This window comes from Edaphosphingomonas laterariae (assembly GCF_900188165.1).
Classification (GTDB): Bacteria; Pseudomonadota; Alphaproteobacteria; order Sphingomonadales; family Sphingomonadaceae; genus Sphingomonas_E; species Sphingomonas_E laterariae.
Genome location: NZ_FZOS01000002.1, coordinates 1 through 112,564 on the forward strand (window position 1 = coordinate 1; position 112,564 = coordinate 112,564).

Genomic DNA, 112,564 nt, shown 5'->3' on the forward strand with positions numbered 1-112,564 from the left:
TGGCGCAAGCCGGAGCCCTATAAGGGCAAGGGCATCAAGTATGCCGGCGAGTTCATCTTCCGCAAGGAAGGGAAGAAGAAGTAATGGCCAAGCTCTCTCTTTTCGCGAAGCGGCGCCAGCGCGTCCGCACCGCGCTCCGCGCCCGTGCGGGCACCCGTCCGCGCCTTTCGGTGCATCGCTCGGGCCGTCACATCTACGCCCAGGTGATCGACGACGTGGCCGGCCGTACGGTCGCCTCGGCTTCGACGCTGGACAAGGACGTGCGTGGCACGACCGGCGCGACCGCCGATGCGGCGGCTGCGGTGGGCAAGCGGCTGGCTGAGCGCGCTTCGGCCGCCGGCGTCACCCAGGTCGTGTTCGATCGCGGTGGCTTTCTGTTCCATGGTCGGGTGAAGGCTCTCGCCGACGCCGCCCGCGAAGGCGGACTGGAGTTCTAATATGGCTGACGAAACCGAAAACCAGGGCGTTGAAGCGGCGCCCGCCGCTGGCAGCGCTCCGGAAGGCGAGCGTCAGGGCCGTGGCCCGCGTGGCGGCCGTGGCCGTGGCCCGGGCGGTGATCGTGGCGGCCGTGGCCGCGACGGCAACCGTGGCCGTCGCGACGATCGTCGCGGTGGCGCCGAGGAAGGTGGCGAGGAGCTGATCGAAAAGCTCGTCCACATCAACCGCGTCTCGAAGACCGTGAAGGGCGGTAAGCGCTTCGGCTTCGCAGCCCTCGTCGTCGTCGGCGACGGCAAGGGCCGGGCCGGCTTCGGCCACGGCAAGGCGCGCGAAGTGCCGGAAGCGATCTCGAAGGCGACTGCCGCCGCCAAGAAGGCGATGGTCCGCGTTCCGCTGCGCGAAGGCCGCACGCTGCACCATGATGGCAACGGCCATTTCGGTGCGGGCCGCGTGACCCTGCGTTCGGCGCCTCCGGGCACCGGCATCATCGCGGGTGGCCCGATGCGCGCCATCTTCGAAAGCCTGGGCGTTGCGGACGTGGTGACCAAGTCGGTCGGCACCTCCAACCCCTACAACATGATCCGTGCGACCTTCGAGGCGCTCACGGATCAGACCAGCCCGAAGTCGGTGGCGCAGCGCCGCGGCAAGAAGATCGCGGACCTGCTGGGTCGTGGCGGTGCTTCGGCCGAGGTTGCGGAAGCCGAAGCGGCTGCTGTCACGGAGTAATCGGACATGGCAACCATCAAGGTGACGCAGACCGGTTCGCCGATCCGCCGGACCAAGGACCAGCGCGCGACCCTCGTCGGCCTGGGCCTCAACAAGATGCACCGGACCCGCGAACTCGAGGATACCCCCGAAGTTCGCGGCATGATCCGCAAGGTGCAGCACATGGTGAAGGTCGAGGGCTAAGCCCTTCGGCCTTCCCGGCGAAAGCCCGGATCGATAATGGCGCTGCGGTGATGGCTTGGGCCGCACCGCAGCGCCTTGTCGATTAGGGGTTCCGTCGCAATCACGATCGGGCTAGGGGCCACGGCTCCATCCCAGCGCGACAAAAGCGAAAGCGAGTGCAAGACATGAAACTGAACGACATCCGCGACAACCAGGGCGCCCGCAAGGGCCGGGTCCGCGTCGGCCGCGGCATCGGTTCGGGCCTCGGCAAGACCGGCGGCCGCGGCCAGAAGGGTCAGAAGAGCCGCTCGGGCGTCTCGATCAAGGGCTTCGAGGGCGGTCAGATGCCGCTCCACATGCGTCTGCCGAAGCGCGGCTTCAACAACATCTTCGCCAAGGATTATGCCGAAGCGAATCTGGGCCAGATCCAGGCGCTGGTCGATGCCGGCAAGATCGACGGCAAGGCGCTGATCGATCACGCCGTGCTGAAGGCCGCCGGCATTGCCCGTGGCGGCAAGGACGGCGTCCGCATCCTCGCCAAGGGCGAAGTGACCGCCAAGCTGTCGTTCAAGGTCGCCGGCGTGTCGAAGACCGCCAAGGAAGCGATCGAGAAGGCCGGCGGTTCGGTCGAGGTGATCGAGGTGGTGCCGGCGGCCGAGAAGGCCGCTGCCAAGAAGGGCACCGCGCTCGCCGCCAAGAAGGCCGGCAAGGCCTGAACTTCGGGACCGCTTGATCGGCCATCCTGTTGAGGGCTGACAAGCGTGCCACGGACACTATATGAGGCGGCGGGGGGCGTAGAGGCACTCCGCCGCCTTCAATTTTTCCGAGGTCGTTAAACGCATGGCATCCGCAGCCGAACAACTGGCCGCCAACGTCAGTCTCGCCCAGTTCGCGAAGGCGACTGAACTCAAGAAGCGCCTATGGTTCACGCTTGGCGCGCTGATCGTGTTCCGCCTGCTGAGCTTCGTGCCGCTGCCCGGTATCGATCCGGTGGCGCTGCAGAATCAGTTCAACACCACCAAGGGTGGCGTGCTCGACTTCTTCAACACCTTCTCGGGCGGCAGCCTTGAGCGCATGAGCCTCATCGCGCTCGGCGTGATGCCATACATCACCGCCTCGATCGTCGTGCAGCTGGCGACCTCGCTGTCGCCGACGCTGGCCGCGATCAAGAAGGAAGGCGAAAGCGGCCGCAAGAAGCTGAACCAGTACACCCGCTATGGCACGGTGCTGCTGACCGCGATCCAGGGCTATTTCATCGCCGTCGGCCTTGAAAGCTGGGGCGCCGATCAGGGCATGTCGGCCGTGCTCGATCCGGGCATGCTGTTCCGCATCACCACCGTGATCACGCTGATCGGCGGTACGATGTTCCTGATGTGGCTGGGCGAACAGATCACCAGCCGCGGTATCGGCAACGGCGTTTCGCTGATCATCATGGCCGGCATCGTCGCATCGCTGCCGACCCATCTGGCGCAGCTGTTCGAAGGCGGCCGCAGCGGTTCGCTGTCGCCGATCCTGATCATCGGCGTGATCGCGCTGATCGGTGGCCTGATCCTGTTCATCTGCTTCATGGAACGTGCGCAGCGCCGCGTGCTGATCCAGTATCCCAAGCGCCAGACGGCCAAGGGCATGATGCAGGGCGACAAGAGCTTCCTGCCGCTCAAGATCAACACCGCCAACGTGATTCCGCCGATCTTCGCCTCGTCGCTGCTGCTGATGCCGCTGACGATCAGCCAGTTCGCCGGCCAGCGCGTGAATGACGAGACGCTGTGGGGGCAGGTGCTCACCTGGCTCAACCTGAACCTCGCCCATGGCGCGCCGATCTACATGGGTCTCTATGCCGCCGGCATCATCTTCTTCTGCTTCTTCTACACCGCCGTGGTGTTCAACCCGGAAGAGACGGCGGACAATCTGAAGCGTTATGGCGGTTTCATCCCCGGCATCCGCCCGGGCAAGCACACCGCCGACTATCTGGATTTCGTGCTGACGCGCATCACCGTGATCGGTGCCGCCTATCTGACGCTGATCTGCCTCGTGCCGGAATATCTGGCGTCGCGGGCGGGCATCAGCTTCGCGCTTGGCGGCACCAGCCTGCTGATCGTCGTCAACGTGACGATCGATACGGTGACGCAGATCCAGAGCCACCTGCTCGCCCATCAATATGGCGATCTGATCAAGAAAGCGAAGCTCAAGGGCGGCGTTCGCCGCTAAGGCCATCGCGCGGAACAGAGGGGATCACTTTCCGATGAACATCATTCTGCTGGGGCCTCCGGGCGCGGGCAAGGGCACCCAGGCGAGCCGGCTTGTCGCCGAACGCGGCATGGTCCAGCTGTCCACCGGCGACATGCTGCGCGCGGCGGTCAAGGCCGGCACGCCGATCGGCCTCAAGGCCAAGGCGGTGATGGAGGCGGGCGAACTGGTGTCGGACGAGATCGTGTCCGGCCTGATCGGTGAGCAGCTCGATGCGCTCGCGCCAGAAACCGGCGTGATCTTCGACGGCTATCCGCGCACCGCGGCCCAGGCCGAATCGCTCGATGGCCTGCTCGCCAGCCGTAACCGCACGCTCGATCGCGTGATCGAGCTGGAAGTGAACGAGGATGCGCTGGTCGAGCGCATCACCGGCCGCTTCACCTGCGCCAAGTGCGGCGAAGGCTATCACGACACGTTCAAGCGCCCCAAGGTGGATGGCGTGTGCGACGTGTGCGGATCGACCGAGTTCAAGCGCCGGCCCGACGACAATGAGGAAACGGTGCGGACGCGGATGGCCGAGTATCGCGCCAAGACCGCGCCGATCCTGCCGATCTACGAAGCGCGCGGCCTTGTCGCCCGCGTCGACGGCATGGCGCCCATCGCCGATGTGGAAACCTCGATCGAGGCGATTCTCGGGCCCAAGTGACCCGAAGCGGGAAGGGCGGGGGGCGTCATGGCGCTCCCCGCACCGCCCGCCCCATGATAGGCTTGGCCCCGCATCCGTGGGGAGGAAGCCGATGTCATTCCCGAAAATCCTGATCGCCGGCGTCGCGCTGGCGATGGCCGCGCCGGCGGCGGCCGAAGTCGTGGCCGCGACGCCCGCAGGCTTCAAGCTGGCGCGCAGCGTGACGGTGAAGGCGACGCCGGCCGAGGCTTATGCGGCGCTGGGCCGTATCGGCCAATGGTGGAATGGCGAGCACAGCTATTCAGGCAATGCAGCGAACATGCGGCTCGATCCGCGCGCCGGCGGCTGCTTCTGCGAGGCGTTGCCGGGCGGCGGGAGCATCGAGCATGGCCGGGTTATCTATGCTGAGCCGGGCAAGCTGCTGCGCTTTACCGGCGGGCTGGGGCCGTTGCAGGCTGACGCCATCACCGGCACGCTGACCTGGAGCATCGAGGCCAAAAGCGGTGCGACGCAGATCACCCAATCCTATGTCGCGGGCGGCTATACGCCGGGCGGGCTGGAAAGCCTGGCCCCGATCGTCGATCAGGTGCTGGGCGAGCAACTCGACCGGCTGAAGGCCTATCTCGACAAATGAGCGCCCCAAAGGGCGCGGTGCCGCGACGTCGCGCGTCGGCAAAGGACGGATCGTGGAAGAGGTGGCTGGCCGCGAGCCTCGCCGTCCTGCTCGGGGCCGCCGTGCCGGTCCCGGCATCGGGCCAAGCGGCACGCCCGGGTGCGCCACTCGACGGCATCTTTCGCGACTGGCTGGACGCGTTCAACTCGGGCGATCCTGGGCGCATCAAGAGCGTCTATGCGCGCTATGCCGGCGATCCGGAGCCGATCTTCGCGCTTGAGCAGGCCGAAGATACATGTGGTGTAACGGTCGATCGGATCGCGGCGCGTTCGGCGACCGCGATGACCGTGCTGCTCCGCCAGCGCTGCCTGCCGGGGTTGCAGCGCCTGAAGCTGGAGCTTGCGGATAGCGGCGCCTCGACCCTCAAGGTGCTGGACCTGTGGCCGCTTCCCCTGCCTGACGACCAAGCGATTGACGCTACCGCTGCGATTGCCCGGCGCCTCGCGGCCCGCGACGATTTCGCCGGATCATTGATCATTCGACGTGGCGACACGAGGCTCCTCGCGCAGAGCTGGGGGTTGGTCGATCCGCCGCGCGCTCAACCCATCACGCTCGACACGCCGATGTTCCTCGCTTCGGCGGGCAAGATGTTCACGGCCGTCGCGGTGCTGCAACTCGTCGATGCGGGAAGGTGGCGCTGGATGCGCCGTTGAGCCGATATCTACCCGATTATCCCAACGCCGAGATGGCGAAGGTGACGATCCGGCAGTTGCTCACCCACCGCGCGGGCACCGGCGACATCGGCATTCTGGGGCGCGACGATGCCCATAACCGGGCCACGGTGCGCACGATTGCGGACATGATCCGGTTGAACGGCAACCGGGCGCCGGCCTTTCCGCCGGGCAGCAAGGATGATTATTCCAACTATGGTTTCATCCTGTTGGGCGCGGTGATCGAGCGCGTCACCCACGGCGGCTATTATGATTATGTCCGGCAGCATGTGTTCGAACCCGCTGGCATGACGGCAAGCGGCTTTCCCGACCGCGATCATCTGGGCGAAGTTGCGGTCGGTTACACAAGCTTCTTTGGGGGGCGAACCTCGCAAGGTCGTCAATACCGGCACGCTGCCCTGGCGCGGCTCGCCCGCTGGCGGTGGCGTGGCGAGCGCGAACGATATGCTACGCTTCTTCGATGCCATGCGGGCCGGGACGCTGCTTTCGCCCGCCATGTTCAGGCTGGCCACAAGCGTTGGCGCGACGCCCTGGTATGGGATGGGCTTCGTCGTCAATTCTGGCCGTGACCGGAGCTGGGGCCATGGCGGCAACGCGTATGGCATGGACGTGGCCGCGCATCATTTTTCGACGGTCGATACCAGCTTCATCTGCCTCGCGACGCGCGACATGGTGTGCAACCGCCTGATCTTCGCGTGGAACCTGAGGACGTTTCCGCCGCAGGACTAACACGCCACGACTGCCTATCTGCTGCCACGTCGGCGATGCCTTCGCGGTTTACTGCGGCTGCTGGCGCGTGGCTTTACCGATCAGGGGGGCAATGGGCATCAGATCGCGGGCGGCGCGGATGGCTTCGGCGATCGGGACGTAGCGGACGTCCTGGCAGCCGAGGCTGAGCGCGAGCGAGACGGGTGTGCCGGTGCGATCGACCCAGCGCACCGTCCAGCTAGGCGCGTCGGTGCGGAAGGTTTCGCACTCCTCCGGCCCGATGCGGCGGTCCGCCATCGGGCGATAGGGGGCGAGCTTCTCCTCGATCTCACGAAAGACGGAGGGGTCGGCGGTGAAGCTTTGTTCGCCGATGCGCGCGACGAAGCGGGTGCCGACGAACCGGCCGGTGCCGTTGGCCGACAAACGCGCGCTATAGACGGGGCAGCTGCCGAAACAGGGGCCGGCAGCGATGGTGATTTCCGCCGTGCCCGCCGGCGCTTCGGCCTGTGCCAACGCCGATGCGGACGGCGTGGCCAGGGCGCCGAGCATGAACAACCATCCTGCCTTGGATGCGGCACTGGCCATATAGTTTGCGAGCCTCTGTCGTTTACTGTTGGAATACCATGTTGTCGCACTGGACGGCATCAATTCCGTGATAATGATGCCGCCGTGATTTGCCCGACTCAAGAGGGCAGGCGCCGGGGTCGAACCATTGAACTCTATCGGGGGTATTGGGGATGGCCGTTCATGATCATGTTGATCTTCCGACATTCATCGAAGGCGTAAAAAAACGCAATCCGGGGCAGCCGGAATTCGTCCAGGCGGTACAGGAAGTCGCCGAAGACATTTTCGGCTTCATCGCCGACAAGGAAGAATATCACGAATATCAGATTCTGCGGCGCATGGCCGAGCCCGACAGGATAATATCCTTCCGGGTGTGCTGGGAGGACGACAAGGGCAATATCCGCGTCCAGCGCGGCTATCGCGTCCAGAACAACAATGCGATCGGGCCTTATAAGGGCGGTATCCGCTTTCACCCTTCGGTGAACGAAAGCGTGCTGAAATTCCTGGCGTTCGAACAGACTTTCAAGAATGCGCTGACCGGCCTGCCGATGGGCGGGGCCAAGGGCGGATCGAACTTCAACCCCAAGGGCAAATCGATCCACGAGATCATGCGATTCTGCCAGAGCTTCATGACCGAGCTCTATCGCCATGTCGGTGCCGACGTGGACGTGCCGGCGGGCGATATCGGCGTCGGCGCGCGCGAAATCGGCTTCATGTTCGGCCAGTATAAGCGGATCACCAACCAGTTCACCGGCGTGCTGACCGGCAAGGGGCTGGAATATGGCGGTTCGCTGATCCGGCCCGAGGCGACCGGCTATGGCGCGGTCTATTTCCTCGCCAACATGCTGGCGACCAAGGGGCAGGACCTGACCGGCAAGATCGCCGTCATTTCAGGTTCGGGCAATGTCGCCACGCATGCGGCGGAAAAGGTGGTGCAGCTTGGCGGCAAGGTCGTCACGCTGTCCGACAGCGAAGGCTTCGTCCACGATCCGGACGGCATCACGCAGGAAAAGATCGACTGGGTGAAGGCGCACAAGACCAAGCGCCGGGGCCGCATATCCGAATATGCCGACGCCTTCGCGTCGGCGAGCTTCCACGCCGGCAAGACGCCGTGGGGCGTGCCGTGCGACGTGGCTTTGCCCTGCGCGACGCAGAATGAGCTATTGGGCGAGGATGCCCGGACGCTGGTGCGCAACGGCTGCATCGCCGTGTCGGAAGGGGCGAACATGCCGACCGATCTGGCCGGAGTGCATGTCTTCAAGGATGCGCGCATCCTCTATGCGCCCGGCAAGGCGGCCAATGCCGGCGGCGTCGCGGTGTCTGGGCTGGAAATGAGCCAGAATTCCGAACGCCGTTCGTGGAAGGAAAGCGAGCTGCAACAGCTGCTGCTCGATATCATGGAGGGCATCCACAAGAGCTGCCTGACCTATGGCCGCGTGTCCGACGATTATGTGGACTATGTGAAGGGCGCCAATATTGCCGGCTTCAAGAAGGTGGCCGATGCGATGCTGGCTTATGGCGTGGTGTGACGCGCGGCCGATCGGCTGATACCTCGCCGGGCTGACGATGGGGGCGGTGGAGCGGTGGGGCGGCGGCCCTACCGTTCCAACGCGCGGATTTCGGCATTGGCCACCTGCAGCCGTTCGGACAGCTCGCCCGCCATGTTGGCGAGCAGGCGGATCAGGATGGCCGGATGCCCGGCGGCCAGCGCCTCGACATCGGCGACGCGAAAGGCGAGCAGTTCGACCGGGCCGTCGGCGATCACGTCGGCGGTGCGCGGGCCGCCATCGATCAGCGCACGCTCGCCGAAGCTCTGCCCCGCCCCGAGCACGCTGAACCGCACCGTCTTGAGCCCGGTGGGCGTCGCCACTTCGGCCGAAACGCTGGCATGGCCGCTGACCAGCACGAAGAAGCGGTCGCCTTCCGCGCCCTCGCGCGCGATCGTGGCGCCCGCGGCGAAGCTCAGCCGCGCGGCGATCGCTTCCAGCCGCGCGAGATCGGCGGTGTCGAGCCCGCGAAACAGCTCGAAATCGGCGAAACGGGGTTCGCACACCTCCCCGCCGGGCAGGATTTCGGCGATCAGCCGGTCCTCGCAATATTCGAGCGCGCGGTCGCGGCTTTCGAAGATCGTGCCGGCCCCGAGGCCAAGATCGCCGAGCGGGCCATCGGCATCGAGGTTGGCGAAGATCAGCCGATCGCCGGCGGCCTGCATCCGCGCATGGAACTGGGCGAGCAGCGCGCGCGACGCGGCATCGGCCCGGCTGACGCGGCGCATATCGAGAATCAGATAATCGGCCTGTTCGGCCAGTTCCGCCGCACGGCGGAGCAGCCGGTCGGTCGAGCCGAAATAGAGTGCGTCCTGCACCGCGATCAGCCGGATGCGCGGCCCGGCGCGGAACAGGATTTCCAGTTCGCGCAACGAACGCGTGCGTTTCGATCGCACCTGCCGGCCATCCAGTTCGTAACGGATCACGCCGCGCGGATCGGGATGGGTGCGGAACAGGTGGAGGCCGAAGCGTTCGGCGATCCGCTTGCACGCGGCGAGCGCCCGGGCGCTGTTGCCATTGGCGTCGATCGGCGGGGAGAAGATCGCGATCGCCGCCTGTCCCGGGATCACCGCAAGAATGCCGCCCGAAACACCGCTTTTGGCTGGCAAACCCACTTCATAGGCCCATTGCCCGGCATAATTATACATGCCGCAGCTCAGCATCACGGTCAGCACGTCGGGGCAATATTCGGCGTCGAGCGCGCGATCCCCGGTGATCGGGTTCACCCCGTCATTGGCGAGCGTCGCGCCCATGATCGCAAGATCGCGCGCGGTGACATTGTAGGAACATTGGCGGAAATAGAGGTCGAGCACATCCTCCGGATCGCGCTCGATCATGCCGGCGGACAGCATCATCCAGGCGATCGCGCGGTTGCGGTGGCCGGTCGCCTTTTCGGACAGATAGGTCGCCTCGTCGAGCGGCAGCGGCCTGCCGGCGAAGCGCGCGAGGAGCGTGGCGAGATTGGCCTGCCGCTCGCCTGCATCCGTGCCCGCTATCAGTTCGGCGGTCGCGATCGCGCCCGAATTGACCATCGGGTTGAAGGGGCGCTTGTTGACGGTATCGAGCGCAATCGAATTGAAGCTGTCGCCCGACGGTTCGACGCCAACCTGGCGCAGCACCCGTTCGCGCCCGTGCACCTCCAGCGCATGGCCATAGACGAAGGCCTTGCTGATCGACTGGATGGTGAAGGGATGATCCCAGTCGCCCGCGACATGCACGGCGCCGTCCACCGTGGCGACGGCGATGCCGCAGAGGTTGGGATCGGCCTTGGCGAGTTCGGGAATATAGCTGGCGGGCGCGCCATCGGTGATCGCGCCGATCTCCGCATGCAGCGTCTTCAGGAAATCGCCGATCGGCCCGTCCATCCCCATTTTCTCCCTCCTTGCCATGGCTAGCAGCCCGTTCGGGCGCGGCAAGCGCGGATATTTTATCCGGGTGATATTGACCGATAATTTAATCCGGGTAAATTATGGGTCAAGCAGGGAGCCATGGAATGCCCACCTACACCGCCTTCATTCAGGACATGTGGATCGCCACCGGATCGCGCGACGAGATCGTCGCCACGCTGCGCACCGTGCCGCCGCCGCCGCGCGCGTCGGACCTGCTGGTGTTCGACGATGCGAGCGGCCGCCAGATCGATTTCGACCTTCGGGAATCGGGGGAGGAAGCGGACGCGCCGCGCCCGCGCGGGCGGCCAAGCCTGGGCGTGGTGGCCCGCGAAGTCACGCTGCTGCCCCGCCACTGGGACTGGCTGGCGGCCCAACCGGGCGGCGCGTCGGCGGTGTTGCGCCGGCTGGTGGACGAGGCCCGCAAGCGCGACGGGAGCGGCCGGGCCGGCAAGGATGCCGCCTATCATTTCCTTTCCGCCATCGCCGGCGATCGCCCCCGTTTCGAGGAGGCGACGCGGGCGCTTTACGCCGATGACCGCGATCGCTTCGCGGCACTGATGGCCGACTGGCCGGTGGGCATCCGCAACCACGCGCTCGCGCTCGCCTTCGGCGGGGAAGCGGCCTGAGCTGCGGCACGCGCGATCCGTAATGACAATCGCGCGTTCTCGTTTATCCTCCCCCTCGATAACGGACAGCAATCAATAGGGGATGATCGGGATGGCCAACGCGCGGGAAATGTCCATCGCTTCACTGAGCGCGGTGAAGGCGCGGCAACGCGAAGCGTGGCTGGCGCTGTTCGCCGACGATGCCGTGGTCGAGGACCCAGTTGGCCGGTCGCCCTTCGATCCGGTGGGGCAGGGGCATCGCGGCAAGCAGGCGATCGGCGCCTTTTACGACAATGTCATCGCCAAGAATAAGACGTTCGAATTCGTGATCCGCGAATCCTATCTCTGCGGGCAGGAGGTGGCGAGCGTTGCGCGCTTCTTCATCACCGGCCCGGACGATGTGGCCCGCGAAGTGGATCTGGTGACCGTCCATCGCATCAACGATGCCGGCAAGCTGGTGTCGCTGCGGGCCTTCTGGGAGTTCCCCGGCCTGAACGGATGACCGAAGGCGCCGGGCCGATCGGCGACGGGAGGTGAGCATGGCAAGCGAGCAGGCGAGCGATACCGGCGGCAATCACATCCTGCCGAGCGATCTCGGCACGATGCGGACGATCATGGCGGCGGACCGCACGTTGATGGCCTGGGTGCGCACCGCGCTGTCGATGCAGAGCTTCGGCTTCACCATCTACAAATTCCTCGAAGGCGTCGCTGCCAGCCAGTCGGCGGCGCATTCGGATGGCCCACAACGTGCCGGCCTGTTCCTCACCGCGATGGGCATGGCCGCGCTGGTGCTCGGCACGATCAGCTACTGGACGACGCTGAGGGACTTGCGGCGGACCGAGGAGTTCCGGCTGGGCCGACCCGCCCTGATGATGGCCGCGATCATGGCCGCGGCGGGCATCGCGCTGTTCATCGCCATCGCCAACCGGCTGGTCTAGGCCTCACCGGCACGGTCCGCGCCGGTTCGCCGTCCGGCGGAAGCGTGGGATTGTGCAAGGGGCGGAACGTCGGGTTAGCTGCCCTTTGCCTGACCTTTCACGCTCGCTATCGCTGCCGTCGCGAACGCACTGAGGTGAACCAGCAGGGTCAGAAGCAGATACAGAAAGCCTAACGCGGAAGCATCCCCTGCCGGCCCGTCATGGATCATGAGGCCCGATACTCGCAAGAACAGCGACATGCTTTGCAGGTACGCGAAAGTCGCGACCGGAATAAATGTGAAATGCAGAAGCCATCGCGGACCGAATTTTCCAGCGATCGTCCACGTAATTGCAGACAGAACGAGTGGCCCCAGTGTCGCCGCAAGCCACAGAGACCAAAGTTGGACTGAGCTCACCTCAGGTCTTGCATGAAAGCTGATGGTGTCGATCGCAAATGGCGCAGCAAACAGTGCTGCGCCTGCGACACCAGCGCCATATGCGGCAAAACCGAGCCCCTTCATCGCGTCAGCATGACCTTGGGTGCGAAAGTCCGCAAGGTTGGCGTGTCCGGACAAGCACTAATTTTTCCGGCCATGCTCAGGGAAAGGGCGGAAAAGTCGGGACTGGCGGGCGTTGCCCGTCGGGGCGTTGGAGTCCGCCATCGCTGGCTTGGGTGGATCGATCTGGAGCGGCTTTCCGAACGACGGCCCCCATTCGCATAATGAAAACCGTCGTTCGCGCGCGCTGGCCATGCGGTCGCCGACGCGGCTCAGGCGTCCAGATTGCTGACGCGCTTCAGTTCCGATCGGAGGCGTTGGGCATCGAAAGCATGTTGCGCGAACGGGCCGTCGCGTTCCACCCAGAACAGGAAGAGATGCGCGGACCATTGGTTGGGATTGGGCTGGGTCCGGCCGTGCCGCAGATCGATCCCGCGATACAGGACGCCATCGCCGGGCTGCATTTCGACCACGGACCAAATCGGGGGCGTCAATGCCCCTTTGCTTCATGTTTTTAGCCCACGTCGAACCGCATATCGCGGGATGTGAACGGCGCCGTCGAACGGCGGTGGCATCGTTCAAGGGCTGTGCGGAATGGGCGGTGGGGCGTGCTGCCGAGGGGGTGCCTAACCGATCGCTTCGGCGGCTTCCTCGATCGCGGCATAGGCCTGATCGAGTTCGGCGGCGGAGATGCAATAAGGCGGCAGAAGATAGACGGTGTTGCCCATCGGGCGCAGGAGCAGGCCGCGATCGCGGAAGAAGGCGTTGAGCCGGGGCCCCAGCGCCGACAGATAATCGCCCTTGCCTTCCACGAACTCCATCGCCGCGATGGTGCCGATCCGGCGCCGGGCGCGGATGCGGCCACGGCCGTCAAGCGCGGCGAGCCTTTCGTCCTGCATGGCGGCCAGGCAGGAGATGCGGTCCATCACCGGCTCCTCGCGCCAGATGGCGAGATTGGCGTTGGCCGCCGCGCAGGCGACGGGATTGGCGGTGTAGCTCGACGAATGGAAGAACATCCGCGCGCGATCGTCCGAGAGGTGCGCATCGAAGATCGCCGGCGTGGCAAGCGTGGCGGCCAGCGGCAGCGCGCCGCCGGTCAGCCCCTTGGAGAGGCAGAGGATGTCGGGGGAGATGCCGGCCTGTTCGCAGGCGAACAGCGTTCCCGTGCGCCCCCAGCCGGTCATTACCTCGTCGGCGATGAACAGCACGCCGTGGCGGGCGCAGATCGCGCGCATCCGGGCAAGCGTTTCGGCGCCGTAGACCAGCATGCCGCCCGCGCCGAGCACCAGCGGCTCGACGATGAAGGCGGCCGGGCGTTCGTTGCGGCACGCGGCATCGAGCGCGTCGAGGTTTGCTTGTTCCTGCCCGGCGGCGGGGAAGGGGATGGTGCCGACATCGAACAGCAAGGGCTGGTAGGCGCGGTTGTAGACGCCGCGTTCGCCCACCGACATCGTGCCGATCGTATCGCCATGATAGCCATGTTCGAGCACGAGGATGCGGTGGCGCGGCTCGCCCCGGTTGAGCCAGTAGCCGAGCGCCATCTTGAGCGCGACTTCAACCGAGGTGGAACCGCTGTCGGAGAAGAAGACATGATCGAGCCCGGCGGGCGCGATCGCCACCAGCCCGCGTGCCAGCGTTTCGGCCGGTTCATGCGTCCAGCCCGCGAAGATGAGCTGGTCGAGCCGATCGGTCTGGTCGCGGATCGCCGCCTGGATGCGCGGTTCGCAATGGCCGTGGGTGATGACCCACCAGCTCGATATGCAGTCGATCCACCGCCGCCCGTCGGCCCCGTGGAGGGTGGCGCCGCTGGCGCGCGCGATCAGCGGAATTTCCTCGCCCAGGCCGTGCTGGGTGAAGGCATGCCAGACCGGCGATTTCTGGCCGGGCGATGTCATGCGAAGGTGCTCCGATCGAAGCCGGCCGCGAAGGCGCTGGCGAGCTTGTCGCCGGTGAGCGGATCGAGGTGCGGGAGGCGGCCGAGCCGGCGGACCCCGCCGATCGCGGCGATCGTTGCCTCATTATCCTCGTTCGCGTCGCCGATGAAGGCGATGCCGTGGATCGGCACGTTGCGGGCGCGCAGCACCTCGATCATCGCGAGGCTGTGGTTGATCGTGCCGAGCCCGGTGCGCGCGCAGAGGATGACCGGGATCTGCCAGCGCGCGAAGAGATCGGCATAGAGCGTGTCGCGCGTTACCGGCACCAGCGCGCCGCCGGCGCCTTCGATCACCAGCGGGCCGGGCACGGCGGGCGGGATCAGGCGGGCGGTGTCGATGGTGATGCCTTCCAGTTCCGCCGCGCGGTGGGGCGAGAGCGGGTTGAGCAGGCGATGGGCCTCGGGCAGCACCGGGCAGCCGCTGAGCCGGGCGACGGCGGCGCTGTCCGTCTCGTCCTCGATCCCGGCCTGGACGGGCTTCCAATAGGTCGCGCCGAGCGCCTGGGTGAGCGCGGCCGAAAAGACCGTCTTGCCGATGCCGGTATCGGTGCCGGTGACGACGAAGCGGCTCATGCGACGATGACTCCATAAGCGATATGATAGGTGACGGCGGCACCCGCCGCGTCGAACGCGGCCATCGCGCGGCGCAGCACCGATGCGGGCACCGGCGCGCGGGCATCGCGCGGGCGATGGGCGCCGATCGCGCGGAGGCTGGCGAGGAAGGCGCGCGCGTCGGCATGGCGTTCGACGAAGCGTTCCTCGTTCACCGTCGCGCCCATGGCCCGGAGCTGATCGAGCGTGGGATATGACGCCATGGCGGCATCATGGCCGGTGGTGCGATGCGCGGCATCCCATTCGGCGAGGCTGCCATCCGCCATCGTCGCGAAGGCAATATGGCCGCCGGGCGCGAGAAGGCCGCGCAGCCGGGTGAGGGCGCCGGGCAGATCGGCGAACCACTGGAACACGAAGCTCGATGCGATCAGGTCGAACGGGCCGGAGACGTCGGGATGCTCGCCATCGAGCTGGGCATAAGCGATGTCGGGCCGCGATCCGATACGGGCGGCACAGCGATCGAGCATGGCGGGTGCGATATCGGTGAGCAGCCACGGCCCCGGCGCGATCCGGCCGATTAGCGCCTGCGACAGGAGGCCCGTGCCGCAGCCGACTTCCAGCATGCGGGGCGCAGGCGGATGGGGCAGGCGGGCGATATGCTGCGCCAGCCGTTCCGCAGCATGAGCCTGCACCAGCGCGGCGGCATCATAACCGGCGGCGCCGTCGAACGCGTGGGCAACATGCGCGGTCATGGCTGCGCCCGGATCGCCTGGGCGAGTGCGGTCACGTCGTCCGGGGTGGCGTTGAGCGTCAGCGATACGCGCAGCCGCGCGGTGCCGGCGGGCACGGTGGGCGGGCGGATGCCACGCACGTCGAAGCCCTGTTCCTGAAGCGCGGCGGCGATCGCCATCGTGCGCTTGTCGTCGCCGATGATGATCGGGATGATCTGCGATCCCGTGGCGGGCAGCCCGCTGGCGGCGGCGTGCGCGATCAGCGCCATCAGCCGCGCCCGTCGTTCGGGCTCGTCGCGGACGATGGCGATGGCGGCGCGCACGGCGGCCGCCATCAGCGGGGAGGGGGCGGTCGAGAAGATGAAGCCGCGCCCGCGATTGACCAGATAATCGGTCATCAGCCGAGGGCCGCAGACGAGTGCGCCTTCGCAGCCGAGCGCCTTGCCGCAGGTGCGCAGCGTGATGACGTTGTCGCGACCCTCCACCCCGGCGGCGAGGCCCCGGCCATCCGGCCCGAGCGCGCCGGTGGCATGGGCTTCGTCGATCAGCAGGAAGGCATCATGGGCATCGGCCAGCGCCATGAAATCGGCGATCGGCGCCGTATCGCCATCCATGCTGTACAGGCTTTCGATCGCGATCCACACGCGCCCCTTGCCGCCCTTGGCGCGCCAGGCGGCGATGGCGTCGGCAAAGGCCTGGACGTCGTTGTGCGCCGCCGAGGCGCGATCCGCGCGACCGCTGCGCAGCCCTTCATGGACGCTGGCGTGGATCAGCGCATCGTGGACGATCAGATCGCCGCGGCGGGGCAGGGCGGACAGCAAGGTCGCGTTGGCGCCATAGCCGGACGAGAAGAACAGCGCCGATTCGCTGCCGAAGAAGGCGGCGGCTTCCGCCTCCAGCGCTTCATGTTCGGCATGGTTGCCGCGCAGCAGGCGCGAGCCGCCCGAGCCGACCGGCACGCCCCGCGCGATCGCGGCGGCCACCGAATCGGCCAAGGTTGCGGATTGGGCAAGGCCGAGATAATCGTTGGAGGCTAAATCCACGCCCGCGCGAGGGATTAGCCGGCGCAGGCGGCCACGGGTGGCGAGCGCCGCGAGATCGGCGCGATGCTGGTCCAGGATCGCCATGATGGGCGCGCCCTAGCGGAAGCGGTGCGGCCATGCAAAGCGGGCGAACGCGATCCGGCCGAATCGGGCATTGCCCGCTTGACTCATGCCCGCCCGGTGCCTAAGCGCGGGTCATCCCCAGACAGCGATTCCGGCGGCGTTTCGGCGTGCGCCGTTTTTTCGTTCTCTGCGGGGTGCGTCGAGATGGGACGGGAACGCCACCCGTCCTGTGGAGCAGGAGAATAGAGAAGTGGCACGTATTGCGGGTGTTAACATCCCGACCAACAAGCGCGTTGAAATCGCGCTGACCTACATCCATGGCATTGGCCCGGCCAAGGCCAAGGAGATCACCGAGAAGCTGGGCATCGCCCGCGAGCGTCGCGTTCAGGACCTGTCGGACCAGGAAGTCCTGCAGATCCGTGAAGCGATCGACGCTGGCTACACCGTGGAAGGCGATCTTCGCCGCCAGGTGGCGATGAACATCAAGCGTCTCATGGACCTCGCCTGCTATCGCGGCCTGCGCCATCGCAAGGGTCTGCCGGTCCGCGGCCAGCGCACGCACACCAATGCGCGCACCCGCAAGGGCAAGGCCAAGCCGATCGCCGGCAAGAAGAAGTAATTCGCCTTCGGGTGAATTACTCCGCCGGGGGCGGGCTTCAATCGGGAAGCCGCCCTGGCGCCACGCAAGATTTAAGGTCAGGATCTATCCATGGCACGTGAACCGCAGCGTCTTCGCCGTCGCGAACGCAAGAACATCACCGCCGGCGTCGCCCATGTGAACGCCAGCTTCAACAACACCATGATCACCATCACCGATGCGCAGGGCAACGCGATCTCCTGGTCGTCGGCCGGCATGATGGGCTTCAAGGGCAGCCGCAAGTCGACCCCGTATGCCGCGCAGGTTGCGGCCGAGGACGCCGGCAAGAAGGCCGCCGAACATGGCGTCCGCACCCTCGAGGTCGAGGTCAAGGGTCCGGGTTCGGGCCGTGAATCGGCGCTTCGCGCGCTGCAGGCCGTCGGCTTCCACATCACCTCGATCCGCGACGTGACGCCGATCCCGCACAATGGCGTGCGCCCTTCGAAGCGCCGCCGCGTCTGATTGTGCCTGGCGGAGGCTGGACCAGGTCTCCGCCGATCGAGTTTTCCGGCTGCTGCGGACGCGCGGCGGTCCAACCCCCAAGGGGAAGTCCATGGCTGTCAACGCAAAGAACTGGCAGGAACTGAAGAAGCCGCAGGGCCTCGAGAAGAAGGCGGGCGGCGACGGCAAGCGCAAGGCGGTGTTCGTCGCCGAGCCGCTCGAGCGCGGCTTCGGCCTGACGCTGGGCAACTCGCTGCGCCGCGTGCTCCTCTCGTCGCTGCAGGGCGCCGCCGTCACCTCGATCAAGATCGAGAACGTGCTGCACGAGTTCTCGTCGCTCGCCGGCGTGCGCGAAGACGTGACCGACATCGTGCTCAACGTGAAGCAGATCGCGCTGCGTATGCAGGGTGAAGGCTCCAAGCGTCTTCAGCTTTCGGCCACGGGCCCGGCGGAAGTGACCGCGGGCGACATCGCCACGTCGGGCGACATCGAGGTGATGAACCCCGATCTCGTGATCTGCCATCTCGACGAAGGCGCGACGCTCAACATGGAGCTGTCGGCCGATGTGGGTAAGGGCTATGTCCCCGCCGCGGCCAACCGTCCGGCTGACGCGCCGATCGGCCTGATCCCGGTCGATGCGCTCTACTCGCCGGTGCGCCAGGTGGCCTACAAGGTGGAAAACACCCGCGTTGGCCAGGAGCTTGACTATGACAAGCTGACCCTGACCATCGAGACCGACGGCACCGTCACCCCGGAAGATGCGATCGCTTATGCGGCCCGCATCCTTCAGGACCAGCTCCAGCTCTTCGTCCACTTCGACGACGGCATCGCGGCTGCGGCGCCTGTCGCCGCGAGCGGCGCGGCCGTGCCGGCCGCCGGTGGCGAGCCGGAGCAGAACGCCAACCAGCTCAACCGTTACCTGCTCAAGAAGGTCGACGAGCTCGAGCTGTCGGTGCGTTCGGCCAACTGCCTCAAGAACGACAACATCATCTATATCGGCGATCTCGTGCAGAAGACCGAGGCGGAGATGCTGCGCACGCCGAACTTCGGCCGCAAGTCGCTCAACGAGATCAAGGAAGTCCTCGCTTCGATGGGGCTGCGCCTGGGTATGGAAATCCCCGGCTGGCCGCCTGAGAATATCGAGGAAATGGCCAAGAAGCTCGAACAGGAATTCTGACGATCGGCGGGGCTTCTGCCGATCGTCACCCCGGCGCAGGCCGGGGTCTCGTGAGGCAGGGGTGCCGTTCGTGAGAGATCCCAGCTTCCGCTGGGATGACGTCCTGAAGAAGGGGAATGGGCGGCGCCCTTAACGGCCGCCTGGCCTGGGGTACCTGACACGGCCCCCTGACAAACTGGAAGGAAATACCCATGCGTCATCGCGTTGGCGGTCGTAAGCTTCAGCGGACCGCGTCTCACCGTACCGCCCTGTTCCGCAACCAGTCGGCCGCGCTGATCAAGCACGAGCAGATCACCACCACGCTCGCCAAGGCGAAGGAACTTCGCCCCTATGTCGAGAAGCTGGTGACGCTGGCGAAGAAGGGTGGCCTGGCCAACCGTCGTCTGGCGCACGCCCGTCTGCAGGACGATGTGCAGCTGCAGAAGCTGTTCGAAGTGCTGGCTGAGCGCTACAAGGACCGCAACGGCGGCTACACCCGCATCATCAAGGCCGGCATCCGCGCTTCGGACGCCGCCTCGATGGCGATCATCGAGTTCGTCGATCGCGACGTTGCCGCCAAGGGCCAGGATTCGGGCCCGGTGCTGAGCGACGAGGAAATCGACGAGGCCGCCTGATCCCAGGCACGCCTCCGAGGCTTGAAAGGAAGGCCGGGGACGCTAGTCTCCGGCCTTTCCTTTTGCCCGCTTGAGGCCTGCCATCCATGAAGACCCTTGTCGCTGCCATGCTGCTGAACGCCGCCGCCCTTCCTGCCCACGCGGCCGCGATCGCCTATCCCGCGACCGAGCGGGGCCCGGTGGTCGACCAGCAATTCGGCCAGGCCATCGCCGATCCCTATCGCTGGCTGGAAAATGACGTCCGCACCGATGCCCGTGTGGCGGACTGGGTGGCGGCGCAGAACCGCGTGACCGACGCCTATCTGGCATCGCTGCCCGGACGCGACGCGATCAAGGCGCGGCTGACCCGGCTGTGGAATTATGAGCGGTTCGACATCCCCGAAAAGGCGGGTGCCCGTTATTTCTATACGCGCAACAACGGCCTGCAGAACCAATCGCCCATCTATGTGCGCGAGGGGCTGAACGGCGCGGAACGGCTGCTGATCGACCCCAATGGCTGGGCGAAGGACGGCGCCACCGCGCTGGCCGAATGGGCGCCGTCGAAGGACGGCACCAGGCTGGCTTATGCCATCCAGGACGGCGGCAGCGACTGGCGCACGGTGCGCGTGCTCGACGTCGCGACCGGCCAGCCGGTAGGCGACGAGCTGAAATGGGTGAAATTTTCCAACCTCGCCTGGGCGAAGGATGGCAGCGGGCTTTATTATTCGCGCTTTGCCGCGCCCAAGGAAGGGCAGGCCTTTCAGGCGCTGAACGAGAATCAGCAGGTCTATTTTCACCGCCTCGGCACGCCGCAGAGCGAGGACCGGCTGGTTTATGCGACGCCCGACCGCCCCAAGCTGGGGCATAGCGCGCAGGTGACCAAGGATGGCGCCTGGCTGGTGATCACCACCACCGAAGGCACCGACGATCGTTACGAGATCACGCTGATCGACCTGCGGACGCCCAACGCCGCGCCGCAGCCGCTGGTCCGTGGCCTCGACAATAATTGGACGCTGTCGGGATCGGCGGGCGACACGCTCTATTTCCTCACCAACAAGGATGCGCCGATGCAGCGCATCGTCGCGCTGGATGCGAGGAGCGGCGCGGGTGCCGCACCGCGCGAGATCGTGCCTGAAGATCCCAAGGCGACGATCGACAGCGCGGCGCTGATCGGCGGCAAGCTGGTCGTCACCTATCTGGTCGACGCGCGGACGGAGGTTCGCACCTTCGCGCTGGATGGCACGCGCGGGGCCAAGGTGGCGCTGCCCGGCATCGGCAGCGCGACCGGGTTCGACGGCGATGCCGGCGATCCCGAAACCTTCTTCGCCTTCACCAGCTTCAACCTGCCCAGGGCGATCTATCGCTATGACGCGGCGAGCGGCAAGGTGACGCCGTTCGCGGTGCCCAAGGTGGCGTTCGACCCTGCCGATTATGTGGTGGAACAGCGTTTCTTCGCGTCGAAGGACGGCACGCGCGTGCCGCTGTTCGTCGTCCACAAGAAAGGCGCGAACCTGAAGGCCGGCCTGCCGACGCTGCTTTATGCCTATGGCGGCTTCAACATCTCGTCGCGGCCGGCGTTCAGCCCGGCCAATCTGGCGTGGATGGAAATGGGCGGCGTCTACGCGCTCGCCAACATTCGCGGCGGCGGCGAATATGGCAAGGCCTGGCACGATGGCGGGCGGCTGGCGAACAAGCAGAACGTGTTCGACGATTTCATCGCGGCCGGCGAATATCTGGTTCGCGAAGGCATATCGGCCAAGGGCAAGATCGCGATCTTGGGCCGGTCCAACGGCGGTCTGCTGGTCGGCGCGGTGACCAACCAGCGGCCCGATCTGTTCGGCGCGGCGCTGCCGGCGGTGGGCGTGATGGACATGCTGCGCTTCGATCGCTTCACCGCCGGGCGCTATTGGGTGGACGATTATGGCCACCCCGATCGCCAGCCCGATTTCGATGTGCTGCGGGCCTATTCGCCTTATCATAATATCGGCCGGGGGCAGGCCTATCCGGCGATCCTGGTGACGACGGCGGACACGGACGATCGCGTCGTGCCCGGGCACAGCTTCAAATATGTCGCGGCGCTGCAGGCGGCGAAGATCGGCGACAAGCCGCATCTGATCCGCATCGAAACGCGCGCCGGCCATGGATCGGGCAAGCCCACCGACAAGCAGATCGCCGAATATGCCGATATGTGGGCCTTTGCCGCGCAGTGGACGGGGCTGAAGGTGCCGGACTGAGCTTGCGTCTGGCGACGCAGGCTATAGGGCGGAAGGCATGGCAGCCCGCTTCGAATCCCTCGCCAACCGCCGCGCGATCATCGATCGGCGCGATGTCGCCGGGCGGCTGGACGAATTGGAGGGGGCGGACGCCACCGCGCTCCGCCGCGAAGCCACCGCGATCCTGAAGGCGGCGCTGGACCATGGCCGCAAGGAGATCGCCAGCCGGCTGGCGGCGGCGCCGACACGCGGCACGGATGCAGCCGCAGCCTATGCCTTCCTGACCGACCAGATCCTGCGGCTGGTGTTCGATTTCACCACCAAGAAGCTCTACCCGCTCAACAACCCCACGGCTGGCGAGCGACTGACCTTGATGGCGGTGGGCGGTTATGGCCGCGCGGAAATGGCGCTCCATTCCGACGTCGACATCGCGTTCCTGACGCCGTGGAAGCAGACCAGCTGGGCCGAGCAGGTGATCGAGTCGATGCTCTACCTGCTCTGGGATCTCGGCCTCAAGGTCGGCCATAGCAGCCGCTCGCTCGACGATATGGTGCGGATGGCCAAGAGCGACCTCACCATCCGCACGGCGATGCTGGAGGGGCGGTTCGTCTGGGGCGACGAGGCCCTGTATGACGAGGCGTCGCAGCGCTTCGACCGCGAGGTGGTGGCAGGCACCGCGCGCACCTTCGTCGCGGAGAAGCTGGCCGAACGCGACGAACGCCACCGCCGCATGGGCGACAGCCGTTACGTCGTCGAGCCCAATCTGAAGGAAGGCAAAGGGGGGCTGCGCGATCTCCACACTTTGTTCTGGATCGGCAAATATGTGAACCAGGTCCGTTCGGTGCCGGAGCTGGTCGACAAGGGGCTGCTGACGCCCGAGGAGCTGCGCCAGTTCCAGAAGTCGGAGAATTTCCTGTGGGCGGTGCGCTGCCACCTCCACATCCTGACCAACCGGGCCGAGGAGCGGCTGACCTTCGACGTCCAGCCGGATATCGCCCGGCGGATGCGCTATGCCGATCGCCCGGGCCGTTCGGCGGTTGAGCGCTTCATGCAGCATTATTTCCTGACCGCGAAGCGCGTGGGCGACCTGACGGGCGTGTTCCTTGCCCATCTCGACGAGGAGTTCGCCGCGCGCGGCCGCCGTTTCGCTCTGCCGCGCCTGCGCCGCAAGCCGCGCAAGCTGGAAGGCTTCGCCTTCGATCGCGGCCGGCTTTCGACGCCGTCCGACAGCTTTTTCGAGGAAGATCCGGTCCGGCTGCTCCAGATGTTCGCGCTGGCCGACAAATATGAGCTGGAGATCCACCCCGTCGCGATGCGGCAGGCGGGGCGCGATGCCCGGCTGATCGACAATGACGTGCGCCGCAATGCCCGCGCCAACGGCTATTTCATGGATGTGCTGACCAGCCCGCGTGACCCCGAAACGGTGCTGCGCTGGATGAACGAAGCTGGCGTGTTCGGCCGCTTCGTGCCCGATTTCGGCCGCGTCGTGGCGCAGATGCAGTTCGACATGTACCATCATTTCACCGTGGACGAGCACACGATCCGCGCGATCGGCCTGCTTTCGCGGATCGAGAAGGGCGAACTCGACGCCGATCACCCGCTGGCCAGCACGATCATCCGCCAGCTGGTGTCGCGCCGTGCGCTGTATGTCGCGGTTCTCATGCATGATATCGCCAAGGGGCGCGGCGGCGATCATTCCATCCTGGGCGCGGAGGTGGCGCGCAAGCTGTGCCCGCGGCTTGGCCTCACGGCGGCCGAGACCGAACTCGTCGCCTGGCTGGTGCGCTGGCACCTGTTGATGTCGGCCACCGCGTTCAAGCGCGACCTTGCCGATTTCAAGACGATCCTCGATTTCGCGGAGCTGGTGCAGAGCCCCGAGCGGTTGCGCCTGCTGCTGGTGCTGACCGTGGTCGATATCCGCGCGGTGGGGCCGGGCGTGTGGAACAGCTGGAAGCGCCAGCTGCTCACCGATCTCTATGAGGCGGCCGAGGAAGTGCTGCGGCTGGGCCACAAGCAGCGCGGGCGCAAGGAACGGATCGAGGCCAAGCAGGCGGCGCTGCGCGCGCGGCTGGGCTGGGACGACGATCGGTTCGACGCGCTCGTCCGGCGCCTGCCCGAAGCCTATTGGGTGGCCGAGGCGGAGGATGTGATCGAGCGCAATCTGCGCCAGCTGGACGAGGCGGACAGCGCGAGCAAGGTGCTGTCGATCGGCGCCGATGCCGACCCCGATCGCGGCGCGACTTTGGTCACCATCTACACCGCCGATCATCCCGGCCTGTTCTACCGCATCGCCGGCGCGATCCATCTGGCGGGCGGCAGCATCATCGATGCGCGCATCCACACCACGCGCGACGGCATGGCGGTGGACAATATCCTGGTGCAGGATCCGTTCGGCCGCCCGTTCGACGAGGCGGAGCGGCTGAAGCGGCTGGAGATCGGCATCGAGGATGCGCTCGCCAACCGCGCCCGGCTGGCGGACCGGCTGGCGGCCAAGCCTCTGCCGCGCGCGCGCGCCGATGCCTTCCCGATCGAACCTGTCGTGCTGATCGATAATCGCGCGTCGAACCGCTACACCGTGGTCGAAATCAACGCCCGCGATCGTCCGGCGCTGCTCAACGCGCTGTCGCACGCGCTCTTCCAGTCGAAGCTGACGATCCATTCCGCGCATATCGCCACCTATGGCGAGCGCGCGGTCGACGTTTTCTACGTGACCGATCTGACGGGCGACAAGGTGACGAGCGCGACGCGGCTGAAGGCGCTCGAACGCCGCCTGCTGGAGGCCGCTGGCGGCGAGGTGGCGGAGGCGGCCTAGCGGCGCATTCTTCCGTCTGGGCGGCGGCGGGAAGGCCGGCCCGGAAGACACAGCATACTAAAAATGGCGTTCGTTCCGGCCGCAACCGGCTTTCGGGTGCCGCGGGTGCTTCCCTTTTTGTGCATCTGGCGCTAAGGCGACGCGATTTTCTCTACACACTTAAATCCAAGGGGCCTGATGGCTAAGGAAGAACTGCTCGAAATGCGCGGGCAAGTGGTGGAACTGCTGCCCAACGCAATGTTCCGTGTCCGGCTTGAGAATGACCATGAAATTCTCGGCCATACCGCTGGCAAGATGCGCAAGAACCGCATCCGCGTGCTGGTCGGCGACGAGGTGCTCGTCGAACTGACGCCCTATGATCTGACCAAGGGCCGGATCACCTATCGCTTCAAGTGATCGGCCGCTGATGCGGCTGATCCTCGCATCCGCCAGCCCGCGTCGGCTGGAGCTGCTCGCGCGTCTGGGCATCAGCCCCGACGCCATCGATCCGGCGGAAATCGACGAGGCGGTGGGCAAGGGCGAACTGCCCGTGCCCCATGCCCGCAGGCTCGCGGCCGAAAAGGCGGCGGCGGTGGCCGCGCGCCACCCCGGCTGCGTCACGCTGGCCGCCGATACGGTCGTGGCCGCCGGACGCCGGATTCTGCCCAAGGCGGAGGATGAGGCGACGGCGCGTGCCTGCCTGGCCCTGTTGTCGGGGCGGCGCCATCGCGTCATCACCGCGCTGACCGTGATCGATGCCGAAGGGCGGGCGCGGCACCGGGAATCGGTGTCGATCGTCACCTTCAAGCGGCTGACCGACGACGAGATCGCTCATTATCTTGCTGGCGGCGAATGGCACGGCAAGGCGGGCGGCTATGCCATTCAGGGCGCGGCCGAAGCCTATGTGCGCTTTCTGGCCGGCAGCCATTCGGGCGTTGTCGGCCTGCCCTTGTTCGAAACCCGCGCGCTGCTCGCAGCGAGCGGCATCGCCCTTGGCTGAGTGGCTTTACGAGGACGGCGTCGGCGAAGCCCGGGCCGCGCTCGTCGAAGGCGATCACATCCTTGAAGCCGCGATCGAAGCGGACGGCGAAGGCGTTCGCGCCGGCGCGATCCTGCCCGCCCGGCTGACGAAGATCATCCAGCCCGGCCGCCGCGCGATCGCGACGCTGGAGGACGGCAGCGAGGCGCTGATCGAGCCGGTGCCGCCCGGCGTCACCGAAGGCGGGCGCTTTCTGGCCGAGATCACACGTGCGGCGATTGCCGAGCCCGGCCGGCCCAAGCGCGCCATCGCGCGCGCGGCGCCGGTGGACGCCGTGCCGACCCCCGGCCCCGATCTTCTTGCGCGGATCAAGGCGACGGGTATTCCGGTGACGCGGCCGGCGGTGCATGGCGGGGATCGGCTGGAAACCGCCGGCTGGTCCGAACTGCTGGAAGAGGCTTATTCGGGCGAGATCGCCTTCCCCGGTGGTGGGCTGCGCCTTTCGCTGACCCCGGCGATGACTTTGTTCGACGTCGATGGCGTGATGCCGCCTGCCGAACTGGCGGTGGCCGGCGCGCGGGCGGCGGCGCAGGCGATTCGGCGGATGGGCATCGCCGGGTCGATCGGCATCGATCTGCCCACCGTCAACGGCAAGGCCGAGCGGCTGGCGGCGGCGGCCGAAGTGGATGCGATCCTGCCCCAGCCGTTCGAACGCACTGCCGTCAACGGCTTCGGCTTCCTCCAGATCGTGCGGCGGCGCCTGCGGGCCTCGCTGCCCGAAATGCTGCGCAGTGATCCGGCGGCATCAGCGGCGCGGGCTTTGCTCCGCCGGGGTGAACGCACGCCCGGCGCCGGCACGGGGTTGATCACCGCCGCGCCCGCCGTGATCGCCGCGATCGAGGCCCGGCCCGACTGGCAGCGCGAATGGGAGCGCCGGCGCGGCGTGCCGCTTGCCTTGCGTGCCGACGCGACGCTCGCCATATCGGCGGGGCATGTCCAACTCGGCCCCTTCCAAGCGTAAGCGCGGCGGCTGCCCGCTCTGCGGCGCGCCCGTCACCCCCGATCACGCGCCTTTCTGCAGCCAGGGCTGCCGCGATCGCGACCTTTTGAACTGGCTTGGCGACGCTTATCGCACGCCCGGCCCGCCCGCCGACGAAGAAGGTCGAGAAAACGCAAATGATGGGCTGGACACGCCCTAGTTTGCTTGTCTATAGGCGCGCTTCCCAACGCTTCCTGCCCAGGTAGCTCAGTTGGTAGAGCACGTGACTGAAAATCACGGTGTCGGCGGTTCGATTCCGTCCCTGGGCACCACTTCCTCCTTCGGAAGCAGGCGAAAACAATCTTAAATCGTCGGTAAATCAGCGGGTTGACGGCATAGCGTCTGCCAATGTTCGGCCGGATGCCTTGGCCGCCGGGCAACCGGACCGTGATGTTGACGGCATTAGATGCCGGCATGGAGCCGATACCGCCATGCTCGCCGGTAGAATTGTGCGCGGCGGGAAGACCTTCAAGCCGGCATCGCATGGAAGCGGTGGCGTTGGCGCCGTGTGAGTCGCTGCGCCGATCGCAGGGGGCTTGCCAAGGCCGGACGATCTTTTTAGTCCATATGGATTAAAAAGAGGAGGGGCGGCCATGCTGCGGGCTGAAGACAGGATGCACGAACCCGGTGCGGACGAAAGCTGGTTCGAATCCTGGTGGTTCGCCTTCTATGTGCCGGAGCGCCGGACCACCGTTTACGTCTATCCGTGGTTCCGGCCGAATCTGGGCCTGTGCGGCGGTGGCGTGTTCGCCTGGGATGATCGCGGATCGCTGCCATGGACGATGCTGCACCATGATTATGGCTGGAGCCGTCGCTATGATGGCGAGGCTGCGATGCTGGACGGCGCGCGGCTGACGACGCCGCAGGGCGTGATGATCGACGTGATCGAAAGCGGGCATCGCTATCGCATCCGTTATGACACACCGGCGCTGGCGTTCGATGTCGAGTTCGCGGCGACCGCCGATGTGGTGGCGACATCGGCCACCACCGCCGATCCCGGCGTCTTCAAGGGCCATATCGATCAGCCGGGCCGGTATCGCGGTTGGGTTCGCGTGGGCGATGAGCGGCTGGACGTGGATTGCCATTGCGTGCGCGATCGCAGCTGGGGGCCACGGCGCGACGATATGACCGACATGCATATCGGCTATTTCCACGCCACGGCATCGGCGCGCGATGCCTTCCTGATCGTGACGCATGGAGGCGCCGATACCGAGCGTTTCACGATGCTTTCGGGCTATCTGATCCGCGATGGCATCCATGCGCCGCTGGTGGAGGGAACGGCGCGGATGGTGCGGGGCGACGATCTGTCGCCCGCCGCCTGCATCGTCGAGGCCCGCGACGCGCAAGGGCGCGAGTTCGTGGCGACCGGCCACAGCATCACGCGGATGGCGGTGCAGGTTCAGCCGGGCATGTTCAACTGGTCCAGCTTTGCCGAATGGCAGTGGGACGATGTGAAGGGCCATGGCGAATTGCAGGATACGTGGCATCCGGATGGCTATCGCGCGTTCGCGCGCCAGCGGGGAGCGAAGGCATGATCGGCATCGTCGACGATCCGGCAAAGGACGCGGCGCTCAGGGCCTGGATCGAAGAGCGTTGCGGTGCCGGCATAGCTTCGGTCCACCGGGTCAGCGGCGGGGCCTTCCGCACGAGCAGCCGGGTGGAGCTTGCGGGGCCCGATGGTCGCCCGGGCTGCGCTTTCCTGAAGATCGACCTAGGATCGGCGCCGAAGACGCCGTTCGATTTGCGCCGCGAGCATGGGCTGCTGGCCCGGCTGGACGGCAGGGCGCGTGCGCCGCGCGTGATCGGCTGGCACGAAGGCGCGACCGCGATGGCGATGGAATGCCTGCCGGGCGAAGCCGTTTACGCGACGATCCAGGACGACGCGCATCGCGCGCGGATCGAGCGATCCTTCGTCGACGCGCTGGCCGAGTGCCATGCGGTCGACATCGCCTCGCTCGCGCTGGATCATCTGCCCGCCGGGCTTTCGATCGGGCAGGCGATCGCGCAGGAACTGGCGATGTGGGAGGCGCTGCTCGACGAGGGAGTTGCCGACCCCGATCCGTTGACCTTGTTCGCCTTCCGCTGGCTGCACCAGCGCCTGCCGAAGGACGATCGGCCCGCCGTGCTGGTGCAGGGCGATGCCGGGGCCGGAAACTTCCTGTTCGATGACGAGCGGGTGACGGGCGTCGTCGACTGGGAGATGACGCATCTTGGCCATCCGCTGGAAGATATTGGCTGCGTGCTGGCGCGATCGCTGGTGCAGCCGATGGCGAGCGCCGAACATCTGCTGGCCCTGTATAACGCGGCTTCGGGCGTGGCGTGGACGCGCGACGAACTGCTTTATGTGACGGTGCTGGTGATGGCGCGGTTCAGCGTGCCGATCGCACTGGCGTTGGAAAGCCGCCACACGGGCCTCGATTATGGATTGACCAACAGCTATTTCCGGCTGTCGCAAATATCGCTGGTCCGGCTGATCGCGCTTGCTGAAAATGTGGCGCTGGACGAAGCGGTGCCTGCTTATGGCGCGCGACCGCCGATCGATTTCGAGTTTGATTATCTGCGCGACGTGCTGGGCCGGATCGTGCGGCCGGCGGTGGACGATCCCTATGTCGGCTACCGGCTTGACGGCGCGATCGGCCTGATCGGCTATCTCGGCGCGGCGCTCGGCACGGAAGCGCCTGCGGCGCGCGAGGACCGCGATGTCATGCGCAAGCGATATGCCGATCAGATCGCGGCGAGGGATATCGGCCCGACCCTGCAGGCGTTCCTGAGTGACGCGCTGTGGCGTGAAAAGCTGATGCGCGACATGCTGGGGCCGCTGCATGGCCGCCGTGTCGATCTGTGAGCGGCGCGCGCTGTCCGGCCGACCATCCGTTTTCGTCCATGTGGATTGTGAAGTTGACTTTATAATCCATGTGGACGATTAAAAATGCATGGCATCTTCCCTCGCCCCTGCGGAGCATCTTAGGAGCCGGATGACGGCGCCTTGCGCCCGTCGAGTCGGGGAGGAACCTAATGCCGAAGATCGTCGACCATGACGAACAGCGCCGCATCATCGCCGCGGCCGCCGTGCGCTGGATCGCGAGCCACGGCCTGGAAACATTGTCCCAGCGCAATGTCGCCGCGCTCAGCGGCCGATCTAAGGGCAATGTTCAGCATTATTTCCCCGACAAGGCGTCGCTCATGTTCGGGGCGCTCAAATGGGTTTCGGGCGAACGGGCCGAGCGCGCGCGGGCGCTGCCGGGCGACCCGGATGCCGACGATCCGTTCGCGACGCTCAGCCGGCGGCTTTACGCGGTGCTACCCACCGACGAGAAGCGCGCCGACGAGTGGCGCGTGCGCCTTTCGCTCTATGTCTACGCGCATAGCGATGGCGACATGCAGGCCTATCTGGCGGAGCATGGCCGCGAGCTTGCCGAGACCGGCACCGCCCAGATCCGCGCCTGCCAGGCGAAGGGCGAGGTGCGCGCCGATCTCGATCCGGCACTTACCTATCAGCGTCTGTCCGCCGCCGTATCCGGCATCGCCGTCGCCGCGCTTGCCAATGGCGGCGCGATCGGCCCGGCCGAACAGGAGGCCATGCTTGCCGAAGTGTTGAAGTCCATCGCCGCCTGACGAGGGTCGCCAGAACCCTCCGGGCCAAAGGGAGGGTAGAATGAAAATCCGGACACTGTTCGTGGCGGTCGGTTGTGCCGCCTCCACCACCGCTGTGGCCCGCGCGCAGGAGGCGACCGCGCCGCAGAGCGGCTTGGAGGAGATCGTTGTCACCGCCCAGAAACGGGCGGAAAACCTGCAGGAAGTGCCGATCTCGATCGTCTCCCTCGGCAATGAGAAGCTCACCGATCTCAACATCGATCGCTTCACCGATGTCGGCTTCACCGTGCCGGGCCTGCGCCTGAGCCAGCACCCGACGACGCCCTTTTCGACACGCCTGTTCATCCGTGGCATCGGCAACAATGACGCGCAGGTGACGCAGGATCCGGCGGTCGGCGTCTATGTCGACGGCGTCTATGTCGCGCGGTCGACAGGGCTGGCCTTCGATTTCGGCGATGCCGAGCGGGTGGAGGTGCTGCGCGGCCCGCAGGGCACCCTCTATGGCCGCAACACCACGGGCGGGGCGATCAACATCGTCACCCGCCGACCCAGCGGCGAGGCCGGCGCCGATGTGGAATTGGGCTATGGTACCAAGGATTATTTCCGTGCGCTGGGCCGCATCGAATTTCCCGAATTCGCGGGCATCGCCAGCAGCCTGACCGCGATCTATTCGGAGCGCGACGGGCTGGTGGAGAATGCCGGACCGGGCAAGGATTTCGGCGAGAATGATCGCTGGGGCGTGCGCTTCGTGGCGGCGGCCGACCTGTCGGACAATCTCGACGTCTTCTTCAGCTTCGACCATTCGCTCGAGCATAATACGCCCTTCTACTACCAGGCCGAGGATGTGCTGCCGGGGTTCGAAGCTTTCGTTCCGGTGGCGCCGAAACGGGTGAAGCGCGCGACGCTGGCCGCGCCGGTGGAACAGAGCCGGCTGCGCACCGACGGCCTGGCGCTGACGCTGACATGGCAGCCATCCGACACGCTGACCTTGAAATCGATCACCGGCTATCGCGCGTTCAACGCCAGCGCTTATGCCGATTTTTCCAGCAATCCGGTGGCCACGTTGTTTCGCACCAACCGGCAGGATACCGACCACCATCAGTTCAGCCAGGAAATCCAGCTGCTCGGCAGCGGGTTTGACGATCGGCTCCAATATATTCTCGGCGGCTACCTCTTTTCGGAAAAGGCCGACCAGACCGAAGATTATGATGCCGGTTCGTTCATCATCAGCAACCGCTTCATCTATGCCAAGAACAAGGCGCAGGCGCTGTTCGCCAACGGCACCTGGGCGTTCAGCGAGCAACTAAAGCTGACGGTGGGCGGGCGTTATTCCTGGGATCAGCGCCGCGCGACCAAGGACAATATCGATTTCACCCTGCCCGATCCGGCGACGGGGATGCCGCCTTACCCGTTCGTCGGCAATGGCGACAAAAACTTCTCCAAGTTCAATCCGTCCGCCAACATTTCATGGCAACCGGCCGACGACCTGAATCTCTACGCCAAAGTGGTGACGGGCTATCGCTCCGGCGGCTTCGGCACGGGGGCCGCCAGCAAGGAAGATTTCGAGCGCGGCTTTGACGAGGAGAATCTGACCTCGTTCGAAGCGGGCGTGAAATGGCAGGGCTGGGATCGCCGGCTGCAGTTCAACAGCGCCTTTTTCTATTCCAAGTACAAGGACATTCTGATCGACCTCGCGGTGCTCGGCGCTCCGCAGTTCGTTGCCAGCTTCAACGCCGGGCGCGCGCGCATTTACGGGGCCGAGCTGGATCTGAGCCTGTTGCCGGTCGAGGCGATCCGCTTCGATCTCAGCTATGCCTATCTCAACGCCAAATATACCGAGGTGCTCGATCCGCAGACGGGCGCGGACGTCACCGACCTGTTCAAGTTTCCCAATGCGCCGAAGAACAGCTTCAGCATCACCGCCGACGCCGAACTGACCCGGATCGACGATGCGCCGCTGCACCTGATCCTGAACTATGCCTGGCAGGACAAGGTGGTGACGACCGCGCCCTATATCGAGCGGCCGGGCGCGAGGATCGGGGCCTATGGCCTGCTCAATGGCCGGCTGGAACTGAAGCAGCTGCCGCTGGGCGCGGGCACGGTGGATCTGGCGCTGTGGGGACGCAACCTGACCGACAAGGCCTATGTGATCGATTCGACGGGCAGCTTCCCATGGTCGACCAAGATCAAGGCCTATGGTGAACCGATGACGCTGGGGGTGGAAGCCCGGCTGCATTTCTGAGGCGCGTGCCCGGTCTGAAGGGGGGCGGCAGCGGCCTGCGTCGCAAAAGTGAAAGGATCGCGGGGTAGGTGCGGGGCGGGCCCGCTCCGCCGGCCTTTCACTTTTGCACGGACAATCGGGCGCCCGACGTGGTTCGCAAGTTCACCGAAGGCCGCATGCTGGCTTATGCGTCCGGCAATTTCGGCAAGGCGCTGGTCTTTTCCGGCGCCGACCTGACGATCCTGTTCCTGCTAACCGATCTGCTGGGCCTTTCCGCCATGGCGGCGGGTTCGCTGATGCTGTTTGCGCTGTGTGGCGATCTTGTCTTCGATCTCGTGGCGGCGCGGCTGGTGATCCGGTTGCGGCACGCCGGGAAAGGCTATCGCTGGATGGTGGCCGCCGCGGCGATCCCGTGCGGGCTGGCCTTTGCGCTGCTTTATGCCATGCCGGCGCTGGGCATGCGCGAGATCTGGGCGCTGGCGTTGGCGCTGCTGGTGTTCCGCGGTGCCTATGCGGTCATCGATGTGCCGCATAATGCGCTGATGGCGCAGATCACCAGTGACAGCCGGGCGCGGGGACGGGTGTCGGGGTATCGGCTGATGTTCAGCACGGCGGCCGCGCTGGCGCTCGCCACCATCCTGACCCCGCTGGTGCAGCAAGCGGGAAGCGAGCAGGCGTTCGACCGGCTGGCGATCACCGGCATGATCGCGGGCATGGTCTTCATCGTGACGATGATCCTTTGCGCGCTCACCTCGAATGACGGTGCCGGTCGGCCGATTGCGGACACGCCGTGCGAGGACGGGATCGCCATCCCGCTGGGCGATCCGATGGTGATGGCGATGGCGCTGCTGGGCCTGCTGACCGGATTCTTCGTCCCCGCTTTCGCCCGCACGCTGCTTTACATCGGCAGCTATGTCGTCGCGCGGCCGGAACTTGTGCCCGGCCTGCTGCTGGCGCTGACCTTCGGCCAGTTTGCCGGGGTACTTTTGTGGACGGCGTTGACCGGCCGGTTCAGCAAGAGCGCGTTGCTCGCCATGGGCGGCGGAGCGGGCGCCATCGGGCTGATCCTGTTCGCGCTGTGCCTGCCATGGCCTGCCGCGCTGATCGGCTGTGCGGCGTTGATCGGCTTCGGCCTCGCCAGCGTCTATATGTTGCCCTGGGGCCTGCTGGCCGACGCGGTGGACGTCGTCGCCTGGCGGCATGGCCGGCGCTTCGAAACCGGCATGTTCGCGGGATATCTGGTGGTAGTGAAGGCGAGCGGTGCGGCATCGGCGGCGGCGATCGGCTGGGTGCTGGACGGGCTTGGCTATGTGCCGGGGCAAGCGCAGGCGCCGGCGGTGCAGGCGGGCATCATTGCGCTGGGGCTGGGGTTGCCGCTGATCGGCTGCCTAAGCGCGATCCTGCTGATGCGCCGGTTCGATCTGGGCCATGCGCGCCATGCCCGCCTGATCGCCGGATTGGCGCGCAGGCGGGCGCGGCGCGATGCTCAATCCGGTGCCGAACCGGTTTCCGGGTTGAAGCGGGGATTGGCGAAATCGAGCGGCGACGGTTCGACCGGCGCGGGCGGGCTGGCGCTTTCCGCCCAGGCGCGGCAGAGCATATCGCGCAGCATGGTGGCACCGGCCGTCGCCCGTTCGTAAACCAGCGCGCGCACGTCCTTGTCGGCGAAATTGGTGAAGCCATCGCGCTTTTCGAGGGCGTAGACGCTTTCCATCTTGCCGCCCGCTTCATCGAGGAAGGCGAGAACCGCGTCGAACATGTCGCCGGTGCGGCGCCCCGGCGCGCCGATCCGTGGCGCGATATCGGCGGTGGTGAGCTTCATGCCATCGACGAACTTGCCCTCGAACCGGCCATGGATGCTCCGTTCGCGGGTATAGCCCTTGGGATTGTCGCTCAGCCAGCCATCGGCGTGGATGGTATCGTGCAGCGGCTGCGCGCCATCGCCGATATAATGGCCGAGCCGAATGACCTGGAAGGCGCAATGCTGTTCGGGGATCGACGCGTCGCCGCCTTCGGCCGCCGCCTTGCGCACCTGGCGCATGCACACCACCAGCCGGTCATAAGCCTCGATTGCGGCATAAGGCAGAGTGCCGGTCCAGCGGACATTGGTGCGCGCGGCGGTGGCCGGATCGCTGTCCTTGATCGTTTCATAATGCTTGTAGAGGGCAAGGACGAATTCATGGCGCGAACGCGGGATCGGCTTCACGAAGCTGAACTGTTCGCGGAACCAGCCATGGTTGGGATCTTCCTCCATCTTGGAGAAATTTTCCGAATTGCCGCGCCAGTTGTCGGGCAGCGAGGCCGAGGCGGCGATATAATCGACATAGCGGCGCAGGAATACCGGGCCGTCATCGGGAATGGCATCGATCGCCGCGCGATCGATCACCGCATGGGCGGTATGGCCCCATGCGTGCGCGGCCGTGGGGGTAAGCGCAAGCGCGCTGATCGACGTGGCGAGGGCAAGTATGAGGGCACGCATCAGCATGTCTCCTGTGAAAAGAAATCAGGGATCGAGAGGATCGCGCGGATCGACACGGGCGGATTGCGGCGACGGCCGGAACAGAAGCTCCGTCGGCGAGAGGCGGCGGCCGATCTTGCCCGGCTCATAACCGAGCTCCGCCATGTTGCGCGCCGCGAAGATCGGGCTTTCGATATAGCCGCTCTGCTGCGGGTTGCAGACGATCAGCATATCGCGATCGAGCGGCGCGCCCATGGCCATCGCCAGCCGTGCGGCGTTGCGCAAATTGGTGGTGGTGTGGCGGGCATAGGGTTCGATCAGGATCGCATCCGCCGGAATGCCATGGCGTTCGATCAGCACGTTCCGCATCTCCTCCGCCTCGGTGAACGGCGTCGCGCGCGGATGCGCCCGGCCGCCCGAAACGATGATGAAGGGCGTTTCGCCCTTCGCGAAGCGGCTGGCGGCGAGCCGGAGATGATATTTGCCCCACGGGCTGAGGGCCATGCCGTCGACCTCCGGCCCGACGCCGGTGACGATCATCGCGCTGTAGCGATAGGCCTTCCAGTCGAGCGATTTCGCGCGCGCCATCGCGGCGGCGTTAAGGCCGTCGGTCAGCGGATCGAAGCCGATCGCGTCGATGCGATCGCCGCCGTCGAGCAGCGCCAGCGCATAATCGACACTGGCATCGAAACCCTGCGCCGAATGCGCGCGGGGCGTGCGCGACAGCCAGTCGGCGGCCTGCAGGCGGGAGCGTTGCTCGAGCGGTTCGAGCGGGCCGCTGCCGTCGATCTTCGGATAGCGCGACACCTGGCCCAGCCCATAGGTCTGGACGATGATGTTGAGGCCTTCGAGTTCGCGCCTGGCCTGCGCGCCGCGCCCATCATCGGACGCGGGAAGACGATGGGCGGCGGCGACCGCGCCGGCGACGGCCTGAACCTCGGCGTCGGTCCAGATCAACGCCTGCGCGTTGCAGGCGAGATCGCTGGCGCAGGCGGTGCTGCGCTGTTGCCGGGCGGCCAGCAGAGCCGACATGCCGGGGCTGCGCATGATCGCGTCGCGGGCAGCGGCATCACGGCCGATCGCGTCGAGCAGCGGGAAGAGGCGCTGCGACAGCTTTTCGACGGTCACGTCGCGAACCGCCCCGGCCGAAGCCGGGACGGTCGCGAGCATGACGGCGGCGGTGGCGAGCAGGGTCGCCACACGGGTCATGCGGTGCCGCATTACCAGGACTTGCTGACCACGAGGCGGAAGTTGCGGCCGAAGATCGGGCGGCCGTAGATCGCCTCCGCGCTGCCCTGACCGGCGAGTTCGTCGGTCCGGGTATTGCCTTCGGTCAGGCCGTGGGCGTTGAACAGATTGTCGCCGACCAGTTGGAGCTGCCAGCTGCCGCGCCGTGCCGACACGCCCGCGCCGATCGTGCCATAAGCCGGCAGCGCGGTGTTGTTGTAGAGATCGACGAAACGCTTACCCATGTAGGTGTAGCGGCCGTAGATCGAGACATCGGTGTCGCCGGTCTGGAAATCGAAGCTCGGCCGGACGTTGCCATAGATCTTGGGCTGGCGAACGATCTGGTTGCCTTCGACGAGTTCCGGATTGGCGCCGGTGGCGCTCTGGAAGCTCTTATATTTCGGATCGCTGATCGTCAGCGCGCCGTTGAGCTTGAACCATGGCGTGACCGCCAGGCTGCCATCGAATTCCACGCCCTTCACCTTGGCTTCGCCGATGAAGGGCACGTTCACGTCGTTGCGCCCCGTGGTCGGATCATAAGCGAGGAACGACGCGTTCAGCGGATCGAAGTTGGTGTAGAAGCCGGTGACGTAGAGATAGGAGCGGCCGAAGGCGAGCTTGAGGCCGGCTTCGAACTGGTCGGCCACGGTGGTGATGCGGGTCGGGTTGATCGACATCACCGTCTGCACGTTCGGCGGCGTTTCGAGGTGCGACGCGCGGCCATAGATGCCGACATTGGCCGAGAAATCGTAATTGGCGCCGAGCGTCCAGTTGGTGACCTTGGGCTTCAGCTTCTGGTTGATGATCACGCCGGTGAAGGCGCGCGTGGTATCGTCGGCCAGCGTGGTCGCATCGCCCAGATTCGCCTGTTCGGTGAGCGCCGCCCAGCCCTTGTAGCTGTAGCGTTCGTGGCGGATGCCGCCGTCGACGCGCAGGCCGGGCAGGATTTCCCAGGTGTCGTTGGCGTAGATCGCCACCATCGTGGCATCCGAATCGCCGTCGTTGAGCGTGGCGGCATAGTTGAGCACGCCATTGTCGGTGACGCGGCCGATCACGGCACCGGCGCTGTCATAGGCGACGAGATCGAGCGTGCGCGGCTCGCCGGCGACTTCGATCAGATAGTTCTGGAAGTGCTGGAAGCGATCCTCGCCATAGGCGCTGGCATAGACGCCGACCTTGATGTCGTGCGTGCCGAAGCCGGTTTCGAACTGCCGGGCGACCGAAATGTCGCTCTGCGCCGAATAGAAGTTCGACTGCACGTCGCGATACTGGCCCTGCATCACGAGGCCCGAGGCCGAATAGGGATCATAGACGGTGTCGGTGCCGGCGAGGACATAGCCGAACCGGCTGACCGGGCCGAAGGCGGCGGTGGCGCGGTTCAGATAGCCGGCGGCGAAGGCATCGCCGTCGGCCGGGTTGGTCGTCGAATAGAAGGCCGAGAAACGCAGCTTGCCCTGCGTGTAGCCGGCCTTGGCGGAGACCAGCCAGCCATCGAAATCCCCTTCATATTGCGCACCGAAATTGAGCATCCGCATGTGGCGACCATCGGCAAGGTCGTTGCTGCGGCTGACGATCTGGCCCGATCCGTCGCGGTGGATGAGGTTGACGTTGCGGAACGCCGGCGAGTTCATCGTGCCGGTGAAATAATCGATATAGGGATCGAGCGAGACGCTGGGGTTGCGCGGATCGGCGATCGGAATCGGCAGATAGAAGACGTTGTGATCGTTGACATAGTTGACGTTGAACTTGACGAAGCCGTTATCCGTCACGTGCTTGATATTGGCGCGGATCTGGCCGCCCTTGTCATTGGGGAAGCCGTTGTCGCGATAGCCGTCATGATAGCGCATGAAGCCGCCGACGGCATAATAGGTGTCTTCGCCGAGCGGGCCGGCCTGATAGGCATCGAGGCGATAGAGGCCGGTATCGCCCAGCGTGATCTGCGCCTTGCCGCGATGTTCGTCGCTGCCGGTGACGGTGATGGCGTTGATGATCGCGCCCGAATAGCTGGCATAGACCGGCGCCGGGCCGCCGCGCACCACTTCGACGCGGTCGGTCATCAGATCCTGCTTCAGGATCGCGTCGCCACGGAAGAAGACGCCGTCATTTTCATGGAACAGCGGCAGGCCGTCCTGCTGGAAGCTGACGAAGCCGCCGTCATTGGGCAGGCCGCGAATGCGGTAGATATTCTGCACTTCGCCGCCGGTGATTTCGGTCTGGAAGCCGGGGAGCTGGCCGATCAGATCGGCGAAGTTGACGGGCGCGATCTTTTCCACGTCGACCGGCGACAGGGTGTTGATCGCATAGGACACATCGAAACGGCGCTGCGCGCGGGTCGATCCGGTGACGACGATGTCGCTCGGCGCGTCGCCGGCGGCGGCTTCCGGTGCGGCGGCGGCATCGGGCGCAGCATCGGCCGCGGCGTCGGCCACGGCGTCGGAATGCGCCAGCGCCGGCGCGGCGAAGGCGGTGCAAAGCGCCGCAAAAGCGGTGCCGGCGGTAAGCAAGGTCTTGAGCATGTGCGTCCCCTTTGGTTGTTCGGGGGCGCCTCTAGGCAGGCGATATGACGCTTTTAATTATTATTGTGAAAATAAATAATAGAACCTAGAGCGGCGCCATCGTCGGCTTCAGAGCGGGTGGCGCCATGCCTTTTCCGGCACTCGACAAGGATCAGAAGCGCATCATTCACATTCTGCGCCGATCGGGGCCGCTGTCGCGGTCGGCACTGGCGGCGGGGCTGGAAATCAGTGGCGCCGCGCTGACCCGCCTGTCGCGCGACCTGCTGGCGCTGGGCATTGTCGAGGAAATCACCGATGGTGAAGCCCATGGCCGGGGCCGGCCGGCGGTTCCGCTGCATCTGGCGCGCAAGGGCGGCTATGCCGTCGGGGCGACCGCGCACAAGGGTCTGATCGAAATCACGCTGGTCGATTTCACCGGCGCGACCATCGCCAGCCATCACGAAGCCGTGGCGCCGATGGCCCCCAAGGCATTCGCCCGCCGGGTGCGCCAGCTGACCCACCAGCTGGTTGAACGCCACGATCTGCTCGGCCGCCGGATGCTGGGCATCGGCATTGCGGTGCCGGGTCCGGCAACTTCGCTGGAAGGTGATCGCTGGAGCGTTGTCGACGTGCTGCCCGGATGGCGCGATGCGCCGCTGCGCGAGATTTTCGGGGCGGAATTCGGCTGGCCATTGTGGATTGAAAATGATGCCAATGCCGCCGCGATCGCCGAATTCTATCTGGGCGGGCTGATTCGCGAATTTTCGACAGCGGTGGTGTTGCTGCTCGGCTTCGGCATCGGCGCGGGAACGATCGTTGACGGCCGGCTGATGCGGGGACAGTTCGGCGCGGCGGGGGAAATCGGCGCGCTGTTTCCCGGCGATCTGCCACGCCCCAGCCCGCTCGACCTGCTCGACAATCTCCGCGCGGCCGGCTGTGAGCTTGCGTCGGTGGCGGATATCGACCCCGAGGCGGCCGATCAGGCGCCGACGATCCGATGCTGGCTGGATCGGGCGGCATCGCAGCTCGAAGGGCTGTGCACGACTGCCTTCGCCTGGATCGACCCCGGCGCCATCGTCCTTGCCGGCACCGTGCCATTACCGATCCTGCAAGGCCTGGCCGATCGCCTCGACCGCGCCGAACCGATCAAGGCGGCGTGCCATGGCCGGTCGTCGATCCGCGTATCCCGACTGCGCGGCTCGCCGATCACGCTGGGCGCGGCCTTGCTGCCCATCCACGCCCTTTCCGCACTGGACTAGCGCGTCACGGCCGGCATTGCGGTGGGCAATCGGTTTGCGTTACGCCGCGTCGCATGCGCTGCATCGGCGCGAATGGACGGAGCGGGGCCGAATTGACCAGGCAAGCGGGCAAGGTGGGACGGCCACGGAGCGAGGGAGCGGAGCGGGCGATTCTCGACGCGACGCTGCAATTGCTGGCGTCCGAAGGCTATGCCGGCTTCACGCTGGACAAGGTGGCGGCGCTGGCGCGGGTGAGCAAGGCGACGATCTATCGCCGCTGGCCGTCGAAGGAGCATCTGGTGATCGCGGCTTTCGACCGATCGCCGCCGCTGACGCCGGACGACAAGGGCGGGTTGGTCGACGACCTGATCCATGTCGTGCTGCAGTTCATCAATGTGGTGAAGACGACGCCGCTGCTTACGGTACTTCCGGTTCTTGTCAGCGCGCGTTCGCAGAACCCCGCCCTCGCAGAAATTTTCAATCCCTGGCTGGACCAGCGCCGCGCGCCGGTGAAGCAGATCGTGGAGCGCGCGGTGGCGCGCGGGGATTTGCCCAAGGCGCTCGATCTCGACATGGCCGAGGACATGGTGATGGGCCCCGTGATCCTGCGGTTGTTCTTCTATGGACAGGCCGATCTCGGCCGCGTCGCGGTGCGCGAGCTGGTGATTCAAGCGGTGCGCGGAATGGGTGGCGAGGTCTGATCCCCGCAGGGGATTCGCGACGCGAAGGTGATACCAATTCATTGAAATGAAGTGATTAGTTGGTGGCGGGTGGCACCCGCTTGCCAGCCCGATATTTCGCACATATACGGGTACTCATAGTTTCGTATTTAGGTGCGAGGGAGAGACCCATGGCCAAGACCGACCTGGGACGGCGCAGCACCGGCAGGATCACGCCGACGGCCACAAAATCGGGGCTGGAAGGGCGGCTGCTGGATTGCGACGCCCATCTCTACATGGAGCCGGAGGTGATGGCGGAGATCGTCGGCCCGGTGGGCGGCGGCTTCGTGCTCGATTTCCTGCGCGGCTATCATGGATCGCCCGAGGATATGGCGGCGCGCGCGCAGAATCGCGAGGATGTGTGGGGGGTGAAGGGGATCAGCGCCTTGGGTGCGCTCGACCCCGCGGATCGCCTGACGGCGATGGACATGACCGGCATCCGCGCCCAGCTGCTGTTCCCCAACACCGCGTTGATGGAATTGCGCGGAGAGGGACAGGCGGCGCGCGATGCCTGCCGGCGTTATAATGATTATGCGGTCGACTGGACGCGGCGCGCGGCCGGGCGGGCCCGCGCCGTCTGTCAGATCAACATGTCCGACGTGGATCTGGCGATCGCCGAGCTGGACCGCGTGCTCGCAATGGGCGCGCAGGGCATTCTGATGGGCTGCGCGCAGCCGCCGGCCGGCGTTTCGCCCGCGAACACGCTGTGGGATCCGTTCTGGGCGCGGCTGGAAGCAGCCGGAGTGCCCGCGCTGCTGCATATCGGATCGGGCGGGGTGATGACGACCACGGCCGAGGACCCGATGCTGCCGCCGCGCGGCTTTGCCAATGCCGATACGCTGCGCAAGGCGTTCGAAGGCCGGCCGGGCGGCGAGGAGGCGATCGGGCCTTATTATGTGCTGGTCTGCCACATGGCGCCCGAAGTGTGGGTGATGACGATGGTGATGGGCGGCGTGTTCGAACGCTTCCCCAGGCTGGCATTGGGCATCATCGAGGTCGGCGCATCATGGGTTGGCCCGATGTGCGAGCGGATGGACGCGCATGCCGATCTGATGGCGAAGGTGGGCTTTACCTTTTCGATGAAGCCGAGCGAGTTCGTGCGCCGGAACGTGCGGGTGACGCCGTTCTGGAGCGAAGATCTGTGCACGATGGTCGATCGCTATGGCCTGTCGGAAGTCTATGTCTTCAACAGCGATTTTCCGCACATCGAAGGCAGCCGCGATCCGGTGGGCAAGTTCCGCAAATGGACCGACCGGATGGACCCTGCCTACGAACCCCAATTCTACTGCGAGAATGCCGAACTGTTGTTTCCGGGTCTGCAGTGATCGGCCGTTTCGCGAAAGGGCGCTGACCGATGGCGATGCCACGTGACGTTGCGGTGATCGATACGATGCTCGATCTCCCCTATCTCTATCGCAACTGGAACCAGGCCTGGTCCAAGGTGCTGATGGACAAGGAGAGCAGGAGCGGGAAGGAGACGCACCCGGCCTTCTACATGTTCAAGGACCCGGTCGACCTGCCGCGCGGCGACGACCCGATCGGCGGCACGCTGGCCGAGATGGATCGGTTCAACATCGGCATGGCGGTGATCGGCCTGACCGATGACCTGGCGATCGAGGCGGTGACCCGCCACCCGGACCGGTTTGCCGGCCAGCTAGCCGTCGACCCCAATCAGGGGATGGAGGCGGTGCGCGCATTGGCCGAGGCGCATGAACGGCACGGCATCGTGGCGGCGAGCTTCTTTCCCTGCGGCGTCGGCGTGCCGATCGACGACAAAAGGGCCTTCCCGATCTACGCCAAGTGCGTCGAGCTGGACATTCCGATCTTCGTCAATGCCGGCGTGCCGGGGCCGCGCATGCCGATGGCGCCGCAGCATGTGGAGCGGATTGACGAGGTGTGCTGGTTCTTCCCCGAACTGAAGTTCATCATGCGCCACGGGGCGGAGCCGTGGACGGCGTTGGCCGTCAAGCTGATGCTGAAATATCCGAACCTCTATTATTCGACATCAGCCTTCGCGCCCAAATATTTCCCCAAGGATATCATCGATTACGCAAATACGCGCGGCGCCGACAAGATCATGTATGCGGGCTATTACCCGTCCGGCCTGTCGCTGGAACGCAGCTTTTCCGAACTGCCCGGCGTGCCGCTGCGCGATCATGTGTGGCCGAAATTCCTGCGCGAGAATGCCGAGCGGGTGTTGAAGCTGGGCGATCGCAGCGCGCGTGCCGCCGACGCGGCCAGCCGCGCATCGGCCTGAGCGAAAAGCGAGGAAGGGCCATGGCCGAAGAGATCTTGCTGGAACGCGATGGGGCGATCGCTATCCTGACCATCGCCAACCCGGCGCGGCGAAATGCCTTTACGCCCGATATGCGACGCGCGCTGAGCCGCCATCTGGAGGTGTTGGCGACCGACCCGGACTGCCGCGCGATCATCCTGGCCGGTGCCGATGGCCATTTCTGCGCCGGCGCCGACCTTTCGCGCGTCGACCCCGCGCAACCGCCGATGAGCGCGATCGCCCTGCGCGAGAATACCAAGCAGGTGCACCAGCTTGTTCGGGCGCTTTTCAGTGGGCCGAAGCCGGTGATCGCAGCGGTGGAGGGGCTGGCCTTTGGCGGCGGGCTGGGCCTTGCGCTTGCCTGCGATCATGTGGTGGCGGCGCGCACTGCCCGTTTTGGCGCGGCGTTCGCCAAGGTGGGCATCATCGCCGATGTCGGCGTGCTCCACACCCTTCAGATCCGGCTTGGCGTGGCCCGGGCGAAGCGTTTCCTGGCGCTGGGCGAACAGGTGGACGGCGAGGCGGCGGTGCGCATCGGCCTTGCCGACGATCTGGCCGAGACGGGCGCGGCGCTGGCGACGGCCAAGCAGGTGGCCGGCCGCTATGCCGAGGCCGCGCCGCTTTCGATCGCCTACACCAAGGCCGCTTATGCGCGCGGGCTGGAGACGCTGGAGGACACCTTCCAGGCCGAACTGGATTATCTGCCACTGACCGTTGCGTCCGAGGATTTTCGCGAGGCGCTGACCGCCTTTCGTGAAAAGCGGCCGCCGAGGTTCACCGGCCAATGAGCGGTGGGGAAAGGCAGAATATGCCGGCCTATGAGACGCTGGATTATGCGATGGATGACGGCATCGTCGTCATCACGCTCGCCCGGCCGGAGCGGCACAATGCGCTGAATTCCGTGATGGACCGGGAATTGCCGCTGGCTTGGCGGCGTTTCGAGGAGGATCCCGAAGCGCGTGTCGCGATCATCACCGGGAGTGGCCGGGCGTTCTGTGTGGGCGCCGACCTTGCCGATCTGCCGAGGCAGGATGAGACGGTCGACATCGATGCCATACGCTGGACATCCCTGCAAAACCGCGTGTGGAAGCCGGTGATAGCGGCGGTGAACGGCATGGCATGCGGCGGCGGCCTGCATTTCGTGGCGGATTCCGACATCGTGCTCGCCGCCGACCATGCGACCTTTTTCGACCCGCATGTTGCCGTGGGGCTGGCATCGGTGATGGAGCCGATCTGCCTTGCCCGGCGGATGCCGCTGGGCGCAGTGCTGCGGCTGGCGCTGGTGGGGGGCTCCGAACGACTGTCGGCGGGCGAGGCGCTGCGGCTGGGCATGGTGGACGAGGTGCTGGCGCCCGACCGGCTGATGGCGCGGGCGCGCGAACTGGCGGCGCTGATCAAGCGGCATTCGCCATCGGCGCTGAAGCGCAGCAAGCAGGCGATCTGGGAAGCGCAGGAACTGGGCCTTACCGACGCGCTGAAGCAGGGATGGCGCCATATCGAGGCGCAGATGGCCCACCCGGACGTAAGCGAGGGCGCCCAGGCCTTTCTTGAACGCCGCCCCGCGCAATGGCGGCCCTATGAGCCGGATGGAGAGGTTTGATGATCGTGCGGCCTGACGATTATGATCCCTATTCGCATGCGGCGATGGCGGACCCGGAGCCGTTTTACGCGGCGCTGCGCGAAACCGGCGCGCCGCATTATCTGCCGCAATATGATGCCTGGGCGATCACCTGCTTCGACGATGTGACGCGTGCCAGCCTGCGCGCCCATGCACTGGACTTCACGCGCGGACAGACGCCGGGACAGGTGTTGTTGGGCGAACCCGTGCCGGCGACCTTCATGACGCTGAATCAGGAGGCGCACCGCCGCTGGCGCAATGTGCTGGCGCCTTATTACACGCCGGCGGGCGTGGCGGCGGAGGAGGCGCGGCTGACGGAACTGAGCCGTTCGATCCTTGCCCCATTGCTGGCGCAGGGCCGGATGGACGTGTTCGGCGATTTCGCCAATCGGGTGATGGTGTTCAACGCCGGTTACAATCTGGGTTTCCCGGAGCAGGACGCCATCTGGGTGCGCGAGCGGATCGACGACATGATGCATCGCGAGCCGGGCCAGGTGGGCATGGTTTCTGCGCGCAATCAGGAAGCGGCGGGGGCGCTGTTCGGCTATCTGCATCAGTTCGTCGGTGGATTGCGGGCCGAGCCAGGCCGCGCGCTGCGCCATACCAAGGCGCTGATCGAGGCCGAGGTGGATGGCCAGCGCCTTTCCGACGAAGAGATGGTGTCCAACCTGTTTTCGCTGCTGGTGACGGGATCGGAAACGACGCCGATGGCGGTGGCGGGCACGATTTACTATCTGGCGCGCCACCCGGACCAGAAACGGCGCGTGCTCGCCGATCCGGGGCTGGCCGGCGCGGCCTTCCGCGAAACGCTGCGCTTCGACCAGCCGACCAATATGCTGGCGCGTTACGTGCACAGCGATTTCGAACTGGGCGGACGCCAGATCCGCGCGGGGCAGCGGCTGCTGCTGATCTATGCCGCCGCCAACCGCGACGAGACGCGGTTCGAACGCGCGCATGATTATGATCTTGGGCGTTATGCGGGCAATGGCGCCATCGTTCGCGATGCATCGTTCGGGGCGGGCGCGCATTTCTGCCTGGGCATGCATCTGGCGCTGACCGCCGGCACGATCATGGTGCGCCAGTTGCTGGAGGCGGTGGGCGATTTCGAGCTGATCGAGGCCGGGTGCCGCCGCGCTTATGGCGAATTTCTGGCCGGGTTCACCCAGGTGCCGATCCAGTTCCAACCGATCGATGGAGGCCGCGGCCAATGAAGATACGTCGTCTGGGCTATGCCGGCTTCACTTGCCCCGACCCCCAAGCCTGGCTGGCTTATGGCACCGACATTCTTGGCCTGATGCCCGCGCGCGTGGTGCCCGGCGCGGCTTGGGGCGAGCCGGGCAAGCCGGGTGCGCTGCCGCCGGGCAGCGGGACGGGCATCGCGGCCGATGGCAGCGTCTATCTGAAGATCGATGACTGGCAGTGGCGCATCGCGATTCACAAGGGCGAGGGCGGCCTGCGCTATTTCGGCCTCGAACTCGGCAGCCAAGCGGAGCTGGAAGCGGCGGTGGCGGAGCTGGAGGCGGCGGGGCACGCCGCCGCGCTGGCACCGGCCGCCGACGCGGCCGCGCGCGGCGTGACCGGGCTTGCCCGCACGAAGGATCCGGCGGGCAATGCGATCGAGCTGTTTTACGGGCCGACGATCGACCGCAAGTTCGTGTCGCCACAGGGCATGCGCTTCGTGACCGGGGCGATGGGGCTGGGCCATATCAACCTCGTCGTCGACCGGCTGGCCGAGTGCCAGGCCTTCTACATGGACGTGCTGGGTTTCCGGCTGACCGACTTCGTGCGCTTCGGCCCCGACATGTCGGCCAACTTCTACCATTGCAACGAACGCCACCATTCGATCGGCCTGTGCCGTGTCGGCCCGGTGAACGGGTTGCATCATCTGATGCTGGAAGTGGAGGAGATCGACGATGTCGGCAAATGCCTGTCGCGCGTCGAGGCGGCGGGCGTGGCGGTGACGAGTTCGATCGGCCGGCATGTGAACGACAATATGTTCTCCTTCTACATGCGCGGGCCATCGGGCTTCGACGTCGAGATCGGCTGCCACGCCATCAAGGTCGGCGCGGACTGGACGCCGAGCGAATTCGTGGAAGGCGATGTGTGGGGACATAAGGGCCTGGACGCCGAGGCGCTGCGGGAGGCGGCCCGATAAGGGAGGATCAGCCGATGCCGGCGAAATTGACCAAGTTCGTGCTCGATATTGGCATGGTGACGGACGATGCGCCGGCGGCGCTCGCTTTCTTCCGCGACCTGCTCGGCTTCACCGAGGCGGGGAGCGTGCCGTTTCCCGGCGTCGGCACCGTCCGGCGGCTGAGTTGCGGCGAAACCACCTTTCGCATCCTTGAACTGGAACGGGCGGCACCGGCCCAGGCGCATGCCGGCGCCTTCACCGATCAGACGGGGTTGCGTTATCTGACGCTGGAGGTGGCCAATCTTGACGAACTGGTGGCCGAGGCGGTGGGTGCGGGTTATCCCAATCCGGTGCCGCCGCGCGAATTGCGCCCCGGCGTGCGGGTGGCGCAGATCGGCGACGGGCGCGGCATCACCGTCGAACTGATGCAGATCGGGGCTTAGCAGGGCGATGCGCACCATAGCCCTGGACGACAAATATACCGCCAACAACGGGCGGATCTATGTGACGGGATCGCAGGCGCTGGCGCGCCTGCCGATGATGCAGCGCGCCCGCGACGAGGCCGCCGGGCTGAACACCGCAGGCTATATTTCGGGCTATCGCGGATCGCCGCTGGGCATATACGACCTCGCTCTGTGGCAGGCCGCTGATCATCTGAAGCGGCACCATGTGCATTTCCAGCCCGGCACCAACGAGGATCTGGCCGCGACGGCGGTGTGGGGCACGCAGCATGTGGGCCTGCCGGGCAGCGATGCCCGCTACGATGGCGTGTTCGCGATATGGTATGGCAAAGGGCCGGGCGTCGACCGGTCGGGCGACCCGATCAAGCATGGCAATTATGCCGGCACCAACCCGCATGGCGGCGTGCTGCTGCTGTGCGGCGACGACCATGCCGCGCGATCGTCGACGGTGGCGCATCAGAGCGAACATGCGCTGATGCATTTCGGCATGCCGGTGCTGAACCCGGCAAGCATTCAGGATTATCTCGACCTCGGCCTGATGGGCTTCGCCTTGTCGCGTTACAGCGGCTGCTGGGTGGGGTTCAAATGCGTGACCGACACGGTGGACGGATCGGCGTCTGTTTCGGTCGATCCCGAACGGGTGCGGATCGCGCTGCCGACGGACTTCGCGATGCCGCAAGGGGGCTTGGGGATGCGCGCCGGCGTGCCGCCGTTGCAGGCCGAGCGGACGCTGTATGAACTGCGCCATGCGGCGGCCCAGGCATTCGCCCGTGCCAACCGGCTGGACGATGTGGCGTTCGGCCGCCGCGAAGGGCCGGTGCGGCTGGGCATCGCGACGGCGGGTAAATCCTTTCTCGATGTGATTGAGGCGCTGGGCCGGCTGGGGATCGACGAAGCCCGCGCCCATGATCTTGGCATCGCCGTGTTCAAGATCGCGATGGTCTATCCGCTGGAGCCCGAGGGCCTGACAGCGTTTGCGGGGCGGTGCGAGGAATTGCTGGTTGTCGAGGAGAAACGACCGGTCCTCGAGGATCAGATCGCGCGGCTGATCGTCAATCTGGCGTCCGGCCGGCGACCGCGACTGACCGGCAAGCAGGACGAACAAGGCAGGCCATTGATCGCATCGGTGGGCGAACTGGAGCCCGATGCGATCGCGCGGGTGATCGCCGGGCGTTATCTGGCGATGGCCCCCGACGCATCGCTGGCCACCCGGCTGGACGTGCTGGGGCAGCGCGAGGTGCCGGCACCGGGCGCGCCAGCGACGCTGACCCGCCTGCCGAGCTTCTGCGCGGGTTGCCCGCACAACAGCTCGACCCGCGTGCCGGAAGGGTCGAAGGCGATGGGCGGCATCGGCTGCCATGGCCTTGCCGTGTGGATGCCCGAACGGCGCACATCGACGATTTCGCACATGGGCGGCGAAGGGGCGATGTGGCTGGGGCAAGAGCCATTCGTCAACACGCCGCACATGTTCCAGAATCTGGGGGACGGCACCTATTTCCATTCGGGCTTGCTGGCGATCCGCGCCTGCGTGGCGGCCAAGGCCAATATCACCTACAAGATATTACTGAACGGCGCGATCGCGATGACCGGTGGCCAGCCGATCGAGGGCGAGCATTTCGAAGGCGAACTGACCGCGCCGCATGTGGCCGCGCAGCTGGATGCGGAGGGGGTCGGCCGGATCGCGCTGGTGAGCGACGATCCCGCGCGGCACAAGGGCGGGGTGGGTTTCCCCGCTTCGGTGAGCTTCCATCATCGCGACGATCTGGACGCGGTGCAGCGCGAACTGCGCGAGATTCCGGGCGTAACGGCGATCATCTACGATCAGTCCTGCGCGACCGAACGGCGGCGCCTGCGCAAGCGCGGCAAGGTGGCCGATCCCAACGAGCGACTGTTCATCCACCCCGATGTCTGTGAGGGCTGCGGCGATTGCGGCGTGCAATCGAACTGCGTGGCGCTGGAGCCGGTGGAGACCGAATTCGGCCGCAAGCGCCGCATCAACCAATCGGTCTGCAACAAGGATTATTCGTGCGTGAAGGGCATGTGCCCCAGCTTCGTTTCCGTGATCGGCGGCAAGCTGCGGACATATGGCGGCGCGGCGGAGGCCTTTTCCGCCGATCATCTGCCCGAACCCGCCATCCCGCCGATCGAGCGGACGCTGGGCATCCTGATCGCGGGGATTGGTGGCAATGGCGTCGTCACCGTCGGCGCGCTGCTCGGCACCGCTGCGCATATGGAGGGCAAGCCCGCCACCGTGCTCGACATATCAGGTCTTGCCCAGCGCAACGGGCCCGTCACCAGCCATGTCCGCTTCGCCAGCGCGGACGAGGCGGGGCATGCCGCGCGTATCCCGCAGGGCGGCACGGATCTGCTGCTGGCCTGCGATCTGGTGGCGGCATCCAACCCGGAAAATCTTTCGAAGCTCGATCCCGAGCGGACGGCGGCGGTGTTCAACCGCTTCGTCGCGCCGACCAGCGCCTTTGCCGGCAATCCCGACCTGGATTTCGGCCATGACGGGCTGGAGCGGATGGTGGGCGAACGTTCCCGCGACCGCTTCGGCATCGACGCGACCGGGCTGGCGCAGCGGCTGCTGGGCGATGCGATCGGCGCGAACATGCTGCTGGTGGGCTATGCCTGGCAGAAAGGGCTGGTGCCGCTTTCGCGCGCGAGCATCGAGGCGGCGATCAGGCTGAACGGGACGCAGGTGGCACTGAACCTCAACGCCTTTGCGCTGGGGCGGATCATGGCAGCCGAGCCGGACAGCATCGCCGATCTGCTGGTGCCGGCGGACAGGCCCGTGACTGCCGATCTGGCGCCGGCAGCGGCACTGGACGCGATGGTCGCGCGACGGACGGAGCATCTGACCGCTTATCAGGACGCGGCTTATGCGGCGCGCTATCGCGCGTTGGTTGATCGCGTGCGCCGGGCCGAGGAGGCGGTGGGCACCGGCAAATATGCGCTGACCGAGGCCGTGGCGCGCAACCATGCCAAGCTGATGGCCTATAAGGACGAATATGAGGTCGCGCGGCTATTCAGCAGCGGCCTGCGGCGGCATTTGGAGGGGCAGTTCGAGGGCGATTATCGCCTGCAATTCCATCTTGCCCCGCCATTGTTCGCACGCCGCGACAAGGCCACGGGCCGCTATCGCAAGATCAGGTTCGGCCCCTGGATGGGACGCGCGTTCGGGCTGCTGGCGCGGCTGAAATTCCTGCGTGGCACGCCGCTGGACCTGTTTGGCTACAGCCATCACCGCCGGATCGAGCGGCAGTTGATCGGCGATTATGAGGCGCTGGTGGACGAGCTGATCGCGACACTTTCACCCGCGAACCACAAGGCGGCGGTGGACCTGGCGAGCGTGGCGGACAAGGTGCGTGGTTTCGACGTGGTGAAGGACGCCGCCGTGCGCGCCATGCAGGACGAGACGGAGCTGCGCCGCGCGGAATTCGCGAAGATCGGCGAGGTCGAGGAAAGCAGGGAGATGACATGCTCAACTATGTGACGGTGGGTTCCAACCGGCTGGAAGAAGCCAAGCCTTTCTATGATGCGCTGCTGGTGCTGGCCGGCATGACGCCAATGGTGGAGCATCCGTCGGGCGGCCGGGTTTATGCCGCGCCGGACCAGCGCATGTTTGCCGTTGTCGGGCCGTTCGACGGCGAAGCGGCGACCGTGGGCAATGGCGCCATGATCGGTTTCACCTTCGACACGCGCGCGAAAGTGGCGGACTTTCACGCCAAGGCGGTCGCGCTGGGCGGCACCTGCGAGGGCGCGCCGGGCCTGCGCGGGCCCGAGGAGATCGGCGCTTATTTCGCCTATTTTCGCGATCTGGATGGCAATAAATTCTGCGCCTATCGCATTGGCGCGGAATGATCAGCCGAGCGGGCGGACGAGGCGGGTGGCGACGGCGATCCACGGCGGATCGGCCACCACCTGCTGGCGCGAGCCTGCACCGGGCGGCAGGATCAGGAGCTTGCCGCCTTCGCGCCCGATAAGCCGACCGAAGACGAAGCGCCCAGCCGGGCGGGGCACCAGCACATCGCGGTTGAGCGCGGCGGCATAATCGGTGGGCGCCAGCCGATCGCACCAGATTTCATCACCGCTGCGATAATCGCCGACCGCCGATTCGACGATGAGTGCGACCGCGCCGCCGGCGGGCTGGGGCGGCACAACGGCCAGCGCCTTGCGCGGCGCGGCGGCGCCGTCCGCCCCGATCAGCGCGGCAACGGGCAGATCGGCGCGATCGGGCAGGCGGACAAGATCGGCCGCGGCCACGCCCAGCGCATCGGCGATGCGGTTGAGCCAGGCCACCGATACCGTGCGCGTGCCGGTTTCAAGCCGGCCGATGGTTTGCGCCGTCGTTGGCGGGACGCAGCGATCGGCCACGTCCTGAAGCGTCAGCCCTTTGGCGCGACGCACATCGCGGATGCAGGTGATCATAATCGATAACCCATATGGTTCACGTCTTTCCTACACCATTACCCCTATGGCAGGTCAACCCGCAGGCGACACTGATGGGAGCAGGCGGATGGCAATCGGCGCACATGGCAAACGGATCATCGCAGCACTGGAGGAAGGGCGAACCGCAAAACGGCACGCCGGAGGTTGGCGGGTGGGCGTGCTCGACGCGCCGGACAGCCTGATCGACGAACTGGCCCGTGCCGATCTGATCGAGCAGATGACCGGCGAACTGCGGCTGACGGCGGCGGGGCGGGGCTTCACCGCGCGGATCAGCCGGCCGGGTGGTGCGAACCGGCTGTTGACGGAGCGCGCTTTGCCGCGCGACGGTGGTGAGGGGCGGGAGGCCTCGGGACGTGCGCGCGCCGCCCGCCGCCCGGCGCGCAGCGTGACGGTGAACATGGCCGAATCGCCGCTCGGCTGGCTGATGGCGCGGGGGCTGGTGAGCCAGCGCCAGTTCGACGCAGGCGAGCGGCTGCGCGCCGATTGGGAAATGGCGGGGCTGGGCCCGCGCGTCACGATGCGCTGGGATGCGGCGCCGGTGGCGCGTGGCGCGCGCGGGGCGGACGCACCGCTGGATCCGACGCTGGCGCAGATCGCGGCCCGCCGCCGGTTCGACGGAGCGATCGCGGCGGCTGGCCCCGGGCTTTCCGATATCTGCTGGCGCGTGGTGTGCGCCGGGGATGGGCTGGAAGCCGCCGAACGGGCGCTGGCCTGGCCCAAGCGCGCGGGCAAGCTGGTATTGCTGCTGGCGCTGGACCGGGTGGCGGATTTTTACGGCATCGCGTGACCGGCTGGCGGTTCAGGCGGCAAGATCGTTGCGCAGCAATTGCTTGCCCTGATTGGCGCCGCTGAACAGGCGAAGGAAGGTTTCGGGAATGGCGGCGAAGCCGTCGCGAATGTCGGTGCGGTAGCGGATCTGGCCGCTGCGGACACCGGCTTCGAGTTCTGCCATGGCTGCCGGGATGCGATCGAGGTGATCGAGCAGGATGAAGCCGCGCATCTCGGCACGCTGGACGACGAGCTGCATCAGGTTGCGCGGGCCGGGCGCGCCCTGTTCGTCATTATAGCCGGAGATCGCGCCGCACAGCACGATCCGCCCGAAGCGGGCGTATTGGCGATGCCGGCTTCGAGGATGGGACCGCCGACATTGTCGTAGAACAGATCGATGCCATCGGGCGCGAGCGCGCGGAGGCGGGCGCGGACATTTTCGCTGCGATAGTCGATCGCGGCGTCGGCGCCATATTCCTCCACCAGCCAGCGGCATTTTTCCGGACCGCCGGCGATGCCGATGGCGCGCGCGCCCTTCAGCCGCGCGATCTGGAGCGCGATGCAGCCGACCGCGCCGGCGGCACCCGAGACCAGCACGGTATCGCCGGCGGCGAGCCGCCCGACATGGACCATGCCGACATAAGCGGTGAGGCTGGCCGCGCCGAATACGCCGATTGCTTCTTCGGGTGAGAAATCGGGCGCGACCGGCGTCGGCGGTGCCTCGCCCGCGCGGGCGGCGACGGCATAATCCTGCCAGCCGAACAGGCCGCGCACCATCGCGCCTTCGGGATAAGCGGGATTGGCCGAGGCGATGACCAGACCCGCCGCGCTGCCGCGCACCGGATCGCCAAGCGCGATCGGCGGAAGATAGCTCGGCACATCATCCATCCATCCGCGCTGAGCCGGATCGAAGCCGAAGACGAGGTTGCGGACGAGGATTTCGCCCGCCGCAAGGTCGGCGACGGGCAGGGGGGCATCGTGCCGTGCGAAATCTTCGACCCGGACATGGCCCACGGGGCGACGCGCAAGGAGCCATTGGCGGTTGACGGGTTGGGCGGTCATCTTGGCGCTCCGGGTGAGGGCAATCAGCGGGGCGCACTATCCTTATAGGCGGTGGCATCCGCCAGACGCTGATTGTCCTGTGGAGCGCACACAGCGTTCACGCGCCGATCCCCGACGGTGGCAGAAATGGCGCGACGGTGGTGATGGCGCGTTCCACCCAGGCATCGCGTTCGGCGGGCGGCGCGACATGGTGGATCGCGGCTTCGGCGTCGGCCCGCGCGCCGCCGCGCAGGATGATCCACGCGGTGAGATAGAGCGGCGCATACCAGCCGCCGGCGGTCGCGATATGGCTGGTGGCATGGAATGGGCCGTCATGGCGATCGAGCCCGGCATTGGCGGCCCACGCGGCCGCTGCATCGTCGTCGCAGATCGCCACGCCGTTGGCGAAGCCGAGCGCTGCCAGCAGCAGTGCCCCGGAGCCTTGCGCGCCGATCAGCTGGTTGGCGGGATCGAGCCGGATTTCGCCCATCAGGCCGGCATTGCCGGCGATTCCGACCATGCGATCGCTGGCGCAGACGATCACGGCATCGGCTTCGGATGCGAAGCCGAGCGGGCGCTGGCGCTCGATGACGACGCCGTGAAGCGATGTCACCTGCGCCGTCGGCGCGGTGATGTAGGCTGCCCAGCCGCGCGCGTGAAGCTGGTTGAGCACCGCTGGTGCCACCAGCGAATCCAGTTCGTTGAAGCCATCGAAGGTGAGGATCGCGATCTGCATGGCCGACCTCCATGCCCCCGCCATCGCAGCATGACATGGTGGGGAGCAGGGTTCAATCGGGCGATGCGCCGGGTGGCGCGGACAGGTCAGCTCGAACGTGTCGGATCGGTCAACGGATCGGCCATTTCGCGGGCGCCGGGGGCGCGGGACCAGGGGAGCGTGCCCGTCTGCCGTTCGATCATGCGGTGGACCATGGGCTTGGCATCGCCCCGGTGGAGCGCGCGGATGCGATCGAAATTGGCGGTATCGGCGTGGGTGCGGCGTTGCTGGTGACGGACATAATCGAGCCAGGTGGGCACGTTGTAGCGTTCGATCCACAATTCGGGATCGGCGAGATCGCGCGCCAGCGTCCAGTTGCGTGCGCCGTCCCTGATGCGGACCCGGCGGCGTTCGTTCATCTCGGTGAGGAATTCGACGACCTGGCCGGGGCCGATGCGATATTCGATGGTGACGACGATCGGCCCGCTCGACGGCTGGATCGGCACGGCGGTTTCGGGTTCCTTCCAGCGATCGACCGGATCGAGGTTGAGATGTTCGACCTGCGGCAACGGCAGGCGCAGGCCGATGAGCAGGCCGAGCCCTTGCAGCGCGCCGGCGACGATGAGGGCGAGGCGGACGCCATGATCTTCTGCCAGTTCGCCGAACCACCAGGCGCCGATGGCCATGCCGCCAAAGGCCGCCATCTGATAAAGGGCGAGCGCGCGGGCGACGACCCAGCGCGGGGCGGCCATCTGGACCGTGACGTTGAAGGTCGACAGCGCCAGCACCCAGCCGGCACCAGCCAGGGCGAGCGCGGCGATCGTGAGCGGGGCAAAGCCGCTGATCCCCGCCGTGATCGCGCCGGTGGCAAAGGCGAGCGTCGCGATCCGCACGATGGTTTCGGTGGAATGAAGCGAACGGAGCCGGCGGCTGCCGAGCGCGCCGCCGACCGCGCCCAGCCCGAAGGCGCCCAGCAGGATGCCGTAGGTCAACGGACCGCCGGTGATGAGATCGCGGGCGATAAGCGGCATCAGCGCGGGGACGGCGCTGGCCGCGAGCCCGAACAGCCCGGCGCGCAGCATGACGATGCGGAGCGTGGGCGACATCGCCACATAGCGGACGCCGGCCGCCATCGCGATGCCCAGCGTTTCGCGCGGCAGCAGCCGGGGCGGGCGCTGCGGATGCCAGCGGGCGAGAACGAGGATGAGGCCGAGATAGCTGATCGCGTTGACCGCGAAGGCGGCGGCCGGGCCGGCGGCGGCGACGATCAGGCCGCCGACGGCCGGACCGACGCTGCGCGCGATGTTGAAGCCCATGCTGTTATAGGCAACGGCCGCCGGCAGCACCGGGCGCGGCACCATATCGCCGACCGAAGCCTGCCAGGCCGGCCCATTGATCGCCGTGCCGCAGCCGATGAGGAAGGTGAAGCCGAGCAGCAGCCAGGGGGTGAGGAGCCCCGTCCAGGCGCAGACGGCGAGCGCGAGCGATACGGCGAGCATGAAGCCCTGCGCGCACAGCATGACGATCCGCCGGTCGAGATTGTCCGCCACCGCGCCGGCCCAGAGCGAGAGCAGCATGATCGGCAGCGTGGTCGACGACTGGACGAGCGCCACCAGCGCGGGTGACGGGGCGAGCGACGTCATCAGCCATGACGCGCCGACCGACTGGATGAGCCCGCCGAAATTGCTGGCCATGCTGGCGATCCACACGGCCCGGAAGATTTCGATCGCAAGCGGTGATGGTGGCCCGGGATCGGATGGAGACGGCGTTTCGGCAGCGGGGACGGGGGAAGCAGCCATGGCCCTTCGATGACGTGGATCGGCGCGGAAGCCAACCCCCGTCCGGGCCTATGTGGACGACAGATGATCGGGCCTGCGGCCCACCTGCCGCCAGTAATCGTCGAGACCGACCGCGCGGGTGAGTGCGTCGAAGCGGGGATCGGCCCGCATCGGGGCTGTCGGCGCGGTGAACAGGAAATGGCAGGACCGATTGGTCGGCGCCTGATATTCCGCGCTTTCGGCGCCGTAACGGCGTTCGGAAATGGCGATGCCACGCCCGAAATAATAGGCGTCGGCGATGTGGAAGGCATCATCGAGGCGGCCGAGTGCGGCGCTGAGGACGATGGCGTTTTCGGCAAAGCCCGAGCCGGTGGGGATGACCGCGCGATAAGCGGCGATGGCGGCGTCGATCGCGGTGGGCGTACGCGTGTCGAGGGCGCGGATCGCGGTGGCGACGAGATCGTAATTCCAGTCGGCGACGCCGGGTGGCCGGCCGGTGCGATCGGCGATGAAGGCGAGTGCGGCCTTGGTCTGCCCGGTATAAGCGAGAAAATAGAGGTTGGTGAACCAGCCGATATAATGGCGTGGCCAGCGCTGCACCGCTTGCACGCACATTTCGCCGGCCTCCTGCAGGCGGCCGTTCGCCCAGAGTGCGAGCACCCGGTAGCGCAGCTGAAGCGGATCCATAGGATCGGCCGCGACCATTTGCCCGGACACGGGCAGTGCCGCGCCCAGCTGGCCGGTATCGAGGAGCATTCGTGTGAGGCGATAGAGCAGGAAGGGCTGTGTGGGGTGCCGTGCGAGGGCCGCGCGACAGGCCTGTTCGGCATTGCGCCAGTTGCGGAACAGCGGGATCAGGCCGACGCGTGCGGCTTCCGCATCGGCGTTGCCGGCATCGAGCACGAGCGCGCGATCCGCGGCGTCCCGGGTGTGGGCTGCGGCGGCTTCGGCTTCGTCCGGGGGGCCCGATTCCCACTGCCAGCGATAAGCGAGCGCGAGCAGCCCCCAGGCTTCGGCATTGTCGGGCTGGCGTTCAATCGCTTGCCGGTAGAGGCGGATTGCCGCTTCGATGTTCGCGGCGCGATGGCCGCGCGCGCTTTGGCGCCCGCGATCGAGCAGGGCGCGGACGCTTTCGTCGTCGAAGGGCTTGCTCGCCAGCCAGAGGCCGCCACCCAATGCAAGCAAGGCGAGCCCGCCGCCGCCGATCAGCGCGCGCCGATCGATCGCGCGGCCCTTGGTGACGGAAGAAGGCGCCTGTGTGGACGTGGGCAGCAGGCGGTAGCCCACCTTGGTGATCGTTTCGACGCGGAAGGCTTCCGTCTCGCGGCCGAGTGCGCGCAGGCGCGACATGACGCGGTTGACGGCATCGTCGCCGACGACGCGGTTTTCCCAGCACATGGCCGCAAGATCGTGCCGCGAGACGACCTGGCCCCCGGCATCGGCCAGGGCGACGAGAACCTGCATGACGCGCGGCTCGATCACCTCACGCCGCGCACCCGTCACCACTTCGCGCGTCGGAGGATGGATTTCGGCCGCGCCGATATGGAAGGTGCCACGATGGGCAAGATCGATCGGTTCGGGCGCGGCGGGGTGATCAGCGGCGGCCATCGGCGGACCATCGGCAAAAGATCGGCGAAAGATCGGTTCCTAATCCTGTTCGGTCAGGCCCCATTGCAGCATCCTCCTTGGACCGGATGCCGAAGATCGAGTGTCGATTCGACGGATCATCCGGCAAATCCATGGGAGACTCAAGACCGAGTTGGACACGTGGGACTGGCTTTGGTGACCGGCTTCGCGCGCTGATTGGGAGCGGCGCGCACCGTCTTCCCGGTAGGGGTAAGGAACCAGGCCATGAATAGGACCATTTGCTACCTAGCAGCCGTTCCGATCATCTTCGGTGCGATGCCCGCGATGGCGGGTGGCGAACCCATCGTCGCGACGGCGCCGCGCGGCCAAGTCTACAGCATGTCGGTCAGCTATGCCGACCTGAACCTGGCCGAGCAGGGCGGCGTCGATCGGCTGATGAAGCGCGTCACCTATGCCGCCGAGGTGGTTTGCGACGTATCGCCCGATCTGCGGCCGCTGACCCAGAAGCAGGAATCCAGCCGCTGTTATCGCGGGGCGATGGCGCGGGCGGAGAATGACATCAACATCGCCGTCGCCAATGTTCGTGACGGGACCGTGGTCGCATCACGCGGCTCGTCGAGCGCGATTCGCATTGCCCGTCGCTGAGCTTGCCCCCTGTCGAGGGCCGGACCAGTCCCCGGCCCTCGATGGCGGGGGGCGTGCATCGCAAAGACCGGGGTGTAGGATGGCGGCCGAACCGTGAGGGAGGCCTGCCATGATCGTTTATGGAAGTTCGATGTCCCCGTTCGTGCGTAAGGTGCTGACCTTTGCGGCGGAGAAAGGCATCGAGGTCGAACTGAAGCCGCAGGGGCTGCAATCCGACGACCCCGAATTTCGCGCGGCCAGCCCGTTCGGGCTGATGCCCGCCTTTCGCGACGGCGATTTCGCGATTTCGGATTCGTCGGCGATCGTGGCCTATCTGGAGGCGATCAAGCCCGAGCCGGCCCTGATCCCCGCCGCCCCGCGATCGCGCGCGCAGGCGATCTGGTGGGACGAGGTGGCCGATACCGTTTTCGTCAACTGCATGCGCAAGATGTTCTTCAACCGCGTCGTGCTGCCGATATTCCTGAAGCGCGAGGGCGATCTGGCCGAAGCCGCGCATGCCGAGGTGCACGAGCTGCCGCCGCTGATCGATTTTCTGGAGGCACGGATCCCCGATTCGGGTTTTCTGGTCGACGATCGCCTGACGCTGGCCGACATCGCGATGGTGCAGCCGTTCGTGAATTTCCTGCATGTCGGCGCGTCGATCGACGCTGAGCGGCACCCGAAAGTGGCTGATTATATCGCGAAAATACACGCCCGCCCGTCGATCGCCCAATGGATCGCGAAGGAGCGGGGGTTCTTTGAGAAGGCCGGCAATGTGCCAAATAGGTAAAAACATATTGACAGCGACACGCTGATATGGCACATAGATCGCAAGCTGGATTAATGCGTTCGGGCCGGGGTGAGGGATCGCCGCCGGCCCGTTTGCTTTTCTGGAGGGTGCGGCATGGCGGAGATGGCCGGGGCGGAGCTTTCCGACGACAGTGAGGGTGGGCCGAAGGCAGGCGATACGGATGTGCGCCTGCGCAAGGCGCGCGCCGAAAGCTGGACCAAGGACAAACGCGCCGCTTTCCTGGCGCATCTGGCGGAAACCGCCAATGTGACGGGCGCGTTGCGCGTCGTCGGCATGGGTTCGACCGGGCTGTATAAGCTGCGCCAGCGGGATGCCGGTTTCCGGGCCGCCTGGGACCAGGCGCTGGCCGAAGGCTATCAGCGTCTGGAACTGGTGGCGCTGGAACGGGCGCTGGGCGGAACCCGGACGCCGATCATCCATGGCGGCAAGCAGACTGGCGAGGCGATGATGCCCGACAACAAGATGGTGATGTTCCTGTTGCAGATGCATCGCCAGTCCGTGAAGGGCGCGCGCGATCTGGCGGTGGGCGACCCCGAAATCGTCTGTGCCGAACTGGAGGCGAAGCTGACGCTGATGCACAAGCGGCTGACGGACGGGCAGTGAAGCCTGCTCCGCTGGCTGAGCTTTCGCAGGCCGAACGGCTGGCCTTTCAGGATGATGCCACCCGCGCGATGATCTGGGCGGGGATGACGTTGGAGCAGAAACTGAGCCTGGTCTGGTCGTGGGACTTCTGGGCGCGGCCGAGCCAGCGCGCACCGGCCGGGACGTGGCGGACCTGGCTGATCCAGGCTGGGCGGGGTTTCGGCAAGACGCGGGCGGGCGCCGAATGGGTGCGCCGCGAAGCCGAGCGCAAGGGAGCAAAGCGGATCGCGCTGGTGGGCGCGACGATGGCCGAGGCGCGCGCGGTGATGGTGGAGGGGCCGAGCGGGCTGTTGGCGATCGCGCCGCCCGACAAACGGCCATTGTGGGAGCCTTCGCTGAAGCGGCTGCGATGGCCGGGGGGCGCGGTGGCGCAGCTTTATTCGGCGGCGGAGCCGGAGAGCCTGCGCGGCGGTGAGCATCATATCGCCTGGGCCGACGAGATCGCGAAATGGGCCGATGGCGTGGCGGCGTGGGACAATCTGACCATGGGGCTGCGCGCCGGCGATCGGCCGCGCGTGGTGGCGACCACCACGCCGCGCCCCGTGGCCCTGATCCGCCGGCTGCTGGCCGAGGACGGGACCGTGGTGACGCGCGGGCGGACAACCGACAACAGCGCGCATCTGGCCGCGGACTTCATCGCGGCGATGACGGCCGCGCATGGTGGGACGCGGATCGGCCGGCAGGAGCTGGACGGCGAACTGATCGAGGAAGCGGCGGGGGCACTTTGGCGGCGCGAGTTGATCGAGGTGCGGCGCGTGCGGACGCGGCCGGGCCTGGTGCGGATCGTGATCGGGGTCGATCCGCCGGCGGGCATTGGCGGCGATGCATGCGGTATCGTCGTGGTTGGCGAGGGGGTGGACGAGCATGGCTATGTGCTGGCCGACTGCAGCGTCGAGGGCGCCGGCCCCGACGGCTGGGCGCGCGCCGTGGCGGCGGCGGCGGCCGACCATGGCGCTGACAAGGTGATCGCCGAGGCGAATAATGGTGGCGCGATGGTGGAGGCGGTGTTGCGCGCCGCCTGTGCCGAACTGCCGGTACGGCTTGTGCATGCATCGCACGGCAAGGCCGCGCGCGCCGAGCCCGTGGCGATGCTGTACGAGCAGGGGCGGGTTTTCCATGTTGGCGGGTTCCCCGCGCTGGAGGATGAGATGGCGGGGCTGATCGCCGGGGGTGGCTATCAGGGGCCGGGGCGCTCACCCGACCGCGCCGACGCGCTGGTGTGGGCGCTGACCGAACTGATGCTGCGGCGGGAGGCGCGGCCTTCGGTGCGGAGCCTGTAGGCGAAGCGGCGGAGGGGCGGGTTTCGGGCTGCCAACGCCCTGACGCCGCCGGCATTCGCGTGGGGTCTGCAGCCGGCGGCGCGATCGGCCGGGTTTCGACCGGCACGACGGGAGTTGCCCAGCATATGGCTGCGGTTCGACTGGGCCCGATGCGGCCATATGCCTGAGCACTGACAAGTAAGACGCGCGGTGGGCACGACACCTCATCCGCGCGCGCGATTATCTTTGGATGGAGGCAATCCATGCGGCTTTTCGGGTGGAAAAGTGGCAGCGCGGCTATGCGCCCCGCGCTGGCGCAGACGATGACCGGCTGGGTAGCGGACGGACGCTGGCCGCGCGGTTATGACGAACAGGTGCGCGAAGCGGTGCTGGCCAACCCCGTAGCGCAGCGCGCGGTGCGGCTGGTGGGCGAGAGCGTGGCATCGCTGACCTGGATCGCCACCGGTGGCCCCGAGGCGGCGACCGGATTGATCCGGCCGGTGGCGGAAGCGATCGCCAGCCATTTGCTGCTGCACGGCAATGCGTTTCTGTCGATCGGTTGCGGGGGGCAGGGCGATCCCATCCGCCTGCATGCGCTGCGGCCCGAGCGGGTGACGGTGGAAACCGATGGGCAGGGCTGGCCCGCGAGCTATCGCTATCAGGTGGGGCAAGCAGTGCAGCGGCTGGATGCGACCGACGCGCTGGGCAAGCCGGGGGTGATCCATCTGCGCACATTCCATCCCACCGACGATCAATATGGTTTGGGCTGTCTTTCGGCGGCGGCGGGCGCGGTGGCGATCCACAATGCGGCGACGCGCTGGAACAAGGCACTGCTGGACAACGCAGCCCGGCCGTCGGGCGCGATCGTGTTCGATCCCGGTGATCGCGGCGCGGTGTTGAGCCGCGAGCAGTTTGACCGGTTGAAGGCGGAGATGGAAGCGAGCTTCGCCGGCAGCGGCAATGCCGGGCGGCCGATGCTGCTGGAAGGCGGCGTGCGCTGGCAATCGCTGAGCCTGACGCCCGCCGACATGGATTTCGTGAGCCTGAAGGCCAATGCCGCGCGCGAGATCGCCCTGGCCTTTGGCGTGCCACCGCTGATGCTGGGGCAGGCGGGCGACAATACCTATGCCAATTATGCCGAGGCGAACCGGGCTTTCTGGCGCCTGACCGTGCTGCCGATGGGGACACGGATCGCGGAGGGCATCGCATCCGTGTTGCGGGCCTGGTGGCCCGAGCTTGCGATCGAGATCGACATGGACCGGATCATCGAACTGCACGGCGATCGCGAGCCGCTATGGCGGATGGCGATGGGTGCGGACTTCCTGAGCGACGACGAAAAACGCGAGATGCTGGGCTTTGCGCGGAGGGCGCCATGACCGTGCGGACCGACATGCTGGCCCGGCTGATGGAGCAGGCGGAGGCCGAGGGTGCCGATCTGGTGACGCTGCGCGCGCTGGTGGAGGAAGCGAGCGAGAGCGGGGCGGAGCGGGCGATGGCGCGGCTTGGCCTGGCTGACCCGGCGGCCGGCGCCGACCTTGGCGAGCTGCGGCAACTGCTCGGCGCCTGGCGGGATGCCAAGCGCACGGCGAGAAACGAGGTGATCGGATGGGCGATACGGATCGGGCTGGCGCTGTTGCTGCTGGGGCTGGCGGTGAAGACCGGGCTGATCGCGCTGGTGCGGTGAGATTCGCCGGCTATGCCGCCATATTCGATCATGTCGACCGTGGCGGCGATGTCGTGCGGCCGGGCGCGTTTGCCCGCGCGGTGCGGGCTGGGCCCAAGGCCGTGCCGTTGCTGTGGCAGCATGATCCCGGCCGACCGATCGGGCGGATCGAATATCTGGCCGAGGACCGACGCGGCCTGCGGGTGATCGGCCGGCTTTCGATGGCCGATGCGGCGGCGCGCGAGGCCGCCGTCGCGCTCCGTGCGGGAAGCGTGGAGGGCCTGAGCTTTGGCTATCGCGTGCGGCGAAGCGTGGATCGAACAAATCGTGAACTTATGGACCTCGACCTGGTCGAGGTCTCGCTGGTGACCTTTCCCATGCAGCCCAAGGCGCGGGTGCATGCGGTGGCGGGGGACGATTGATGGAGGAGACGTTGATGGACGGCACCTATGAAGTGAAGGCGGATCCGCTGGAAGCGAGCTTCGACGCGGTGGGCCATGCCGGGGAGATCGCCAAACTGCGCGGCGAACTGGCGGCGATGAAGGCGCGGATCGAGGCGCAGGCGGCGGCAGCCGGCCGGCCGTTGCTGGCGGGAACCAAGGCCGATGCGTCGCCCGAGCGGCGGGCTTTTGTCGACGGTTATCTGCGCAAGGGCGTCGAGACGGGCACCAAGAGCTTTGCCGGCACCACGCCTGGCGAGGGCGGCTATGCCATCCCGCGCGAGATCGACGAAGCGATCGACGGCACGCTGAAGGCGATTTCCCCGATCCGGGCGATCGCCAATGTCGTGAAGGTGGGATCGGCGGGCTATCGCAAGCTGGTGACGACCGGCGGCATCGCTTCGGGCTGGGCGGCGGAAACGGGCGCGCGGGGGACGACCGCGACGCCGAGCTTTGCCGAGATCGTGCCGCCCATGGGTGACCTTTACGCCAACCCGGCGGCCAGCCAGGCGATGCTGGACGACGCCCGCTTCGACGTCGAGGGCTGGCTGGCGCAGGAAATCGCCACCGAATTCGCCCGTGCCGAGGGGGCGGCGTTCATCAACGGCAACGGCACCGACAAGCCGCGCGGCCTGCTGGCCGGGCCGATCACCAATGAAGCGGATGGGCTGCGCGCCTTCGGCACGCTGCAATATGTGGCGAGCGGCGGGGCGGGCGCGTTCGCGTCGACCAATCCGCACGAAAAGTTGATCGACCTCGTCCAGTCGCTGCGGTCGCCCTATCGGCAGGGTGCGTGCTTCGTGATGAATTCGGCGACGCTGGCCGCGATCCGCAAGTTCAAGACGGCGGATGGTGCCTTCCTGTGGCAGCCGGCTTTGGCGGAAGGCCGGCCCGACACGCTGCTCGGCTATCCGGTGGTGGAGGCCGAGGACATGCCGGACATCACGGCGAACAGCCACGCCATCGCCTTCGGCAATTTCCGCAGCGGCTATCTGATCACCGAGCGGGCCGAGACGCTGATCCTGCGCGACCCGTTCACCAACAAGCCCTTCGTCCATTTTTATGCGGCCAAGCGCGTCGGCGGGGCGGTGAGCAATTCCGAAGCGATCAAGCTGATGAAGTTCGCCGCCAGCTGAGCCCGTTCCCGACTTTCGCCGGCGGACGGACAGGTTCCGCGGCGAAGGGCACCGCGCGGGGCGTTCCCCATCGCCCCGCGCGGTGCATCCCCCCTTCATTCGGAGACAGATATGGCTGATGCCTTCGCGACCAATGCGGATGCCGTTCATGCGCCAGCGACGCGCGCCGCGGCCATCGTGCCGCATGACAGCAACGCGCTGACCGACATTACCAAGGCGATCTATGTCGGCAGCGCCGGTGACCTGACGGTGCGCGCGTCGCGCGACGGCGCCGACCATGTGTGGCGGGCGGTGCCGGCGGGATCGATCCTGCCGATCCGCGCCAGCCATGTGCGCGCGAGCGGGACCACCGCCGCCGACCTGCTCGGCCTCTATTGATGCGGTTCGGTTTCGGCTTCGCGCTTGCGCTGCCCCGGCGGCGCGCGGCCGGCGGCGGGGGCGGCGTGCCCGCATCGCCGGCCGGCCTGCTGCTGGAGGACGGCGCGACCCTGCTGCTTGAGGACGGCGGCCTCATCATTCTGGAGTGATCCATGCCATCGACGAAGATTTCCGCGCTGGGCGCCGCAAGCGCGCTCGGCGGAGGTGAGCTGCTGCCCGCCGTTCAGGGTGGGGGCAATGTTGCCGTGACGCCTACCCAATTGCGGGCGCATGCGCTGGCCGGCGTGCCACCCCTGCTGGCGCGGCCTGCCGCCCGGCTGATGGTGGATGGCGACAGCAAGCGTGGCGAAGCTGTGACCGCCGCGCGCTGGGTGAACGCCCGCACGCCGATCGAAGCGACGATCGGCAGCCATGACCTTGGCGTCGGCGGATCGACCACGGCCACGCAGGCGAGCACCGGCCTGACCAACGCAACCCGGATGGCGACGATGCAGGCGACGGTGGCCGCGCAGGTGGCATCGGGTTGGGCAGTCGACATGCTGATGACGATCGGCACCAACGACATCGTGCTGGCCGGGCTGACGCCGGAAACGGTGCTGGCCAATCTGCGCAAATATCACAATGCCTTCCGCGCGGCGGGCGGGCGTTTCCTGATCCTGATGGCGGTGGACCCGCGCACCGGGCTGGATGCGACGGCGGCGCGCAAGTTCATCGCGCTCAATCGGGCTTATGCCGATTATTGCACCGCGATCGCCGATGCCATCTGGTGCGACACGGCCGCCTGGTGGCTGGACCCGGCGTCGACATCGTTCGCGCCGGTGGGCGGGGCGACGGGGGCGGCGTTCGGGATGGCGGCGGACGGGCTGCACGGCAACGCTTATGGCGCCTACCGCAAGCAATATGCGCTGGGGCCGATCCTGCAGGCGCTCTATCGGCCCCGCCTGCGCGGACCGCTTTACGGTGGGGATAGCTTCAACACCGCCGATGCGGTGCGCGGCAACATCCTGGGCACGAATGGCCGGATGGTGGCGCTGGGCGGCACCAACAGCATCACCCTATCCGGATCGGGCAGCGTGAGCGGGACGCCGCCGGCGGGCTGGACGGCCACGGGCACGCTGACCGGCGATCTTGGCCTGAGCTTCGCCGTGGCCGGGTGCCCGCCGCTGGACGCTTATGCCGGATCGGCCGGCTGGCAGGCGGTGCGCCTGACCTTCAACGGCACGCCGAGCGCAACGGGCCAGATCGTCCTGACCCGCAATGTCGTGCTGCCCGAACAGGGCGCGGCGCCGATGGCGGGATCGCTGCTGGTGAACGCCAACGCATTGGCCGGATGCCACGGCATCTATCTGGCGAGCGTGAACACCAACCCGATCGGGCGGATCGATCTGGGGGCGGCGGGGACGCCGACGGCGGCCGATCAACTGCCGCAGATGGATGGGCTGCTGGGGCTCGATCTGGCGCTGGTGCCGACCGGCAACCTCAATTCGGGCGTGTCGATCAATATCCGCTGGCTGGGCGGCGTGGCGATGAGCGGCTCGATCGACCTGATCGGGGCGACGTGGCGCCGCGCGGATGCGCCACCTGCGGCTGCGGCCTGAACAAGGGAGGGGGCAATGACCATCCATCTGAAGGACCCCGACGCGACCATCGACTATCTGATCGACTGGGGCGGGAAGCTGGGCGAGCGGAGCGTGGCGGCGAGCGACTGGGCGGTGGCGCCGAGCGAACCAGGCGGGCTGGTGATCGCCGATGACGGGATCGACGGGGCCCGCACGCGGGCGACGCTGAGCGGTGGTGTGGCCGGCCACGTCTATCGCGCGACCTGCCAGGTCGAACTGTCCGACGGGCGGATCGACGAGCGTTCGATCAGCTTGCGCGTGGAGCAACGTTGATGATCGCGGCGGGGGCGAGTGCGCTTACGGCGGTGAGCGTGGAGGAGGCGCGCGCATGGCTGCGCATCGACGGCGAAGCGGAGGATGCCACCATCGCCGGGCTGATCCGGGTGGCGAGCGGGTTGTGCGAACAGTTCATCGGCCAGGTGCTGATGACCCGGGTCGTGAGCGAGACGTTGCCGGCGACGGGCGGGTGGCAGCGGCTGGGGCAGGGGCCGGTACGCAACATGGGCGGCGTCGATGGGCTGCCCGCCGAAGGCGCGGCCTTTGCGCTGCCGGTGGATGGTTATGCCATCGACATCGACGCGGCCGGTGACGGCTGGGTGCGGATCGACCGGGCGGGGATCGCGGGCCGGGTGATCGTGACCTATGAAGCGGGGCTGGCGGCCGATGCCAATGCCGTGCCCGAGCCGCTGCGGCAGGGCATATTGCGGCTGGTGGCCCATTGCCACGCCCATCGCGACGCGCCCGACGATGCCGGCCCGCCGGCGGCGGTGGCGGCCTTGTGGCGCCCGTTCCGGCGGATGCGCCTGTGAGGGCGACCGGGGAGCTGGCCGGGCGGCTGACCGAGCGCGTGTCGATCGCCCGGCGCGAAACCGGGCGAGATGCGATTGGCGGCGGCAGCGGCGAATGGGCCGTGATCGGCGAAGGCTGGGCGGCGACCGAGCCGATGGGAACCGGGCCATTGGTGGCCGGTGATGCCATCCGTTCGCGCCCCCGCTGGCGGGTGACGCTGCGCAGCGGCTTCGACGTCGCACCGGACGATCGCATCGACTGGCGGGGACGGGGGCTGCGGGTGCGCGCCTGCATCGCCGATCCCCGCCGTGCGGATCGGATCATCATCGAAACCGAGGAGGAGCCATGATGCGGCGGATCGAGGCGATGGCCGAGGCGCGTGCCGTTGCGCTGGTGGCGGCGCTGGCGGCGAGCGCAAAAGCGGATTTGCCGCCGGGGGTGCGGGCGGAGCCGGGGGATGGCGGCATCGCCCTGTCTGGCCCTGGCCTGGCGCGTGCAGTGGCTTTTGACGGGCGGATGCGTGTGCCGGGGCGGGCGCGATGAGCGTGCTGTCTGTGCAGGCTGCGATCGTATCGGCGCTGCGTGATGGCTTGGGCGGTGCGGTGAGCGGTGTCTTCGACGGCCCGCCGGCGCGCGCGGCCTTTCCCTATGCGGCGATCGGCGGCTGGGCGAGCAGCGACTGGAGCCACAAGAGCGGACGCGGGCGGGAGCACCGTTTCGCCGTGTCGATCTGGGATGATGGCGTGACGCCCGCGCGGCTGCACGGCCTGGCGGGAGTGGCGGAAACGGCGATCGAGGGCATTGCCGGAATCGGCGGGCTGGTGAGCCTGACCTTCCAGCGATCGCGCGTGATCCGCGATGCGGCGGGGCCGTGGGTGGCGATCATCGAATATCGGGCGCGGGTGCTGGACGGGTGATCCGCGGCGATGGCGACGCGGGATGATGGGACGGGACAGGGAGATCGAAATGGCGGCGGAAAAGGGTAGCGCGTTCCTGCTCAAGATCGGTGACGGTGCGTCCACGCCGGCTTTTGCCACGGTGGCCGGGCTGCGCACGACGCAGATGTCGATCAATGGCGAGGTGGTGGCGATCACCACCAAGGATTCGGGCGGCTGGCGCGAGCTGCTTTCGGGCGCGGGCGTACGATCCGTATCCGTGGCGGGCAGCGGCGTCTTCACCGGATCGGCGGCGGAGGGACGGCTGAAGGCCAATGCGCTGGCCGGCCTGATCGACGATTATCGGCTGAGCTTCGAAGGCGGCGAGCAGATGCAGGGCCGCTTCCTGCTGACGCGGCTGGATTATAGCGGCGATTATAATGGCGAGCGGACCTACACGCTGGCGCTGGAAAGTTCCGGCCCGGTGGTGTCACTGTGAATCCGGCGCGCGGGGAGGCGGCGCTGCGGCTGGTGGGCGAGACGATCACGCTGCGGCCGAGCTTTTCCGCCCTTGTGGCGGCGGAGCAGGAGATCGGCCCGCTGTTCGCGATGGTGGAGCGCGCGGCGGATGGCCGGATGACGCTGGCCGAGATGACGGGTTTGTTCTGGCACACCGCCATCGACCGGCCGGCCGCGCTTGACCGCGACCGATTTGCCGAGGCGGTGGTGGCAGGCGGGCTCGTTCATGCCACGCCGGCGCTGAAGGTGCTGATCGGCCAGATCCTGCAAGGGCGATGATGCGCTTCGCGGAGGCGGCCGCACGACTGGCCGGCATGGCGGGCGCGCTGATGGGCTGGCGGCCGGATGAGTTCTGGCGAGCGACACCGGCTGAACTGGCGACGGTGATCTCGGCACTGTGCCCGCGCGAGCCGGCGGCCGATGCCGAGGCGATCGCCCGGCTGAAGGAGATGTTTCCCGATGGATGAGGAAATCGACCGGCTGATCGTGAGCGTGCGCGCCGATACGAGCGGGTTCGCGCGCGACGTGGCTGAGATGAGGGGCGCGTTGGAGGGGCCGCTGGGTGCGGGTGCCGCGAAGGCGGGCGACATGATCGAGACGGCGCTGGGGCGGGCGATCCGCACCGGCAAGCTGGGCTTCGACGATCTGAAGCGGGTGGCGCTGGCGGCGATGACGGAGATCGCGGCGTCGGCGATCCGCACGGGGATCGGAGGTGCGAACGGCGGGGGCACCAATTTGCTGTCGATCGGCGCGCAACTGCTGGGCGCGCTCGGCCTGCCGGGGCGGGCCACGGGCGGGCCGGTGGCACCGGGTGCCGCCTATCTGGTGGGCGAGCGTGGGCCGGAGTTGTTCGTGCCGACGGCGAGCGGGCGGATCGAGCCGATGAGCATGGGCGCTGCGAAGGAGGTGAGGGTGGCGATCAGCATCAACGCGCCGACAGCCAGCGAGCCGCAGGCCTTGGCGCGATCGGGCCGGCAGGTGGCACGCGCGGTGCGGACCGCGCTGGATGCGGCGGAGGGCTGAGCGATGGGCTGGCGACTGGCCCGCACGGGCGACGCGATCCAGACCGGATTCATCAAACGGTTCGATCCGCGATTCTGGACCGTCAATTTCCCCCGGCCGATGATGGCGGCCGCCACCACGCCGGCGCCGGATATGTTGCGCATCGATGCAACGTTCCTGCGAAGAAACGATCTGGCCGGAATCATCTGGGCGGCGGAGGATGCTGACGACCATCCGTTGCTGGCTTATGAGACGGCGCGCGATTTCCGCCAATGCGTGCTGCGCTTCCGCTGGCGATCGGCCGGGGTGCGTGCGCTCGACATGGTCGACGGGCCGGTGCTGACGATCGAGGGGCGGGATGCGGCCGGCGTGCCCCGCGCCTGGTATGTGCGGTTGTGGAACTATGCCGAGGGCGATCCCGAAGATGCCGAGATCAGCCTGAACTTCGCGCAGCTCGACGGTGGCTTCGCCTTGCCGGGTGAGGCGGACAGGGTGTGGGCCGGCGATGTGGACCGGATGTTCATTTCGCTGGTGGCGCCGGCGCATGACGGGACGGACGCGCCGCTGACGATGCCGGTCGACGGCTGGGTCGAATTGTCGGCTGTGGCTTGCGACGGTCCGGGGTCGGTGTTGGGGATCGGCGACACGATTGTGCCGGCGCACGGTTTTCGTATCGCGACGGGTTATGACGACCTTTATCATCTGACGCCTGCGCGCGTGCTGAGGAACATCGTCCAGCTCGGCTATCGCGGGGTGATCAATCATTATGTCGGCATGAGCCATTATCCCCGGCTGGTCTGGAATGGGGGCGCCGGGCGTTATCTGGCGGGTGAAGCTGGCCTGTGTGATCCGTGCGTGGCCTGGCATCGCGACTTCGCGCGGCGGGCGCTGGACTTGGGCCAGGAGGTGATCTGGTCGCTTTCCTACGAATTGCTCGACCAGCATTGCGCCGAAGGATGGAAGCAGCGTGCCGAAAATGGCGAGCCGGCGCTGACCGGGTGGGATCCGCCATCGACCTTGCTGTCACCGGCAAATGGGGTGGCAATGGCGTGGTTGCGGGAGATCGCCCGGGCCTTCGTTGCGATCGCCACTGAAACGGGCATGGCGGTGCGCTTCCAGATCGGCGAACCATGGTGGTGGGTGGTGCCGGGCGACGGGCGCATTTGCCTTTACGATGCCGCCGCGAGGGAGGCGCTGGGCGGGCCTGTTTCGATTCCCGACGTGCGGGGCGAGCGCGATCCGGCGCAGCGGGCGCTGCTCGATCGGGCGGGCGAGTTGCTGGCGGAATCGACCTTGAGCCTGCGGGACGCCGTGAAGGCGGATGCAACCGACGCGGAGGTGGCGATCCTCGTCTATCTGCCGACGGTGCTGGACCGGGCGGCACCCGAACTGAAGCGCGCCAATGTGCCGGTTGGCTGGGCCCATCCCGCCTTCGATCGCCTGCAACTGGAAGATTATGACTGGGTGACGGCCGGCGACAGCGGATCGACGGGGCGCGGCATCGCCGAAATGGGGGTGCGGCTGGGCTATCCCATTGGCGAGCAGCATTATTTTTCGGGCTTCGTGCTGCGCGGCGAAGACCGCCATCAGTGGTGGGCGATCCATGATGCTGCGCTGGCGAGCCAGCGTCGGGGTGCGGCGGACACCTTCGTCTGGGCGCTTCCGCAGATCCTGCGCGACGGTTTCACGATGTTCGCGATCGGCGACGGGGAGGATGCAGTGCAGGCGTTCGACGATGTGGATTTTCCGATCGCGATCGGTCGGCGGGCGTTGGTGGAGCCGAGCTTTTCCACTGCGATCGTGACGACGGCTGCCGGGATCGAGCAGCGCAACGCCGACTGGGCGGACGCGCGCATGCGGTTCGACGCCGGACCTGGCGTGCGCAGCCAGGCGGATATCGAGGCGCTGATCGGCTTCTTTCGCGCCCGCCACGGGCCGGCGCGCGGGTTCCGGTTTCGCGACCCGCTGGACCATAGCAGCTGGGAGATGACGGGAAGTCCGGGTTTTGCCGATCAGATGCTGGGCACGGGCGATGGCGTGCGAACGCGCTTCGCGTTGCGCAAATATTATGGCGAACAGGAGCGTCGGATCACCCGGCCGGTGCCCGGAACGGTGCGGGTGAGCATCGACGGACTGGAGCAGTTGGGGGGCTGGACGCTGGAGGCTGGAGGCGTGATTGCCTTCGACGACGCGGTGGCGGTGGGGCAACTGGTGCGCGCGGGTTTCCTGTTCGACGTGCCGGTACGCTTTGCCGAGGACCGGCTGGAGGTGGCGCTCGCAACCTCGGCTGCCGGAGAAGCAGCAACGGTGCCGCTGATCGAGATTCGGGAGGGCGGGGCGTGACCGCATGGCTGCAACCGGAGCTGACCACCGTCGCATTATGCTGGCGGCTGGAGCGGCGTGACGGCGTGGCGCTGGGTTTCACGGCGCATGATCGCGATTTGACGATCAACGGCCTTGTCTATCGTGCGGCACCGGGGATGTTGCCGTCCTCGATCAGCCTGTCTGATGGGTTGGAGATCGATACGCTCGACATATCGGGCGCGTTGACCAGCGATGCCATTTGCAGCGATGATCTGGCGACGGGGCGCTGGGACGGCGCGAAGGTGTGGCTGTTCGCGGCGGATTGGAAGAATCCGGGCGACGAGACCTTGCCGCTCGCGCGCGGTGAACTGGGCGAGGTGGCAGTCCGCGATGGCGCGTTCACCGCCGAGCTGGCCGGGCCGACGGCGGTGCTGGAGCAACCCGTGGTCGAATATAGCTCACCCGAATGTCGGGCCGAACTGGGTGATCGCCGATGCCGGGTCGACATGGTAGCGCGACGACGGATGGTTCCGCTTGTTGAGGTAGTCGATTCAGTTACCTATCGATGTGCGACCGGCGGCGGCGATCATGGCTATGGCCGGCTGCGCTGGATCGACGGCCCCAATGCCGGATTGACCAGCGCGATCCTGGCATCCGATGGCGACCGGCTGATCCTGCGGGAGGCGCCGCCGGGGATGGTGAGCGCCGGGACGATCGTCGAGATCAGTGAGGGGTGCGACAAAAGCCTGGCAACCTGCGCCGCGCGCTTTGCCAATGCGGCGAATTTTCGCGGCGAACCGCATCTGCCGGGCAATGATCTGCTGACCCGATATCCCGGAGCATGACCGCCGACATTGTTGCGCGGGCGCGAGCTTGCGTGGGGGCGCGCTTCCGTCCGCAGGGACGCAGCGTGGCGGAGGGGATGGATTGTGCGGGGGTGGCAGGAGCGGCCTTTGGCCTTGATGCCTTGCCGCGCGACTATGCCTTGCGAGGTGAGCTTGCCGCGCGGGCGGAAACCTTTGCGGCGACGGCCGGCCTGCGCCGCATTGCGCCCGATGAAGCGGGGCCGGGAGACCTGATGTTGGTCGCCGCCGGGCCGGCGCAGCTGCATCTCGTCGTGCTGACGGACGGGGGCTTCGTGCATGCGGATGCGGCGTTGCGCCGCGTGGTGGAGCGGCCGGGCCGGCCGGCGTGGCCGGTGTTGACGGTGTGGCGCAAGGATTGAGGAGCACGGGATGGCGACCTTGGTGCTGACGACGGTGGGATCGATCGTCGGCGGGCCGATTGGCGGCGCGATCGGCGCGGTGCTGGGGCAGCAGATCGACCAGCGATGGCTGGCCCCCAAGCGGCATGGGCCACGGCTGGGCGAGCTGGGCCTGCAGACATCGAGCTATGGCCAGCCGTTGCCCAAATTGTTCGGCCGGATGCGGGTGGCGGGCACGGTGATCTGGGCGACCGATCTGCGTGAGCAGCGGCACCGTACCGGCGGGAGCAAGGGGCGGCCGCGGACGACGACCTACAGCTATTCGGCGAGCTTTGCGGTGGCGCTATCCGCCCGGCCTGTCCGCGCCGTCCACCGCATCTGGGCCGACGGCAAATTGCTGCGTGGGGCGGCGGGAGACTGGAAGAGCGAGACCGGGTTCCGCCTCTATCTGGGAGGCGAGGGGCAGGCGATCGACCCCCTGATCGCTTCTGTCGAGGGGATTGGTGAGACCCCTGCCTATCGCGGGTTGGCATATGCGCTGTTCGAGGACTTCCAGCTTGCCGATTATGGCAATCGCATTCCGTCGCTGACCTTCGAGGTCGAGGCCGATGAGGGAGCGGTGAGCCTTGGCGCGATCGCGGCCGACCTTAGCGCCGGCGCGATGGAGGGGGACACGTCTGCGGCGCTGGAGGGCTTCGCCGCGACGGGTGACAGCGTGCGGGGAGTTATCGAGACGCTGGCGCGGGCAATGCCGATTTCGGTGCGGGATGACGGAACGCGCCTGTTGATCACGGACATTGCTGATGCGCCTGTTAACTTGTCGGCCGACGAGATTGGCGCGTCGGCGGATGGCAGGCGCGGCGATCGGATGACGATCGAACGTGGGGCCACGACCGCGCTGCCTGACGAAGTGGCGATCGTTTATTATGAGCCCGCCCGCGATTATCAGGCGGGCTTGCAACGGGCACGTCGCGGCGGGCCGGGCCGCAGGGTGGAGCGGATCGAACTGCCCGCCGCGCTCGCTGTGGGCCGCGCCAAGGCTGCGGCCGAGAGGCGCTTGATGGACATGTGGGCTGCGCGCGAACGCACGGGAGTTCGATTGTCCTGGCGACATCTTGCGCTTCGGCCTGGTCAGCGCGCGCGCGTCGGTGGCGGAGCGGCGATGCGGGTTACCGGCTGGACGCTCGACCGGATGGTGCTGGATCTCAAACTGGCCGGAATGGCGGGCGGGAATCTCGGACAGTCAGCCGCGCCGGGCGGGGGTGTGCTGGAACCCGATCGACCCCATGGGCCAACGCGAATGGCGCTGCTGGACCTGCCGCCGCTTGAGGCGACGGTGTCGACGGTGCCGCATATCTGGGTGGCTGCCGCGGGGACCATGCCGGGGTGGCGGCGCGCTGCGCTGAGTTACAGCCTGAATGGCGGGACGAGTTGGGAGGATATCGGGCCGACGGCCGCCCCTGCGATCATGGGGACGACCGACACGATCCTGCCGCCCGGTGCCGTGGCATTGATCGACGAGGTTGGGACGGTCGACGTCACGCTCGCCAATACGGACATGATCCTGACCGGACGGGACGATGCTGCGCTGATCAATGGCGCCAACCTTGCGATGATCGGTGCGGAGCTGATTCAGTTCGGTCGTGCCGATCCGCTGGGCGGCCGTCGGTATCGGCTGTCGCGGCTATTGCGCGGGCGGCGTGGGACCGAGCCGGCGATGACATCGCACGCGGCGGGGGAGGGTTTCACGCTGATCGAGGCTGAGACGTTGTTGCCGATCGAACTGCCGGCGGGGGCGATCGGTGGCCGCGTGGACGTTATGGCCATCGGCGTGGGTGACGCGACGCCGGTGATGGCTTCGGCCACGATCGGCGCGTCGGCGCTACGGCCACCGCCGCCGGTGCACCTGCGTATGGACGCGGCGGTGATCCGCTGGACCAGGCGGAGTCGCAACGGCTGGTCGTGGATCGATGGTGCCGATGCCCCGCTGGGCGAAGAGGCCGAGCGCTATCGACTGGTGATTGCTCCCTCGGTCGGGAACACGCGCACGGTGGAACTGAGCCAGCCATTCTACGCCTATGGCGCGGCGGAGCGGGCGGCTGATGGTGCGGCGGAGGCGCCGTGGCTCGACGTGAGCGTGCGCCAGATCGGCCTGGGTGGAGCATCCGATGCAGCAATCGCGACGCTGACAGTCTGACCGGAGGAAACGAGATATGGCGGATATGACCGCGCGATTCGCACTGCCCTACATCCAGCCGGGGCAGGCGCAGAAGGAATGGTTTCACAATGAAGCGCTGGCACGGATTGATACCGTGCTGCACCCGGTGGTGCACGCCTTCGACGTCGCTGATCCGCCGAGCGACCCCCTGGAAGGAAGCGCGTGGATCGTCGGTGAAGCGCCGGCCGGTGACTGGGTTGGCCACGCCGGCGAGATCGCCGTGTGGACAGAAGGCGGCTGGCGGTTCGTTGCGCCAGCGCCGGGGATGACGGCGTGGCTTTCCACTGCCAGCCTGTGGCTGTGGCATGATGGTAACGCCTGGCGGAGGGATGGGTGGCCCTGCGCTGGCCTGATGGTTGGGGGGCAGCGCGTGGTCGGTGCGCGCGGTGCCGCGATTGCTGGCCCGACGGGCGGTGCTGTCGCCGATCTGGAGGCCCGGGCGGCGATCCATGCGGTGCTCGAAGCACTGGAAACGCACGGATTGATCGCTGGATGAAACTTTTTTTTGCGCGAAACGAAACCGGTTTCGCCAACATGAGTTTAGCGGAAGTCTGTAATGGGGTCGCCGATTGGCACTTTATGCCTGATCTGTGAGACATTTCAGCAACAGATGTGGAATATCCGTGCTTGCGCGAATAATCCAGTTTGGTTAGGTAGCAGTGCTTCCGCGAGGAACTGCTTTGAAAGGGGAATGATATGCGTAAGCTCGCCATCATGGCCGCGCTCGCAACCACCGCGCTGGCAACGCCCGCGATGGCGCGTGACGGTGCGTGGTATGTCGGCGTCGAAGGCGGCGCCATGATCGTTGAAGACATCGATTATGATGTCACGAGCACGGCCGGCGTTTTCTCCAACAATGCTGTGAACGTCGACTCGAAGTACGGCTTCGATGTCGATGGTATCATCGGTTATGACTTCGGTGCGTTCCGCATCGAAGGTGAGATCGGCTACAAGCAGGCCTATGTCGACTCGTTCACGACGGGTGTTGCTCTGCCGGCCGGCTTCAATCCGACGGTGCCTGCTGGCACGTATGACGAATTCGCTGACGGCAAGACCTCGGCGCTCAGCTTCATGCTGAACGGCTTGATCGACTTCGGTGACGATGATAGTCTTCAGGGCTTCATCGGCGGCGGTGCCGGTATCGCCCGCGTCAAGGCTGACAATTATCAGCTGCTGAACAACGGCACGGCTTTCCTGGATGACAGCGACTCCAAGTTCGCTTGGCAGGCCATTGCCGGCGTTCGTGCGCCGTTGTCGGACAACATCGACGTTGGCCTGAAGTATCGTTACTTCAACGTCGACGACGTGAAGCTGGTGGCCGCTGACGGTTCGGACGTGAAGGCCAAGTTCCGTTCGCACAGCCTTCTCGGCAGCCTGATCTTCAACTTCGGCGAACCGGAGGCCCCGCCGCCGCCGCCGCCGCCGCCGCCGCCGCCGCCGCCGCCGGAACCGGCCCCGCCGCCTCCGCCGCCGGCTGTCCCGGGTCCGTTCATCGTGTTCTTCGACTGGGATAAGTCGGACATCACGCCGGAAGCCGCTGGCATCCTCGACAACGCTGCTGCGGCTTATGCCCAGGGCGGTTCGGCCTCGGTGATGCTCGCCGGTCACGCCGATAAGTCGGGTGCTCCGCAGTACAACGTGGGTCTCTCGCAGCGTCGTGCCGACGCCGTGAAATCCTACCTTGCCGGCAAGGGCGTGCCTGACACCGCGTTGTCGACCGAAGCGTTCGGCGAAAGCCGCCCGCTGGTCGAAACCGCCGACGGCGTCCGCGAACCGCAGAACCGTCGCGTGGAAATCACCTTCGGTCCGGGTTCGGGCATGTAAGGTCCACGAGATCGCTCCTCCGGGGGCGATCGACGGAAAGATTGGGGAGTCGGCCTTCGGGCCGGCTCCCTTTTCTTTTGTCGGGTTGCCTGTTCTTTTCGGGGGCTGTGGGGTGACCGGATTCGCCAATCCGGACGGTTCCTGCTAACGGGCCGCGATCGACGAACCTGCCAGGCATTCACACCCATGAACGACCGCCCCACCGGCCGCCCCGACCGGCGTACCTTTGCGATCATTTCGCACCCCGACGCCGGTAAGACGACGCTGACCGAAAAATTGCTGATGACGGGCGGCGCGATCCACCTGGCGGGCGAGGTGAAGGCGCGCGGGCAGACCCGGCGTGCGCGATCGGACTGGATGAAGATCGAGCAGCAGCGCGGTATCTCAGTCACCAGTTCGGTGATGACCTTCGAATATGACGGCCTGACCTTCAATCTGCTCGATACGCCGGGGCACGAGGATTTCTCGGAAGATACCTATCGGACGCTGACCGCTGTCGACAGCGCGGTGATGGTGATCGATGCCGCCAAGGGCATCGAGGCGCAGACGCGCAAGCTGTTCGAAGTGTGCCGCCTGCGATCGGTGCCGATCATCACCTTTGTCAACAAGGTCGACCGCGAGGGCCGAGATACCTTTTCGTTGCTGGACGAAATTGCCGATCAACTGGCGCTCGACGTCACGCCGATGATCTGGCCGATCGGCATGGGTGGCGTTTTCGAGGGTCTTTATGACCTTGCTGAAAACCGACTTCTGCCGGCGGAGGGTGGAGCCATCGCGATGTCGGGGCTGGATGATCCACGGCTCGATGAATTGCTTTCGGCCGATGGCGTGGCGAAACTGCGCGAGGAGGCGGAACTGGCCCAGGCTGGTTACGCGGAGTTCGACCTTGCCGCTTATCGTCATGGCGACCTGACGCCGGTTTATTTTGGGTCGGCGCTGCGCGATTTCGGCATTCCCGAATTGATCAACGCGCTTCGTGATCTGGCGCCCAGCCCGCGGCTCCAGCCGGCTGCACCGGAAGCGGTGAGCCCCGATGACCCCGCGGTTTCGGGCTTCATCTTCAAGGTGCAGGCCAACATGAACCCGCAGCATCGCGATCGCGTCGCGTTCATGCGGCTATGTTCCGGGCGGTTCAAGCGCGGCATGAAGCTGAACCAATCGGGCACGGGCAAGGCCATTGCCGTTCACAGCCCGATCCTTTTCTTCGCGCAGAATCGTGAAGTGGCGGACGAAGCCTGGCCGGGCGATATCATCGGCATTCCCAATCATGGCACCTTGCGCGTGGGCGACAGCCTGACCGAAGTGGCGGGTGCCGTGAGCTTCACCGGCCTGCCGAATTTCGCGCCTGAGATCCTGCGCCGCGTGGCGCTGGCCGACCCCACCAAGACAAAGCAATTGAGAAAGGCGCTGGACGATCTTTCGGAAGAAGGTGTGATCCAGGTTTTTCATCCGGCGATCGGATCGCAGATGGTGGTGGGCGTCGTTGGCCAACTGCAGCTGGAGGTGCTGATTTCCCGTCTGCAGCACGAGTATAAGGTCGACGCCAAGCTTGACGTGTCGCCCTGGGACACGGCCCGCTGGCTGACCGCCGACAATGATGCGGACCTGAAGGATTTCGCCGGCAATCATCGCAACGCCATGGCGAGCGACCGCGACGGCCAGCCAGTGTTCATGGCCAAGGATGCGTGGGAGCTGAACTATGTGATGCAGCGCCACCCGGGGCTGCGCTTTTCGGCGACCAAGGAACGCGCCTGACCTGATCCACATGAACCGCTGGGTGGCTGCCTTTCGGCGGCACATCATCAGACAACGTTGTCAGAATTTCCTTGCGAGGGGCTTTGCCCGCGCGTTAGACAGATGTCGGCGCGCGGCGGAGACCGCTGGCCCAAAGGAGATGACATGCGGTTCGCAAATCAGGCAGAGCAGTTTGCCGCAGACGGCTATGCGGTGTTCGATCGGGTTCTGGCCGGGGAACCGCTGGAACTGCTGCGCGCGGAATGCGACGCGTTCGTTGCGCGTGAGGACGCGAAGATGGATGCTGCGGGCGTGGATCGCATCGACCTCAGCCATCGTGGCAAGCGCTATTTCGCCAACGAATGCCAGCGCGAGGTGCCTGCATTGCACGAAGTGCTGTTCAGCGAAACCATGGCCGATGTGTGCCGAGCCACCTTGGGTGACACCGCTTATTTCTTCTTCGATCAATATGTCGTGAAATGCCCGGAAGCGGGGATGCCGTTTTCGTGGCATCAGGATTCCGGTTATGTGGTCGGCAATGGTGGCCCAGCCGATCATGCCCCTTATCTGACCTGCTGGATCACGCTGGACGATGCGACGGTGGAAAATGGCACGGTGCGGGTGATCCCCGGCAGCCATCGCGACGGTATCGTTGCCCATGAACGGCAGGCGGGCAGCAACGATCTGGTCGGCGCCCCGGCGGACACGCAGGGTGTGACGGTGGAGGTGCCGGCCGGCAGCATCGTCGCCTTTTCCAGCCTGTTGCTGCATGCGACCGGGGCCAATACGTCTGACAGCCCGCGCCGCGTCTATCTGGCGCAGTACACGCCTGAGGTGATGCTGAACCCGGGCACGCGGCAGTTGCGGCGCAATGCCATTCCGCTGATCCAAGGCGGGCGGCAGGTGACAGTCGGATGACGCTTTCGCCGCGTCGACGGACGATTCTGTTCACGCTCGTCCTGACGGCGACGATCCTCAACCTCGTCGACCGCCAGATCATCGCGGTGCTGAAACCGGTGATCGCGGCCGATCTGGGCTGGACCGACAACGACTATGGGACGCTGGCCGCCTGGTTTCAGGGTGCGGCGGCCTTCGCCTTGCTGTTCACCGGATGGATCGTCGATCGGCTGGGCGTGAAATGGGCCAACCCGCTGGGGGTGATCACATGGAGCGTGGCGGCGATCGCCCATGGCTGGGCGCGCACCATGGGGCAGTTCATCCTGTGCCGGGCGGCTCTGGGCGCGACCGAGGCGATGGGGACGCCGGCAGCGATCAAGACAATCGCGACGATCTTCCCGCCCGAAAAAAGATCGTTCGGGTTCGGCATGTCCAATGCCATCGGCAGTATCGGCGCGATCCTGACGCCGCTGGTGATCCCGGTGGTTGCCATGTGGTGGGGCTGGCGCGCGGCATTTCTGGTTGGCGGCGGGCTGGGGCTGATCTGGGGTGCTGCCTGGCTGCTGGCAACGCGCGGCGTGGATTTTGGCGATCGTGGTGCGGAATCGACCAGGGCGGCGCCGTTGGCGGGCATCGGCGCGGTGCTGAAGCATCGGCGGACCTGGGCCATCGCCATCGCCAAGGTGCTATCGGATGCGACCTGGTGGTTGCTGCTGTTCTGGATGCCCGATTTCTTCAACCGCATGTTCGGGCTTTCGGGGCTTGAGCTGGGGCCGCCGCTGGCCGTGGCTTATGGCTGCGGGGCAGTGGGGGCATTCTTCGCCGGCTGGATCGCAACCCGATTGATCGCGGCAGGGCGATCGGTGAACGCGGTGCGCAAGGGTTCGATGCTTGTCGCCGCGTTGCTGGTGACGCCGGTGCCGCTGGCGCTGGGGGTCACCGATTACTGGTCGGCCGTGGCGTTGCTCGGCCTCGCGATTGGGGCGCATCAGGCCTTTTCGACCAATCTTTTTGCGCTGATTGCCGATGTGACGCCGGGCGCGGAGGTGGGCCGCGTGACGAGCTTTGGCGCGTTCTGCGGCAATCTGGGCGGCATGGCGATCGTGAAGGTGGCGGGGCTGCTGTTGACGTGGGGGCTTGGTTACACGCCGCTGTTCCTGTTCGCCGCGATTTCCTATCTTCTTGCGGTGGGCGTGATCCAGCTGATGATCCCGCGGATCGAACGCGGCGAAGAGATGGGTGGTCCGGCGTGGGCGCCGGGGCATTGAGCATGGACCAGCCGTTCGACCTGCTGATCGTCGGTGGTGGCATCAATGGCGTGGGTATCGCGCGCGATGCGGCTGGGCGCGGGCTGAAGGTGCTGCTGGTCGAGCAGGATGACCTTGCCAGCCATACCTCGTCCGCCAGTACCAAGCTGATCCATGGCGGGTTGCGCTATCTGGAGCATTACGAGTTCCGGCTGGTGCGGGAATCGCTGATCGAGCGCGAGCGGCTGATGCGGATAGCCCCGCACATCATCCGCCCGCTGGAGTTCGTGCTGCCGCACCATCGCGGCAGCCGGCCCGCCTGGATGGTCCGGCTCGGCCTGTTCCTTTACGATCATCTCGGCGGGCGCGACGCGCTTCCCGGATCGGCGAGCGTGGCCTTGCGCGGCACGGCGCGAGGCGCTGGGTTGAAGCCCGAGATCGCCAAGGGCTTCACCTATTCCGATTGCCGTGTCGATGATGCGCGGCTGGTGGTGCTGAACGCGATCGACGCACGCGAACGTGGCGCGGACATCCGCACGCGGACGCGGTTCGTGGAGGCTGCGCGTGACGGCGACGTGTGGATCGCGACACTGGCGGACAGCGAGACGGGTGCGCGCAGCGTGGCGCGGGCGCAGCACATCGTGAATGTTGCCGGGCCGTGGGTGGACAAGGTGTTGGGATCGGTTGCTGGCGCGGCGGCGGAACGGGCGCCCCGGCTGGTGAAGGGCAGTCACATCGTCGTGCCGCGCATGTTCCCCGGCGAACATGCCTTCATCCTGCAAAACGCCGACAAAAGGATCGTGTTCGCTATCCCCTATGAGGGCGATTTCACGCTGGTGGGCACCACGGACATCGCGGTGGGCAGTGCCGATGCCGCGCGGATCGATGACGACGAGATCGCCTATCTCTGCACGAGCGTGAACGACTGGTTCGCGACGCCGATCACGCCTGCCGACATTGTATGGAGCTATGCCGGCGTACGGCCGCTTTACGATGATGGATCGGACAGCGCATCGGCCGTTACCCGCGATTATGTGATGAAGCTGGGAACGGGCGAGGGGCCACAACTGCTGTCGATCTTCGGCGGCAAGCTGACGACCTATCGCAAGCTGGCCGAACATGCGCTGGAAAAGCTGGAACCGTTCGTGACCATGACGCGTGGGCCGTGGACCGACTGCGAGCCACTGCCTGGCGGCGACATGGCAGACGGTGATTTCGCGGCATTCATGCGCGCGGTTCGTGCGCGCTGGCCGTTCCTGCCCGCCGCGTTGGCTGAGCGCATGGGGCGGGCTTATGGCACGCGCATAGCAGACCTGTTGGGCGAGGCCCGATCGCTGGCCGATCTGGGCGCCGATCTTGGCGGCGGCCTTCATGAGCGCGAGGTCAGCTATCTGGTCGAGCAGGAATATGCCCGGACCGCGGATGACATATTGTGGCGCCGATCCAAGCTTGGCCTGAACCTTTCTGCCGATGCCGCCCGCCGACTGACCGAATATCTTGCCCGAGAGAAGGCCCATGTCTGAACCCCGCTACATCCTGGCGATCGACCAGGGCACGACATCGACGCGCAGCATTGTTTTCGACGATCAGGCGCGCGTGGTGGCGACGGGGCAGGCCGAGTTCGCGCAGCATTATCCCGAAGATGGCTGGGTCGAGCATGACCCGGAGGACATCTGGCGGGACACGCTGGCGACGGCGCGCGAGGCGATCGCAGAGGCGAAGCTCGCCGCGACCGACATTGCCGCAGTTGGCATTACCAACCAGCGCGAGACGACGCTGTTGTGGGATCGCGCCACGGGCGAACCGATCCATCGGGCGATCGTGTGGCAGGACCGGCGGACGGCGGACCATTGCGCGACGCTCAAGGCGGCAGGGCATGAGGTCTTGGTTCGAGAGCGCACCGGCTTGCTGCTCGATCCCTATTTTTCCGCGACCAAGCTTTCATGGCTGCTGGACAATGTGCCCGATGCGCGCGCGCGCGCCGAACGTGGTGAACTGGCTTTCGGCACGATTGATTGCTTCCTGCTGTGGCGGATGACGGGCGGCCGCGTCCACGCGACTGATGCGACCAACGCCAGCCGCACGATGCTGTTCGATATCCACCGACAGCAATGGGATGCGGATCTGCTCGTCTTGTTCGATATCCCTGCCTCTGTGCTGCCGGAGGTGCGGGATTCGAGCAGTTTGTTCGGCCATTGTGTGCCTGAGCTATTCGGCGCGCCGATCCCGATCGCTGGCATTGCGGGCGACCAGCAGGCCGCGTTGATCGGCCAGGGCTGCTTCGAGCGCGGGTCCGCCAAGGCGACCTATGGCACCGGATGCTTCATGCTGCTGAACACGGGCGACAAGGCTGTCCGGTCCGAAAACCGGCTGCTGACCACCACTGCCTATCGGCTGAACGGCAAGGCGGCTTATGCCATCGAAGGATCGATCTTCGTGGCGGGCGCTGCGATCAAATGGTTGCGCGATGGGTTGGGCCTGATCACGCACGCATCGCAGACCGATGACATGGCGACGCGCGTCGCCGACAATGGTGGCGTCTATATGGTGCCGGCCTTTGTGGGGCTGGGCGCGCCGCATTGGGACGCCCATGCGCGGGGGCTGATCACGGGGCTGACGCTGGGCAGTTCGGCCGCGCATGTGGCGCGCGCCGCGCTCGAATCGGTGGGTTATCAGACCGCCGACCTTGTGGCGGCGATGATCGAGGACGGCGCCGCGCGGCCGAGCGCGCTGAGGGTCGATGGGGGCATGTCCGCCAATGACTGGCTCTGCCAGTTTCTGGCCGACATCCTGGAAATCCCGGTCGAACGGCCGGCCAATCTGGAAACCACGGCGCTGGGCGCAGCCTTCCTTGCCGGTATGGCGGTCGGCTTGTGGGACGGGCCGGAAGCGGTGAAGGCGTTGACCCGGCAAGATCGGAGCTTCACCCCCGCTGGCGACCCGCAAAGGCGCGCCGATCTGCTGGCGGGATGGCGCAAGGCGCTGGAACGGGCGCTTGCCTGATCTCGCCTAGCGCGCCGGCTTTACCCTTCGCCTGATCCTCCCTATGTCGCGGCCCATGTCCGCACCTGTTCTCGCTTTCGAAGATCTCGGCCTTGTCCAGGGTTCCGGGTGGCTGTTCCGCCATCTCGACATCTATATTCAGCCACGCGACCGGCTGGCGCTGATCGGCCGCAACGGCGCGGGCAAGACCACGTTGCTGAAACTGCTGGCCGGCGCGATCGAAGCCGACGAGGGGCGGCGGACGGTCGTGCCCGGGACCAAGGTGATCATGTTGGAGCAGGAGCCGTCGCTGGCGGGCTTTGCCACGCTGCGCGATTATGCGCTGGCGGGTAATCCGGCGGCCGCGCACGAGGTGGAAGCCATCGCCGACCAGATCGGCATCGACCTTTCGCGCGAGGCAGCGACCGCGAGTGGTGGCGAGCGCCGCCGTGCCGCGATCGCGCGGGCGCTGGCGCAGGAGCCGGACGTCCTGCTGCTCGACGAGCCGACCAACCATCTCGACATCGCGGCGATCGACTGGCTGGAACAATGGCTTGGCCGTTACAACGGCGCGTTCGTCGCGATCAGCCATGATCGTACCTTCCTGACCCGCCTGACCCGGCAGACGCTGTGGCTGGACCGGGGCACCATCCGTCGTGCCGAAGTCGGCTTCGGCGGTTTCGAGGCCTGGACCGAAAAGGTCTATGAAGACGAAGCGCGCAATGCGCAGCGGCTCGATGCGCGGCTGAAGATCGAGGAGCATTGGCTGCAGCGCGGGGTAACCGGGCGGCGGCGGCGCAACCAGGGACGGCTGGCGCAGCTCAAGGAAATGCGCGCGCAGCGCGCGGCGATGATCGGGCCGCAGGGGCAGGCTGCGCTGGCGGTGGCGAGCGACGATACCAAGACGAAGGTGGTGATCGACGCCGAGCATGTCACCAAGCGTTTCGGCGATCGCGACGTCATCAGGGATTTCAGTTTCCGCGTGACGCGCAAGGACCGGATCGGCGTGGTCGGCGCCAATGGCGCGGGCAAGACGACCTTGCTGAAGCTGCTGACCGGCGAACTGCCGCCGGACGAGGGCGTGGTGAAGCTGGCCAAGACGCTGGACGGCATCGTCATCGACCAGCAGCGCAGCCTGATGGCGCCGGACAAGCGGGTGCGCGACGTGCTGGCCGATGGCGGCGACTGGGTGACCGTGCTGGGCGAGAAGAAGCATGTTCATGGCTATCTGAAGGAGTTCCTGTTCGATCCTTCGCTGGCCGATGCGCGAGTGGGTACTCTTTCCGGCGGCGAGCGTTCGCGCCTGCTGCTGGCCCGCGAATTCGCCCGCCATTCCAACCTGCTGGTGCTGGACGAACCGACCAACGATCTCGATCTCGAGACGCTCGACCTGCTGCAGGAAGTGATCGCCGATTATGACGGCACGGTCTTGATCGTCAGCCACGACCGCGATTTTCTCGATCGCACGGTCACGGTGACGCTGGGGCTCGACGGATCGGGCAAGGTCGACATCGTTGCCGGCGGCTATGAGGATTGGGAGCGCCAGCGCGCGCCCAAAACGGAGGCGAAGAAGGCTGCCGCCAGGCCCGCGGAGCCCCCGCGCGAGAAGGTGCGAACGAAACTGAGCTACAAGGATCAGCGCGACTACGACAATCTGCCTGCCGAGATCGAGAAGATCGAAGCGGGTATTGCGCGCGACGAGGCGGCACTGGCCGATCCTGACCTCTATGCCAAGAACCCCAAGCGCTTTGACGAGCTGACCAAGGCGATCGATGCTGCGCGGGCGCGCAAGGACGAGGCGGAGATGCGCTGGCTGGAACTGGCCGAAATGGTCGAGGCCTTGGGATAAAATCCAACCGGTTAGGTTCGGGCTTGTCGAGAACGCTTCTCGGCTTCGGTTCTCGACAAGCTCGCAAACGGGTTGGCGGATTTAAGCGCCCTTCTTCGCCCTCGCATAGGCCTGCGTGCCGTGCGTAATCACGTCATCGCTGGCCAGCACGCTTTCGGGCTCGAGATCGTCCAGCGTCTCCAGCTCAGCATAAAGCGGCGCAAAATCGGTATCGAGCGTCATGCGGAGCAGATCGTCGAAGCTGGGGATGACGAAATAGGTCTGCTGATAATCGTCGATGCGATATTCGGTACGCATCACCCGCTTGAGATCGAAGCCGATGCGGTTGGGGCTGGCATCATCCAGTGCGAAGATGCTTTCGCCATGGCTGGAAACGATGCCCGAGCCGTAGATTCGCAGATCGCCATCCTCGCGAACCAGCCCGAATTCCACCGTATACCAGTAAAGCCGGGCGAGCTTGTGCAGCGCGCCGAAACCGAGCGAGCGCAGGCCGCCCCGGCCATAAGCCTGCATATAGTCCGCGAAAACGGGATCGGCGAGCATCGGCACATGGCCGAACACGTCGTGAAAGACGTCGGGTTCCTGAAGATAATCGAGCTGATCGGGACGGCGGATGAAATTGCCTGCGACGAAGCGGCGATTGGCGAGATGATCGAAGAAAACGTCGTCGGGCACGAGCCCGGGCACGGCGACGACGCGCCAGCCCGTCGCGGCCATCAGCCGTTCGGACAGTTCCTCGAAATTGGGGATACCGGGGCGCGACAGCCTGAGCACGTCGAGCCCGCGAAGCCATGCCTGCGAGGCACGCCCGGGTAGCAGTTTAGCCTGGCGTTCGAACAATATGTCCCAGACCGCATGTTCCTGTGCGGTGAAGCGGTCCCAGTCTTGATCAGTCGTCCAGTCGGCGGCGGCGCCCTCCGGCGGGCGGTCCAGCGTGATTTCCATGGGATGAGTGTAGCATGCGGAGGGGCGGTGGGGAATTATCCCGCCGCCGCCACGATCGCCTGCCAGCCGGCCTCGTCGATCACCTTGATGCCGAGATCGGCAGCCTTTTTCAGCTTCGATCCCGCGCCCGGGCCGGCGACAACCAGATCGGTCTTGGCGGAAACCGATCCGGCTACCTTTGCGCCCAACGCTTCGGCCTGTGCCTTCGCCTCATCGCGCGACATGGTTTCGAGGCTGCCGGTGAACACCACTGTCTTGCCGGTCACTTCGGACGCACGGGTTTCATGGACCACGGCTTCGATGCGGACCTGGCCGAGCAGATCGGCGAGCACGTCCTGATTGTGCGGTTCGGCAAAGAAGTCGACCAGCGCCTGCGCCACTTCCGGCCCGATGCCGGGCGTTTCGATGACGGCGGCGAGTTCCTTGGCGGCGCGTGCGCGAAACTTCTCGTCGGTTTCGCCCACCGCCTGAACCAGTTCTGCGCGGCGCTGGCGGGCTTCGTCGATCTTGGCGGTCAACGCATCCCAGCTCGAATAGCGGCGGGCGAGATCGCGCGCGGTGACTTCGCCGACATGGCGGATGCCGAGCGCGAACAGGAAGCGATCGAGCGGCGGGGTGCGCTTGGCATCGATCGCGCGGATGAGATTGTCGACCGAGGTTTCGGCCCAGCGTTCGCGCGCGACGAGCGCCTCGCGTTGCTCGTGCAGACGATAGATGTCGGCGGGCGAGTGGGTGAGGCCGTCCTTGAAGAACGCCTCGATATGGGTGAGGCCGAGGCCCTCGATGTCGAGCGCGTGGCGGCTGACGAAGTGGCGCAGCCGTTCGACGCGCTGGGCGGGGCAGATCAGCCCGCCGGTGCAGCGCCAGTCGACCTCGCCCTCCTCGCGGGCGAGCGCGGATCCGCATTCCTGGCATTGCGTGGGGAAATGCCACGGCGCACGTTCTTCATCGCGCGTCAGGTTGGCGACGATCTGGGGAATCACGTCGCCCGCGCGCTGGACGACGACGCGATCGCCCGGGCGGACGCCGAGCCGTTCGATTTCGTCGGCATTGTGCAGCGTCGCATTGGTGACGACCACTCCGCCGACCGTAACGGGCTCGAGCCGTGCGACCGGCGTGATCTTGCCGGTCCGGCCGACCTGCGTGTCGATGGCGCGAAGCGTCGTCTGGGCCTGCTCCGCCGGGAATTTGTGCGCGATCGCCCAGCGCGGCGCTCGGGCGACGAAGCCGAGACGTTCCTGCCAGTCGAGCCGATCGACCTTGTAGACGACGCCGTCGATATCGAAGGGCAGATCGGCGCGTTCCGCCTCGATGCCGCGATAATGGGCGAGCATCGCTTCGGGGCTGTCGACGCGGACAAGCGCATCCGACACCGGGAAGCCCCAGCCGGCAATTGCCCGCATCACGCCATATTGGGTGTCGGCGGGGAGCACGGCCACCTCGCCCCAGCCATGGGCAAGGAAGCGCAGCGGCCGGGCGGCGGTCACACCCGCGTCCTTCTGGCGCAGCGACCCGGCGGCGGCGTTGCGCGGGTTGGCGAACTGCCGGGCCTTGGCGGGATCTTCCGCTTCGGCCAGCAACCGGGCGTTGAGCGCGCGGAAATCGGCCTTGGCCATGTAGATTTCGCCGCGCACCTCGAACAGATCGGGTGCGCCAGCGGGCAACTGCTGCGGGATATCGGCGATGGTGCGGACATTGGGGGTCACATCTTCGCCCACCGCGCCGTCGCCCCGAGTTGCGGCCTGGACCAGCCGGCCATGTTCATAGCGTAGCGAGCAGGACAGCCCGTCGATCTTGGGTTCGGCGGTGATCGCCACCGGTTCGCCCGCTCCGAGGCGCAGGAAGCGCCGGATGCGATCGACGAAATCGGTGACGTCTTCATCCGCGAAGGCATTGTCGAGGCTGAGCATCGCTTTCGCGTGCGGCACCTTCGCCAGCGGCCCCGCTGGCATCGCGCCCACGGCGCGCGACGGCGAGTCCGCCCGCACGAGTTGCGGGAAGGCCGCCTCGATCGCGGCATTTTCCCGCATCAGCGCATCGAATTCGGCATCCGTGATCTCGGGCGCGTCGTCGCCATGGTAGAGCGCGTTGTGGCGCGCGATCTCTGTGGCCAGCCAGGAAAGCCGGTCGGCGGCGGCGGCAGGGTCGGTCGGAACAGGCGGGGTCGTCATGGCGTAGCGCTAGGCCATGATCGCGTCGCTTGGAAGAGGGCGTGCGCCGGTCGCCCTATCCGCCATTTTCGTCGCGGCGGCCGCGCACCGCCGTTGCAATTGGCATTGGATGCCGATGGTCGTCGCGCCGCGATCCCGCAACGCGCGTCCATGTGATTTTGCTGTGCGCCAACCTGTATCGAGGAGGTGACCATGAGCAATTCCATCATCGACGGGACAATTGTCGAAGCCCGGCTGAAGCGGGCGGCGAAGGCCCAGTCGCTGTTCGACGTGGTGACGTTCAGGCTGGCCGACGGGAGCACGCATAGCATGAAGCGGATCGGCGTCGTGCCCGAGGTTGCGGCGCTGCTGACGCCGGGGACAAGCGGACGCTTCTATCTGTACAAGCTTGCCGATCAGCGTGGCATCCACGGGGTGCGGACGGACGATGGCCGCGCGGCGGCGGGCTATCCGCGAATCCTTGAACGACTGATTGGTGTGGTCGGCATCCTCAATCTGGCGCTTGCCGTGATGTGGCTCGTCACCGATGGCGAACTGCGGTTGCTGCCCACGATCGCCGGACTGTTCTGCGTGGTGGTGGCTGTCCTGCTTCATCAGCTTGGCAATACATCGCTTCGGCAGTTCGAAGCCGATGCGGGGTCGGCGCGGGCAGGGCATGCGGCGGCGATATGAGCCGCCATTTCGTCGTGGCGGGGGCCATGCTCGTCGCGGTCAGGGCATTTCCGTCGCTATGGGCAAGGTGATCGTCGCGGCGGCCGGGCTGTCGACGGCGGGCCGGGCTAGGGGAGGCTTAGCAAGGCTGATCGCAGCCGCCATTCCTGGGGAAATGCCATGACCGAAGTTCGCAAGCTGGCGACCTGGTTCGCCGCGATGTTCACCACAGGGCTGTTCGTGACGGCCGCCACCTCGTTCGCGCATGTGATCTGAGTGAGGCGTCCGATCCGGCACCGCCGGGCGCGTGGGGCGACCCGGCGGTTTCGGATCAGGCGAGACCCAAAGCGGCGTCGACGACGCCCGAATAGCTGGGGCCAACCTGCACTTCCGCCCCATCCGCCAGGATCAGCGCGATCGACCGGTTGGCGCGTCGCACCTCCGTCACCCGTTCCGGCCGCACGAAGGCCGAACGGTGAACCCGGATCAGGCCGCTGCCGGCAAGCTTCTCTTCCAGCGCGCTCATCGTCGTCCGCAGCATATGGCTGCGCATTTCCGTATGCAGCAGCACATAATCGCGGGCCGCTTCGATCCAGTTGATCGTATCGAGCGGCACGCGCCGCTGGCCATGGCGTTCGGGCACCCAGAAAGCGGCGTCGTCGCGTGCCTCGGCCGCGTTGGTGCGCATGTTCTGCACCTGCTCGGCCAGCACATCGGCGCGTTCGGCCTGTTCGCGCATGGCCCGGCGCCGGCGTGCGCGTTCCACCGCCTGGCGAAGGCGATCGAACCGAATGGGTTTCAGCACATAATCAGCCGCGTCGACGTCGAAGGCGTCGGGCGCATAATGTTCGTGCGCGGTGACGAAAACGATCTCGGGGCGCGGCTCGACCATGATGTCGGCGGCGGTGCGCAGGCCGTTCCGGCCGGGCATCTGGATGTCGAGGATGACGAGATCGGGTTGCAGGCGCGTGATCGCGTCCAGCGCCTCCTCGCCGGTCGTCGCCTGACCCACGACGACGGCACCGTCGACATTCGCGAAGAGCGCCGTCAGGCGATCGAGCGCGAGTGCCTCATCATCCACCAGCAGCACGCGCATCGTGACAGTCCCGTCCCCCGGATAATTCCCCAGCCGTGATTGTCCCATAGCAGCGGCGGCCAAGACAAGGTGCGTCTGTCGAAAACCGGCCGCAGAGATCAGCTGCGGGACGTGCCGGACGCGGATTTGTCGGTTGCGGCTGCGATCGGTAGCGCGATACGCGCAAGAAACCCGGTTCCCGCGGGCTCCGCCGAAAGGCTGGCCTTATCCCCATAGAGTGCCTGCAGCCGACGGCGGACGTTGCGCAGGCCGACGCCCGTCGTCGTGCTCTTGACCGAGGGCAGCCCCGCGCCGCCGTCATTGGCGACGCTGACGAGCAGGTTGGGGCCGTCGACCCGCGCGTCGATCGCGATCGTCACGGGCTGGGCCGAGCGGGCCACGCCATATTTCACGGCATTCTCGACGAGCGGCTGGATCAGCAGGCCGGGGACGACGACGCCACGGGCGTCGGGCGCGCAACTGATGTCGACACGCAGGCGATCGCCGAAGCGCACCGCTTCGATGCCGAGATAATCGGCGGTGAGATCCAGCTCTTCTTCCAGCGGGACCAGTTCGGTCGGATCGCAGGCCAGCGATGCGCGCAGGAAACTTGAAAGCTTGTCGGTCATCTCCTCCGCATCCTCGTTGCGGCGGGTGACGATCAGCGCCGAGATCGCGTTCAGCGTGTTGAACAGGAAATGCGGATTGAGCTGGAGCCGCAGCGCTTCGAGCTCGGCCTGTTGCGCTGCCTGCTGGGCTGCGGCGAGCTGGCGTTCGGTGGTAAGCGAGCGGCGGCGCGAGAAGAAGAACTGGAACAGCGCGACGTTGACGGTGAACACGCACAGATAGTTGAGCATGGACTGCGATGCGCGCCGGAAATCGATCGGAATGCTTGTCCAGTTGCCGCCGAACTGTTCGGCTCCCCAGTTGGTGAAGGTCAGGTCGAACAGCGTGTGGACCAGTGCCGCGCAAAATATGGCGACGGCGAGCAGCACGATGCGCGAGGGGCCCGACCATTCCGCCGTCGCGCGGAACAGCCCGAACAGGCCGATGCCGATGCTGATCGACAGGATCACCGTCGAGCAATCGATCGCGACGCCCACCCAATCGTCGGGATGCCGGGCAAGGATCGCGGGCAGGAAGATCAGCAGCATGAACAGCCATAGGCCCACCGTCAGTGGCACGGCGTCCGACCATCGCGCGTCCGACTTCGCGGCAGGCATATAGGTGGTGATCCCCCGGTGAGATTGAGGCGAGGTGTGCCTTAAAATCCGGGTGTCGTCACGTAATACGAAATCCATGCTTCGGCTTTTGGCGCGATCGCGCAAGTCGAACAGTCACGCGGGACGAAAATGCCGGCGGTTGCGACGAACATGTCGTCGTCGCGGGCTCGTCCCGCACGGTCGCGCCCGCCCGCATGCCGGACGCAACGGCCGCGCCTCCATCGTCGTAACGGGTAGTGACGCCGCCATCGCCCCTCGAACGAAGCGATCCCAGGCGCGGGTGGCGCCCTGTATGAGTGGAGTATGCGTCATGGAAGCGAACGGGATCATCGAACGCCACGACGGGCCAGGGCTGAAGCGGGCACGCAGGTTGGCGGCGGCAGGGGTGGCGGGAATCGCCATCCTGGTTTTCGTGAACGAACCGGCGCCGTTCGGCGCGGCCGACGCGGTCGCATCGGTGATGATGCCAGAGGCGTTGCCTTCGCAGCCCATCGCCACCTACCGCTGGACGCCCGAGATGGCGGGCGATCTTCTGGCGGAAATCGCGGCGGCGGAAGGCGAAGGGCTGGACCCGGCACCTTATGCCGGTGAGGCGATGCGGCGCGAGCTTGCCCTCACCGGTGGTAGCGCGCTGCTCGACCGGATGGCTGATGACGCCGCGCTGAAGCTGGCGCGGGATTATCTGCAGGGCCGCGTGGCGGATCGCGCCGCGTTCGATTGGCATATCGAGCGGAAGGACGTGGACCTGAACCAGCTTGCCATCGCGCTCCGCCGGGCCGCCGAGGCGGGCCAAATGCGGCCATGGCTGCGATCGCTGCTGCCGCAGGATTCGCGTTACGCGGCGCTGCGCGATGCGCTGGCGGCGACACCCGCCAGCGATAGCGCCGGCCGCGATCGGCTGCGCGCCAATATGGAGCGGTGGCGCTGGCTGCCGCGCGATCTGGGTGACGATCATATCTTCGTCAACGTGCCGAGCTACACGCTCGATCTGGTCGAGGACGGCAAGGCGATTTCGACCTACACGGTCGTCGTCGGCAAGCCCGCCACGCCGACGCCGCAGATGACGATGGCGGCCAGTTCGGTGGTGGTGAACCCATCATGGACGGTGCCGGCCAGCATCATCCGCTCGTCAAATCTGCGGCCGGGACGGAAGGGCTATCAGTTCGTGGCGGCCGGTGGCGGGCGTTATGTCGTCCGCCAGCCGCCGGGGCCGGGCAATGCGCTGGGCCGGATCAAGATCGACATGCCCAACGCCCACGCGATCTACCTGCATGACACGCCAGCCAAGGCCTATTTCGACAAACCGTCGCGGGCATACAGCCATGGCTGCATTCGCGTGCAGCATATCGACCGGCTGGCGGAAGAGATCGTGCGGCTGGACAATGGCCGGACCGGGGATCTCGAACGCGGTCTTGCCGGACGATCGACCACAACTGTGAAGCTCAGCACAGGCAGGCCGGTCTGGTTGGTCTATTTCACGGCAGAGACCGGGCCGGACGGCAAGGTCATGGTGCTGGAGGATCCCTATAACCGCGATACTCGCCTGATCGCACGCCTCAACGGTCCGACGCAGCTTGCGTCGCGCTAAGCCGGGCGTCCTCGATCAGCCGGGTTGCAAGGGGGCGGGCCTGCCGGGCAGCCGGCATCGAACGAAGGTTCGGTGCGGCCCCGGCAGGTTCGGCCGCTCACGGGCCAAACCACGCCGCTCATCATCACTCCGAACGTCGCAATCGCGCCGTCAGGCGCCGGGGCGCGTACCGAAGCCCACCGCCAGGAAGCCGGGGATCGGGCCGTTCCAGCCGTCATCCGGGCCGTCGTCCGCCGGGCGGCGATCGCGCTGCTGCGGCGGCGCGGTGCGGGCGGGCCGGGGTTCGGCGCGCGCCGGCTTGTCGTCCGCTTTGGCGGGCTTGGCCCTGGTGCCGCCACGCGTGCGCTTGGCAGCGGGCGCTTTCGCTTCGGCGGGTGCCGTTGCGGTCGCCGCGGCTGGCTCGGTCCGGCCGATGCGCTCGATCGTCTGCTGGGTCAGCTTCTCGATATTCTCGACCGCTTCGGCATCGTCGGGCGTGATCAGCGTGAACGCCTTGCCGGTGGCACCGGCGCGGCCCGTGCGGCCGATGCGGTGGACATAATCGTCCGGGTGCCACGGTGCGTCGAAGTTGAAGACGTGGCTGACGCCCTTGATGTCGAGCCCGCGTGCCGCGACGTCGGACGCGACGAGGATGTTGATCTCGCCGCCCTTGAACCGTTCCAGTTCGCGCAGCCGTTCCGACTGGTCCATGTCGCCGTGGATCTGGCTGGCGCGGAAGCCGTGGCGCTTCAGGCTGGTCGCCAGTTCGCGCACGGTGGTCTTGCGGTTGCAGAAGATGATCGCGGTGCGCATGTCATCCGCACGAAGCAGATCGCGCAGCACCTCGCGCTTGGCGCGGGCCGAACATTCCACCAGCCATTGCTCGATCGAGGCATTGGCCGTGCCGACGCGCGCGACTTCGATCTGCTTGGGATTGTTCAGGAAGCGATCGGCCAGCTTCTTGATCGGCGCCGGCATCGTCGCCGAAAAGAGCAAAGTCTGCCGTTGCGCTGGCAGCTTGGTGCAGATTTCCTCGATATCGGGAATGAACCCCATGTCGAGCATGCGATCGGCTTCGTCGATCACCAGCAGGTTGCAGCCGGTGAGCAGGATCTTGCCGCGCTGGAACAGGTCCATCAACCGGCCCGGCGTGGCGATCAGCACGTCCACGCCCTTTTCGAGCGCGGCCACCTGATCGGACATGTTCACGCCGCCGATCAGCAATGCCATCGAAAGCTTGTGATACTTGCCGTATTTTTCGAAATTCTCGGCCACCTGGGCGGCAAGCTCGCGCGTCGGCTCCAGAATCAGCGATCGCGGCATGCGGGCGCGGCTGCGGCCGTGCGCCAGAATGTCGATCATCGGCAGCACGAAGCTGGCCGTCTTGCCCGTGCCGGTCTGCGCGATGCCGATGAGATCCTTCATCATCAGCACCGGCGGTATCGCCTGCGCCTGGATCGGAGTCGGCTCGTTATAGCCGGCTTCCGTCACGGCGCGCAGGAGTTCGTCTGATAGGCCGAGATCGGCAAAAGTCATAAGCGACCTGGAAAATCGGCAGCACCAAAGGGGGCGCCACTCCTGCGGGGCGCTTGGGGGGAAGGGCGGGCTTTGTCAAGCAGGACAGGCGATTCGGCCTGCTTTTGGGCTATTTCTTCTTCGATTTTTCCGGGGTGAGGGTGCGGAAGCGGCGGATCTGGCACTCGCCGCCCGATCGCGCATGCACGGCATCACGCCCGGCGCACACCCGATTATCTTCGGTCGGGCGGATATAGAAGCCGCCGTAGAAATCGAGCGCGGGGCACTCATCCTCGAACTGGGCGCGCACCCGGCCGCCGCCGCGCAGCACGATATCCACGCTGTCCGGCTTGATCGCTGCGGCACCGGCGACCGCCGGCATCGAAATGCATTTCGGCCCCTTGCTTTCCTTCCATTCGAGCGGAACCGCGGCGCGACTGCGCGCAGGCACGCGGATCACGACGCTCTGGCGGATCGAAAGCTGGGCGATCTGCATGCGCGAATCCGCGATGGCGCCAGCCGCGCCGCTGCCCGCCAGCAGCAACGTCGTCAAAAGGCCCGCGCCGATCATTGAACCGCCCGCATAATGGCTGACACCGATTCCCCGTGAAGCTTGAACAAGAGCTTAATTGCGCACATTTCCATTGGACGGTCGCACGGCTATAGCGACGCGACATGGCTGCGTCTGCTCCTGATCCCGCCCTTCTTGCCCGGCTTCTCGAACGGCTTGGGCCACGCGGTTTCACGGCTGATCCGCGGGATATCGAACCCTGGATCGTGGATTGGCGCGGCCGCGTGCGGGGCAAGGCGGTGGCCTTGCTGTCGCCGGCCGATGCCGGCGAGGTTGCCGATGTCGTTGCCATGTGCGCGGCGGCGGGCTTGCCGATCGTCCCGCAGGGCGGCAACACATCAATGGTGGCCGGCGCCACGCCGCCGGCCGATGGATCGGCGCTCGTCCTGTCGACGCGGCGGATGCGGGCGATTCGCGCGATATCGGTGGCGGATGGTGTGGCGGTGGTCGATGCGGGCGTGGTGCTTGCCGATCTCCACGCCGCCGCCGCCGCTCAGGGGCTGCGCTTCCCCCTGTCGCTCGGCGCGAAAGGCTCGGCGACGATCGGCGGCCTGATCTCCACCAATGCGGGCGGGACGCAGGTTCTGCGCTTCGGGCCGATGCGGTCGCTGGTGCTGGGGATCGAGGCGGTGCTGCCCGATGGATCACGCATTGAAGGTCTGTCGGCGCTGCGCAAGGACAATCGTGGCTATGATCTGCGCCAGCTGATGTCCGGTGCGGAAGGCACGTTGGGGATCATCACGGCTGCGAGCCTGCGGCTGGTGCCCGCGATCGGCCGCCGGGCGGTGGCGTGGGTCGGTCTGTCGTCGCCGCAGGCGGCACTTGGCCTGCTGCGCCGGCTGGAAGCCGCAACCGGCGAGGCGGTGGAGAGCTTCGAACTCGTGCCGGGCGACGCGCTCGAACTCGTGCTGAAGCACATCCCCGATACGCGCGCGCCGCTGACCGGCGGACATGCCTGGCATGTGCTGGTCGAGGCGACGGCGCCGCAGGGCGCGGCCGATCCTGCTGATGCGCTCGGCGTCGTCCTCGCGGATGCGATCGAGGCCGGCGAAGCTGCGGACGCGGCGATCGCGGCGAGCGAGGCGCAGGCTGAGGCGCTCTGGCGACTACGCGAATCGATTTCGGAGGCCGAGCGCATCGACGGCATGGCCGCCAAGCATGACGTGTCGGTCCCGGTTTCGACGATGCCCGCCTTCATCCAGTCGGCCCGCGTGGAGGTGGAAGCGGCTTTTCCTGGAACGCGCGTGCTCGCATTCGGCCATCTCGGTGACGGCAATGTCCATTTCAACGTCCGTGCCCCGGCGGGTGTGGACGGGATGGCGTGGCTCGCGGGGGAAGGCGCATCGATCAGCCGTATGGTCCACGATCTGACGGTCGCGGCGGACGGTTCGATCTCGGCCGAACATGGTATCGGCCAAACCAAGCTGGCCGAATATCTGCGCCTTGCCGATCCCGCCCGGCTGCGCGCCCAACGCGCGATCAAGGCGGCGCTGGACCCGCAGGGCATCATGAATCCGGGCAAGCTGCTGGGCTGACAACCGAGCGCGCTTATCTTGCCTCGCGCGCCGCGCGGCCATAGACGAAGGGGCTCATAGGCCCACGAATCCCTCCTGGGCCGGAATAACAGGTTGGGGAGACCCCTTTACATGGCGAGTGCACCGCCGAGCGGCCTGCCGCTTTTCTACAATGACATTCAGCCGCTTTCGAGCAGCGTGCATGGGGATTTCGTGGCCCGCCGCAAGGAAGGCGCGCCGTTCCTCGCCAAGGCCCATGCCGTTCCGCTGACCGTCGAGGAATTCGGCCTCGCCCAGCGTCATTTCCCGATCGTGTTCTCGGTCGGCCCCAATGCCGTGCCGCTCGCGCTGATGGGGCTGAACGAAGGCGTCAACATGTTCGTCGATGATGACGGCAAGCTGACCAGCGACGTCTATGTGCCGGCTTATGTGCGCCGCTATCCGTTCATGCTCGCCAAGCTGCAGCAGAACAGCGAAGAATTGTCGCTCTGCTTCGATCCGACGGCGGACGCCATCGGCCAGGGCGGCGAAGGCGACGCGCTGTTCGTCGACGGCCAGCCTTCGGATGCCACCAAGGCGATTCTCGGCTTTTGCGAGCAGTTCGAACAGGCCGGCCAGCGCACGGCGGCGTTCATGAAGGAACTGACCGACCTCAAGCTGCTGATCGACGGCGAAGTCGCGATCCAGCCGGAAGGCGCCGCGCAGCCCTTCGTCTATCGTGGTTTCCAGATGGTGTCGGAAGAGAAGCTGCGTGAATTGCGCGGCGATCAGGCACGCAAACTGATCCAGTCGGGCGCGCTTGCGCTCGTCTATGCGCATCTTTTCTCGCTCTCGCTGATCCGCGACCTTTTTGGTCGCCAGATGCAGGCGGGCAAGGTTCCGGCGCAGCAGCCGCTGGTCCAGGCCTGAACCAAGTCGAGTCGCTGGCGGCGTAGTTTTTGCTGCGCCGCCGCCGGCTCGAAAAACTTGTATAGGCATATTGAAATTGGGGGTGCTGAGGCATATCTTCAGCCAAGTGCGCGGGCCGTGTCCCCCTTTCGCGACCGCGCATGAGCGCGTCTTCGGACGCGCTTCCTCCCTGAACCTTGGCCACCTCGTGCCGCAATGCACGAGGTGGTTTTTTATTGGGCGCTGTGAGGCGTTCTATTCAGCGGCGCGATGTAATGGCGTCGACAACTCTTCCACCATTGCTGCAACCATTGCTGCAAGCAGGCGGCGCATGCTGCGCAGGCCGTCGCCCGGTTCCCGCAATGCGGAATCGAGGTAGAGCGACCGATCCACTTCGACCTGGATGGCATGGATGCCGCGCGCGGGCATGGCCTGACGCTCCAGCGTATGGCCCCCGGCGTATGGGCTGTTGCGGGCACACACCAGGCCCGCGGCGTCCACCACCGATGCCAGCCTGTCCATCAACGTGCCGGGTGCCGTCCGGCCATAACGATCGCCCAGCACCACTTGCGGAGGCTGGGTTGCGCCATGGCGCGGAAGCGGCGGCATCGAATGGCAATCGATCAGCAGCGCCGTGCCGAATCGGGCATGCGCTTCGCGAAGGGCGGCGGCGATCGCCATGTGCCATGGGCGGTGATCGCCGATGATGCGTTCGACCAGCTCGTCGGAGGATAGCCGCCGGCTCCACAATTCGCCCGTGCTGGCCAGCCGCCGGGGCACCAGCCCCAGCCCGCCGCGCACCTTGGCGCTGGATACCAGCATCTGCGCGCGTGGCGGCGGATCGATCATCCCCGAATCGACTTCGCGTTCGTCGCGGTTGAGGTCGATCCACGGTCGCGCGCGCGTCGCCACGAAGGCGGTGGTGCCGGCCGTCACCGCATCGTCGATCAGCGTGTCGGCATAACGGTCTTCCAGCGCCTCCAGCCGATCGCGCGGCACCCGCGCCATGGCCAGCAGCGTTGCCGGATATTCGCGCCCGGCATGGGGCACCGAAAGCACCACGGGGCAGATGGGGCTGGATGGGCCGAGCCGTATGAATCCGGGCCCTCGATCCGGTGATATTGGGTCGGCTGACATGCAAGAAGCCTAGAACAATCGGCGCGAAGCGTGCAAACGCCGGTTCGGCCCACGACGTCCGGGCTGGAAAAAATTAACCCTGGGGCGCATAAGGAAGGGCGGCTGCGGGCGGCACAACGGCCGGGCGAGGGGACCGCAATGATTCGAATTTTGCTGGCTGAAGACGACGACTCGATGCGCGAATATCTCGCGCGCGCGCTCGATCGTTCCGGCTATGCGGTCACTGCGGTGGATCGCGGCACGGCGGCGCTGCCGCTGCTCGAACGCGAGACGTTCGATCTGTTGCTCACCGATATCGTCATGCCGGAAATGGACGGGATTGAACTCGCCCAGCGCGCCGCCGTGATCGCGCCGGCGATGCGGGTGATGTTCATCACCGGCTTCGCCGCTGTCGCGCTCAAGGGCGGGGCGGCCCCGCCGACTGCCAAGGTCCTGTCCAAGCCCTTCCACCTGCGCGATCTCGTGATGGAGGTCGATCGCATGTTCGAAGTGGGCAACGCGGCCGGCGTGTAAGAATTTTTCGGAAAAGATGCGCTGCCGGGGTTGCGGACCCCGAAACCCTTCGCTAGGGGGAGCGCCTCACGGCGGGCGTGTAGCTCAGTGGTAGAGCACTGTGTTGACATCGCAGGGGTCGCAAGTTCAATCCTTGCCACGCCCACCATTCAAAAAGCCTCGGGAATCTCACGATTTCCGAGGCTTTTTTATTATTTCGGCCCGTCGGGGCTTCACCTGAAAATCAGCCCCTCCTGTGCTCATGGTGCAGTTCCGCCACGACGCGTGCGAGGGATGCGGAAATCGAGGGGCGGGGTGCTGGTCTATCCTTGGCGGGGGTGGGCATGACGGCTCATGCCACAATGGCGAGGTCCACGTCGCCCCCGGCAAGTGTCGCCCCATCATCCTGTCTGGCGATTGCGCGGCGGCGATCGTAACACGGGGCATGCCGTCCAAAATAATCGCCCCGAGATCCGACGAGAGCAGCGATCGCGATCGCATTGTCGAAGAGGCGATCCGGCAGATCGCGTCGTTGGGCGTTCGCGGTGCCACCTTGCGCAGCGTGGCGGCGGGGTCCGGCTGCACCCTGGCCGGTATCGTCACCCTGTTCGGCACCAAGGACGGCCTGATCGCAGAATGCTTCAGGGAAGTGGTGAGGCGCGATCGGGAATATCTGGCGGCGCTTGCGGGCGAGGCCGCGGCGATGGCCATCGGCCCCGAACTTGCCGGGCCCTTTTTGTGGACCTTGTGCGAAGAGGCCAGCGGCGGGCGCCGCGCCGACATGCTGGTGCTTGTCGAACTGTGGGTTTCGGCGCCGTCCCATCCACATTTCGCGCCGATCTGCATCGACTGGTTGAGGGCGCGGCGTGACGCGCTGCGCAGTCTGGCGGGCCATTTCGGGGTTGCGCCGATGGCATTCGATCTCCTTGGCCTTCACCTGCTTTCGGAGTCGGTGTTCGCCGTCAGCTGCCATTCTTCGCCCGCCTATCGCCTCATCGCGCGCGGGGGCTTCATGGAAGCCTGTGTCCGGCTGGCCGGGCTTGGCCATCAGGAGGCGCACGCCGCCATCGAGGTGACGGCCGATCACTTCTACGCCGAACCGGATCATGTGCCTGCCAATGACGATGATGGCGGGGAAGGGCGCGGGGCCGAGGGCCGGGCGCGGATCGTCGACGCGGCGGCGGTGATCATCGAGCGGGATGGCTTTGCGGCGGTCACCAATCGCGCGGTGGCGGATCAGGCCGGGGTCTCGGTGGCGTTGACCGGCTATCACTTCAAATCGGTGGCCGAACTGGCGGTCGCCGGCATCGTGCGGGTGTTCGAGAAAACCAATGCGAACGTGCGCCGGGATGCGAAGCCGGCCGGGGCCGCCTCGTTCGCCAAGGGCATTGGCGATGCCCCACACCGTACCGGCGTCGGGCAACTCGCCAGCCGCGGCATGGCGGAGATATCGCTGGTCGCCGCGCGGAGCCCTGCCTTGGCGTTTCTCGGGCTCGCCATGCGCCGGCAGCGCGGTACGGTCACTTATGCCAGCCTCGGTGGCGATCGTTCGGGCATATCCCGGACGACTGCGGCATCGCACGCGCTCTGGTCGTCGGCGACGCTGCTGATCCAGAGCGTTCCGGGCGAGGAGGGTCTTTATGATTTCGGGGCGCAGGCGCGGGTGATGGCCAAGGCCATGTTTGATTTGTCCTGAACATCGGTTTTTATGTTGCGCCTTTAATGGCGCCGCTCCTCGCCTTTTCCTGAAAAATCGGGAAATTTCCGTCGATGTGGTGAGCCCGTGCGCTTGTGCGAGTTTCCAGAGTCACTGAACTTTTGTTTTTCTGTCACACCGAGTGTACATTCGTCCCGTAGCGGCTCCCCCGAACGAACGGGGAGTCGAACATGACGCGCTTTGGTGGAACATTCGGGCTTATGTGCAGCGCGGCTGCGGCTGGACTTCTGTTTTTTCCCGCGACCTCGCGGGCGAACTCCGCCGCGCCGGTAGCGGCTGACGCTGCTGATGCGGCCGACGCCGCCGAAATCGTCGTGACCGCGCAACAGCGTGAACAGCGCCTTGTCGACGTGCCGGTGCCGGTCACCCAATTGTCGGGCGAGATTCTCGACACGTTCAAGGTCCAGGGCATGGGCGATCTTTCGCTCTACACGCCCGGATTTCTAGTTCAGGAGCAGAGCGTCCAGCGTTCCGGCTTCAATCTGCGCGGCCTTACCCAGGACGATTCGAGCCCGGTTTCCGAGCCCGTGATGTCGATCTTCACCGACGGCGTGGACAATAGCCGTCAGGCCGGCGCCGTGTCCGAACTGATCGACGTCGACAATATTCAGGTCATTCGCGGGCCGCAGGGCACCCTGTTCGGCCGGGGATCGGTGATCGGCGTCCTTGCGATCGAAACGAAGCGGCCGGCCAACGATTTCGAGGCGCAGGTCAATGCCGAAGTCGGCAGCTATGACCTGTTCAACATATCCGGGGTGGTGAACGCGCCGATCGTCGACGACAAGCTCGCGGTGCGCGGCGCGGTCCGCTTCAAGAAACGCGACGGCACCGTGCGCAACCTTGCGCTGCCCGGCACGCGGCTCAACGGTGTCGACACATTTTATGGTCGCGGATCGGTGCGCTTCAGCCCGACCGAAGCGATCATGTCCGACCTGATCTTCACCTATCAGGAGGATCATCCGCCCGCGACGCAGTTCAAGTCGATCGTCGTCGCGCCCGAAGGCGGCGATACCAGCCCCTTCACCGCATCGGCGCAGGATCGTCCCGATCAGGGCATCGACCGCAAGGTCTGGGGCCTGACCTGGGATAACCGGATCGAACTGGCCGATACGGTCGATCTGCGCTCCATCACCGGCTTCCGCAAGGTCGATGCCGAAGAACGGTGGGACGGCGACGGCACCGCTTATTCCTACATCATCGGCGATCAGCACACGAAGCAGAAGCAGATCAGCGAGGAACTGCGCGTGACCTGGGCGCCGGATCCCAGCTTCACGCTGATGGGCGGCGGCAGCTGGTTCCACGAAAAGGTGGAGGACGTGATCGGCCTGGGCCTGAACGAGCAATATATGCTCGGCAGTTTCCCGACCATCGCGGCCCCCGATCGCCCGATCGTGGCGGCGGCCACCTTCTACGGCATGCCCGTTACGGCGATGAACTATAACGCGCAGACGCGGAAGAACGACCGCACCAGCCTGGCGGCCTATGTCAACGTCTCCAAGACCTTCTTCGACCGCCTGACCATCGATGCGGGCCTGCGCTACACACATGACGAGGCGACGACCGAGGCCGCGGCCACCCGCGTCTCGCGCGATGGCATCGCCCCCATCGCGCTGCCCAACGGCCTGTTCGGCAATTCCAACGGCGTGTTCGCGTCCTACGAAAACCCGTTCAGCTTCTGGACGCCGCGCGGCGCCGTCTCGTTCAAGGTCACGCCGGATCTCAATGTCTATGTCGGCATCGCGCGCGGCATGCGTTCGGGCGTCGTCGATGCGGTGTTCAGCCGCACGGCGGTCGGCCCGGCGACCTTCAACCTCGTCGAGCCCGAGGAGGTGGTGAATTACGAAGCGGGCGTGAAGTGGAAGTTCGGCGCGATGAACGCCGATCTGACCTTCTTCAAATATGACTATACCAACCTGCAGGTGCGCGATCCCAATTCGCTGGTCGGCGCGTTGATCAATGCGGGTTCGGCCGAGGGCAAGGGCTTCGAAGCCTCGCTGCGCGGGGAAGTGCTGAAGGGCCTGAACCTGATCGCCAGCTATGCCTATACCGATGCGGGCTATACGAGCTTCTTCGACAGCGCGGGCAAGGATCTGTCGGGCAACCGCTTCCGCCTGTCGCCGCGCAACAAGGCGTCGCTTGGCCTTTCCTACGAAGGGGCGGTGACGGACACGCTGAACATCACCGCGCGCGTGACCGAATTCTACCAGTCCAAGGTCTATTTCAACGCCGACAACCTGCCGCATGAATCGCAGGATGGTTACGCCGTCACCAATATCGGCGTCGGCCTGAAAAGCGCGGACGGCGGCTGGGGTGTTGAAGCCTACGTCAACAATCTGTTCGACAAGGATTATCTGCTGGATCTCGGCAATACGGGCAAGGGCTTCGGCCTGCCCACCGCCATCCGTGGCGAACCCCGCATCGCCGGCATCCGCTTCAGCCAGAATTTCTAACGGGAGGATTTGAAGAATGACGAGTCACGCCAGTCGCCGCCGCTTCCTGCAAGGGGCAGGCATTGCCGCGGCCGGATCGATGATGCACCCCAGCATCGCCCGCGCGCTGGCCATTCCTGCCAACCGCCGCACCGGCACGATCAAGGATGTCGAACATATCGTCATCCTGATGCAGGAAAATCGCTCGTTCGATCATTATTACGGCACGATGCGGGGCGTTCAGGGGTTTGGCGATCCGCATCCGGTGCCGCTGTCCGGCGGCCGCAAGGTGTGGGAACAGAAGGACAAGGAAGGCAAGACCATCCTGCCCTTCCATCTCGACACCAAGGCGACGGCGGCGCTCAAGGTCGCCGATCTTCCCCATGGCTGGGAGGATGCGAACGGCGCCGCGCGGCAGGGGCGCTGGGATGGCTGGATCCCCTGGAAATCCGACCTGACGATGGGCCATTACCGGCGCGAGGATATTCCGTTCCAATATGCGCTGGCGGAAGCCTTCACCATCTGCGACGCCTATCATTGCTCGGTCCACGGGCAGACCAACCCCAACCGGCTGTTCATCTGGGCCGGCGGCAATGATCCGCGCGCCGTCGGCGGTGGCCCGGTGGTGGCCAACAGCTCGGGCGTCGCGCTCGACGTGACGTTCAAGATCACGCCGGAAATGCTGGCCGCCGCCAAGCGCCACAATATCGATCTCACCAAGATCGACGTCAGCAAGTACAAGAATTACGGCAAGGGCCCGCGCTACACCTACAAGACCTATCCCGAACGCCTCGAAGCGGCGGGCATCAGCTGGAAGGTCTATCAGGACCCGAAGGACAATTTCATGGGCCTGACCAACCCGGCGGTCGCCTTCCAGGCCTATAATGACGCAAAGCCTGGTGAGCCGCTGCACGACAAGGCCATGTCGCGCTGGACGCTGGACGATCTTCGCGCCGATGCGATGGCGGGCAAATTGCCGCAGGTGGTGTGGATCGCCTGTTCGCAATCGGACAGCGAACATCCCGAAGGGTCCAGCCCGATCGAGGGCGCGAACTTCACCGCCCGCGTGCTCGATGCGCTGACCGCCAACCCGGACGTCTGGTCGAAGACCGTGCTTTTCCTCAACTTCGACGAAAATGACGGCTTCTACGATCATGTCACGCCGCCGGCGCCTCCGGGCATCAACCCCGATGGCAGCCGGGCCGGCGCGTCCACCGTGGATACGACCGACGATTTCCACAGCGACAAGCTGTCCTACGGCTTGAGCGTGCGCGTGCCGATGACAGTGATCTCGCCATGGAGCACGGGCGGCTGGGTCAATTCGCAGGTGTTCGATCACACCTCGGTCATCCGCTTCATCGAAACGCGCTTCGGCGTGATGGAACCCAACATCACGCCATGGCGTCGCGCGGTGTGCGGCGATCTGACCTCGGCGTTCGATTTCTCGAAGCATGAGGCACAGCGCCTGGCCCTGCCGGATACGAGCGATGCGGCGAAGCAGGTTGCCGCCGCGCTTCAATTGCCCAAGCCGGTCGCGCCCGTGCCCGGCGCATTGCCGGCGCAGGAGCCCGGCACCCGCCCGTCGCGCGCGCTGCCTTATGGCCCGGCGTTCGACGAAACGGTCGGCAATGGCAGCGTGCAACTGCGCTTCGGCAATGTCGGCAAGGCGGGGCTCGTCTATCAGGTCCATGACCTGAACGATCTCGACGCGATGCCGCGCCATTATACCGTCGAACCGGGCAAGGCGCTGGCGGGCGACTGGGCGTTCGCCGGGCAAGGCTATCATCTCCAGGTGCGCGGCCCCAATCGCTGGTATCGCGAGATGAAGGGCAGTGCCCAGTCCCACCTCGCCATCGCCACCCGCGTGGCCGGCGGCAAGGAACTCGTCGTCGAGATCACGAACAGCGGCGACGCGCCGGTGATGCTGTCGTGCCAGGATCTGCTTGGTGGCAAGCAGAAGCAGGTGGAAGCCGCCCCCGGCAAGACCAGCTGGCGCGTCGCCATCGCGTCCACCGGGCAGTGGTACGACATCGAGATCGCCGACCGCACCGGCTCCGGCTTCCTGCGCCGCATGTCCGGCCGCGTCGAAACCGGCCGCGATTCGGTGAGCTGGCCGACGCCCGCCACGCTGGGCTGATCGCGCGCCTCCGGCCACGCCGCTTCATCGCCAGCCTTTGGCGAAGCTGCGTGGCCGGAGAACGCTTAACGGCGGTTCCGATATCGGCCCTGCGATCGGCCATCACGTCCACCACAAGCTTCCGAAAGCCATCGCCACCCAGATATTTTCCGGCTAGCCATGGCTCCCACAAGGCGCGCGGACGAGGCGCCACATAGGGGAGAGACGGATGGCGAGCCTGCCGAACGACGTGGCCAAGCATCATGAAGCGACGCAGAGCGAAAAGCTGGTGATCGCGGCCTCGTCGCTCGGCACGGTGTTCGAATGGTATGATTTCTACCTCTACGGCCTGCTCGCCACGATCATCACCGCCCAGTTCTTTTCGGGCGTGAACGAGACCACGGGCTTCATCTTCGCGCTGGCCGCCTTTGCCGCCGGTTTCGCCGTGCGGCCGTTCGGCGCATTGGTGTTCGGCCGGATCGGCGATCTTGTTGGCCGCAAGAACACCTTCCTCGTCACCATGGGCATCATGGGCGTTTCGACCTTCTTGGTCGGCCTGTTGCCAAGCTATGCCACGGCCGGCGTGGCGGCGCCGATCGCCCTTGTGCTGCTGCGCCTGTTGCAGGGGCTGGCGCTGGGCGGCGAATATGGCGGGGCGGCGACCTATGTGGCCGAACATGCGCCCAACCATCGGCGCGGGCTTTACACGAGCTTCATCCAGACCACGGCGACGCTGGGCCTGTTCGCCGCGCTGCTGGTGGTGATCGGCGTGCGCACGCTGGTGGGCGAGGCGGCGTTCGCCGATTGGGGCTGGCGCGTGCCCTTCCTCGTTTCGATCATCCTGCTTGCCGTGTCGATGTGGATCCGCCTGCAGCTCAACGAAAGCCCCGTCTTCAAGAAGATGAAGGAGGAGGGGCGGACGTCGAAGGCGCCGTTGACCGAGGCGTTCGGCCAGTGGAGCAACCTCAAGGTGGTCATCATCGCGCTGGTCGGCGCGGTCGCCGGGCAGGCGGTGATCTGGTACACCGGCCAGTTCTACGCCCTGTTCTTCCTGGAAAAGACGCTGAAGGTGGATGGGGCGACCACCAATATCCTGACGGCGATCGCGCTGGCGCTGGCGACGCCTGCCTTCGTGTTCTTCGGCTGGCTGTCCGATCGGATCGGGCGCAAGCCGATCATCCTCACCGGCTGCCTGCTGGCCGCGCTCACCTATTTCCCGCTGTTCGAGGCGCTTTCGAAGGCGGCGAACCCGGCGCTGCACGCCGCGCAGGCGAGCGCGCCGGTGGTGGTGATCGCCGATCCCGCCGATTGTTCGGTGCAGTTCGATCCGGTGGGGCGCAACCGGTTCGACAGCAAATCCTGCGATATCGCCAAATCCTATCTGGCCAAGGCCGGTATTTCCTACACCAACGAAGCCGCGCCGGCCGGCAGCGTGGCGCAGGTGCGGATCGGCGACATGGCGATCGCGTCGGTCGATCCGGATCTTGCCGCCGGGCCGCACCGGGGCGAGGCGATCGCGGACTTCCAGGGGCAGCTGAAGGCCGCGCTCGACGCCGTGGGCTATCCGGCCAAGGCCGATCCCGCCGCGATCGACAAGGTGATGGTGGTGGCGATCCTCACCATCCTCGTCCTCTATGTGACGATGGTCTATGGCCCGATCGCGGCGTTGCTGGTGGAACTGTTCCCCACCCGCATCCGCTACACATCGATGTCGCTGCCTTACCATATCGGCAACGGCTGGTTCGGCGGCTTCCTGCCGACGACGGCGTTCGCGATGGTCGCCGCCACGGGCGATATCTATTACGGGCTATGGTATCCGATCGTCGTCGCCGCGATCACGCTGGTGGCGGGGTTGCTGTTCCTGCCCGAAACCTACCGCCGCAATATCGACGACTGAGGATCAGCTGTCCGGGCGCCGGCGGATCAGCGCCATGCGCAGGCAGCGGCAGACGACTTCGTCACGCTGGTTCCACAGTTCGTGGCGGAAGGTGACGATGCCGGCATCGGGGCGCGAACGGCTGTCCTTCAGGTCCGCCACCTCGGTTTCGGCGCGCATCGTATCGCCGATGAACACGGGCTTCGGCATGACCAGCTTGTCATAGCCGAGATTGGCGACCAGCGTGCCGAGCGTCGTTTCCTGAACCGAAAGGCCGACCATCAAGGCGAAGGTGAAGGTGCCGTTGACGAGGATCTGGCCGAACTCGCTGGCCCTTGCCGCCTCGACATCGATGTGCATCGGCTGGGCATTATATGTCATCGTCGAGAAAAGCAGGTTGTCGGTTTCGGTGACCGTGCGACGGATTTCATGCGTGATCCGATCGCCAACCTTCCAGTCTTCATACCAACGCCCAGCCACTATCCATCCCCTGCTTTCGATTTGTTGATCGCTTGCTTGCCACGGCCAATGTTAACGGATGGCGAAGGTCAGCCCGCTTTTTCGACGCGGACGAGCGTGACGCCTTCCGCCACCTGCGCGCCGGCCACCGCCTTCAGATCGGCGACCATGCCGTCGAAGGGGGCGGTGAGCGCCTGCTCCATCTTCATCGCTTCGAGCACGAGAAGCTTCTGCCCCTTGGCGACGGCCTGCCCCTCGGCCACGTCGACCGAGACGATGCGGCCGGGCATGGGCGACAGGATGGAGCCGTCGGAGGCGCCCCCGGCACCGGCCGCAACCGGCGGCGTTAGTGTGAAGAAATGGCTATGTCCGTGCTCGGTGACGACGATGGTGCCATCTCTTTCACGATCCGAACACAGGCCGGTCGAACGCTTTTGTTGGGTCGCGGTGACTTCGTAACCCTTGCCTTCCGCAAACAGGTCGACGCTCAGCCGTGGTTGCGCATTCAGCCGGAAGCCGAACATGCCTTCGTGAAACGCACGTTGGTCCCAGTCGCCCTCGTCGAGCCAATCACGCCGGAAACGATCGCCGGCCGCTGCAAGCGCGAGCGGTGATGGCTCGGGCGCGGCAGTCAGCGCGTCGCCGGCTCGTTCGATCAATCCGGTGTCGACCTGGCCCTTGGCGAAAGCGTCGAGCGTCAGGCAGGCATGCAGAAAGCCTTTGTTGGTATGCAAAGGGCCGACGAAGCTGCTGTCCAGCCAGTGTAGAAGCTGCGCCCGCGCTTCCTCCCGGCTGGAACCGTGGCAGATCACCTTGGCGATCATCGGGTCATAGAATGATGTGACGCGGTCGCCCTCCTCGACGCCGGATTCCACGCGGGCGCGATAATCAAATAGGAGCCGGTCGACGCGGCCGGGACTCGGCAGAAACCCCTTTGCCGGATCTTCGGCATAAAGACGTGCCTCGATCGCCCAGCCATTGATGCTGAGTTCGTCCTGGCGTTTCGGCAGCGGTTCGCCCGACGCCACGCGGAACTGCCATTCGACCAGATCGACGCCGGTGATCTCCTCGGTGACCGGATGTTCAACCTGAAGGCGGGTGTTCATCTCCATGAACCAGATGCGGTCGGCGCGCAGGCCATCCGAGGCATCGGCGATGAATTCGATCGTGCCGGCGCCGACATAATCCACCGCCCTGGCCGCGCGGACGGCGGCGGCGCAGATCGCTTCGCGCGTCGCTTCGTCCATGCCGGGGGCGGGGGCTTCCTCGATCACCTTCTGGTGGCGGCGCTGGAGCGAGCAATCGCGTTCGAACAGGTGGACGATATTGCCGTGGGTGTCGCCGAACACCTGCACCTCGATATGACGGGGCGACAGGATATATTTCTCGATCAGCACGCGATCGTCGCCGAAGGAGGACGCGGCCTCGCGCTGGCAGGAGAGGAGCGCATCGGCGAAATCCTCCGTCCGGTCGACGCGGCGCATCCCCTTGCCGCCGCCGCCCGCCACCGCCTTGATCAGGACGGGATAGCCGATCGCATCGGCTTCGGATCGCAGCCGATCGGGCGACTGATCTTCGCCCAGATAGCCGGGCGTCACCGGCACGCCGGCATCGGCCATCAGCTTCTTGGCGGCATCCTTCAGCCCCATGGCGGTGATGCTGGACGGGTTGGGGCCGACCCAGATCAGCCCCGCATCCATCACCGCCTGCGCGAAGGCCGCATTTTCGGAAAGGAAGCCATAGCCGGGGTGGATCGCCTCCGCGCCCGTCGCCTTGGCGGCGGCGATGATCTTGTCACCGACCAGATAGCTTTCGCGCGCCGGCGACGGGCCGATATGCACCGCTTCGTCCGCCTGGCGGACATGGAGCGCGTTCGCATCGGCATCCGAATAGACCGCGACGGTGCGGATCCCCATCGCGCGCGCGGTGCGGATGATGCGACAGGCGATCTCGCCCCGATTGGGGATCAGCAGCGAGCGGATCATGGATGGCGCTCCGGGAAGCCATGGCGGGTGTGGAGCGCATGGAGCAGCGCCTCAATCTCGTTGACGAAGCCGCCTTCATCGAAAGCGAGCGCGGGCAGGTTCTGGTTTTCCGCGCCCAGCGCCTCCACCACCAGCGCGCGCGGGCGCGGATAGGGGATGCGGATCACGTCGAGATTGGCGGCCTTGTCCGGAAAGGCGGCCAGCAGCCCTTCGACCGTGATGCAATCCTTGCAGTAGAAGCTGCGTCCGGGCAGCGCATCGTCGGAAAAGCGGCTGTCGAGCAGGAAAAGGCGGTCCTTGGTCATCATCACATCCGGAACACGCCGAACGCGGGGCGTTCGGGAATAGGGGCGTTGAGCGTGGCGGCGAAGGCGAGGCCCAGCACGTCGCGGGTCTGGGCGGGGTCGATCACGCCGTCGTCCCACAGCCGCGCGGTGGCGTGGTAGGGATTGCCTTCATCTTCGTAACGCTGGCGGATTGGCGCCTTGAAGGCTTCGGCCTCCTCCGCCGTCCAGCTGTCGGCATCGCGGTGGACGGTGGCGAGCACCGATGCGGCCTGTTCGCCGCCCATCACGCTGATCCGGCTGTTGGGCCAGGTGAACAGGAAACGGGGCGAATAGGCCCGGCCGCACATGCCGTAATTGCCGGCGCCGAAGCTGCCGCCGATCAGCACGGTGATCTTGGGCACGGTGGCGGTGGCGACGGCCGTGACCAGCTTGGCGCCGTGCTTGGCGATCCCCTCCGCCTCATATTTCCCGCCGACCATGAAGCCGGAGATGTTCTGAAGGAAAAGCAGCGGCACACGGCGCTGGCAGGCCAGTTCGATGAAATGCGCGCCCTTGACCGCGCTTTCCGAGAACAGCACGCCATTATTGGCGAGGATCGCCACCGGCATCCCCCAGATGCGGGCAAAGCCGCAGACCAGCGACGGGCCATAGAGCGCCTTGAACTCGTGAAACTCGGACCCGTCGACGATCCGCGCGATCACTTCATGCACGTCATAAGGCGCGCGCACGTCATTGGGGATCAGGCCGTAAAGCTCTTGCGGCTCGAATTTCGGCGGGCGCGGTTCGGCCACGTCGATGTCGATCTTCGCCGTGGTGTTGAGCGTCGAGACGATGTCGCGGACGATGGTCAGCGCATGTTCGTCATTTTCGGCGACATGATCGACCACGCCGGACTTGCGGCCATGGAGATCGCCGCCACCCAGATCCTCGGCCGAAATCACCTCGCCCGTTGCGGCCTTCACCAGCGGCGGGCCGGCGAGGAAGATCGTGCCCTGATTGCGGATGATGACGGTTTCGTCGGACATGGCCGGCACATAGGCGCCGCCGGCGGTGCAACTGCCCATCACGCAGGCGATCTGCGGGATGCCCTTGGCGGACATATTGGCCTGGTTGAAGAAGATACGGCCGAAATGCTCGCGATCGGGGAAAACCTCGGCCTGATGGGGCAGGTTCGCGCCCCCGCTATCGACCAGATAGATGCAGGGCAGGCGGTTCTGTTCGGCGATCTCCTGCGCGCGGAGATGCTTCTTCACCGTCATCGGATAATAAGTGCCGCCTTTCACCGTCGCATCGTTGCAGACGATCATCACCTGCCGGCCCGAAACGCGGCCGATGCCGGCGATCAGCCCCGCGCCGGGCACCTCGCCCTGATAAAGGTCGCAGGCGGCGAGCTGGCCGATTTCCAGAAAGGGCGAGCCGGGATCGAGCAGCCGTTCGACGCGATCGCGCGGCAGCAGCTTGCCGCGCGCCGTATGCCGGCTACGCGAGGATTCGGACCCGCCGAGCGCGGCGGCCGACACCCGCGCGCGCAGTTCATCGGCCAGCGCGCGATTGTGGGTGGCGTTGGCGGCGAAGGCTTCCGACGCGACGTCGATGGCGGTGGAGAGGGCGGGCGCGCTCATGCCCCGATCAGCTCCCGGCCGATCAGCATCCGGCGGATCTCGTTGGTGCCGGCGCCGATATCGAGGAGCTTCGCGTCGCGCATGAAGCGTTCGACCGGCCAGTCCTTCGTATAGCCGGCGCCGCCAAGCGCCTGCACCGCCTCCAGCGCCACCTTCACGGCATTTTCGGAGGCGAGCAGGATCGCGCCGGCCGCGTCGAAACGCGTCGTCTTGCCCGCATCGCAGGCGCGGGCGACCGCATAGACATAGGCACGGGCCGAATTGAGCGCGACATACATGTCCGCCACCTTGGCCTGCATCAGCTGGAAGGCGCCGATCGGCTGGCCGAACTGCTTGCGATCCCGCACATAAGGCAGCACGACATCAAGGCAGGCCTGCATGATGCCGAGCTGGATGCCGGAGAGCACGGTGCGCTCATAATCGAGGCCGGACATCAGCACGCCGACCCCGCCGCCGACCGGGCCCATCACATTTTCTTCCGGCACTTCGCAGTCGTTGAAAACCAGCTCGGCGGTGGGCGAACCGCGCATGCCGACCTTGTCGATCTTCTGGCCGATCGAAAAGCCGGTCATGTCCTTTTCGATCAGGAAGGTGGTGATGCCGCGGCTGCCGTCGCCCGTCCGGGCATAGACGACCAACGTGTCCGCATAGGTGGCGTTGGTGATCCAGAATTTGGTGCCGTTCAGGACGTAACGATCGCCCTTCTTCTCGGCCTTCAGCTTCATCGACACGACATCGGATCCGGCGCCGGATTCGGACATGGCAAGGCTGCCGACATGTTCGCCCGAGATCAGCTTGGGCAGATAGCGCGCCTTCTGCTCGGCATTGCCCCAGCGTCGTATCTGGTTGACGCAAAGGTTGGAGTGCGCGCCATAAGAAAGGCCGATCGAGGCCGAGGCGCGGGCCACTTCCTCCTGCGCCACGACATGTTCGAGATAGCCGAGGCCGAGCCCGCCATCCTTTTCCTCGACGGTGATGCCGTGCAGGCCGAGCGCGCCCATTTCGGGCCACAGATCGCGCGGGAACCAGTCCTCGGCGTCGATCTTCGCGGCCAGCGGCGCGATGC

The 112,564-nt window shown here is 66.3% G+C and carries 108 protein-coding genes, 2 tRNA genes and 2 pseudogenes (1 of these 112 cut by a window edge); 84 read left to right on the top strand and 28 right to left on the bottom strand.

The features are described 5' to 3' along the window. From CHB74_RS21515 to CHB74_RS22600, 10 genes and pseudogenes are all read left to right on the top strand, one after another. A pseudogene (locus tag CHB74_RS21515) lies at positions 1-84 on the top strand (50S ribosomal protein L6); the annotation flags it as partial. Further along, entirely contained in the window at positions 84-437 is a 354-nt protein-coding gene (gene rplR, locus CHB74_RS02385) for a 50S ribosomal protein L18 (RefSeq protein ID WP_089218025.1), read from the top strand. The pseudogene CHB74_RS21515 and the gene rplR, both read left to right, overlap by 1 nt. Before the next feature lies 1 nt (position 438). Continuing rightward, positions 439-1,164, top strand: a complete 726-nt coding sequence (gene rpsE, locus CHB74_RS02390; protein ID WP_089218026.1) for a 30S ribosomal protein S5 — start codon at positions 439-441, stop codon at positions 1,162-1,164. Between the two features lie 6 nt (positions 1,165-1,170). Then, positions 1,171-1,347, top strand: a complete 177-nt coding sequence (rpmD, locus tag CHB74_RS02395) for a 50S ribosomal protein L30 (protein WP_089218027.1) — start codon at positions 1,171-1,173, stop codon at positions 1,345-1,347. A 164-nt stretch (positions 1,348-1,511) separates the two neighbouring features. Beyond that, positions 1,512-2,042 carry a 50S ribosomal protein L15 gene (gene rplO, locus CHB74_RS02400; RefSeq protein ID WP_089218028.1) on the top strand — a complete coding sequence of 177 codons (531 nt, stop codon included), beginning with the start codon at positions 1,512-1,514 and terminating at the stop codon, positions 2,040-2,042. 124 nt (positions 2,043-2,166) lie between these two features. Beyond that, positions 2,167-3,534, top strand: a complete 1,368-nt coding sequence (secY, locus tag CHB74_RS02405) for a preprotein translocase subunit SecY (protein ID WP_089218029.1) — start codon at positions 2,167-2,169, stop codon at positions 3,532-3,534. Positions 3,535-3,568: 34 nt separating this feature from the next. Then, positions 3,569-4,219: an adenylate kinase gene (locus CHB74_RS02410; protein WP_089218030.1), complete on the top strand. Its 651-nt coding sequence runs from the start codon at positions 3,569-3,571 to the stop codon at positions 4,217-4,219. A gap of 91 nt (positions 4,220-4,310) precedes the next feature. Further along, entirely contained in the window at positions 4,311-4,832 is a 522-nt protein-coding gene (locus CHB74_RS02415) for an SRPBCC family protein (RefSeq protein WP_089218031.1), read from the top strand. A gap of 320 nt (positions 4,833-5,152) precedes the next feature. Further along, positions 5,153-5,793 (top strand): annotated as a pseudogene (locus CHB74_RS22595) (serine hydrolase domain-containing protein); the annotation flags it as partial. A 103-nt stretch (positions 5,794-5,896) separates the two neighbouring features. After that, the gene (locus tag CHB74_RS22600; RefSeq protein WP_342746562.1) at positions 5,897-6,271 is read left to right on the top strand and encodes a serine hydrolase; all 375 of its coding nucleotides are present in this window, start codon (positions 5,897-5,899) and stop codon (positions 6,269-6,271) included. A 48-nt stretch (positions 6,272-6,319) separates the two neighbouring features. Here CHB74_RS22600 and CHB74_RS02430 read toward each other — a convergent pair whose 3' ends face one another. After that, positions 6,320-6,799, bottom strand: a complete 480-nt coding sequence (locus CHB74_RS02430) for a DUF6438 domain-containing protein (protein WP_144033695.1) — start codon at positions 6,797-6,799, stop codon at positions 6,320-6,322. A gap of 188 nt (positions 6,800-6,987) precedes the next feature. Here CHB74_RS02430 and gdhA point away from each other — a divergent pair, with 188 nt between their 5' ends. Continuing rightward, positions 6,988-8,343, top strand: coding sequence for an NADP-specific glutamate dehydrogenase (gene gdhA / locus CHB74_RS02435; protein WP_089218035.1), 1,356 nt, complete (start codon positions 6,988-6,990; stop codon positions 8,341-8,343). 68 nt (positions 8,344-8,411) lie between these two features. Here the strand turns inward: gdhA and glsA are convergent, their stop codons facing one another. Further along, positions 8,412-10,232, bottom strand: coding sequence for a glutaminase A (glsA, locus tag CHB74_RS02440; RefSeq protein WP_179220683.1), 1,821 nt, complete (start codon positions 10,230-10,232; stop codon positions 8,412-8,414). 122 nt (positions 10,233-10,354) lie between these two features. Here glsA and CHB74_RS02445 point away from each other — a divergent pair, with 122 nt between their 5' ends. The 3 genes from CHB74_RS02445 to CHB74_RS02455 all read left to right on the top strand — a co-directional run bounded on the left by CHB74_RS02445 (position 10,355) and on the right by CHB74_RS02455 (position 11,793). Continuing rightward, complete coding sequence (locus CHB74_RS02445) at positions 10,355-10,876, top strand: DUF2239 family protein (RefSeq protein WP_089218037.1); 522 nt, start codon at positions 10,355-10,357, stop codon at positions 10,874-10,876. Positions 10,877-10,985: 109 nt separating this feature from the next. Further along, complete coding sequence (locus CHB74_RS02450; protein ID WP_218821369.1) at positions 10,986-11,357, top strand: nuclear transport factor 2 family protein; 372 nt, start codon at positions 10,986-10,988, stop codon at positions 11,355-11,357. A gap of 37 nt (positions 11,358-11,394) precedes the next feature. Further along, positions 11,395-11,793: a YidH family protein gene (locus tag CHB74_RS02455; protein ID WP_089218038.1), complete on the top strand. Its 399-nt coding sequence runs from the start codon at positions 11,395-11,397 to the stop codon at positions 11,791-11,793. A 74-nt stretch (positions 11,794-11,867) separates the two neighbouring features. Here the strand turns inward: CHB74_RS02455 and CHB74_RS02460 are convergent, their stop codons facing one another. From CHB74_RS02460 to CHB74_RS02485, 6 genes are all read right to left on the bottom strand, one after another. Next, complete coding sequence (locus CHB74_RS02460; RefSeq protein ID WP_089218039.1) at positions 11,868-12,293, bottom strand: hypothetical protein; 426 nt, start codon at positions 12,291-12,293, stop codon at positions 11,868-11,870. 248 nt (positions 12,294-12,541) lie between these two features. After that, positions 12,542-12,742: a hypothetical protein gene (locus CHB74_RS02465; protein ID WP_218821370.1), complete on the bottom strand. Its 201-nt coding sequence runs from the start codon at positions 12,740-12,742 to the stop codon at positions 12,542-12,544. A 153-nt stretch (positions 12,743-12,895) separates the two neighbouring features. Further along, on the bottom strand, positions 12,896-14,164 hold the full coding sequence (locus tag CHB74_RS02470) for an adenosylmethionine--8-amino-7-oxononanoate transaminase (RefSeq protein ID WP_089218040.1): 1,269 nt from the start codon (positions 14,162-14,164) through the stop codon (positions 12,896-12,898). Continuing rightward, entirely contained in the window at positions 14,161-14,775 is a 615-nt protein-coding gene (gene bioD, locus CHB74_RS02475) for a dethiobiotin synthase (RefSeq protein ID WP_089218041.1), read from the bottom strand. The genes CHB74_RS02470 and bioD overlap by 4 nt, the downstream gene beginning before the upstream one ends. Further along, positions 14,772-15,506: a methyltransferase gene (locus CHB74_RS02480; RefSeq protein WP_089218042.1), complete on the bottom strand. Its 735-nt coding sequence runs from the start codon at positions 15,504-15,506 to the stop codon at positions 14,772-14,774. The genes bioD and CHB74_RS02480 overlap by 4 nt, the downstream gene beginning before the upstream one ends. Continuing rightward, entirely contained in the window at positions 15,503-16,612 is a 1,110-nt protein-coding gene (locus CHB74_RS02485; protein WP_089218043.1) for an 8-amino-7-oxononanoate synthase, read from the bottom strand. Before CHB74_RS02485 ends, CHB74_RS02480 begins: the two co-directional genes overlap by 4 nt. Before the next feature lie 229 nt (positions 16,613-16,841). Here CHB74_RS02485 and rpsM point away from each other — a divergent pair, with 229 nt between their 5' ends. The 16 genes from rpsM to CHB74_RS02565 all read left to right on the top strand — a co-directional run bounded on the left by rpsM (position 16,842) and on the right by CHB74_RS02565 (position 33,916). Further along, positions 16,842-17,210, top strand: coding sequence for a 30S ribosomal protein S13 (rpsM, locus tag CHB74_RS02490; RefSeq protein WP_089218044.1), 369 nt, complete (start codon positions 16,842-16,844; stop codon positions 17,208-17,210). A 90-nt stretch (positions 17,211-17,300) separates the two neighbouring features. Further along, on the top strand, positions 17,301-17,690 hold the full coding sequence (rpsK, locus tag CHB74_RS02495) for a 30S ribosomal protein S11 (protein ID WP_089218045.1): 390 nt from the start codon (positions 17,301-17,303) through the stop codon (positions 17,688-17,690). A gap of 91 nt (positions 17,691-17,781) precedes the next feature. Then, the gene (locus CHB74_RS02500) at positions 17,782-18,846 is read left to right on the top strand and encodes a DNA-directed RNA polymerase subunit alpha (protein ID WP_089218046.1); all 1,065 of its coding nucleotides are present in this window, start codon (positions 17,782-17,784) and stop codon (positions 18,844-18,846) included. A 191-nt stretch (positions 18,847-19,037) separates the two neighbouring features. Beyond that, complete coding sequence (gene rplQ / locus CHB74_RS02505; protein ID WP_089218047.1) at positions 19,038-19,460, top strand: 50S ribosomal protein L17; 423 nt, start codon at positions 19,038-19,040, stop codon at positions 19,458-19,460. Between the two features lie 86 nt (positions 19,461-19,546). Further along, positions 19,547-21,673 (top strand): prolyl oligopeptidase family serine peptidase, encoded by a 2,127-nt coding sequence (locus CHB74_RS02510; RefSeq protein WP_089218048.1) that lies wholly within the window; start codon positions 19,547-19,549, stop codon positions 21,671-21,673. Positions 21,674-21,710: 37 nt separating this feature from the next. Continuing rightward, positions 21,711-24,464, top strand: coding sequence for a [protein-PII] uridylyltransferase (locus CHB74_RS02515; protein ID WP_089218049.1), 2,754 nt, complete (start codon positions 21,711-21,713; stop codon positions 24,462-24,464). A gap of 177 nt (positions 24,465-24,641) precedes the next feature. Continuing rightward, entirely contained in the window at positions 24,642-24,860 is a 219-nt protein-coding gene (gene infA / locus CHB74_RS02520) for a translation initiation factor IF-1 (protein ID WP_003049127.1), read from the top strand. Between the two features lie 10 nt (positions 24,861-24,870). After that, positions 24,871-25,443 carry a Maf family protein gene (locus CHB74_RS02525; protein ID WP_089218050.1) on the top strand — a complete coding sequence of 191 codons (573 nt, stop codon included), beginning with the start codon at positions 24,871-24,873 and terminating at the stop codon, positions 25,441-25,443. Continuing rightward, positions 25,436-26,443, top strand: a complete 1,008-nt coding sequence (locus CHB74_RS02530; protein WP_089218051.1) for a ribonuclease — start codon at positions 25,436-25,438, stop codon at positions 26,441-26,443. The genes CHB74_RS02525 and CHB74_RS02530 overlap by 8 nt, the downstream gene beginning before the upstream one ends. After that, positions 26,415-26,621 (top strand): DNA gyrase inhibitor YacG, encoded by a 207-nt coding sequence (locus tag CHB74_RS02535; protein ID WP_089218052.1) that lies wholly within the window; start codon positions 26,415-26,417, stop codon positions 26,619-26,621. The genes CHB74_RS02530 and CHB74_RS02535 overlap by 29 nt, the downstream gene beginning before the upstream one ends. 36 nt (positions 26,622-26,657) lie before the next feature. Then, positions 26,658-26,733: transfer RNA gene (locus tag CHB74_RS02540), tRNA-Phe, on the top strand. 321 nt (positions 26,734-27,054) lie between these two features. After that, positions 27,055-27,996 (top strand): DUF7064 domain-containing protein, encoded by a 942-nt coding sequence (locus CHB74_RS02545; protein WP_089218053.1) that lies wholly within the window; start codon positions 27,055-27,057, stop codon positions 27,994-27,996. Continuing rightward, entirely contained in the window at positions 27,993-29,306 is a 1,314-nt protein-coding gene (locus CHB74_RS02550; RefSeq protein WP_089218054.1) for a phosphotransferase family protein, read from the top strand. The genes CHB74_RS02545 and CHB74_RS02550 overlap by 4 nt, the downstream gene beginning before the upstream one ends. A 170-nt stretch (positions 29,307-29,476) precedes the next feature. After that, positions 29,477-30,076 (top strand): TetR/AcrR family transcriptional regulator, encoded by a 600-nt coding sequence (locus tag CHB74_RS02555; protein WP_089218055.1) that lies wholly within the window; start codon positions 29,477-29,479, stop codon positions 30,074-30,076. Between the two features lie 40 nt (positions 30,077-30,116). After that, positions 30,117-32,297, top strand: coding sequence for a TonB-dependent receptor (locus CHB74_RS02560; RefSeq protein WP_089218056.1), 2,181 nt, complete (start codon positions 30,117-30,119; stop codon positions 32,295-32,297). Positions 32,298-32,425: 128 nt separating this feature from the next. After that, positions 32,426-33,916: an MFS transporter gene (locus CHB74_RS02565; protein WP_245842558.1), complete on the top strand. Its 1,491-nt coding sequence runs from the start codon at positions 32,426-32,428 to the stop codon at positions 33,914-33,916. Between the two features lie 863 nt (positions 33,917-34,779). Here the strand turns inward: CHB74_RS02565 and CHB74_RS02570 are convergent. Both CHB74_RS02570 and CHB74_RS02575 read right to left on the bottom strand, forming a co-directional pair. Then, on the bottom strand, positions 34,780-35,943 hold the full coding sequence (locus CHB74_RS02570) for a YdcF family protein (protein WP_245842561.1): 1,164 nt from the start codon (positions 35,941-35,943) through the stop codon (positions 34,780-34,782). A gap of 11 nt (positions 35,944-35,954) precedes the next feature. Then, entirely contained in the window at positions 35,955-38,477 is a 2,523-nt protein-coding gene (locus tag CHB74_RS02575) for a TonB-dependent receptor (RefSeq protein WP_089218058.1), read from the bottom strand. Between the two features lie 125 nt (positions 38,478-38,602). On the opposite strand from CHB74_RS02575, the gene CHB74_RS02580 reads away from it, so the two are divergent. From CHB74_RS02580 to CHB74_RS02630, 11 genes are all read left to right on the top strand, one after another. After that, positions 38,603-39,715, top strand: coding sequence for an ROK family transcriptional regulator (locus tag CHB74_RS02580; RefSeq protein WP_089218059.1), 1,113 nt, complete (start codon positions 38,603-38,605; stop codon positions 39,713-39,715). Between the two features lie 92 nt (positions 39,716-39,807). Continuing rightward, on the top strand, positions 39,808-40,395 hold the full coding sequence (locus CHB74_RS02585; RefSeq protein ID WP_179220685.1) for a TetR/AcrR family transcriptional regulator: 588 nt from the start codon (positions 39,808-39,810) through the stop codon (positions 40,393-40,395). Between the two features lie 149 nt (positions 40,396-40,544). Next, on the top strand, positions 40,545-41,738 hold the full coding sequence (locus tag CHB74_RS02590; RefSeq protein ID WP_089218061.1) for an amidohydrolase family protein: 1,194 nt from the start codon (positions 40,545-40,547) through the stop codon (positions 41,736-41,738). A gap of 29 nt (positions 41,739-41,767) precedes the next feature. Next, entirely contained in the window at positions 41,768-42,670 is a 903-nt protein-coding gene (locus CHB74_RS02595) for an amidohydrolase family protein (RefSeq protein WP_089218062.1), read from the top strand. Positions 42,671-42,690: 20 nt separating this feature from the next. Continuing rightward, a complete protein-coding gene (locus CHB74_RS02600) occupies positions 42,691-43,476 on the top strand; it encodes an enoyl-CoA hydratase/isomerase family protein (protein ID WP_089218063.1) in 786 nt (261 codons plus the stop codon). Positions 43,477-43,496: 20 nt separating this feature from the next. Next, positions 43,497-44,288 (top strand): enoyl-CoA hydratase/isomerase family protein, encoded by a 792-nt coding sequence (locus tag CHB74_RS02605; RefSeq protein WP_089218288.1) that lies wholly within the window; start codon positions 43,497-43,499, stop codon positions 44,286-44,288. Beyond that, complete coding sequence (locus CHB74_RS02610) at positions 44,288-45,517, top strand: cytochrome P450 (protein ID WP_089218064.1); 1,230 nt, start codon at positions 44,288-44,290, stop codon at positions 45,515-45,517. The genes CHB74_RS02605 and CHB74_RS02610 overlap by 1 nt, the downstream gene beginning before the upstream one ends. After that, positions 45,514-46,461 carry a VOC family protein gene (locus CHB74_RS02615; RefSeq protein ID WP_089218065.1) on the top strand — a complete coding sequence of 316 codons (948 nt, stop codon included), beginning with the start codon at positions 45,514-45,516 and terminating at the stop codon, positions 46,459-46,461. The genes CHB74_RS02610 and CHB74_RS02615 overlap by 4 nt, the downstream gene beginning before the upstream one ends. A 14-nt stretch (positions 46,462-46,475) precedes the next feature. Beyond that, a complete protein-coding gene (locus CHB74_RS02620; protein ID WP_089218066.1) occupies positions 46,476-46,883 on the top strand; it encodes a VOC family protein in 408 nt (135 codons plus the stop codon). A 7-nt stretch (positions 46,884-46,890) separates the two neighbouring features. Further along, positions 46,891-50,397 (top strand): indolepyruvate ferredoxin oxidoreductase family protein, encoded by a 3,507-nt coding sequence (locus tag CHB74_RS02625; protein ID WP_089218067.1) that lies wholly within the window; start codon positions 46,891-46,893, stop codon positions 50,395-50,397. Continuing rightward, entirely contained in the window at positions 50,382-50,765 is a 384-nt protein-coding gene (locus tag CHB74_RS02630) for a VOC family protein (RefSeq protein WP_089218068.1), read from the top strand. The genes CHB74_RS02625 and CHB74_RS02630 overlap by 16 nt, the downstream gene beginning before the upstream one ends. Here CHB74_RS02630 and CHB74_RS02635 read toward each other — a convergent pair whose 3' ends face one another. Continuing rightward, positions 50,766-51,332 (bottom strand): helix-turn-helix domain-containing protein, encoded by a 567-nt coding sequence (locus CHB74_RS02635; RefSeq protein WP_089218069.1) that lies wholly within the window; start codon positions 51,330-51,332, stop codon positions 50,766-50,768. It abuts the gene before it with no gap. Between the two features lie 418 nt (positions 51,333-51,750). On the opposite strand from CHB74_RS02635, the gene CHB74_RS22345 reads away from it, so the two are divergent. Further along, positions 51,751-52,140 (top strand): DUF6456 domain-containing protein, encoded by a 390-nt coding sequence (locus CHB74_RS22345; RefSeq protein ID WP_245842592.1) that lies wholly within the window; start codon positions 51,751-51,753, stop codon positions 52,138-52,140. Positions 52,141-52,152: 12 nt separating this feature from the next. Here the strand turns inward: CHB74_RS22345 and CHB74_RS22200 are convergent, their stop codons facing one another. The 5 genes from CHB74_RS22200 to CHB74_RS02660 form a co-directional block, all read right to left on the bottom strand. Beyond that, positions 52,153-52,380 carry an MDR/zinc-dependent alcohol dehydrogenase-like family protein gene (locus CHB74_RS22200; RefSeq protein ID WP_218821371.1) on the bottom strand — a complete coding sequence of 76 codons (228 nt, stop codon included), beginning with the start codon at positions 52,378-52,380 and terminating at the stop codon, positions 52,153-52,155. Then, on the bottom strand, positions 52,380-53,183 hold the full coding sequence (locus tag CHB74_RS02645) for an MDR family NADP-dependent oxidoreductase (protein WP_218821372.1): 804 nt from the start codon (positions 53,181-53,183) through the stop codon (positions 52,380-52,382). Before CHB74_RS02645 ends, CHB74_RS22200 begins: the two co-directional genes overlap by 1 nt. A 97-nt stretch (positions 53,184-53,280) precedes the next feature. Further along, positions 53,281-53,898, bottom strand: a complete 618-nt coding sequence (locus tag CHB74_RS02650) for an AraC family transcriptional regulator (protein WP_089218070.1) — start codon at positions 53,896-53,898, stop codon at positions 53,281-53,283. Positions 53,899-53,984: 86 nt separating this feature from the next. Further along, positions 53,985-55,571: an MFS transporter gene (locus CHB74_RS02655; protein ID WP_245842563.1), complete on the bottom strand. Its 1,587-nt coding sequence runs from the start codon at positions 55,569-55,571 to the stop codon at positions 53,985-53,987. A gap of 153 nt (positions 55,572-55,724) precedes the next feature. Next, positions 55,725-57,263 (bottom strand): winged helix-turn-helix domain-containing protein, encoded by a 1,539-nt coding sequence (locus CHB74_RS02660; protein WP_089218072.1) that lies wholly within the window; start codon positions 57,261-57,263, stop codon positions 55,725-55,727. Positions 57,264-57,506: 243 nt separating this feature from the next. On the opposite strand from CHB74_RS02660, the gene CHB74_RS02665 reads away from it, so the two are divergent. The 32 genes from CHB74_RS02665 to CHB74_RS02815 all read left to right on the top strand — a co-directional run bounded on the left by CHB74_RS02665 (position 57,507) and on the right by CHB74_RS02815 (position 85,258). Then, positions 57,507-57,887 carry a UrcA family protein gene (locus CHB74_RS02665; protein ID WP_089218073.1) on the top strand — a complete coding sequence of 127 codons (381 nt, stop codon included), beginning with the start codon at positions 57,507-57,509 and terminating at the stop codon, positions 57,885-57,887. Between the two features lie 109 nt (positions 57,888-57,996). Further along, positions 57,997-58,656 carry a glutathione S-transferase family protein gene (locus tag CHB74_RS02670; protein WP_089218074.1) on the top strand — a complete coding sequence of 220 codons (660 nt, stop codon included), beginning with the start codon at positions 57,997-57,999 and terminating at the stop codon, positions 58,654-58,656. A 114-nt stretch (positions 58,657-58,770) separates the two neighbouring features. Further along, positions 58,771-59,280: a hypothetical protein gene (locus CHB74_RS02675; RefSeq protein WP_089218075.1), complete on the top strand. Its 510-nt coding sequence runs from the start codon at positions 58,771-58,773 to the stop codon at positions 59,278-59,280. Between the two features lie 68 nt (positions 59,281-59,348). Further along, positions 59,349-60,599 (top strand): DNA-packaging protein, encoded by a 1,251-nt coding sequence (locus CHB74_RS02680; protein ID WP_089218290.1) that lies wholly within the window; start codon positions 59,349-59,351, stop codon positions 60,597-60,599. 242 nt (positions 60,600-60,841) lie between these two features. Then, positions 60,842-61,954, top strand: a complete 1,113-nt coding sequence (locus CHB74_RS02685) for a phage portal protein (protein ID WP_089218076.1) — start codon at positions 60,842-60,844, stop codon at positions 61,952-61,954. Then, the gene (locus tag CHB74_RS02690; protein ID WP_089218077.1) at positions 61,951-62,262 is read left to right on the top strand and encodes a DUF6127 family protein; all 312 of its coding nucleotides are present in this window, start codon (positions 61,951-61,953) and stop codon (positions 62,260-62,262) included. The genes CHB74_RS02685 and CHB74_RS02690 overlap by 4 nt, the downstream gene beginning before the upstream one ends. Beyond that, positions 62,259-62,663 carry an HK97 family phage prohead protease gene (locus CHB74_RS02695; protein ID WP_245842565.1) on the top strand — a complete coding sequence of 135 codons (405 nt, stop codon included), beginning with the start codon at positions 62,259-62,261 and terminating at the stop codon, positions 62,661-62,663. Before CHB74_RS02690 ends, CHB74_RS02695 begins: the two co-directional genes overlap by 4 nt. Continuing rightward, complete coding sequence (locus CHB74_RS02700) at positions 62,663-63,817, top strand: phage major capsid protein (RefSeq protein WP_245842567.1); 1,155 nt, start codon at positions 62,663-62,665, stop codon at positions 63,815-63,817. The genes CHB74_RS02695 and CHB74_RS02700 overlap by 1 nt, the downstream gene beginning before the upstream one ends. 111 nt (positions 63,818-63,928) lie before the next feature. Then, positions 63,929-64,195, top strand: a complete 267-nt coding sequence (locus CHB74_RS02705) for a spike base protein, RCAP_Rcc01079 family (protein ID WP_089218079.1) — start codon at positions 63,929-63,931, stop codon at positions 64,193-64,195. Further along, positions 64,195-64,344, top strand: a complete 150-nt coding sequence (locus CHB74_RS21880) for a hypothetical protein (protein ID WP_179220687.1) — start codon at positions 64,195-64,197, stop codon at positions 64,342-64,344. Before CHB74_RS02705 ends, CHB74_RS21880 begins: the two co-directional genes overlap by 1 nt. A gap of 3 nt (positions 64,345-64,347) precedes the next feature. After that, complete coding sequence (locus CHB74_RS02710) at positions 64,348-65,793, top strand: SGNH/GDSL hydrolase family protein (protein WP_089218080.1); 1,446 nt, start codon at positions 64,348-64,350, stop codon at positions 65,791-65,793. A gap of 15 nt (positions 65,794-65,808) precedes the next feature. After that, the gene (locus tag CHB74_RS02715; protein WP_089218081.1) at positions 65,809-66,087 is read left to right on the top strand and encodes a phage fiber-tail adaptor protein; all 279 of its coding nucleotides are present in this window, start codon (positions 65,809-65,811) and stop codon (positions 66,085-66,087) included. Continuing rightward, complete coding sequence (locus CHB74_RS02720) at positions 66,087-66,623, top strand: head-tail connector protein (protein ID WP_089218082.1); 537 nt, start codon at positions 66,087-66,089, stop codon at positions 66,621-66,623. Before CHB74_RS02715 ends, CHB74_RS02720 begins: the two co-directional genes overlap by 1 nt. Continuing rightward, complete coding sequence (locus CHB74_RS02725) at positions 66,620-66,952, top strand: head-tail adaptor protein (RefSeq protein ID WP_089218292.1); 333 nt, start codon at positions 66,620-66,622, stop codon at positions 66,950-66,952. The genes CHB74_RS02720 and CHB74_RS02725 overlap by 4 nt, the downstream gene beginning before the upstream one ends. Beyond that, positions 66,949-67,146 (top strand): hypothetical protein, encoded by a 198-nt coding sequence (locus CHB74_RS02730; RefSeq protein WP_089218083.1) that lies wholly within the window; start codon positions 66,949-66,951, stop codon positions 67,144-67,146. The genes CHB74_RS02725 and CHB74_RS02730 overlap by 4 nt, the downstream gene beginning before the upstream one ends. Continuing rightward, a complete protein-coding gene (locus CHB74_RS02735) occupies positions 67,143-67,520 on the top strand; it encodes a DUF3168 domain-containing protein (RefSeq protein WP_089218084.1) in 378 nt (125 codons plus the stop codon). Before CHB74_RS02730 ends, CHB74_RS02735 begins: the two co-directional genes overlap by 4 nt. A gap of 49 nt (positions 67,521-67,569) precedes the next feature. Continuing rightward, on the top strand, positions 67,570-67,977 hold the full coding sequence (locus CHB74_RS02740; protein WP_089218293.1) for a phage major tail protein, TP901-1 family: 408 nt from the start codon (positions 67,570-67,572) through the stop codon (positions 67,975-67,977). Next, positions 67,974-68,276: a gene transfer agent family protein gene (locus CHB74_RS02745; RefSeq protein WP_089218085.1), complete on the top strand. Its 303-nt coding sequence runs from the start codon at positions 67,974-67,976 to the stop codon at positions 68,274-68,276. The genes CHB74_RS02740 and CHB74_RS02745 overlap by 4 nt, the downstream gene beginning before the upstream one ends. Next, positions 68,273-68,464 (top strand): phage tail assembly chaperone, encoded by a 192-nt coding sequence (locus CHB74_RS02750; RefSeq protein ID WP_089218086.1) that lies wholly within the window; start codon positions 68,273-68,275, stop codon positions 68,462-68,464. Before CHB74_RS02745 ends, CHB74_RS02750 begins: the two co-directional genes overlap by 4 nt. Beyond that, the gene (locus CHB74_RS02755) at positions 68,457-69,020 is read left to right on the top strand and encodes a tail tape measure protein (protein WP_089218087.1); all 564 of its coding nucleotides are present in this window, start codon (positions 68,457-68,459) and stop codon (positions 69,018-69,020) included. The genes CHB74_RS02750 and CHB74_RS02755 overlap by 8 nt, the downstream gene beginning before the upstream one ends. Positions 69,021-69,023: 3 nt before the next feature. Next, on the top strand, positions 69,024-71,342 hold the full coding sequence (locus CHB74_RS02760) for a DUF2460 domain-containing protein (RefSeq protein ID WP_089218088.1): 2,319 nt from the start codon (positions 69,024-69,026) through the stop codon (positions 71,340-71,342). Then, positions 71,339-72,148, top strand: coding sequence for a DUF2163 domain-containing protein (locus CHB74_RS02765; RefSeq protein ID WP_089218089.1), 810 nt, complete (start codon positions 71,339-71,341; stop codon positions 72,146-72,148). Before CHB74_RS02760 ends, CHB74_RS02765 begins: the two co-directional genes overlap by 4 nt. Positions 72,149-72,240: 92 nt before the next feature. After that, entirely contained in the window at positions 72,241-72,528 is a 288-nt protein-coding gene (locus CHB74_RS02770; protein WP_342746565.1) for a peptidoglycan endopeptidase, read from the top strand. A gap of 10 nt (positions 72,529-72,538) precedes the next feature. Further along, on the top strand, positions 72,539-74,704 hold the full coding sequence (locus tag CHB74_RS02775) for a phage tail protein (RefSeq protein WP_089218091.1): 2,166 nt from the start codon (positions 72,539-72,541) through the stop codon (positions 74,702-74,704). Between the two features lie 16 nt (positions 74,705-74,720). After that, positions 74,721-75,221 carry a DUF2793 domain-containing protein gene (locus tag CHB74_RS02780; protein WP_089218092.1) on the top strand — a complete coding sequence of 167 codons (501 nt, stop codon included), beginning with the start codon at positions 74,721-74,723 and terminating at the stop codon, positions 75,219-75,221. A gap of 200 nt (positions 75,222-75,421) precedes the next feature. After that, a complete protein-coding gene (locus CHB74_RS02785) occupies positions 75,422-76,549 on the top strand; it encodes an OmpA family protein (RefSeq protein ID WP_089218093.1) in 1,128 nt (375 codons plus the stop codon). A 186-nt stretch (positions 76,550-76,735) separates the two neighbouring features. Next, positions 76,736-78,304 (top strand): peptide chain release factor 3, encoded by a 1,569-nt coding sequence (locus tag CHB74_RS02790; protein ID WP_089218094.1) that lies wholly within the window; start codon positions 76,736-76,738, stop codon positions 78,302-78,304. Between the two features lie 144 nt (positions 78,305-78,448). Continuing rightward, a complete protein-coding gene (locus CHB74_RS02795) occupies positions 78,449-79,201 on the top strand; it encodes a phytanoyl-CoA dioxygenase family protein (protein ID WP_179220688.1) in 753 nt (250 codons plus the stop codon). Next, the gene (locus CHB74_RS02800) at positions 79,198-80,448 is read left to right on the top strand and encodes an MFS transporter (protein WP_089218096.1); all 1,251 of its coding nucleotides are present in this window, start codon (positions 79,198-79,200) and stop codon (positions 80,446-80,448) included. The genes CHB74_RS02795 and CHB74_RS02800 overlap by 4 nt, the downstream gene beginning before the upstream one ends. Before the next feature lie 2 nt (positions 80,449-80,450). Continuing rightward, positions 80,451-81,950, top strand: coding sequence for a glycerol-3-phosphate dehydrogenase (glpD, locus tag CHB74_RS02805; RefSeq protein WP_089218097.1), 1,500 nt, complete (start codon positions 80,451-80,453; stop codon positions 81,948-81,950). Next, positions 81,943-83,430, top strand: coding sequence for a glycerol kinase GlpK (gene glpK / locus CHB74_RS02810; RefSeq protein WP_089218098.1), 1,488 nt, complete (start codon positions 81,943-81,945; stop codon positions 83,428-83,430). The genes glpD and glpK overlap by 8 nt, the downstream gene beginning before the upstream one ends. Positions 83,431-83,485: 55 nt before the next feature. Then, positions 83,486-85,258, top strand: a complete 1,773-nt coding sequence (locus tag CHB74_RS02815) for an ABC-F family ATP-binding cassette domain-containing protein (protein ID WP_089218099.1) — start codon at positions 83,486-83,488, stop codon at positions 85,256-85,258. 81 nt (positions 85,259-85,339) lie between these two features. Here CHB74_RS02815 and phhA read toward each other — a convergent pair whose 3' ends face one another. Then, the gene (phhA, locus tag CHB74_RS02820) at positions 85,340-86,203 is read right to left on the bottom strand and encodes a phenylalanine 4-monooxygenase (RefSeq protein ID WP_089218100.1); all 864 of its coding nucleotides are present in this window, start codon (positions 86,201-86,203) and stop codon (positions 85,340-85,342) included. Between the two features lie 35 nt (positions 86,204-86,238). Next, complete coding sequence (ligA, locus tag CHB74_RS02825; protein ID WP_089218101.1) at positions 86,239-88,374, bottom strand: NAD-dependent DNA ligase LigA; 2,136 nt, start codon at positions 88,372-88,374, stop codon at positions 86,239-86,241. Positions 88,375-88,566: 192 nt separating this feature from the next. On the opposite strand from ligA, the gene CHB74_RS02830 reads away from it, so the two are divergent. Beyond that, complete coding sequence (locus CHB74_RS02830) at positions 88,567-89,046, top strand: hypothetical protein (protein ID WP_089218102.1); 480 nt, start codon at positions 88,567-88,569, stop codon at positions 89,044-89,046. A gap of 310 nt (positions 89,047-89,356) precedes the next feature. Here the strand turns inward: CHB74_RS02830 and CHB74_RS02835 are convergent, their stop codons facing one another. Both CHB74_RS02835 and CHB74_RS02840 read right to left on the bottom strand, forming a co-directional pair. Continuing rightward, entirely contained in the window at positions 89,357-90,121 is a 765-nt protein-coding gene (locus tag CHB74_RS02835) for a LytR/AlgR family response regulator transcription factor (RefSeq protein ID WP_089218103.1), read from the bottom strand. Positions 90,122-90,219: 98 nt separating this feature from the next. Beyond that, entirely contained in the window at positions 90,220-91,323 is a 1,104-nt protein-coding gene (locus CHB74_RS02840) for a sensor histidine kinase (protein WP_245842569.1), read from the bottom strand. A 310-nt stretch (positions 91,324-91,633) separates the two neighbouring features. Here CHB74_RS02840 and CHB74_RS02845 point away from each other — a divergent pair, with 310 nt between their 5' ends. Then, complete coding sequence (locus CHB74_RS02845) at positions 91,634-92,911, top strand: L,D-transpeptidase family protein (protein ID WP_179220689.1); 1,278 nt, start codon at positions 91,634-91,636, stop codon at positions 92,909-92,911. Positions 92,912-93,061: 150 nt separating this feature from the next. On the opposite strand, the gene CHB74_RS02850 is transcribed toward CHB74_RS02845, so the two are convergent. Both CHB74_RS02850 and CHB74_RS02855 read right to left on the bottom strand, forming a co-directional pair. Beyond that, positions 93,062-94,426 (bottom strand): DEAD/DEAH box helicase, encoded by a 1,365-nt coding sequence (locus CHB74_RS02850; protein WP_089218106.1) that lies wholly within the window; start codon positions 94,424-94,426, stop codon positions 93,062-93,064. Between the two features lie 109 nt (positions 94,427-94,535). Continuing rightward, positions 94,536-94,976, bottom strand: coding sequence for a hypothetical protein (locus CHB74_RS02855; protein ID WP_089218107.1), 441 nt, complete (start codon positions 94,974-94,976; stop codon positions 94,536-94,538). A 104-nt stretch (positions 94,977-95,080) separates the two neighbouring features. Between CHB74_RS02855 and CHB74_RS02860 the strand changes: the two genes are divergently transcribed. Beyond that, a complete protein-coding gene (locus CHB74_RS02860; protein ID WP_089218108.1) occupies positions 95,081-96,511 on the top strand; it encodes an FAD-binding oxidoreductase in 1,431 nt (476 codons plus the stop codon). A gap of 111 nt (positions 96,512-96,622) precedes the next feature. After that, positions 96,623-97,399, top strand: a complete 777-nt coding sequence (locus CHB74_RS02865) for a SapC family protein (RefSeq protein WP_089218109.1) — start codon at positions 96,623-96,625, stop codon at positions 97,397-97,399. 234 nt (positions 97,400-97,633) lie between these two features. On the opposite strand, the gene CHB74_RS02870 is transcribed toward CHB74_RS02865, so the two are convergent. Continuing rightward, the gene (locus CHB74_RS02870) at positions 97,634-98,440 is read right to left on the bottom strand and encodes an N-formylglutamate amidohydrolase (RefSeq protein WP_342746566.1); all 807 of its coding nucleotides are present in this window, start codon (positions 98,438-98,440) and stop codon (positions 97,634-97,636) included. Positions 98,441-98,653: 213 nt separating this feature from the next. On the opposite strand from CHB74_RS02870, the gene cpdR reads away from it, so the two are divergent. The 6 genes from cpdR (at position 98,654) to CHB74_RS02900 (ending at position 107,166) form a co-directional block, all read left to right on the top strand. Beyond that, complete coding sequence (cpdR, locus tag CHB74_RS02875; RefSeq protein ID WP_089218111.1) at positions 98,654-99,028, top strand: cell cycle two-component system response regulator CpdR; 375 nt, start codon at positions 98,654-98,656, stop codon at positions 99,026-99,028. A 73-nt stretch (positions 99,029-99,101) separates the two neighbouring features. Further along, positions 99,102-99,176: transfer RNA gene (locus tag CHB74_RS02880), tRNA-Val, on the top strand. 276 nt (positions 99,177-99,452) lie between these two features. Next, on the top strand, positions 99,453-100,703 hold the full coding sequence (locus tag CHB74_RS02885; protein ID WP_179220690.1) for a TetR/AcrR family transcriptional regulator: 1,251 nt from the start codon (positions 99,453-99,455) through the stop codon (positions 100,701-100,703). Between the two features lie 191 nt (positions 100,704-100,894). Beyond that, positions 100,895-103,174, top strand: a complete 2,280-nt coding sequence (locus CHB74_RS02890; RefSeq protein ID WP_089218113.1) for a TonB-dependent receptor — start codon at positions 100,895-100,897, stop codon at positions 103,172-103,174. A 16-nt stretch (positions 103,175-103,190) separates the two neighbouring features. Next, positions 103,191-105,290 (top strand): phosphocholine-specific phospholipase C, encoded by a 2,100-nt coding sequence (locus CHB74_RS02895; protein ID WP_089218114.1) that lies wholly within the window; start codon positions 103,191-103,193, stop codon positions 105,288-105,290. Positions 105,291-105,498: 208 nt separating this feature from the next. After that, positions 105,499-107,166, top strand: a complete 1,668-nt coding sequence (locus tag CHB74_RS02900; RefSeq protein WP_089218115.1) for an MFS transporter — start codon at positions 105,499-105,501, stop codon at positions 107,164-107,166. A gap of 3 nt (positions 107,167-107,169) precedes the next feature. Here the strand turns inward: CHB74_RS02900 and CHB74_RS02905 are convergent, their stop codons facing one another. The 5 genes from CHB74_RS02905 to CHB74_RS02925 form a co-directional block, all read right to left on the bottom strand. Beyond that, on the bottom strand, positions 107,170-107,625 hold the full coding sequence (locus tag CHB74_RS02905; protein ID WP_089218116.1) for a MaoC family dehydratase: 456 nt from the start codon (positions 107,623-107,625) through the stop codon (positions 107,170-107,172). Between the two features lie 68 nt (positions 107,626-107,693). After that, on the bottom strand, positions 107,694-109,589 hold the full coding sequence (locus CHB74_RS02910; protein ID WP_089218117.1) for an acetyl/propionyl/methylcrotonyl-CoA carboxylase subunit alpha: 1,896 nt from the start codon (positions 109,587-109,589) through the stop codon (positions 107,694-107,696). After that, positions 109,586-109,897 (bottom strand): DUF3088 family protein, encoded by a 312-nt coding sequence (locus CHB74_RS02915; RefSeq protein ID WP_089218118.1) that lies wholly within the window; start codon positions 109,895-109,897, stop codon positions 109,586-109,588. Before CHB74_RS02915 ends, CHB74_RS02910 begins: the two co-directional genes overlap by 4 nt. Then, positions 109,897-111,498, bottom strand: coding sequence for a carboxyl transferase domain-containing protein (locus CHB74_RS02920; RefSeq protein ID WP_089218119.1), 1,602 nt, complete (start codon positions 111,496-111,498; stop codon positions 109,897-109,899). Before CHB74_RS02920 ends, CHB74_RS02915 begins: the two co-directional genes overlap by 1 nt. Next, positions 111,495-112,564, bottom strand: the 3' portion of a protein-coding gene (locus tag CHB74_RS02925) for an acyl-CoA dehydrogenase family protein (RefSeq protein WP_089218294.1). It continues 37 nt past the right edge of the window; the window shows 1,070 of its 1,107 coding nt (coding positions 38-1,107); its start codon lies beyond the right edge, outside the window; its stop codon occupies positions 111,495-111,497. Before CHB74_RS02925 ends, CHB74_RS02920 begins: the two co-directional genes overlap by 4 nt.

What these genes read in the sequence shown, in the direction of transcription:
- rplR (WP_089218025.1), top strand. Translation starts at nt 84, where the DNA reads ATGGCCAAGCTCTCTCTTTTCGCGAAGCGGCGCCAGCGCGTCCGCACC.
- rpsE (WP_089218026.1), top strand. Translation starts at nt 439, where the DNA reads ATGGCTGACGAAACCGAAAACCAGGGCGTTGAAGCGGCGCCCGCCGCT.
- rpmD (WP_089218027.1), top strand. Translation starts at nt 1,171, where the DNA reads ATGGCAACCATCAAGGTGACGCAGACCGGTTCGCCGATCCGCCGGACC.
- rplO (WP_089218028.1), top strand. Translation starts at nt 1,512, where the DNA reads ATGAAACTGAACGACATCCGCGACAACCAGGGCGCCCGCAAGGGCCGG.
- secY (WP_089218029.1), top strand. Translation starts at nt 2,167, where the DNA reads ATGGCATCCGCAGCCGAACAACTGGCCGCCAACGTCAGTCTCGCCCAG.
- CHB74_RS02410 (WP_089218030.1), top strand. Translation starts at nt 3,569, where the DNA reads ATGAACATCATTCTGCTGGGGCCTCCGGGCGCGGGCAAGGGCACCCAG.
- CHB74_RS02415 (WP_089218031.1), top strand. Translation starts at nt 4,311, where the DNA reads ATGTCATTCCCGAAAATCCTGATCGCCGGCGTCGCGCTGGCGATGGCC.
- CHB74_RS02430 (WP_144033695.1), bottom strand. Translation starts at nt 6,799, where the DNA reads ATGCTCGGCGCCCTGGCCACGCCGTCCGCATCGGCGTTGGCACAGGCC.
- gdhA (WP_089218035.1), top strand. Translation starts at nt 6,988, where the DNA reads ATGGCCGTTCATGATCATGTTGATCTTCCGACATTCATCGAAGGCGTA.
- glsA (WP_179220683.1), bottom strand. Translation starts at nt 10,232, where the DNA reads ATGGGGATGGACGGGCCGATCGGCGATTTCCTGAAGACGCTGCATGCG.
- CHB74_RS02445 (WP_089218037.1), top strand. Translation starts at nt 10,355, where the DNA reads ATGCCCACCTACACCGCCTTCATTCAGGACATGTGGATCGCCACCGGA.
- CHB74_RS02450 (WP_218821369.1), top strand. Translation starts at nt 10,986, where the DNA reads ATGTCCATCGCTTCACTGAGCGCGGTGAAGGCGCGGCAACGCGAAGCG.
- CHB74_RS02455 (WP_089218038.1), top strand. Translation starts at nt 11,395, where the DNA reads ATGGCAAGCGAGCAGGCGAGCGATACCGGCGGCAATCACATCCTGCCG.
- CHB74_RS02460 (WP_089218039.1), bottom strand. Translation starts at nt 12,293, where the DNA reads ATGAAGGGGCTCGGTTTTGCCGCATATGGCGCTGGTGTCGCAGGCGCA.
- CHB74_RS02470 (WP_089218040.1), bottom strand. Translation starts at nt 14,164, where the DNA reads ATGACATCGCCCGGCCAGAAATCGCCGGTCTGGCATGCCTTCACCCAG.
- bioD (WP_089218041.1), bottom strand. Translation starts at nt 14,775, where the DNA reads ATGAGCCGCTTCGTCGTCACCGGCACCGATACCGGCATCGGCAAGACG.
- CHB74_RS02480 (WP_089218042.1), bottom strand. Translation starts at nt 15,506, where the DNA reads ATGACCGCGCATGTTGCCCACGCGTTCGACGGCGCCGCCGGTTATGAT.
- CHB74_RS02485 (WP_089218043.1), bottom strand. Translation starts at nt 16,612, where the DNA reads ATGGCGATCCTGGACCAGCATCGCGCCGATCTCGCGGCGCTCGCCACC.
- rpsK (WP_089218045.1), top strand. Translation starts at nt 17,301, where the DNA reads ATGGCACGTGAACCGCAGCGTCTTCGCCGTCGCGAACGCAAGAACATC.
- CHB74_RS02500 (WP_089218046.1), top strand. Translation starts at nt 17,782, where the DNA reads ATGGCTGTCAACGCAAAGAACTGGCAGGAACTGAAGAAGCCGCAGGGC.
- rplQ (WP_089218047.1), top strand. Translation starts at nt 19,038, where the DNA reads ATGCGTCATCGCGTTGGCGGTCGTAAGCTTCAGCGGACCGCGTCTCAC.
- CHB74_RS02510 (WP_089218048.1), top strand. Translation starts at nt 19,547, where the DNA reads ATGAAGACCCTTGTCGCTGCCATGCTGCTGAACGCCGCCGCCCTTCCT.
- CHB74_RS02515 (WP_089218049.1), top strand. Translation starts at nt 21,711, where the DNA reads ATGGCAGCCCGCTTCGAATCCCTCGCCAACCGCCGCGCGATCATCGAT.
- infA (WP_003049127.1), top strand. Translation starts at nt 24,642, where the DNA reads ATGGCTAAGGAAGAACTGCTCGAAATGCGCGGGCAAGTGGTGGAACTG.
- CHB74_RS02525 (WP_089218050.1), top strand. Translation starts at nt 24,871, where the DNA reads ATGCGGCTGATCCTCGCATCCGCCAGCCCGCGTCGGCTGGAGCTGCTC.
- CHB74_RS02535 (WP_089218052.1), top strand. Translation starts at nt 26,415, where the DNA reads ATGTCCAACTCGGCCCCTTCCAAGCGTAAGCGCGGCGGCTGCCCGCTC.
- CHB74_RS02545 (WP_089218053.1), top strand. Translation starts at nt 27,055, where the DNA reads ATGCTGCGGGCTGAAGACAGGATGCACGAACCCGGTGCGGACGAAAGC.
- CHB74_RS02550 (WP_089218054.1), top strand. Translation starts at nt 27,993, where the DNA reads ATGATCGGCATCGTCGACGATCCGGCAAAGGACGCGGCGCTCAGGGCC.
- CHB74_RS02555 (WP_089218055.1), top strand. Translation starts at nt 29,477, where the DNA reads ATGCCGAAGATCGTCGACCATGACGAACAGCGCCGCATCATCGCCGCG.
- CHB74_RS02560 (WP_089218056.1), top strand. Translation starts at nt 30,117, where the DNA reads ATGAAAATCCGGACACTGTTCGTGGCGGTCGGTTGTGCCGCCTCCACC.
- CHB74_RS02570 (WP_245842561.1), bottom strand. Translation starts at nt 35,943, where the DNA reads ATGACCCGTGTGGCGACCCTGCTCGCCACCGCCGCCGTCATGCTCGCG.
- CHB74_RS02575 (WP_089218058.1), bottom strand. Translation starts at nt 38,477, where the DNA reads ATGCTCAAGACCTTGCTTACCGCCGGCACCGCTTTTGCGGCGCTTTGC.
- CHB74_RS02580 (WP_089218059.1), top strand. Translation starts at nt 38,603, where the DNA reads ATGCCTTTTCCGGCACTCGACAAGGATCAGAAGCGCATCATTCACATT.
- CHB74_RS02590 (WP_089218061.1), top strand. Translation starts at nt 40,545, where the DNA reads ATGGCCAAGACCGACCTGGGACGGCGCAGCACCGGCAGGATCACGCCG.
- CHB74_RS02595 (WP_089218062.1), top strand. Translation starts at nt 41,768, where the DNA reads ATGGCGATGCCACGTGACGTTGCGGTGATCGATACGATGCTCGATCTC.
- CHB74_RS02600 (WP_089218063.1), top strand. Translation starts at nt 42,691, where the DNA reads ATGGCCGAAGAGATCTTGCTGGAACGCGATGGGGCGATCGCTATCCTG.
- CHB74_RS02605 (WP_089218288.1), top strand. Translation starts at nt 43,497, where the DNA reads ATGCCGGCCTATGAGACGCTGGATTATGCGATGGATGACGGCATCGTC.
- CHB74_RS02610 (WP_089218064.1), top strand. Translation starts at nt 44,288, where the DNA reads ATGATCGTGCGGCCTGACGATTATGATCCCTATTCGCATGCGGCGATG.
- CHB74_RS02615 (WP_089218065.1), top strand. Translation starts at nt 45,514, where the DNA reads ATGAAGATACGTCGTCTGGGCTATGCCGGCTTCACTTGCCCCGACCCC.
- CHB74_RS02620 (WP_089218066.1), top strand. Translation starts at nt 46,476, where the DNA reads ATGCCGGCGAAATTGACCAAGTTCGTGCTCGATATTGGCATGGTGACG.
- CHB74_RS02625 (WP_089218067.1), top strand. Translation starts at nt 46,891, where the DNA reads ATGCGCACCATAGCCCTGGACGACAAATATACCGCCAACAACGGGCGG.
- CHB74_RS02630 (WP_089218068.1), top strand. Translation starts at nt 50,382, where the DNA reads ATGCTCAACTATGTGACGGTGGGTTCCAACCGGCTGGAAGAAGCCAAG.
- CHB74_RS02635 (WP_089218069.1), bottom strand. Translation starts at nt 51,332, where the DNA reads ATGATCACCTGCATCCGCGATGTGCGTCGCGCCAAAGGGCTGACGCTT.
- CHB74_RS22345 (WP_245842592.1), top strand. Translation starts at nt 51,751, where the DNA reads ATGGCCGAATCGCCGCTCGGCTGGCTGATGGCGCGGGGGCTGGTGAGC.
- CHB74_RS22200 (WP_218821371.1), bottom strand. Translation starts at nt 52,380, where the DNA reads ATGCAGCTCGTCGTCCAGCGTGCCGAGATGCGCGGCTTCATCCTGCTC.
- CHB74_RS02645 (WP_218821372.1), bottom strand. Translation starts at nt 53,183, where the DNA reads ATGACCGCCCAACCCGTCAACCGCCAATGGCTCCTTGCGCGTCGCCCC.
- CHB74_RS02650 (WP_089218070.1), bottom strand. Translation starts at nt 53,898, where the DNA reads ATGCAGATCGCGATCCTCACCTTCGATGGCTTCAACGAACTGGATTCG.
- CHB74_RS02655 (WP_245842563.1), bottom strand. Translation starts at nt 55,571, where the DNA reads ATGGCCAGCAATTTCGGCGGGCTCATCCAGTCGGTCGGCGCGTCATGG.
- CHB74_RS02660 (WP_089218072.1), bottom strand. Translation starts at nt 57,263, where the DNA reads ATGGCCGCCGCTGATCACCCCGCCGCGCCCGAACCGATCGATCTTGCC.
- CHB74_RS02665 (WP_089218073.1), top strand. Translation starts at nt 57,507, where the DNA reads ATGAATAGGACCATTTGCTACCTAGCAGCCGTTCCGATCATCTTCGGT.
- CHB74_RS02670 (WP_089218074.1), top strand. Translation starts at nt 57,997, where the DNA reads ATGATCGTTTATGGAAGTTCGATGTCCCCGTTCGTGCGTAAGGTGCTG.
- CHB74_RS02675 (WP_089218075.1), top strand. Translation starts at nt 58,771, where the DNA reads ATGGCGGAGATGGCCGGGGCGGAGCTTTCCGACGACAGTGAGGGTGGG.
- CHB74_RS02680 (WP_089218290.1), top strand. Translation starts at nt 59,349, where the DNA reads ATGATCTGGGCGGGGATGACGTTGGAGCAGAAACTGAGCCTGGTCTGG.
- CHB74_RS02685 (WP_089218076.1), top strand. Translation starts at nt 60,842, where the DNA reads ATGCGGCTTTTCGGGTGGAAAAGTGGCAGCGCGGCTATGCGCCCCGCG.
- CHB74_RS02690 (WP_089218077.1), top strand. Translation starts at nt 61,951, where the DNA reads ATGACCGTGCGGACCGACATGCTGGCCCGGCTGATGGAGCAGGCGGAG.
- CHB74_RS02700 (WP_245842567.1), top strand. Translation starts at nt 62,663, where the DNA reads ATGGAGGAGACGTTGATGGACGGCACCTATGAAGTGAAGGCGGATCCG.
- CHB74_RS02705 (WP_089218079.1), top strand. Translation starts at nt 63,929, where the DNA reads ATGGCTGATGCCTTCGCGACCAATGCGGATGCCGTTCATGCGCCAGCG.
- CHB74_RS21880 (WP_179220687.1), top strand. Translation starts at nt 64,195, where the DNA reads ATGCGGTTCGGTTTCGGCTTCGCGCTTGCGCTGCCCCGGCGGCGCGCG.
- CHB74_RS02710 (WP_089218080.1), top strand. Translation starts at nt 64,348, where the DNA reads ATGCCATCGACGAAGATTTCCGCGCTGGGCGCCGCAAGCGCGCTCGGC.
- CHB74_RS02715 (WP_089218081.1), top strand. Translation starts at nt 65,809, where the DNA reads ATGACCATCCATCTGAAGGACCCCGACGCGACCATCGACTATCTGATC.
- CHB74_RS02720 (WP_089218082.1), top strand. Translation starts at nt 66,087, where the DNA reads ATGATCGCGGCGGGGGCGAGTGCGCTTACGGCGGTGAGCGTGGAGGAG.
- CHB74_RS02730 (WP_089218083.1), top strand. Translation starts at nt 66,949, where the DNA reads ATGATGCGGCGGATCGAGGCGATGGCCGAGGCGCGTGCCGTTGCGCTG.
- CHB74_RS02735 (WP_089218084.1), top strand. Translation starts at nt 67,143, where the DNA reads ATGAGCGTGCTGTCTGTGCAGGCTGCGATCGTATCGGCGCTGCGTGAT.
- CHB74_RS02740 (WP_089218293.1), top strand. Translation starts at nt 67,570, where the DNA reads ATGGCGGCGGAAAAGGGTAGCGCGTTCCTGCTCAAGATCGGTGACGGT.
- CHB74_RS02750 (WP_089218086.1), top strand. Translation starts at nt 68,273, where the DNA reads ATGATGCGCTTCGCGGAGGCGGCCGCACGACTGGCCGGCATGGCGGGC.
- CHB74_RS02755 (WP_089218087.1), top strand. Translation starts at nt 68,457, where the DNA reads ATGGATGAGGAAATCGACCGGCTGATCGTGAGCGTGCGCGCCGATACG.
- CHB74_RS02760 (WP_089218088.1), top strand. Translation starts at nt 69,024, where the DNA reads ATGGGCTGGCGACTGGCCCGCACGGGCGACGCGATCCAGACCGGATTC.
- CHB74_RS02775 (WP_089218091.1), top strand. Translation starts at nt 72,539, where the DNA reads ATGGCGACCTTGGTGCTGACGACGGTGGGATCGATCGTCGGCGGGCCG.
- CHB74_RS02780 (WP_089218092.1), top strand. Translation starts at nt 74,721, where the DNA reads ATGGCGGATATGACCGCGCGATTCGCACTGCCCTACATCCAGCCGGGG.
- CHB74_RS02785 (WP_089218093.1), top strand. Translation starts at nt 75,422, where the DNA reads ATGCGTAAGCTCGCCATCATGGCCGCGCTCGCAACCACCGCGCTGGCA.
- CHB74_RS02790 (WP_089218094.1), top strand. Translation starts at nt 76,736, where the DNA reads ATGAACGACCGCCCCACCGGCCGCCCCGACCGGCGTACCTTTGCGATC.
- CHB74_RS02795 (WP_179220688.1), top strand. Translation starts at nt 78,449, where the DNA reads ATGCGGTTCGCAAATCAGGCAGAGCAGTTTGCCGCAGACGGCTATGCG.
- CHB74_RS02800 (WP_089218096.1), top strand. Translation starts at nt 79,198, where the DNA reads ATGACGCTTTCGCCGCGTCGACGGACGATTCTGTTCACGCTCGTCCTG.
- glpD (WP_089218097.1), top strand. Translation starts at nt 80,451, where the DNA reads ATGGACCAGCCGTTCGACCTGCTGATCGTCGGTGGTGGCATCAATGGC.
- glpK (WP_089218098.1), top strand. Translation starts at nt 81,943, where the DNA reads ATGTCTGAACCCCGCTACATCCTGGCGATCGACCAGGGCACGACATCG.
- CHB74_RS02815 (WP_089218099.1), top strand. Translation starts at nt 83,486, where the DNA reads ATGTCCGCACCTGTTCTCGCTTTCGAAGATCTCGGCCTTGTCCAGGGT.
- phhA (WP_089218100.1), bottom strand. Translation starts at nt 86,203, where the DNA reads ATGGAAATCACGCTGGACCGCCCGCCGGAGGGCGCCGCCGCCGACTGG.
- ligA (WP_089218101.1), bottom strand. Translation starts at nt 88,374, where the DNA reads ATGACGACCCCGCCTGTTCCGACCGACCCTGCCGCCGCCGCCGACCGG.
- CHB74_RS02830 (WP_089218102.1), top strand. Translation starts at nt 88,567, where the DNA reads ATGAGCAATTCCATCATCGACGGGACAATTGTCGAAGCCCGGCTGAAG.
- CHB74_RS02835 (WP_089218103.1), bottom strand. Translation starts at nt 90,121, where the DNA reads ATGCGCGTGCTGCTGGTGGATGATGAGGCACTCGCGCTCGATCGCCTG.
- CHB74_RS02840 (WP_245842569.1), bottom strand. Translation starts at nt 91,323, where the DNA reads ATGCCTGCCGCGAAGTCGGACGCGCGATGGTCGGACGCCGTGCCACTG.
- CHB74_RS02845 (WP_179220689.1), top strand. Translation starts at nt 91,634, where the DNA reads ATGGAAGCGAACGGGATCATCGAACGCCACGACGGGCCAGGGCTGAAG.
- CHB74_RS02850 (WP_089218106.1), bottom strand. Translation starts at nt 94,426, where the DNA reads ATGACTTTTGCCGATCTCGGCCTATCAGACGAACTCCTGCGCGCCGTG.
- CHB74_RS02855 (WP_089218107.1), bottom strand. Translation starts at nt 94,976, where the DNA reads ATGATCGGCGCGGGCCTTTTGACGACGTTGCTGCTGGCGGGCAGCGGC.
- CHB74_RS02860 (WP_089218108.1), top strand. Translation starts at nt 95,081, where the DNA reads ATGGCTGCGTCTGCTCCTGATCCCGCCCTTCTTGCCCGGCTTCTCGAA.
- CHB74_RS02865 (WP_089218109.1), top strand. Translation starts at nt 96,623, where the DNA reads ATGGCGAGTGCACCGCCGAGCGGCCTGCCGCTTTTCTACAATGACATT.
- cpdR (WP_089218111.1), top strand. Translation starts at nt 98,654, where the DNA reads ATGATTCGAATTTTGCTGGCTGAAGACGACGACTCGATGCGCGAATAT.
- CHB74_RS02885 (WP_179220690.1), top strand. Translation starts at nt 99,453, where the DNA reads ATGCCGTCCAAAATAATCGCCCCGAGATCCGACGAGAGCAGCGATCGC.
- CHB74_RS02890 (WP_089218113.1), top strand. Translation starts at nt 100,895, where the DNA reads ATGACGCGCTTTGGTGGAACATTCGGGCTTATGTGCAGCGCGGCTGCG.
- CHB74_RS02895 (WP_089218114.1), top strand. Translation starts at nt 103,191, where the DNA reads ATGACGAGTCACGCCAGTCGCCGCCGCTTCCTGCAAGGGGCAGGCATT.
- CHB74_RS02900 (WP_089218115.1), top strand. Translation starts at nt 105,499, where the DNA reads ATGGCGAGCCTGCCGAACGACGTGGCCAAGCATCATGAAGCGACGCAG.
- CHB74_RS02910 (WP_089218117.1), bottom strand. Translation starts at nt 109,589, where the DNA reads ATGATCCGCTCGCTGCTGATCCCCAATCGGGGCGAGATCGCCTGTCGC.
- CHB74_RS02915 (WP_089218118.1), bottom strand. Translation starts at nt 109,897, where the DNA reads ATGATGACCAAGGACCGCCTTTTCCTGCTCGACAGCCGCTTTTCCGAC.
- CHB74_RS02920 (WP_089218119.1), bottom strand. Translation starts at nt 111,498, where the DNA reads ATGAGCGCGCCCGCCCTCTCCACCGCCATCGACGTCGCGTCGGAAGCC.